Annotated in this window: 98 protein-coding genes, 4 tRNA genes and 2 other RNA genes (1 of these 104 cut by a window edge); 69 read left to right on the plus strand and 35 right to left on the minus strand. The window is 41.6% G+C overall.

Annotated elements, in window-relative coordinates; translation table 11 throughout:
• Positions 1-2 precede the first annotated feature (2 nt).
• Complete coding sequence (locus B6K83_RS01850; protein ID WP_085282664.1) at positions 3-776, minus strand: NRDE family protein; 774 nt, start codon at positions 774-776, stop codon at positions 3-5.
• 127 nt (positions 777-903) lie between these two features.
• On the opposite strand from B6K83_RS01850, the gene B6K83_RS01855 reads away from it, so the two are divergent.
• Together B6K83_RS01855 and B6K83_RS01860 are read left to right on the plus strand one after the other, a co-directional pair.
• The gene (locus B6K83_RS01855) at positions 904-1,674 is read left to right on the plus strand and encodes a class II aldolase/adducin family protein (RefSeq protein ID WP_085283286.1); all 771 of its coding nucleotides are present in this window, start codon (positions 904-906) and stop codon (positions 1,672-1,674) included.
• A gap of 56 nt (positions 1,675-1,730) precedes the next feature.
• The gene (locus B6K83_RS01860) at positions 1,731-2,915 is read left to right on the plus strand and encodes a mandelate racemase/muconate lactonizing enzyme family protein (RefSeq protein WP_085282666.1); all 1,185 of its coding nucleotides are present in this window, start codon (positions 1,731-1,733) and stop codon (positions 2,913-2,915) included.
• 149 nt (positions 2,916-3,064) lie between these two features.
• Here B6K83_RS01860 and B6K83_RS01865 read toward each other — a convergent pair whose 3' ends face one another.
• From B6K83_RS01865 to B6K83_RS01885, 5 genes are all read right to left on the minus strand, one after another.
• Positions 3,065-3,523 (minus strand): Lrp/AsnC family transcriptional regulator, encoded by a 459-nt coding sequence (locus tag B6K83_RS01865; protein WP_085282668.1) that lies wholly within the window; start codon positions 3,521-3,523, stop codon positions 3,065-3,067.
• Between the two features lie 116 nt (positions 3,524-3,639).
• Positions 3,640-4,500 carry an amidohydrolase family protein gene (locus B6K83_RS01870; protein ID WP_085282670.1) on the minus strand — a complete coding sequence of 287 codons (861 nt, stop codon included), beginning with the start codon at positions 4,498-4,500 and terminating at the stop codon, positions 3,640-3,642.
• A 33-nt stretch (positions 4,501-4,533) separates the two neighbouring features.
• Positions 4,534-5,259, minus strand: coding sequence for an SDR family NAD(P)-dependent oxidoreductase (locus B6K83_RS01875; RefSeq protein WP_085282672.1), 726 nt, complete (start codon positions 5,257-5,259; stop codon positions 4,534-4,536).
• Between the two features lie 144 nt (positions 5,260-5,403).
• Entirely contained in the window at positions 5,404-6,933 is a 1,530-nt protein-coding gene (locus B6K83_RS01880; protein WP_085282674.1) for a dipeptidase, read from the minus strand.
• Between the two features lie 457 nt (positions 6,934-7,390).
• Positions 7,391-8,281: a LysR substrate-binding domain-containing protein gene (locus B6K83_RS01885; RefSeq protein WP_085282676.1), complete on the minus strand. Its 891-nt coding sequence runs from the start codon at positions 8,279-8,281 to the stop codon at positions 7,391-7,393.
• 235 nt (positions 8,282-8,516) lie between these two features.
• Here B6K83_RS01885 and B6K83_RS01890 point away from each other — a divergent pair, with 235 nt between their 5' ends.
• The 4 genes from B6K83_RS01890 (at position 8,517) to B6K83_RS01905 (ending at position 16,337) form a co-directional block, all read left to right on the plus strand.
• Positions 8,517-10,130, plus strand: coding sequence for a zinc-binding metallopeptidase family protein (locus tag B6K83_RS01890; protein WP_085282678.1), 1,614 nt, complete (start codon positions 8,517-8,519; stop codon positions 10,128-10,130).
• A gap of 641 nt (positions 10,131-10,771) precedes the next feature.
• Positions 10,772-12,379 carry a 5-guanidino-2-oxopentanoate decarboxylase gene (locus B6K83_RS01895; protein ID WP_085282680.1) on the plus strand — a complete coding sequence of 536 codons (1,608 nt, stop codon included), beginning with the start codon at positions 10,772-10,774 and terminating at the stop codon, positions 12,377-12,379.
• A gap of 57 nt (positions 12,380-12,436) precedes the next feature.
• Positions 12,437-14,809, plus strand: coding sequence for a TonB-dependent receptor (locus B6K83_RS01900; RefSeq protein WP_085282682.1), 2,373 nt, complete (start codon positions 12,437-12,439; stop codon positions 14,807-14,809).
• Positions 14,810-14,963: 154 nt separating this feature from the next.
• Complete coding sequence (locus B6K83_RS01905; protein WP_085282684.1) at positions 14,964-16,337, plus strand: YjiH family protein; 1,374 nt, start codon at positions 14,964-14,966, stop codon at positions 16,335-16,337.
• Positions 16,338-16,482: 145 nt separating this feature from the next.
• On the opposite strand, the gene B6K83_RS01910 is transcribed toward B6K83_RS01905, so the two are convergent.
• Positions 16,483-17,703, minus strand: a complete 1,221-nt coding sequence (locus tag B6K83_RS01910) for a pyridoxal phosphate-dependent aminotransferase (RefSeq protein WP_085282686.1) — start codon at positions 17,701-17,703, stop codon at positions 16,483-16,485.
• Between the two features lie 261 nt (positions 17,704-17,964).
• On the opposite strand from B6K83_RS01910, the gene betI reads away from it, so the two are divergent.
• Both betI and B6K83_RS01920 read left to right on the plus strand, forming a co-directional pair.
• The gene (gene betI, locus B6K83_RS01915; protein WP_085282688.1) at positions 17,965-18,612 is read left to right on the plus strand and encodes a transcriptional regulator BetI; all 648 of its coding nucleotides are present in this window, start codon (positions 17,965-17,967) and stop codon (positions 18,610-18,612) included.
• Positions 18,613-18,911: 299 nt separating this feature from the next.
• The gene (locus tag B6K83_RS01920) at positions 18,912-19,292 is read left to right on the plus strand and encodes a VOC family protein (RefSeq protein ID WP_085282690.1); all 381 of its coding nucleotides are present in this window, start codon (positions 18,912-18,914) and stop codon (positions 19,290-19,292) included.
• Positions 19,293-19,415: 123 nt separating this feature from the next.
• Here B6K83_RS01920 and B6K83_RS01925 read toward each other — a convergent pair whose 3' ends face one another.
• Positions 19,416-20,519 carry a PepSY-associated TM helix domain-containing protein gene (locus B6K83_RS01925; protein ID WP_085282692.1) on the minus strand — a complete coding sequence of 368 codons (1,104 nt, stop codon included), beginning with the start codon at positions 20,517-20,519 and terminating at the stop codon, positions 19,416-19,418.
• A gap of 61 nt (positions 20,520-20,580) precedes the next feature.
• Positions 20,581-22,713, minus strand: coding sequence for a TonB-dependent receptor (locus B6K83_RS01930; RefSeq protein WP_085282694.1), 2,133 nt, complete (start codon positions 22,711-22,713; stop codon positions 20,581-20,583).
• Between the two features lie 439 nt (positions 22,714-23,152).
• Between B6K83_RS01930 and fumC the strand changes: the two genes are divergently transcribed.
• Positions 23,153-24,544, plus strand: coding sequence for a class II fumarate hydratase (fumC, locus tag B6K83_RS01935; protein ID WP_085282696.1), 1,392 nt, complete (start codon positions 23,153-23,155; stop codon positions 24,542-24,544).
• 143 nt (positions 24,545-24,687) lie between these two features.
• Here fumC and B6K83_RS01940 read toward each other — a convergent pair whose 3' ends face one another.
• The 4 genes from B6K83_RS01940 to smpB form a co-directional block, all read right to left on the minus strand.
• Positions 24,688-25,404, minus strand: coding sequence for a glucosaminidase domain-containing protein (locus B6K83_RS01940; protein WP_085282698.1), 717 nt, complete (start codon positions 25,402-25,404; stop codon positions 24,688-24,690).
• Between the two features lie 227 nt (positions 25,405-25,631).
• Positions 25,632-27,347 carry a diguanylate cyclase gene (locus B6K83_RS01945; RefSeq protein WP_233143777.1) on the minus strand — a complete coding sequence of 572 codons (1,716 nt, stop codon included), beginning with the start codon at positions 27,345-27,347 and terminating at the stop codon, positions 25,632-25,634.
• Between the two features lie 460 nt (positions 27,348-27,807).
• Positions 27,808-28,158: a transfer-messenger RNA gene (ssrA, locus tag B6K83_RS01950) on the minus strand.
• A gap of 94 nt (positions 28,159-28,252) precedes the next feature.
• Entirely contained in the window at positions 28,253-28,741 is a 489-nt protein-coding gene (gene smpB, locus B6K83_RS01955) for an SsrA-binding protein SmpB (RefSeq protein ID WP_085282702.1), read from the minus strand.
• 150 nt (positions 28,742-28,891) lie between these two features.
• Between smpB and B6K83_RS01960 the strand changes: the two genes are divergently transcribed.
• Positions 28,892-29,323 carry an SRPBCC family protein gene (locus B6K83_RS01960; protein ID WP_085282704.1) on the plus strand — a complete coding sequence of 144 codons (432 nt, stop codon included), beginning with the start codon at positions 28,892-28,894 and terminating at the stop codon, positions 29,321-29,323.
• Positions 29,324-29,362: 39 nt separating this feature from the next.
• Positions 29,363-29,737 (plus strand): RnfH family protein, encoded by a 375-nt coding sequence (locus B6K83_RS01965; protein ID WP_085283288.1) that lies wholly within the window; start codon positions 29,363-29,365, stop codon positions 29,735-29,737.
• Between the two features lie 125 nt (positions 29,738-29,862).
• On the opposite strand, the gene B6K83_RS01970 is transcribed toward B6K83_RS01965, so the two are convergent.
• From B6K83_RS01970 to nadK, 3 genes are all read right to left on the minus strand, one after another.
• Complete coding sequence (locus B6K83_RS01970) at positions 29,863-30,210, minus strand: outer membrane protein assembly factor BamE (RefSeq protein ID WP_085282706.1); 348 nt, start codon at positions 30,208-30,210, stop codon at positions 29,863-29,865.
• Between the two features lie 105 nt (positions 30,211-30,315).
• On the minus strand, positions 30,316-31,980 hold the full coding sequence (gene recN / locus B6K83_RS01975) for a DNA repair protein RecN (protein ID WP_085283290.1): 1,665 nt from the start codon (positions 31,978-31,980) through the stop codon (positions 30,316-30,318).
• A gap of 149 nt (positions 31,981-32,129) precedes the next feature.
• A complete protein-coding gene (gene nadK / locus B6K83_RS01980; RefSeq protein ID WP_085282708.1) occupies positions 32,130-33,011 on the minus strand; it encodes an NAD(+) kinase in 882 nt (293 codons plus the stop codon).
• A gap of 349 nt (positions 33,012-33,360) precedes the next feature.
• Between nadK and grpE the strand changes: the two genes are divergently transcribed.
• The 7 genes from grpE (at position 33,361) to B6K83_RS02015 (ending at position 42,696) form a co-directional block, all read left to right on the plus strand.
• On the plus strand, positions 33,361-33,996 hold the full coding sequence (gene grpE, locus B6K83_RS01985) for a nucleotide exchange factor GrpE (protein WP_085282710.1): 636 nt from the start codon (positions 33,361-33,363) through the stop codon (positions 33,994-33,996).
• 307 nt (positions 33,997-34,303) lie between these two features.
• Complete coding sequence (gene dnaK, locus B6K83_RS01990) at positions 34,304-36,229, plus strand: molecular chaperone DnaK (RefSeq protein WP_085282712.1); 1,926 nt, start codon at positions 34,304-34,306, stop codon at positions 36,227-36,229.
• 265 nt (positions 36,230-36,494) lie between these two features.
• Positions 36,495-37,634 (plus strand): molecular chaperone DnaJ, encoded by a 1,140-nt coding sequence (dnaJ, locus tag B6K83_RS01995; RefSeq protein WP_085282714.1) that lies wholly within the window; start codon positions 36,495-36,497, stop codon positions 37,632-37,634.
• Positions 37,635-37,868: 234 nt separating this feature from the next.
• A complete protein-coding gene (locus B6K83_RS02000) occupies positions 37,869-38,540 on the plus strand; it encodes a hypothetical protein (RefSeq protein ID WP_085282716.1) in 672 nt (223 codons plus the stop codon).
• Positions 38,541-39,051: 511 nt separating this feature from the next.
• Positions 39,052-40,200 carry a TolB family protein gene (locus B6K83_RS02005; protein ID WP_085282718.1) on the plus strand — a complete coding sequence of 383 codons (1,149 nt, stop codon included), beginning with the start codon at positions 39,052-39,054 and terminating at the stop codon, positions 40,198-40,200.
• A 9-nt stretch (positions 40,201-40,209) separates the two neighbouring features.
• The gene (locus tag B6K83_RS02010) at positions 40,210-41,976 is read left to right on the plus strand and encodes a two-component regulator propeller domain-containing protein (protein ID WP_085282721.1); all 1,767 of its coding nucleotides are present in this window, start codon (positions 40,210-40,212) and stop codon (positions 41,974-41,976) included.
• A 99-nt stretch (positions 41,977-42,075) separates the two neighbouring features.
• On the plus strand, positions 42,076-42,696 hold the full coding sequence (locus B6K83_RS02015) for a PEP-CTERM sorting domain-containing protein (RefSeq protein WP_085282723.1): 621 nt from the start codon (positions 42,076-42,078) through the stop codon (positions 42,694-42,696).
• A gap of 307 nt (positions 42,697-43,003) precedes the next feature.
• Here B6K83_RS02015 and B6K83_RS02020 read toward each other — a convergent pair whose 3' ends face one another.
• Positions 43,004-45,094 carry a TonB-dependent receptor gene (locus B6K83_RS02020; protein WP_085282725.1) on the minus strand — a complete coding sequence of 697 codons (2,091 nt, stop codon included), beginning with the start codon at positions 45,092-45,094 and terminating at the stop codon, positions 43,004-43,006.
• 207 nt (positions 45,095-45,301) lie between these two features.
• On the opposite strand from B6K83_RS02020, the gene B6K83_RS02025 reads away from it, so the two are divergent.
• Positions 45,302-45,952: a hypothetical protein gene (locus B6K83_RS02025; protein ID WP_139175483.1), complete on the plus strand. Its 651-nt coding sequence runs from the start codon at positions 45,302-45,304 to the stop codon at positions 45,950-45,952.
• Here B6K83_RS02025 and B6K83_RS02030 read toward each other — a convergent pair.
• Positions 45,939-46,409: an Lrp/AsnC family transcriptional regulator gene (locus tag B6K83_RS02030; protein WP_085282729.1), complete on the minus strand. Its 471-nt coding sequence runs from the start codon at positions 46,407-46,409 to the stop codon at positions 45,939-45,941. The genes B6K83_RS02025 and B6K83_RS02030 overlap by 14 nt on opposite strands.
• A 235-nt stretch (positions 46,410-46,644) precedes the next feature.
• Here B6K83_RS02030 and nhaA point away from each other — a divergent pair, with 235 nt between their 5' ends.
• The 4 genes from nhaA to B6K83_RS02050 all read left to right on the plus strand — a co-directional run bounded on the left by nhaA (position 46,645) and on the right by B6K83_RS02050 (position 50,451).
• Positions 46,645-47,871 carry a Na+/H+ antiporter NhaA gene (gene nhaA, locus B6K83_RS02035; protein ID WP_085282731.1) on the plus strand — a complete coding sequence of 409 codons (1,227 nt, stop codon included), beginning with the start codon at positions 46,645-46,647 and terminating at the stop codon, positions 47,869-47,871.
• Between the two features lie 538 nt (positions 47,872-48,409).
• Entirely contained in the window at positions 48,410-48,958 is a 549-nt protein-coding gene (locus tag B6K83_RS02040; RefSeq protein ID WP_085282733.1) for an elongation factor P hydroxylase, read from the plus strand.
• Between the two features lie 16 nt (positions 48,959-48,974).
• Complete coding sequence (locus tag B6K83_RS02045) at positions 48,975-50,108, plus strand: ATP-NAD kinase family protein (RefSeq protein WP_085282735.1); 1,134 nt, start codon at positions 48,975-48,977, stop codon at positions 50,106-50,108.
• Between the two features lie 67 nt (positions 50,109-50,175).
• Positions 50,176-50,451: a YfcL family protein gene (locus B6K83_RS02050; RefSeq protein WP_085282737.1), complete on the plus strand. Its 276-nt coding sequence runs from the start codon at positions 50,176-50,178 to the stop codon at positions 50,449-50,451.
• 176 nt (positions 50,452-50,627) lie between these two features.
• Here the strand turns inward: B6K83_RS02050 and mnmC are convergent, their stop codons facing one another.
• Positions 50,628-52,670: a bifunctional tRNA (5-methylaminomethyl-2-thiouridine)(34)-methyltransferase MnmD/FAD-dependent 5-carboxymethylaminomethyl-2-thiouridine(34) oxidoreductase MnmC gene (mnmC, locus tag B6K83_RS02055; protein WP_233143778.1), complete on the minus strand. Its 2,043-nt coding sequence runs from the start codon at positions 52,668-52,670 to the stop codon at positions 50,628-50,630.
• Positions 52,671-52,840: 170 nt separating this feature from the next.
• Between mnmC and fabB the strand changes: the two genes are divergently transcribed.
• The 10 genes from fabB to purF all read left to right on the plus strand — a co-directional run bounded on the left by fabB (position 52,841) and on the right by purF (position 66,271).
• A complete protein-coding gene (gene fabB, locus B6K83_RS02060) occupies positions 52,841-54,055 on the plus strand; it encodes a beta-ketoacyl-ACP synthase I (protein WP_085282741.1) in 1,215 nt (404 codons plus the stop codon).
• Positions 54,056-54,454: 399 nt separating this feature from the next.
• Positions 54,455-55,582 (plus strand): 4-phosphoerythronate dehydrogenase, encoded by a 1,128-nt coding sequence (locus tag B6K83_RS02065; RefSeq protein ID WP_085282742.1) that lies wholly within the window; start codon positions 54,455-54,457, stop codon positions 55,580-55,582.
• Between the two features lie 12 nt (positions 55,583-55,594).
• A complete protein-coding gene (locus B6K83_RS02070; protein WP_085282743.1) occupies positions 55,595-56,620 on the plus strand; it encodes an aspartate-semialdehyde dehydrogenase in 1,026 nt (341 codons plus the stop codon).
• Positions 56,621-56,907: 287 nt separating this feature from the next.
• Positions 56,908-60,318, plus strand: coding sequence for a FimV/HubP family polar landmark protein (locus B6K83_RS02075; RefSeq protein WP_085282745.1), 3,411 nt, complete (start codon positions 56,908-56,910; stop codon positions 60,316-60,318).
• A gap of 115 nt (positions 60,319-60,433) precedes the next feature.
• Positions 60,434-61,216 (plus strand): tRNA pseudouridine(38-40) synthase TruA, encoded by a 783-nt coding sequence (gene truA / locus B6K83_RS02080; protein ID WP_085282747.1) that lies wholly within the window; start codon positions 60,434-60,436, stop codon positions 61,214-61,216.
• Positions 61,217-61,375: 159 nt separating this feature from the next.
• Positions 61,376-62,233, plus strand: coding sequence for an acetyl-CoA carboxylase, carboxyltransferase subunit beta (gene accD, locus B6K83_RS02085; RefSeq protein ID WP_085282749.1), 858 nt, complete (start codon positions 61,376-61,378; stop codon positions 62,231-62,233).
• 10 nt (positions 62,234-62,243) lie between these two features.
• A complete protein-coding gene (gene folC, locus B6K83_RS02090; protein WP_085282751.1) occupies positions 62,244-63,515 on the plus strand; it encodes a bifunctional tetrahydrofolate synthase/dihydrofolate synthase in 1,272 nt (423 codons plus the stop codon).
• Between the two features lie 18 nt (positions 63,516-63,533).
• Positions 63,534-64,169, plus strand: a complete 636-nt coding sequence (locus B6K83_RS02095; RefSeq protein WP_085282753.1) for an SPOR domain-containing protein — start codon at positions 63,534-63,536, stop codon at positions 64,167-64,169.
• 68 nt (positions 64,170-64,237) lie between these two features.
• Positions 64,238-64,720 (plus strand): CvpA family protein, encoded by a 483-nt coding sequence (locus tag B6K83_RS02100; protein ID WP_085282755.1) that lies wholly within the window; start codon positions 64,238-64,240, stop codon positions 64,718-64,720.
• Positions 64,721-64,753: 33 nt separating this feature from the next.
• Positions 64,754-66,271: an amidophosphoribosyltransferase gene (gene purF, locus B6K83_RS02105; RefSeq protein ID WP_085282757.1), complete on the plus strand. Its 1,518-nt coding sequence runs from the start codon at positions 64,754-64,756 to the stop codon at positions 66,269-66,271.
• A gap of 75 nt (positions 66,272-66,346) precedes the next feature.
• Here the strand turns inward: purF and B6K83_RS02110 are convergent, their stop codons facing one another.
• Entirely contained in the window at positions 66,347-66,946 is a 600-nt protein-coding gene (locus tag B6K83_RS02110) for a Yip1 family protein (RefSeq protein WP_085282759.1), read from the minus strand.
• A 191-nt stretch (positions 66,947-67,137) separates the two neighbouring features.
• Positions 67,138-67,419 carry a hypothetical protein gene (locus tag B6K83_RS02115; RefSeq protein WP_085282761.1) on the minus strand — a complete coding sequence of 94 codons (282 nt, stop codon included), beginning with the start codon at positions 67,417-67,419 and terminating at the stop codon, positions 67,138-67,140.
• Positions 67,420-68,056: 637 nt separating this feature from the next.
• On the opposite strand from B6K83_RS02115, the gene B6K83_RS02120 reads away from it, so the two are divergent.
• From B6K83_RS02120 to miaE (B6K83_RS02160), 9 genes are all read left to right on the plus strand, one after another.
• Entirely contained in the window at positions 68,057-68,677 is a 621-nt protein-coding gene (locus B6K83_RS02120; RefSeq protein WP_085282763.1) for a PEP-CTERM sorting domain-containing protein, read from the plus strand.
• A gap of 172 nt (positions 68,678-68,849) precedes the next feature.
• Positions 68,850-69,380, plus strand: coding sequence for an archaeosortase/exosortase family protein (locus B6K83_RS02125; protein ID WP_158088307.1), 531 nt, complete (start codon positions 68,850-68,852; stop codon positions 69,378-69,380).
• Positions 69,373-69,561, plus strand: a complete 189-nt coding sequence (locus B6K83_RS02130) for a hypothetical protein (RefSeq protein WP_085282766.1) — start codon at positions 69,373-69,375, stop codon at positions 69,559-69,561. Before B6K83_RS02125 ends, B6K83_RS02130 begins: the two co-directional genes overlap by 8 nt.
• A 1-nt stretch (position 69,562) precedes the next feature.
• Positions 69,563-71,149 carry an apolipoprotein N-acyltransferase gene (lnt, locus tag B6K83_RS02135; RefSeq protein ID WP_085282768.1) on the plus strand — a complete coding sequence of 529 codons (1,587 nt, stop codon included), beginning with the start codon at positions 69,563-69,565 and terminating at the stop codon, positions 71,147-71,149.
• Entirely contained in the window at positions 71,150-71,416 is a 267-nt protein-coding gene (locus B6K83_RS02140; protein WP_085282770.1) for an acyl carrier protein, read from the plus strand.
• Positions 71,409-72,620 (plus strand): beta-ketoacyl-[acyl-carrier-protein] synthase family protein, encoded by a 1,212-nt coding sequence (locus B6K83_RS02145; RefSeq protein WP_085282772.1) that lies wholly within the window; start codon positions 71,409-71,411, stop codon positions 72,618-72,620. The genes B6K83_RS02140 and B6K83_RS02145 overlap by 8 nt, the downstream gene beginning before the upstream one ends.
• Positions 72,621-72,898: 278 nt before the next feature.
• Complete coding sequence (miaE, locus tag B6K83_RS02150) at positions 72,899-73,063, plus strand: tRNA isopentenyl-2-thiomethyl-A-37 hydroxylase MiaE (RefSeq protein WP_085282775.1); 165 nt, start codon at positions 72,899-72,901, stop codon at positions 73,061-73,063.
• A gap of 17 nt (positions 73,064-73,080) precedes the next feature.
• Positions 73,081-74,748: a recombinase family protein gene (locus B6K83_RS02155; protein ID WP_085282777.1), complete on the plus strand. Its 1,668-nt coding sequence runs from the start codon at positions 73,081-73,083 to the stop codon at positions 74,746-74,748.
• Complete coding sequence (gene miaE / locus B6K83_RS02160) at positions 74,741-75,517, plus strand: tRNA isopentenyl-2-thiomethyl-A-37 hydroxylase MiaE (protein ID WP_085282779.1); 777 nt, start codon at positions 74,741-74,743, stop codon at positions 75,515-75,517. The genes B6K83_RS02155 and miaE (B6K83_RS02160) overlap by 8 nt, the downstream gene beginning before the upstream one ends.
• A gap of 20 nt (positions 75,518-75,537) precedes the next feature.
• Here the strand turns inward: miaE (B6K83_RS02160) and lpxH are convergent, their stop codons facing one another.
• Both lpxH and B6K83_RS02170 read right to left on the minus strand, forming a co-directional pair.
• The gene (gene lpxH, locus B6K83_RS02165; protein WP_085282781.1) at positions 75,538-76,305 is read right to left on the minus strand and encodes a UDP-2,3-diacylglucosamine diphosphatase; all 768 of its coding nucleotides are present in this window, start codon (positions 76,303-76,305) and stop codon (positions 75,538-75,540) included.
• 22 nt (positions 76,306-76,327) lie between these two features.
• Positions 76,328-76,819 (minus strand): peptidylprolyl isomerase, encoded by a 492-nt coding sequence (locus B6K83_RS02170; RefSeq protein ID WP_085282783.1) that lies wholly within the window; start codon positions 76,817-76,819, stop codon positions 76,328-76,330.
• A 213-nt stretch (positions 76,820-77,032) separates the two neighbouring features.
• Here B6K83_RS02170 and cysS point away from each other — a divergent pair, with 213 nt between their 5' ends.
• The gene (gene cysS, locus B6K83_RS02175) at positions 77,033-78,415 is read left to right on the plus strand and encodes a cysteine--tRNA ligase (RefSeq protein ID WP_085282785.1); all 1,383 of its coding nucleotides are present in this window, start codon (positions 77,033-77,035) and stop codon (positions 78,413-78,415) included.
• Positions 78,416-78,646: 231 nt separating this feature from the next.
• On the opposite strand, the gene folD is transcribed toward cysS, so the two are convergent.
• Positions 78,647-79,504 carry a bifunctional methylenetetrahydrofolate dehydrogenase/methenyltetrahydrofolate cyclohydrolase FolD gene (folD, locus tag B6K83_RS02180; protein WP_085282787.1) on the minus strand — a complete coding sequence of 286 codons (858 nt, stop codon included), beginning with the start codon at positions 79,502-79,504 and terminating at the stop codon, positions 78,647-78,649.
• A gap of 310 nt (positions 79,505-79,814) precedes the next feature.
• On the opposite strand from folD, the gene B6K83_RS02185 reads away from it, so the two are divergent.
• The 14 genes from B6K83_RS02185 (at position 79,815) to B6K83_RS02250 (ending at position 94,462) form a co-directional block, all read left to right on the plus strand.
• A tRNA-Pro gene (locus B6K83_RS02185) sits at positions 79,815-79,891 on the plus strand.
• A 148-nt stretch (positions 79,892-80,039) separates the two neighbouring features.
• Positions 80,040-80,116: transfer RNA gene (locus B6K83_RS02190), tRNA-Arg, on the plus strand.
• Between the two features lie 7 nt (positions 80,117-80,123).
• Positions 80,124-80,199 (plus strand) — tRNA-His (locus tag B6K83_RS02195).
• 26 nt (positions 80,200-80,225) lie between these two features.
• Positions 80,226-80,302, plus strand: a tRNA-Pro gene (locus tag B6K83_RS02200).
• A 404-nt stretch (positions 80,303-80,706) separates the two neighbouring features.
• Positions 80,707-82,014, plus strand: coding sequence for a trigger factor (gene tig / locus B6K83_RS02205; RefSeq protein WP_085282789.1), 1,308 nt, complete (start codon positions 80,707-80,709; stop codon positions 82,012-82,014).
• An 89-nt stretch (positions 82,015-82,103) separates the two neighbouring features.
• Positions 82,104-82,742 carry an ATP-dependent Clp endopeptidase proteolytic subunit ClpP gene (gene clpP / locus B6K83_RS02210; protein WP_085282791.1) on the plus strand — a complete coding sequence of 213 codons (639 nt, stop codon included), beginning with the start codon at positions 82,104-82,106 and terminating at the stop codon, positions 82,740-82,742.
• 92 nt (positions 82,743-82,834) lie between these two features.
• On the plus strand, positions 82,835-84,112 hold the full coding sequence (gene clpX, locus B6K83_RS02215; protein ID WP_085282793.1) for an ATP-dependent protease ATP-binding subunit ClpX: 1,278 nt from the start codon (positions 82,835-82,837) through the stop codon (positions 84,110-84,112).
• 163 nt (positions 84,113-84,275) lie between these two features.
• Complete coding sequence (gene lon / locus B6K83_RS02220; protein WP_085282795.1) at positions 84,276-86,624, plus strand: endopeptidase La; 2,349 nt, start codon at positions 84,276-84,278, stop codon at positions 86,622-86,624.
• A gap of 291 nt (positions 86,625-86,915) precedes the next feature.
• Positions 86,916-87,191 carry a nucleoid-associated protein HU-beta gene (gene hupB / locus B6K83_RS02225; protein ID WP_077285373.1) on the plus strand — a complete coding sequence of 92 codons (276 nt, stop codon included), beginning with the start codon at positions 86,916-86,918 and terminating at the stop codon, positions 87,189-87,191.
• Between the two features lie 591 nt (positions 87,192-87,782).
• The gene (gene ccmI, locus B6K83_RS02230; RefSeq protein ID WP_269843984.1) at positions 87,783-89,030 is read left to right on the plus strand and encodes a c-type cytochrome biogenesis protein CcmI; all 1,248 of its coding nucleotides are present in this window, start codon (positions 87,783-87,785) and stop codon (positions 89,028-89,030) included.
• Between the two features lie 127 nt (positions 89,031-89,157).
• Positions 89,158-91,143: a heme lyase CcmF/NrfE family subunit gene (locus B6K83_RS02235; RefSeq protein WP_085282799.1), complete on the plus strand. Its 1,986-nt coding sequence runs from the start codon at positions 89,158-89,160 to the stop codon at positions 91,141-91,143.
• 4 nt (positions 91,144-91,147) lie between these two features.
• Positions 91,148-91,699 (plus strand): DsbE family thiol:disulfide interchange protein, encoded by a 552-nt coding sequence (locus B6K83_RS02240; protein ID WP_085282801.1) that lies wholly within the window; start codon positions 91,148-91,150, stop codon positions 91,697-91,699.
• Positions 91,699-92,211: a cytochrome c-type biogenesis protein gene (locus B6K83_RS02245; protein WP_085282803.1), complete on the plus strand. Its 513-nt coding sequence runs from the start codon at positions 91,699-91,701 to the stop codon at positions 92,209-92,211. Before B6K83_RS02240 ends, B6K83_RS02245 begins: the two co-directional genes overlap by 1 nt.
• Positions 92,212-92,554: 343 nt before the next feature.
• A complete protein-coding gene (locus tag B6K83_RS02250) occupies positions 92,555-94,462 on the plus strand; it encodes a SurA N-terminal domain-containing protein (RefSeq protein ID WP_085282805.1) in 1,908 nt (635 codons plus the stop codon).
• Positions 94,463-94,540: 78 nt separating this feature from the next.
• Here B6K83_RS02250 and B6K83_RS02255 read toward each other — a convergent pair whose 3' ends face one another.
• Genes B6K83_RS02255 through pspF form a run of 6 tightly spaced genes read right to left on the minus strand, consistent with a single transcriptional unit; the run spans position 94,541 to position 100,948 of the window.
• On the minus strand, positions 94,541-95,326 hold the full coding sequence (locus B6K83_RS02255; RefSeq protein WP_085282807.1) for a peptide ABC transporter ATP-binding protein: 786 nt from the start codon (positions 95,324-95,326) through the stop codon (positions 94,541-94,543).
• Positions 95,323-96,315, minus strand: coding sequence for a peptide ABC transporter ATP-binding protein (locus B6K83_RS02260; RefSeq protein WP_085282809.1), 993 nt, complete (start codon positions 96,313-96,315; stop codon positions 95,323-95,325). The genes B6K83_RS02255 and B6K83_RS02260 overlap by 4 nt, the downstream gene beginning before the upstream one ends.
• Positions 96,315-97,208, minus strand: coding sequence for an ABC transporter permease subunit (locus B6K83_RS02265; protein WP_085282811.1), 894 nt, complete (start codon positions 97,206-97,208; stop codon positions 96,315-96,317). Before B6K83_RS02265 ends, B6K83_RS02260 begins: the two co-directional genes overlap by 1 nt.
• Positions 97,198-98,226: an ABC transporter permease gene (locus B6K83_RS02270; protein ID WP_085282813.1), complete on the minus strand. Its 1,029-nt coding sequence runs from the start codon at positions 98,224-98,226 to the stop codon at positions 97,198-97,200. The genes B6K83_RS02265 and B6K83_RS02270 overlap by 11 nt, the downstream gene beginning before the upstream one ends.
• Position 98,227: 1 nt before the next feature.
• A complete protein-coding gene (locus B6K83_RS02275; protein ID WP_085282815.1) occupies positions 98,228-99,844 on the minus strand; it encodes an ABC transporter substrate-binding protein in 1,617 nt (538 codons plus the stop codon).
• Between the two features lie 9 nt (positions 99,845-99,853).
• A complete protein-coding gene (pspF, locus tag B6K83_RS02280; RefSeq protein ID WP_085282817.1) occupies positions 99,854-100,948 on the minus strand; it encodes a phage shock protein operon transcriptional activator in 1,095 nt (364 codons plus the stop codon).
• A gap of 192 nt (positions 100,949-101,140) precedes the next feature.
• Here pspF and pspA point away from each other — a divergent pair, with 192 nt between their 5' ends.
• The 11 genes from pspA to ffs all read left to right on the plus strand — a co-directional run bounded on the left by pspA (position 101,141) and on the right by ffs (position 110,330).
• Entirely contained in the window at positions 101,141-101,812 is a 672-nt protein-coding gene (gene pspA, locus B6K83_RS02285) for a phage shock protein PspA (protein ID WP_085282820.1), read from the plus strand.
• Between the two features lie 89 nt (positions 101,813-101,901).
• Positions 101,902-102,093 (plus strand): envelope stress response membrane protein PspB, encoded by a 192-nt coding sequence (gene pspB, locus B6K83_RS02290; protein ID WP_408607166.1) that lies wholly within the window; start codon positions 101,902-101,904, stop codon positions 102,091-102,093.
• Positions 102,075-102,554: an envelope stress response membrane protein PspC gene (gene pspC / locus B6K83_RS02295; RefSeq protein WP_233143779.1), complete on the plus strand. Its 480-nt coding sequence runs from the start codon at positions 102,075-102,077 to the stop codon at positions 102,552-102,554. The genes pspB and pspC overlap by 19 nt, the downstream gene beginning before the upstream one ends.
• A 201-nt stretch (positions 102,555-102,755) precedes the next feature.
• Positions 102,756-104,186 (plus strand): YcjX family GTP-binding protein, encoded by a 1,431-nt coding sequence (locus B6K83_RS02300; protein WP_085282827.1) that lies wholly within the window; start codon positions 102,756-102,758, stop codon positions 104,184-104,186.
• Positions 104,183-105,193: a YcjF family protein gene (locus B6K83_RS02305; protein ID WP_085282829.1), complete on the plus strand. Its 1,011-nt coding sequence runs from the start codon at positions 104,183-104,185 to the stop codon at positions 105,191-105,193. The genes B6K83_RS02300 and B6K83_RS02305 overlap by 4 nt, the downstream gene beginning before the upstream one ends.
• A gap of 202 nt (positions 105,194-105,395) precedes the next feature.
• Positions 105,396-106,208 (plus strand): phenylalanine 4-monooxygenase, encoded by an 813-nt coding sequence (phhA, locus tag B6K83_RS02310; RefSeq protein ID WP_085282831.1) that lies wholly within the window; start codon positions 105,396-105,398, stop codon positions 106,206-106,208.
• A 9-nt stretch (positions 106,209-106,217) separates the two neighbouring features.
• Positions 106,218-106,556: a 4a-hydroxytetrahydrobiopterin dehydratase gene (locus B6K83_RS02315; protein WP_085282833.1), complete on the plus strand. Its 339-nt coding sequence runs from the start codon at positions 106,218-106,220 to the stop codon at positions 106,554-106,556.
• Between the two features lie 111 nt (positions 106,557-106,667).
• On the plus strand, positions 106,668-108,218 hold the full coding sequence (tyrR, locus tag B6K83_RS02320) for a transcriptional regulator TyrR (protein ID WP_085282835.1): 1,551 nt from the start codon (positions 106,668-106,670) through the stop codon (positions 108,216-108,218).
• A 57-nt stretch (positions 108,219-108,275) separates the two neighbouring features.
• Positions 108,276-108,917, plus strand: coding sequence for a maleylacetoacetate isomerase (gene maiA, locus B6K83_RS02325; protein WP_085282837.1), 642 nt, complete (start codon positions 108,276-108,278; stop codon positions 108,915-108,917).
• A gap of 75 nt (positions 108,918-108,992) precedes the next feature.
• Positions 108,993-109,847, plus strand: coding sequence for a DUF3014 domain-containing protein (locus B6K83_RS02330; RefSeq protein ID WP_085282839.1), 855 nt, complete (start codon positions 108,993-108,995; stop codon positions 109,845-109,847).
• Between the two features lie 386 nt (positions 109,848-110,233).
• Positions 110,234-110,330, plus strand: an RNA gene (ffs, locus tag B6K83_RS02340) — signal recognition particle sRNA small type.
• Positions 110,331-110,386: 56 nt separating this feature from the next.
• Here ffs and B6K83_RS18290 read toward each other — a convergent pair.
• Positions 110,387-110,542 (minus strand): hypothetical protein, encoded by a 156-nt coding sequence (locus tag B6K83_RS18290; RefSeq protein ID WP_158088309.1) that lies wholly within the window; start codon positions 110,540-110,542, stop codon positions 110,387-110,389.
• Between the two features lie 499 nt (positions 110,543-111,041).
• Between B6K83_RS18290 and B6K83_RS02345 the strand changes: the two genes are divergently transcribed.
• A complete protein-coding gene (locus tag B6K83_RS02345; protein WP_198951647.1) occupies positions 111,042-111,551 on the plus strand; it encodes an Lrp/AsnC family transcriptional regulator in 510 nt (169 codons plus the stop codon).
• A gap of 14 nt (positions 111,552-111,565) precedes the next feature.
• Here B6K83_RS02345 and B6K83_RS02350 read toward each other — a convergent pair whose 3' ends face one another.
• The 4 genes from B6K83_RS02350 to priC all read right to left on the minus strand — a co-directional run.
• Positions 111,566-112,714, minus strand: coding sequence for an alanine/ornithine racemase family PLP-dependent enzyme (locus B6K83_RS02350; RefSeq protein ID WP_085282843.1), 1,149 nt, complete (start codon positions 112,712-112,714; stop codon positions 111,566-111,568).
• Positions 112,715-112,997: 283 nt separating this feature from the next.
• Complete coding sequence (locus B6K83_RS02355) at positions 112,998-114,827, minus strand: SLC13 family permease (protein ID WP_085282845.1); 1,830 nt, start codon at positions 114,825-114,827, stop codon at positions 112,998-113,000.
• A gap of 27 nt (positions 114,828-114,854) precedes the next feature.
• Positions 114,855-115,115, minus strand: a complete 261-nt coding sequence (locus tag B6K83_RS02360; RefSeq protein WP_085282847.1) for a late competence development ComFB family protein — start codon at positions 115,113-115,115, stop codon at positions 114,855-114,857.
• Positions 115,116-115,229: 114 nt separating this feature from the next.
• A protein-coding gene (gene priC / locus B6K83_RS02365; protein WP_085282849.1) for a primosomal replication protein PriC crosses the window boundary here: on the minus strand, positions 115,230-115,343 show its 3' end. It continues 489 nt past the right edge of the window; 114 of the gene's 603 nt are visible here — the last part of the coding sequence; its start codon lies off the right edge, out of view; its stop codon occupies positions 115,230-115,232.

Here is a 115,343-nt window from a genome sequence, read left to right on the forward strand (position 1 = left end):
AGTTATTGAATTGTTAGTGGCTTAGTTGCAGATAACTGAAATTTTCGTTGCTCGACAATAGTGCCGTCAACATCGTAATTGCGATCAAAAACCTCAACCTTGCCGCAAGTGGCTTGTAAAATGAGTGTGGTTGAGCGAGTGCCATAGTCAGCAGATTGAATAAAAATACTGCTAAGTAATGACTCTAGTGCGGGGCTAATACCAGTAGCGGGTAAGTCTTGTGTATTGGCTGTGGTTTGGTTGCTCATTACATCAAAAAGAGCTTGAATATCAATGCTGTTGGCGCTAATTAATGCTTCAATACTGTTCAAGCCTAAGGCCATCTTCGGCCAAATATCATCTAAAGCGCCATTACAAACACTATGAAAACCCGGAGTTAGCGAGGTAAACTTTTTATTCACGCTATCAAACGCTTGCAAGTGATTTAATGGACCAAACACTAAATTAAAATCGTTATATTGCTCTGCACTTTGCGCTAAGTACTGCGCTGTAGTGGTGGCGTTCTGGTTTAATGCTTGCAATACTAAATCACCGCGAGAGCACTTGTTGCTGTCAAAGTGTGCCGGTCGACGAAAGTTAGTTATTGCAGAAAAATAGCCTTGTCTGTTTAAGCCAAGCCAAGTGCCACCGGCTTGTAAATCTTTGCCCGCTAAAATGTTTTGCCCCGGCCACCAGTGTATGTTTTGAGTTGGTCGTTGATGAAACTCATCGCGATTTGCACAAATAATCACCGGATAATCAGGGTGTTGTTCAATGGCGATAAACAAAATACACATAATTTACCTTTTAGTACTAACTAAGAATATCTGGTGCTTTCACTCTATGTCATCATAGGATATGGTTTGTGCTATTCAAAGCACAGTTAAGTATCATGTATATTTCAAGCAAAAGGGCGTAGCGCTGATGTTAGCACTTCCAGTAGTTAATTTAAAAAATAAAGTTTCAGCAACTGAATGGCAAATACGGGTCGATTTAGCCGCCTGTTATCGGCTTATTGCCATGCATGGTTGGGACGATCTGATATACACCCATATTTCTGCGCGCATTCCGGGTACCGAGCATGTGCTGATTAATGCCTTTGGTTTGCGTTTTGACGAAATTACCGCATCAAATTTAGTGAAAATTGATATGGCAGGCAATATTGTCGATGCCGACTGTCCATTTGAGTTTAATCCTGCCGGCTTTACCATTCATAGTGCTATTCACCAAGCGCGTCATGACGAAATGTGTGTCTTGCATGTGCATTGCAATGAGGCGGTTGCGGTGGCAAGTTTACAAGAGGGCTTATTGCCGATCAGTCAATACGCTATGTTTGCCCTAGCGTCGTTAAGCTATCACGATTATGAAGGTTTAGCAGTGAATGAAGATGAGAAGCTACGTTTACAGCAAGACTTAGGTGATAAAAACTTTATGCTGCTGCGCAATCATGGCGCAATTACGCTTGGTAAAACTATAGGTGATGCGTTTATGCATATGTATGACTTGATCCGCGCCTGTCAAATACAAATACAAGTGTTATCCACCGGCAGCAAGCCGGTTTTGGTTGAGCAAAGCATCGTTGATGGCATCAAAGCGCAAGCGAATATTGTCCACACTGGTTTAACGGGTGGACAAAAAGCATGGCCGGCAATGTTGCGCCGCGTCTATCAAGCCGATGCCAGCTTTGCCCAATAATAACGGTAAATAAAGTGTAAGTTTAACAGTCAACAGCAGTAATTAACGAGAAAGTAATGAAAGTAACTCATGTAGAAATTTTTGATATTGAATGCCCAAAACGTCCCGCTTGGAACCCAGTATTTATTCGCGTTCATACCGATGAAGGTATTTCTGGCGTTGGTGAAGCAGGTTTAGCGTATGACTGGGGTCATAGCGCTGCCGCGGCAATGTTAAAAGAAATTAGCGAAGCGGTATTGATTGGCTTTAATCCCTTTAATACCGAACTATTATGGTCGCGCATGCTCAGAGAAAGTTTCTGGGGTTTAGGCGGCGGGCCGGTACTTTATGCCGCCATGAGCGCGATTGATACGGCGTTATGGGATATCAAAGGTAAAGCGTTGGGCTTGCCTGTGTATCAATTATTGGGTGGAAAAACTAACGATAAATTGCGCACTTATGCCAGTCAGTTACAGTTTGATTGGGATAGTGAGGTGCGTAAGCTTATTGAGCCGGCGCAATATGCTGAAGCGGCGTTAAAAGCTGTGGCACAAGGCTATGACGCGGTTAAAGTGGACCCGATAGTGTATAACCAAGACGGTAGCTCGTCGTTTGATCGCACTAAATTGTTTACGCCCAAACAAATGCGTTTGTTTGGTGACAGGCTACGCGCTATTCGAGATGCAGTAGGTGAAGATGTTGATATTATTTTTGAGTCGCACTCATTGATGGGCGCCGCTTCCGCCATTCAAATGGGCCGCGTGATTGAAGAAGTCGGCTGTATGTTTTATGAAGAACCGGTGAATTACTTAAACTCGGCGGTCCATAAAAAAGTCTCGGATAATGTTAATGTGCCGATTGCTGGCGGTGAGCGTTTGTATCATCGCTGGGACGTGCGCCCTTACTTTGAAGATCAAAGTATTGACGTATTACAGCCCGATGTCGGCTTATGTGGCGGCTTTACCGAAGCGAAAAAAGTTTGTGATTATGCCGATGTTTATGACATTCGTATTCAAGCCCATGTTTGTGGTGGCCCGGTAGCAACGGCAGCGTCGTTACACCTTGAAACGGCGATCCCAAATTTTTTAATTCATGAGCACCATACTTATGCCATTAAAGACTGGAATCGTGAATTGTGTCTACAAGACCCACAGCCAGTTGATGGTTTTTTTCAAGTCTCTGAAGCCCCCGGTATTGGCATTGAACTTAATGACGAGGTGGTGAAGCGCTCGCCTAATGTTACGGTTAATGCGTTGAAATAAAACGATAAAATATGGAAGTTGTCAGTTAAAAGCGATCAGCTGTCAGTAAAGCCAACAAATTTCAGCCTGCGCCTACACGAGATACTAGCGTTTACTTATGTTTGTTTTTTCTTTTTACTGACAGCTTTGCTTAACCTTGTTCAGGTTTATTAAATATAATCAATCGGCAGTGCTGTGGTGTATTTGATCTCTTCCATGGCAAAGCTTGAGCTGATATCGGCAAAACTTGCCCGCGTGATTAAGCGTTTATAAAAGCCGTCATAGGCTTTCATATCAGGTACCACCACGCGCAGTAAATAATCCACTTCACCACTCATGCGATAAAACTCTAAAATTTCAGGAAAATCTGTGGCAACTTTTCTAAATTCGCTGAGCCATTTGGGGTTGTGTTGATTGGTTTTTATGGTGACAAATACGGTTAAGCCAACATTTAACTTTTCAGGATCTGCTAGCGCTACGCGGCCCTTAATAATGCCTGACTTTTCCATGGCTTGAATGCGGCGCCAGCAGGGCGTGGTTGACAGACCAACTTGGCTAGCTACGTCACTCACCGAAGCGGTACTGTCGTGTTGTAATATGTTGAGTATCTTTTTATCAAATGCATCCATAAGCGTTTAAACGAAATGGTTTAACCTAAATGTTGCGTATAATGAAATTATTTTGCGCTAAAGCTGCAGTTATTGCGAGATTTATTTTTTAAGCTTCAACTTAACCGAAACTGTGCTTAGGTGAGCGCTAACTGATAAAAGCTCACGGCATTGGCAAAACATACTAGCTCTCGTTGTGTTGTGCTACATAGCAATTCCGTGTTGTTTTGCCAGGTGTTTTGATAGCTTGAGTGCAATATGTTTAACGGAAAGTTACTGGCTAACATCACACGTTTAACGGTAAAAGCGGCAAGGCACTGGCGAACAATTTGTCGCTGCCAAGCGGCTAAATAGTCTCTATCAAACATTTCAAAGCCCGAGCATTTAATAAATACCTGAGTAAACTCGGCTAATCGGGTAAGGTTTTTAAACCAAAGCTGATGTTGCTTACTATCGGTAACGGGCCAGCCGGCGTGGTTTACACAAACCTTAAGCTCAGGTATTTTTGCCAGTATACTCATGAATTGCGCTAACGCTGGTGTATCCGTTAATGGCATTTGCAGCTCAAAAATAAGCTTGTGCGCGGCTAATGTTGTCAGGTTAGCTTGGCTATTTGGGTTGCAAAGGATAGCGAGCGCATGCTCATCTAAAATATGGCGAATGCCAACCACGCTTTCAAAGGCCATTAATTTGGTCAGTTGCTGGTTAAAATGTGCGCTTGCTAAACTAATGTCGAGCATGGCAATGCTGCGAAAGGGCAGTTGACAGTGGTTTTCTAGCCAAGCAATTTCACGCCAGGGTTGCTGATTATCAAAACCGGCTTCAATATGAACAAAACCTGCGAGCGTTAACGGCGGGGTTAGTGTTAAGTCTTGTTCTGTGAAGTTTTTGGCAATGCGGTGTTTATCTGGCCAAAACGGTGCCTGATCAGCTTTTAGCCATTGATAGTCACCGAGTGCAAGGTCAAATAAATGCAAATGGGGGTCAATTATTTTCATGCTACCTGCTTATTGGTCAGCGTTATATTTGTACTATTGGGCTGTGTAGCCGCCATCAATGACTTGTAAGCTACCTGTAATAAATTTTGCTTTGTCTGAACCTAGAAAATATACCAGCTCGGCCACTTCTTCAGCTTGGCCTAGTCGACCTAGGGGCTGTAATGCGGCTTCTTCGGCATGTACCTGAGCTTTATTGGCGCCTGACTTTGCGCAGTAATTATCAATTGCATGATGATAAAGCGGCGTGGCTATGGTGCCGGGGCATACCGCATTGGCGCGAATATTAAATTGTGCGTAATCAAGCGCCGTGGTTTTTGCCATTGAAGCTAACGCGGCTTTACTTAAGTTATAAGCAAACGAGTTATGTTTAGCGACAAGCGCTTGATCTGAGGCCATGAAAATAATTGCGCCGTGTTGTTGTGCTTTCATGCTCGGTAATACCGCTTTTACCGCGGCGTAAGCGCCTTTGACATTGATGTTAAATACCCGCTCTAAATCCGCTTCAGTGGTATTTTCAATGTTGCCTGAAAAGTGAATGCCGGCGTTAGAGACCAAAACATCAATCGCCTGTTGCGCGGCAATACCAGCAATGATTTCAGTCACTTGTGCGGTATTGGTAATATCACATTGGCAAAACTCACCAAAGCCTGACGCACTAATGTCGAGGTTAAATACTTGATAGTTTTTTGCCAAAAACAGTTTAACAATCGCTAACCCTATACCTGAACTTCCGCCCGTGACCAAACAAACTTTTTTCATCTCACTCACATATAAACCATTTTGTTAAATAATATTACCCCAGCGTAACAACACCAAAGCATTAAGTTTTTTCGCAAAGCTGTTTTGTTTAAACTTGCAACTTACAGCTTAAAATTGACCGCTTTGAGCTTCAGCAATCCTTTGTTATTGCGCCAGCTCAACCAACACCGCCGTGTACATTTTTAAATTTAAAACAAACTGCGCCATGGTAATAAATTCATGCTCTGAATGCCCAGTGTATGCAGTATTGGGCATAGATGGACCAAAACTGACCGCATTAGGAAACAAGCGCGAGTTAGTGCCGCCGCCAATGGCAATTGGTTTGGCGTCTTTTATGCCTGTGTAATGGCTAAAAACTGCCAATAAAGTGTCAATATGCGGCGCATCTTTTTGCACAAAAGGCTCGCCAATATAGTGCTCTAACTCTTGTACATCGGCAGCAAACTTATGATTCCAGTTTTGCACCGCTTGATGAATTTCATCGTGCAATTGTTGTTTGCTTTTGCCTTGTGGCCGGCGCAAGTTGATGTTGAGCTCGATACTGTTATCCGCTTGTTTGATCACTGTGGGTGATACTGTCATCGGCCCCATAAACTCATCCTGATAGGCAATATTGCCAAACTTCTTTCCTTCTAAGCCTAAACCGATATTATCGTTAATAAAGTTAACTAATGTGCCCGGACCATTATTAATCCAGCGCGTATCTGATAACAAGTCCGCTAAGTAGGGAATGGCATTCAGTCCTTCTTCAGGTTTTGAAGAGTGCGCTGACTTACCTAATGCCTTGATGGTTAGCGTATTTTCTATTAATTCAAATTCAACCTTGAGCCCTTGATAGCTACCGGCTTTACGCATTAGTTTTTCAAGTAAAACGATATTGGCATTGTTTATGGTGGCGCTAGCATCTTCTGGAATTTGGCTACCGAAAAAACCGCCGGTAAATTCACTGATATACGGGTGTATAGTGTCAGTTTGCTGCTTGTTAAAAAGCAATTTAATGGTGCCATAGCCCTTTTCTGCAGTAACAACTGGGTATTCTGCATCTAGGGTAATATTAATTTCGGGCAAGTCATGCTCTTTTATATAATCTTTTAGTGGCTGCCAGTCTGACTCTTCTGCCATGTAAACATATAATTCGATGCGCTTATTTAGCGCAATCTTGTTATCTTTAATGGCTTTCATGGCATATAAAGCACTGGCAATAGGGCCTTTATCATCTTCAGTGCCACGGCCAATTAAACGACCTGGCTCTGAGCTGGTATCAAGCTCGAACGGAGATTTTTGCCATTTGCTCGGGTCTACCGGCTGTACGTCACCATGGGTAATAACACCGACACGCTCTTTTTGCTTGCCTAAACCTATCACCACCACATAACCGTGATCGCTATAGTCAAAGCCTAGCTGTTGGGCTTGTTTTTTAAGCTCAGCTTTAAAGGCGACATGGGCAGGATTGTCATCAACACCAAGACCGTCAACTGCAACGGTATTGTGCTTAACAAGTGCCCGTAAACTCTCCACCATATCATCTTGGTACCTTGTCACCGCATAGTCAGCGGTTGCTTTTGCTGCTTGGCTGAGTTGGGTGCTTTTTGTGTTAGCCGATGCGCTAAAGCTTAACGAGAGTAGTGAGCTAAACACTAAGGTGGCAGATAACAGCGTAATTTTTCTTAACAAAAGTTGCTCCAGTGATGGTGGATAAGTAAATTTTCGGGGTTATATTAACGTAAGTTAAAGGGATCTGACATACTTTAGGCACTGAACTTACGCGTTTGTTGGCTATTGTTTGCTTTTAAGGGCAGCAAGTGTCAACAAGTCGCCAAATAACGCCCTGTTAAAAAAACATCTTGAACAATGAACATGCTTGATAAAAGCACAACATTAGCGAGACAGATAGTCGGTTGTTAAAGTTGCTGGCAATAGTCTAGGGCTTGATGCACTTTGTTTAAACTGGTTATTGTAATTATTAAATAAATAACGACGACATGGGGGGTAACAAGCAGCAATGCGCGCAGAGTGTGAGAGCTTGAAGGCATAAATTGAGCGGCTAATTTGCATGTAACTTGGTATAAGCTTGCTCGATGACTTATCCGCCTATGTCAACGAACAAGAGTCTCTAACTATTATTTGATATTTAGTGGCTGTTCCACTTCAATAACCATTTAGAAAACTCTTTAATTTTCAAATCATCTGCTTTGCTTTTTTTAGATACAACATAATAAGCATCGATACATTTGAAGTGTTTTTTTCGGGCCAAGACTAATTTATTTTCACTTAAAAGGTTAGCGACCTGGTAGTAAGGCACAATGGCTATGCCTAAACCATGCTCTGCCGCTTCAACTATATATCTCAGGCGCTCAAATCGGGGGCCGGGGACTTTGTCAATTTCTTGCGGTGTTAGTCCCGCCGCGGTGAGCCATTCGACAGTGCAAGATAATTTTGCGGTATGCTGAAGGAAAGGATAATTTAATACGTCTTTAAGTTTATCAACCTCGCCGTATTGTTCATATAATTCGGGGGTACAAACGGCAACTAAATGCTCATCCATTAAGTATTGCGCTTTGCACTCAGGCCATTGAGCATCACCATAAATAATACCGACGTCAAAACCTTCTCGTTTTACGTATAGCTTATCTAGATCGGTCATGATTTCAACTTCAATATCCGGAAATTTATTTTTAAAATCATTCAGTTTTGGAATTAACCAAGTAATGGTTAAAGTGTCTTCCACACCTATGACCAAACGCCCTGAAATACGTTTAATGATGTCTTGTGGCACGCTTTCTAATTGATCAAGTATTTCTTTAACTTTTTGCTTATATATTTTGCCAGCATCGGTCAGATAAAGTCTTTGTTTTACTCGCTCAAACAACAAAAATCCGACAAACTTTTCCAAACTTTTTACTTGTCGGCTGACAGCACTTTGCGTTAAACATAACTCTTCGGCGGCCTTAGTGAAGCTTTCAGTTCTAGCGGCAACTTCAAAGCAATTCAAAGAGATAACGGTGGGAAGTTTACGCGGCATATAGTTATCTATTTTACCTCATGAATTTTTGGAATGAGATGGTGAATATAAATCGCGAGCTAGTTAAATGCAAACAATTTAATCTGTTGATAAATCTCATGAGTTTAATAGTAAGAGCATTACCGGTGAAACCGTTTTAATGTCGTAATCGTCATCAAAATATCACGATATTTTCAAACAATCAGCAATGTTATGACTGTTAACTTTATTTAAAAAAATCAAGGTAGTTTATAATATGTACAACAATACCGAGCAGTTGACGCCAGAGTTTAAAGAGACGGTAAGAAATTGGATTGATGAAAACACTAACAAAATATCTGAGTGGCACCAGAAAATTTGGCATTTTGCCGAACCGGCATTTCGTGAATATAAATCAGCACGCTGGTATGTTGAATTATTAACTGAGTATGGCTTTGACGTTGAAGCGGGTAGTGGTGACATGCCAACAGCCTTTGCTGCCCGATGGTCAAATGGCGAGGGACCTGTTGTTGCTGCCTATGCAGAGTACGATGCCGTGCCTGGAAATTGTCAAGCCGCAACAACTCATCAAGCACCGCGCAAAGGACTGTCAAGGTTTGCCGCTGGACATACCGACCCGCACTCTGCGCTGGGTATAGGCTCATTGACGGGCTTGTTAGCAACGCAAGCGGCGATGATTAAACATAACATAGCCGGCACCTTGGTTTATTTTGGCGAGCCGGCAGAAAAAGTTCGAGCCAGCAAACCGTACCATGCAGCCAAGGGCTATTATGATGGTATTGATGCTTTTCTGAGTTTTCATCCTTGTTATATGTTGCCACTATCAAATACGACAAGGTGGGATACGCATTGCGGCCCTGCTTTTTCTGTGGTGTATAGTTTTGAATGTACACAGCCAGAAACTTGGTTAAATACTGGCGAAGGAAGCCCAATTGCGGCGTCGCATTCCTCAGCTAGAGCGCCAGGTGCAATGACCGCATTAACTATGATGCAAACCTTAACCGAAAGTACTCGCGCTAATATGCAAGCTAATACCGGTCACTGGTCATTAAGCGAGGCTATATTAGCGTGCCCGCAAGCGACAGCTGATAATTTACCGCATCATGTTGCCCAGATTCAATATTTGTGTCGAGTGCCTAGTCTTGAGATGGGGGAAACTATCATGCAAGTCCTTAACAAGAATGCGCAACTTGCAGCTGAAGCTGCACATTGTACTGTGGAGGAAATCGGCGTAACTAAATCAAGACCGGGGTTGGCTAATCATGTGATGGCACAATTAACTTACGATAATCTGGTTGAGGCTGGTGCGCCTAAAATGGATAGTGCCGCGATAAAAGTGGCACAAGAAATACAAGCAAACTTAGGGCTTGAGCCGATGGCATCGCCTTTTATGGAAGCAGTGAGTACGTGTATATCTCCGCAAGATGCAGAGCGAGAACTGCGTAAAATGCTGCCTGAGTGGCAGACACATTTTACCTCTGATGATTATACCGAAATGTGTTGGCATGCCCCAACGGTTAGATTATATGTCGGCCGTCCTATGTTAAAAGCGCCTAAAGGGGTGACGTATCCGGCATGGGTGCTAAATGCATTAGGTGGCATTCCAGAGTGTATTGATCCGATGATTTTTTCGGCAGGAAAAACCATTGCTGGCACTATGATCGACTTATTAACTCAGCCCTCGGTGTTGGCAGCAGCACAGGAAGAGTTTAAGCAAAGAACCGGCGGAGGTATCGGGGGGAGTCAATGGATGGCACCAATGTTACCGGCAGACTTTACGCCACCAACCTATTTGAAATGGCCTGAATATATCACTACCGCCAGAGGTGAAGAATGGTGCATTCCTACGGCGCCAAACGATCACGCATAGCAACTCCGCTGTTTCGTAAAAGTGACTAGCCAAGAAAGTCACATTCCAATGCCCAGTTGTTCGTGGCTGCGCTGCTCAAGATAATGAACAATATAGCGAAATGGCAGTAAAACATTGGTTTTGCAAAAGTGATTTTTGCATTGCGCCAACACGGCGCTGCGGCTTGAGCGTTATTTTTCGAACACTGAGCCGCAAAAAGCCGCCTTAACACTGATCTTCATCTACCTAGGGTGATGCGCAAAGTCGGCTGACTTGATACTCGATAATGCAAAACAACAGATAATTAAACCATAAAAATCACTATTACTGCTTATCGATTTCATCATTGAAACCTTGATGTTATTGGCTGCTTATTGCTTTTATTGGTAGCTAACTAAGTGCTGTTTTAGTCATTTTATCAAGCTTTTAATATCACGATTTGTTTACAAAGTAACCACAAAGTAACCACAAAGTAAGTTTATTTTACTTGTTTATCAATAGGTTGTTGTTGTGTTGTCGTGCTGGGAAAGATGTTGTTTTGTTGTTCACAATAGTTAGTGAATTTTTGGAATGATGTGGTGCGTATAAATCGCGAGCTAGTTAAATATAAACAATATAGTCTGTTTATAAATTAAACATAATTTCTAAAGGTGAAGTAAATCGTGGCTACATGTGGTGAAGTACTTGTAAAGATTCTTGAAAATTATGATGTTGATACAGTTTTTGGTATCCCTGGTTTTCATACCATTGAGTTATATAGAGGTTTACCAGAAACGGCCATTAAGCATGTTACACCTCGCCATGAGCAAGGTGCGGGTTTTATGGCCGATGGCTACGCTCGGGTCAGTGGTAAGCCGGGCGTTTGCTTTATTATCACCGGCCCCGGTATGACGAATATCGCCACGGCGATGGGACAAGCTATGCAAGACTCTGTACCCATGCTAGTGATATCTTCCGTTAATTATACTAAGCATTTAGGTATGGGCGAAGGGCGTTTGCATGAGCTGCCCAATCAAAGTGCCATGATGGCAGGCGTCGCTATTTTTAGTCATCGTGTAACGCATGTCGAGCAACTGCCCAAAGTGTTAGCACGGGCATTTGCTGTTTTTAACAGTCAACGCCCCGGTCCGGTGCATATTGAGCTGCCTATAGATGTGATCACATCACCAGCTGATCATCTAGACTTGAGCGCCTTCGCCATTCCTGCAGCCCCTGCGCCAGCAACAAGTGTGGTTGATGAAGCGGTGCAACTGCTTAACCATGCCAAACGGCCATTAATAGTGGTTGGTGGTGGTGCTATGAAAGCATCAGAGCAGGTTATCGCCTTAGCTGAAAAGTTAAATTCGCCGGTGATTAATAGCGTTAATGGTAAAGGGGTAATGCCGTTTAGTCACCCATTAGCCGTAGGGTGTTCAGGTTCGTGCGCTATTATTCGTGAAGAATTAAAAGCAGCCGATGTGGTACTAGCCATAGGCACTGAATTTAGTGAAACAGACTATGACTTCTTTCTTGTTGGCGAAATCGAAATTGCCGGCAAGCTAATACGGGTTGATATTGATAGCTTTCAGCTGAGCAGAAATGTGAAGCCAGATCTTGCCATTCTTAGTGATGCAAATCAGGCATTGAGTGCAATTAATAAGGCTTTAGTTGTCGATGTTCAAGCAGAGCATGGCCCGCAACGCGCAAAAACACTGACAGACATTGCACGCGTCGCGACAGCTAATTGCAAGTATGATGATTTTTTTGCCACCATTAAACAGGCATTACCCGATGCCGTTATTGTTGGTGACTCGACTCAGCCAGTTTATTACGCATTGGCCCATTACGAAACCGAAGCACCACGGCGATATTTTCACTCTGCCAGCGGTTTTGGCACTTTAGGTTATGCTATTCCAGCCGCGATAGGTGCAAAGTTTGGCCAACCAGACAGTCCTGTCATTGCGCTAATTGGTGATGGTGCGGCGCAATTTACTATCGGTGAATTAGCCAGTGCAGTAGAAGCCGAAACGCCAGTTATCTTTTTACTGTGGAATAACAGTGGCTATAAAGAAATAGCGCACTTTATGGATGATGCCAATATCGCGCGCATCGGGGTCGATATTTATACCCCAGATTTTATCAAAATTGCCGAAGCTTTTGGCTGCAAAAGCGCGAAAGCTAAGAACTTAGCCGAATTAAAAGTGGCATTGAATACGGCAAATGAAGTGAACGGGCCAACCTTGATTGAAGTGCTAGAAAGTGACTTTGTGGATGGTTACCCATACCCCTAAGTAAATAACAATAAGTACTAATGAACACCTTAAGATATAAAACAAGAGCGGGGAATAATGATGTTTCGAAAAAATAAATTAGCGTTAATGATTTCAGCAGCATGTGTGGCTACGCCTATCGCGGTATTTGCAGACGAGGCACCACAAGCAGAGGAAGAATTTAAAGTTGAAAGGATAGAAGTCACGGCAAGTCGACGTGCTAAGTCTCTGTCATCGGTGCCTTATAACATCAGTGCCGTTGATGGCGCAGCGCTTGAGAAGGCCGGTATTACAGATTTTACCAAATTGACAAGAAACATCCCTGGGCTTGTTTTTAGTGATACTGGGCCGCGTAATAATGGCATCAGTGGTGGCTTGATCATGAGAGGAATGAATGCTCAACAAGGTGGTTTTGAAGACTTTTATCGCTCATCTGATCCTGCTGTCTCGACGTATATCGGTGAAACGCCATTATTTGTTAACTTAAATATGCGTGATATTAATCGCGTAGAAGTACTGCGTGGCCCGCAGGGAACGTTATATGGCTCAGGATCTTTAGGCGGCACGATACGTTATATTCAAAACGACGCGAGCTTAGATGGCTTTGATGCTCATGTTTCAACTAAATTATCAAAATCTCAAGAAGCGGGTGGCATGAATACAGATACTGAGTTTATGGTCAATCTGCCATTAAGCGACAGTTTAGCGGTTAGGCTTGTTGGGGCTTATGTTGATAACTCAGGCTTTATTGATGCTGATCGTCTAGAAACGCTGGACGCGAATTTACAACCGACAGGTGAAACATTTAGCAAAAAAGATATTAACGATAATGAAGTTAAATATGGTCGATTTGCATTAACCTGGGATGTTAGCGATAAAGTAGCTGTTGATTTTAATTACCAAGTACAAGCAGATGAGGTCGCAGGGCGTCAAGCTGTTGCGCGAAATGTTGGTGAATATGTTTCCGCGATTAAGCAATTGGAGCCTTTTAGTGCTGATGTTCAAGTTGCCTCATTAGATATTGAAGTTGATTTAGGCTTTGCCACCATGACTTCATCTAGTTCAGCTTATAAAAATGAGGCAGACAGTAGCTATGATCAAAGTTATAGCTATGCCGCACAAGGGTTCTGGGCTTACTACGAAGGTTTGCCACGGGAAGTGGTAACCGGCATTAAAACCTACAGAACCGATGCTTTTATACAGGAGCTGCGTTTAGTGTCAAATGACATTGGTACCTTTGAGTGGGTTGTTGGTCTTTATGTTAATAGTTGGCATGGCGCCTCGAGTGCTGAAGATTATGCGCGCGGATTAGATGCATTTTTTGCTGCCCCCAATCCCCAAGCACAAGATCTTAACTATACCAATATACAAAAAGATAGTTTTAGCGATAAAGCCATTTTTGGTGAGCTTACCTATCATGTCTCTGATGACTGGCAAATGACCTTCGGTGCGAGATTTTTTGACCAAGAGTTTGAATCATATCAACGGATTACCTTACCCACCTGTGGTGTCTTTTGTGGCGAAGGTGATTTAGGGTTAAGTGAAGCTTCAGCGAAGCAGTCATTTAAAGATCAAATCTTCAAGTTTAATACCTCTTACGCAGTCAATAGTGATCTTATGGTTTATGCAACTGTTTCAGAAGGTTTCCGCCATGGTGGCTCGAATGGCTTACCGATTGATGATCCATCAACACCGGCGACAGAAGGGGGCGTTTTTGCCAATGACGCCACGTTAGGTGCCTATCAACCAGATAAAGCAACTAACTTTGAAACCGGTGTTAAAGGCTTTACATTTGATGAACATTTAGAGTTCACTGCCTCTGTGTTTTACATTGATTGGGAAGATAATCAAGTATTACAAAACTCACCTCACGGCGGCTTCCCGATTGTATTTAATTTGGGAGAATCAGTCACTAAAGGCTTTGAATTTGAGTCAAAATGGCGCTTTACGCAAAACTTTTCAGTTTCGCTTGGTTATGCCTATGTTTCTGCTGAAGTTAGCAAAGACTTTGCTGGCTTACCCAACCTTAATGGCGAGCCGACATTACATATTAAAGAAGGCGAAAGATTACCCGGTGTCCCAGAGCATACACTTACCGGTGCATTAGATTATTCATTTGTCACGGCCAGTGATCTAGATATTTCACTGCATTTAGGGGGCTTTTACAAAGGCGGCTTTGCAACAGATTTTGAGAAGGGTTCATTGTACTACGATGAGGTAGACTCTCAGGTTATTTTTGATGCTTCTGCAACCATGTATGTTGGTCAATGGCAGCTATCATTGTTCGTCGATAACCTATTTAATTCAGATGCATCAACACTTGAATTAGGCGATGTTTACTATCAAAACTATGCTGGACAACCTGATCCTCAGCAACGACTGGTTAATGGTGACGTGAGTTACATTGTTCGTCCACGTACTCTTGGTTTTGGGGTGAAATACGTCTTTTAGCGCATTTATAAAAACTTTTTTAACTGACTAAATTGAAGGGAGTTCGCGTTTAGTCAGTTTTTAAAGCAAATTTATAATGTATAAAGATTAAGTGTACGAACGCTAATCGCTGATCATAAAGGGGGCGACGTTTTCGCGTCGGGAGTTTATCTATATGAGTCAAACCAAGGTGAAATGCCCTAACGAGAATAAAGTAACATTGGCAAGTTTAGCTGCGTTTATAATACCTTCCTTACTAGGTGTTTTGCTGTTTTTAGTGCCGGTTAATTACGACGGTAAAATGACGGTTATACTGGGAATATTAGCAGACTCTTTAAAAAGTATACTGGCTGATAATATTGGTTATTTTACCACTTTCATTTTTGTTACTTCCGCGCTATTTAGCTTAATTTATTCTCTATTGCCATTGCACTGGGCGGAAAAAACGCCTTATTTACAGCAACTATTTAAAACCACGCCTATTTGGCTGATATTACGCGTACTTGGCGGCGTTGTCAGCACTTTTACCTTACTTCAAATTGGCCCTGAATGGGTTATTAGCCAAGACACAGGCGTGACTGCTTTTATCGATGTTGCCGGCATTATTTTTTGTTTGATTGGTATTGGTTGTTTATTACTGCCGCTATTGACTGATTATGGTTTTCTTGAGTTTGTTGGCGTACTGTTTCGTAAGGGCTTTCAAAAAATATTTGGCTTACCTGGCCGCTCAACCATTGATGTCTTAGCGTCATGGGTAGGTTCTTCAAGTATTGCTTCTTTATTGACCATTAAACAGTATGAAACCGGCTTTTATACCATGCGTGAGTCGTCAGTCATCGTGACTAACTTTTCCGTTGTTTCTGTGCCTTTTGTGGTGTTAACCGCTAATGTTGCGGGCATCTCCGAATATGTATTTCTCCTGTACGGTGCGATGATCACCATTTGTGTGTTATGCGCGATTATTACCCCTAAATTACCCCCGCTTTCTAACCTACCTGATGAGTATTACCCGCCGGTAGGGAAGCAAATACATGAAGCAGTTCAGGATGATGGTTCAACGTATAAATGGGCATTGGATCAAGCGCTAAAAAGAGCGGATTCGTCACCTGGTCCCAAAAGGATGCTGAAAAATGGCTCACTCAGTATGGTGGATCTTTTTTTTACCATGATGCCTGCGGCGATGACCATTGAGTTTTTGGCATTATCGGTTTATCACCATACCAGTATTTTTCATGTTATTGCGACGCCCGTGGTACCGATATTGGAGTTATTGGGCATTCCTATGGCCTATGAAGCTGCGCCAGGCGTGCTTGTGGGTTTATTGGATCAATTTGTGCCTGCGATTATTGCCGGTGGTATTGATAATCCATTAACAAGCTTTGTGTTAGCGGGCTTATCGGTGACACAACTGATATTTTTCGCTGAAATCGGTATTTTAATTCTCCGCTCGAAAATTCCATTAAATGTCAGCAAACTTGTCGCTATTTTTTGCATTCGTACGTGTATTTCATTACCCATACTGGCATTAATTGGGCATATATTTATTTAACTTGCGCTTGGTTTAAGAGCTATTTAAGCCGAAATAATACTCAACGTAGTGTGTGGGAATTATTCATAGTTAAGCTCACCAAGGCATGTAGATAACAGCTCTAGCGCGATATGTTATCTACATGCATTATTTACATGAGATGAAATTAAGATAGTAACTCAAGGTGTGGTTCATTTTGCTGAGCGTCGCTGCTACTTAATACATACTTCATACAGTCATCAATTTGTCGACCCGCTTTAACAAGCGTCTCAACAGGCACAGATAAACTTAAACGAACGTAGCCTTCCACTGATGGGCCAAATGCGCCACAAGGTAAAGTAGCAACATCGAATTTATCGAGTAAAATAGTAGCGAATGCTTGACTTGACAGGCCGGTACTTCGAATATCTAGCATTAAGAACATACCAGCTTCAGGTAAGTGAACTTCAAGCCCTTCAACATCCTTTAATAACGCATATAAAGTATCACGGCGGTGCTTATAGGTCTGTTTCATCAACTCAAGCTCTGGTAATGCTTGGGTTAACGCCACTTTTGCTGCAGCTTGAATAAATACCGGATTACCAAATAACATACAAAGCGCGACATTAGCTAAATGTACCGCGAGTTCTTCAGGGCAAACCGCCCAACCGACACGCCAGCCTGTCATTGCATGAGATTTCGACAAACTATTAATCGTGACAGTACGCTCTGCCATGCCGCGTAATGAACATGGGCTAAAATGTGCTTGCTCATAGGTCAAGGTTGAATACACTTCATCTGAAATCAGCCACAGATCATGCTCAATGCATAGTTTTGCTACAGCCTCCATGGTTTGACGCGGGAAAATAGCACCACTTGGGTTATTGGGGCTATTGAGCAGGATAGCCCTTGTTTTGCTGGTTATTGCCGCTGCAATATCTTCAGGCATGACTTGAAAGCCGTTGTCAGGTCTCATAGGGATCCTGACAATTTTTGCACCAGTAGAATTAAAAACCGCGTCATAAGTGGTATACATAGGCTCAGGTATTATTATTTCATCGCCCGGTCCTAAAAGGCATTGCGCCGTGGCATAAAGGGCACATTGTGCGCCGTTCATAACCACCACTTGTTTATTGTTTACTGCTAGACCTGTTGTTTTTGTGTGCCAGTTCGCAATAATGTCTCTTAATTCAATATCGCCTGAAACGTCGCCATAATGGGTATCGCCATTATTTAATGAATTGAATGTTGCATCAATAATAGGCTGTGGTGTATCAAAGTCGGGATCACCTAAGGCAAGCACAATAACATCTTCACCCGCTTGTTGACGCTCTAATCCTTTATAGAGTACCTGCCAAGCATCAACTGAATCACCACCAATTCGTTTAGTAAAATCTGAATATCTCATTTTTGAAATTCCTATTATCGTTCTAGTGACAAGCCTCTGTTGTACAATTGTACAATAGAGGCTTGTCATGTTAATACGCAATCGAACTTAGTTAGAAGCGTTAGTATTATTTAGTAAGGATATTTAAGCTAACAGCTATTGTTCAATTGTACAATAGGCGTTTTAGCCTTTCTCTTGTGGTTCATTATAGACTTGTTATTATTCACCACTAATTTATCATGCACTCTCAGATAAGCGATTTGAAAGCGCATTGAAAATATAATGAAAATAATGAATAGAGTGGCTAGTAGTACATCTCCAGGCGCTAGGTTAACGCCAGATGAACGTCGAGCAGAACTAATCGATGCCGTACTTAGGTGTATTATGAGAGATGGTCACCTAGGGCTTTCCGTGCGCACTGTCTGTCAAGAGGCAGGAGTATCAGCAGGACTATTAGCGCACCACTTTAACGGCAAGGAAGAATTAATCAAAGAAGCTTATCGAAAGCTCACTAAGGATCTTTTTATCCAGTTGCTCGCGATATTAGATGAGGCTTCTGAGCCAGTAGCGCAACTTAGGTTATATGTGGACAGCTTTTTTCGCCCACCTATGCTTGATAAAGATTATTTAAAAGTTTGGTTAGGCTTTTGGAGTCTCAGCCAACAAAAAGCTGAAATTGCCACCTTAAGAAACGAAGTAAACAGTAAATATGTAAAAATACTCGAACAACTCATAACGCAAAGTATTAACCGATTAGATATACCTAATGTAAATGCTCGTTTGGCGGCATTTGGTTTGTCAGCGTTAATGGATGGACTTTGGCTGGAGTGGTCGTTAAACCCAAAAAGCTTTTCCCCCGAAGAAGCCAATCAGATTTGTCAGTGCTGGGTTGATAGCCTAATTGCTGGTGAACTTAAACGTATTCGCTAGCGGTAAGTTATATCACTTAATGAATCAACTTGGTATTATTTTACGCCCTAGCCAAAGCAGTACATCACTTTGTTTTTGGACGCTAACACTGAGGATATTGACATTAGCGTGTTCGATGATTTCGATGCTAATGTGAAAACTCAACAGCCGCTAATTTATAATAAATTAGTATTGTGCTATTGCTTATAGATAGGGCATGCTTAATGACAAATTTATTAACTCGAAGCGTAAGTGACTTGCTCAATAAGTTGCCGAAGCATGGCGCTTCACATTCTTCATTAATTGAAAAAGGACAGTAAATGTTTAGTCATATCATGATAGGCGCGAACGATATACAAGCGTCAAAAAAGTTTTACGATGCCATTTTGGCGGAGCTAGGTCATAAACCAGGTGTTATTGATGAAAAAGGCCGCTGTTTTTATTTTACCGATCAGGGGATTTTTGCGTTAACAACGCCAATTAACGGTGAGCCAGCCAGCCATGGCAATGGCACCACCATAGGATTTGCCGCCGCAAACCCTGAACAAGCTAAGGCTTGGCATGCTGCTGGTGTTGCTAATGGCGGCAGCGCTTGTGAAGATGCGCCAGGTGTGCGTGAAGGTGCAATTGGTAAATTATACTTAGCGTATTTGCGTGATCCTTCAGGCAATAAAATTTGTGCGCTGCATCGTATAGCGTGATCAGCCATACATACTAATGAGCATAAGTACCAGTAAAGAATGGTTAAGTGGTTGACACTTAGCCATTTTTTTATTGGCGCAGAGATAGTGTAAATCATTGTTTTTGTCAGGTGCTGGCATTGATTAGCCGCTATGCTTTCGAGCTATACGACGCTTTTGCCAGCGTTTCATATACAAGTAGAGTCCAGATAATACCAAGAAGCTTGGCATTAAGCTTAATAAAAGCCAAAGCAGTTTAACCGGCCAAGCGAAAAAATCACCAATATGAAACTTGTACTTAAAATGCCAAACTTTAGTTGCCAACGAGCTTTTACTGGCGTCATAACTTTTTAACAAGCGACCGGTGTAGGGATCAGCCCAACTCCAACTATAGGCATGACTCTCACTTGGCATTTTTAGCCGTAACGCCAGTAAGTTGTTGGTTGTATTTGGTAAGTAAATACGATAAACCTCGGCGTTTATTAACGCTGACTTTGCTGCGTCATAGGCCAAGTCAAGCTGCAACGGCTGCTGCCTTGTGCTGACTGGCGCAGGCGCAATAGCGCGTTGGATTTTACTCATAGTTAACCATTCAACAACTTGTTGGGTTGCCGGTTGCCAATAAAATGCCATGCCTGAGAATGCAATGAGTAGCAATGGCACGCAACAGAACACTCCAATCGAGGTATGTAATTGATATAGTAGGGCTTTAGCTTTGCTACGCCACTTTATTTTTAACCGTTTAAGCGGTTTTTTAGCCTTTAACCACAAAGCACAACCGATAACTAGCTCGATCATTAATAGCAAACTGGCGCAGGCCATTAGCGCTTGTAGTGGTTTGTTATTGTTTTGATCTTTTAATAATAGCCAGCGATGCCATGACATCACTAAGCCATAAAAGGTATCGTAAAATTGATGCTGCGCGACTATATCGCCGTTGTACGGGTTGATATTAAGGTGGTCACCATTACCTAAGCGCACCAGCCACACCATATTGGCGCTTTGCGCGCGTTCAATAAAGTGTATTGGTTGCTCGCTAACGAGCGCAATTTTTGCCACTAACTCAGACAGAGCTAACGGCTGTTGGGAGTGGATTTTTGCCGAGCTAATGAGCCAATTATTTGGTTGCAACCAGAGTTGAATTTCTTTACCGAACACTAGCAATGCGCCAGAAATGCTTAAACTTAAAATAAATAAACCACTGATCAGCGCTAAGGCTAAATGACAGCGTCTAAACCATGTTTTCATAAACAACCTAAAGTAGCCGCATTAGCAACATTGCTGCTAATGCGGGAGTAGTGAAAGGGCATTAAAATTGGTAGTTAATACCAAGATTGACACTGGTACCTAGGCCTTTAACATTATAACCGTTATAAGTGTATGCTTGCGATTTTGCGGGGTAGTAATCTTGGTTTAATAAGTTTTCGACGCCGATAAAACCAGACCAGTTTTGCTGAAAGTCGAAACTCGCACTGAGATTAAGTAACTGGTAGCTGTCAATAGGGCCTTGATCGCCGACATAATCGCCCTCAACTGTTGCAAACTTTTTCCGGCTGCCAACATATAAATAGCTGACCGCGACATTGGCACCGGCAAGCGGCTGCCAGTTCAGGTTAACAGTGGCTTTGGGGGCACTAATTTGTTTGGCGCCTAAGTAGACATCTTTACTGGTGTCTTTACCTTCAACCCAAGCATAGCTAGCGGTAACATTTAACTCAGGGCTAAATGGATAATGGGCGAGTGCTTCATAACCATAAATTTCTTGTGGTGCGCGCACCGGTAAATAGACTCCAGTATTGGCATCATACTTATTAGTGGTGCCCAACTCTGAGGTGCTACGATAGGCAGAGAACTCCATACGAAGTGCGCCGATATTGGAAACAAAACCGATTTCATAATTGTCGATAATCGACGCTTGCGTGGCAATCAAGCTAATGTCGGTGACGGTAGCGGTGCGCAGTAAACGGCCAATATCGGAAATATCAGCGCCTTGCGAGTAGTTAGCAAAAGGCTGAAAAGAAGGCATCAGGTTGTAGCGCACACCAAAGTTATAGGTTGTTGCTCGGTACTTTAAGGTGTCACCGCGCACATCAAGGGGAACAGAGCAGGTATTGGCAGTTCGGCAAAGCTTTAACGTGCTGTAGTCATCCACGCCAAGTTCAATATCTTCGTGGCGAATGCCGGCTTTGATGATTAAATCATCGTTATAAAGCCATTTTGTTTGTAAAAAACCTGCTAGGTTGGCCATGTCCATCTCAGGTACCCAAACTCGCCCATCCACCAAAGGTTGTGAGGTTTTATCATTTAAGGCATCTAGGCCATAAATAAAAGTGCCTTCAAGGTTGTGCCACTCAAGCTGACTATTGAGGGTCACGCGTAAGCCTTTTTTATCTGATTTTATTAATGACTGCCCACCGCTGTAGCCTTCGCTAGGGTTAGCAAGCGCGCTTGAAAAGAAGAAAATGTTATTAATTTGTTGGCTATAAGCGTCGATCACCAGTTGCGTATTATCAAACAGTGCCTCATCTGTGTACTTAAACATCAGGTTATCATTGTTTGGGCCTTGCGCAACACCGGGCTTTTCAGTGCCAACAGGTGCCTCAATAGCATAGGTTTTCTCACCTGAATTAACGCTACCAATCACATCTATTAAATTACTTTGTTGCTCAGAACGGTAATGGTTATAGGTCAACTGTAGCGACTTTTCGGTATCTAATTGGTAGCCAAATTTTGCAAAGTAGTTGGCGACATTTGCTTCTGACAATCCGTAAATTAAGCCTTGTATGTCACCTTCTGCATCACGCTGTACACCATTTTCTTCATAACTGGCATTTAATACATAACTGAACTTATCTAAGTTGCCATTAATTGAGCCTTCTACGCGCTGCCCAACACTGTCTTGTAATTTAACGGCGCTAAAACGGCTTGACACACTGACATGACCGCTAACCTTGCCGCTATTGTTAGCCTGTTTAGTGATATAGTTAATAATACCGCCGGCCGCACCATTGCCATAGATAGAGGTTGCACCTTTAATCACTTCAATGCGCTCTATGGTACTTGGATCTAATGTGCGCATACCTAAAGCACCATTACGCAGTGGCGTTGACTGCGGCACACCATCGATCATCACCAAGGGTGAACGTCCACGCAAAGTTTGCCCTGAGTTACTTGACGAACCGGTGCTGGGCGCTAACCCCGGTACTAAGGCCGCTAGCAAGGTTTGCAGCTCAGGAGAAATTTTTAGCTGCTCTGCAATTTGTTGGCGATTAATTATGGTGATGGTTGCAGGTACTTCTTCAATACTTTCGACAATGCGACTACCGGTAACAACAATACGTTCCATAGTGTCTGTGGAAATTGCAGGTGTATTTTGAGCTGCTTGCGCAAAGGCATGAGGGGTGATCAGTAAAGCAAGCAGTGAAAGTCTAGTTTTGAGCATGAGTAATTCCAAGTAAATGAGCGAGTTATAAAATTTCGCTAAATACTAATGAAAACGATTATCATTTGCAATAGGTTTTTATCATTAATGTGTAATCGCGCAGTAGGCCTGGTTAACAAGTTTTAGCTTGGTGATCAGCACAGCAAGATAAAAATTAAAGTAATGCGGGCAGCTATATAACTGCTCGCGGCATGCATATACTAGGGGCAGGTTTTCGGCAAATCCAAGTGACGACTTGTGATGGCTGTAAAGTGCGCTACCATTTATTAAGTTATTAATAAACAATACTTTATTTTGTTGTGTAAATACTCGCTAGCTCAGGATTGCAAGTTATGAATGCCATTGACATTAGTGCCGCACATGGCAACATGAGTGCCGCAAGTTAGCTGACTTTGTAAAAAAATAAGCCAAAGCTTTTTATAACTACAGGAGTAAGGTAATGAACGACTATCGTATTGAGAGCGACTCTTTTGGCGAACTAAAGGTGCCTATTGATAGCTACTATGGTGCCCAAACTGCGCGCTCATTACTCAATTTTGCCATTGGCGAAGAGACTATGCCTAAGGCCTTGATTCGAGCTTTAGGCATAGTTAAACAAGCTGCTGCAAAAGTAAATATGGAGTTGGGCTTATTAGACACCAACATTGCTAATGCAATAATGGCTGCCGCTGGAGAAGTCATTGTTGGCCGGCTTGACGAACATTTTCCATTATCAGTATGGCAAACAGGCTCAGGTACGCAAAGTAATATGAATTGCAATGAAGTTATCTCGAATCGGGCTATTGAGATGCTAGGAGGTACGCTTGGCACTAAAACGCCGGTGCACCCTAATAACCATTGTAATATGGGACAATCGTCTAATGATACTTTTCCTAGTGCTATGCACATAGCAGCTGTCGAGCAAATAAGTCAGCAATTACTGCCGAGTTTGCACAATTTGCAACAAGCATTAGCAGACAAGTCGCAGCAGTTTTCAAAAATCATTAAAATTGGTCGTACACACTTACAAGATGCGACACCATTAACCTTAGGGCAGGAGTTTTCTGGCTATCAGGCGCAGATAACACAAGCCATCCGTCGTACACAAGCCGTTTTACCGGCACTTTATCCACTCGCGCAAGGGGCCACTGCCGTGGGCACGGGCCTTAATAGTGCTAAAAGCTTTGATGTCAGGTTTGCCGAGCATGTGGCAAAAATAACCCAGTTACCTTTTACTAGTGCTGACAACAAGTTTGCTGCGATTGCAAGTCATGATGCGATAGTGGAAGCAAGTGGTGCGTTAAACACTTTAGCCGCTAGTATCATGAAAATAGCCAATGATATCCGCTTGTTAGGCTCAGGACCACGTTGTGGTCTAGGGGAAATAAACTTACCCGAAAATGAACCAGGCTCATCTATCATGCCAGGCAAAGTTAACCCAACACAGTGTGAAGCGCTTACTATGATAGCGGCGCAAGTGATGGGAAACCATGTTGCCATTACTGTCGGTGGTGCTAATGGTCACTTAGAGCTGAATGTGTTTAAACCCGTAATGATTTATAACTTGTTGCAATCAATACGTTTATTAGCAGAGGGCTGCGAAAGTTTTACTGAGCATTGCGTTAAGGGCATAACCGCTAATGAAGCAAGGATCGCACAATTACGCGATGAATCTTTAATGTTAGTGACGGCGTTAAATCCGCATATTGGCTATGATAATGCCGCTAAAATAGCGAAAAAAGCCCATCAAGATGGCAGTACATTATTAGATGCGGCGTTAGCACTTAAGTTATTAACTAAGGCGCAATTTAACCAATGGGTAGTGGCAGAGAAAATGCTAGGGCCAGAGTAAATGTTTTAGTATGACCAGGTTAAGGTGATTTACTATGGCTTTTAATAAGGCGGGCGCTTTCAGGCGGGTTTTAACCTGCGTAATAGTGTTAAGCTCTGCAAAAGTTATAACAGCCGTAAAAGTAACGATCACCTAGCGTGAGCTTAGTTTATGCGGCTAGCCTTATTGGAACGGTCAAAGTTATCATAGTCATCAAAGTGATTGAATTTAATAATCGCGCGTAACTCTTCGCCATAAGCACTGCCTTTTTCTGAGTAGTTATCTAACTTGGTGACGAGTAAAAAGGGGTCATTGCTGGTCATTAATGTTTTTCGAAAGGCTTTATAGGCATCACCGCGCGATAAAATACGATAATAATCATAAATAGAAGCCTCTAGGGACGGGTACTTTTTAAGCCAAATGGTTTTTTTGCCACGCTTATTCAACGCCGCAATTCGCGGCTCATTTTCATTGTAAGACCAAACCCCAAAGATATTATTAGCTGCAAGAAAAAAACGCGAAGTTGCCCATGAGCTTTCCATGGCCGCTTGTGCAAGTGCAATACTTTTTGGGTGGGGTTTAAGTGCCATTAATAGCTCTTGATGGTTCGCGGCTTTATATTCCACCATCAGTTTTTCGATTTGAGCATTGCTTTTGCCACTGTCAAGCGTGGACTTTACCGCACGGTATTGTTTCATCAAGTCGTCATAAACGCGGTTTACTGCAGGTACAGCTAAAGCGATAAAGCGGGCTTTTTTCTCTTGTACCGTCATTGGCGGGAGCGGTGCGGGTTTTTCTGAGCTGCGAAAATATATAACGGCAGTAAGCACTAATAATAAAGCGGCAACGCCGATTTTTATTTGTTTTAAAGATAGTGACATTGAGAGCACTCCGTATAGATCATTGTTGTTATAAGCTAAATTAACATTGTTAACACAACAAACAAAGTCGCTTAGATTTAACTGTGATATTGTCTCCGTCGTTTTTTAGGGCAAGCTAACAAGTGTATTACTGCATGATGTTGTTAAAGAAACTTTACTATCCCTGTTTGCTTAAGCACATATCTGCTGATGCGCTCTTGGGTAAGTTTATTTGCAACGCATTAGCGCTAATTTGCTGCTAAAGTACTTTTGTTATTGACCACAACCACAGTATTGCGACCATTTTCTTTCGCTGTATAAAGCGCTTCGTCAGCCAAAGTAATTAATTGATCTAAATCCATTTGATCCGGCGTGGCACTGACAACGCCAATACTCATAGTCACGCTATTAATTTTATTAAAACTGATGTGTTTAATTTGAGTACGAAGATCTTCAGCAAGTTGCTTAGCTTGTTGACTATTGGTATTAGGTAAAAATATTAGAAACTCTTCTCCACCCCAGCGTAATGGAATATCAGAGTCGCGAATACGGCGTTTAATTTCCTTTGCTACCCCTTCAAGTACTTGATCGCCTGCAGCATGGCCAAACTGATCATTAATGCGTTTAAACCAATCTAAATCCATTAACATGATAGATATTGGGCTATTATTCCTCTTGCTTAATTCCCAACTTGGGTGAACAAGCTCGGAAAATGCGCGTCGGTTATACAACATGGTTAATGGATCTTGCCGAGCATTGCTTTCCGCACTTTTACGCGCATCTTGCGCCAATTTAAAATTAAAACCAAGCGATATTGACAGCAACGACATTTCTAACAGCATGCCAATTTCTATACCGCGAAATGCCCATTGTGAGTAGGGAATTATTCCCCACGTTGCAAAACTGGAAATGGTGGCACCGCCGGTTCCCATCGTAATAGCTGGGATGAAAAACTTTGCTAGCGGGTCCTTGTTTTTATATGCCAAGCAGCCCACAAGTAGCATCCAAATGGACAGCACAGTTAACATGGCCAATTGAATCATGATAATAAATGAGCGATCACCAGACACAAATATTAACGCCGCTATTACGATTAGCCCAACATATATTCGGTACCTGTTTGCATGCAAAGCAGGTAAAAAGGTACGGGTGTTTAAAAAGCCTATGGTAAACATCACCGCTGAAAATATATAGCAGAACATTAGGGTGGGCATTAGCCACTGTTGCAATGCTACAGATCCAGGCCATGCCAGCCAAAAGCCATGCCCAGTATAGGTAAAGTTAAATGAAGTAAAAGCAAATAGGTAGATGGGGTAAAGTAAATACTTGAGCTCTCTTAAATAAATATATAAGGCGAGGTTGTAGATAAGTAATATCAGTAAGCCACCATATAAAGCGCCATAAAAATAGGCGTTTTCAATTACCGCCGAGACCATAGCCTTGTCGCTACCTATATAGATGGGAATGGTCATGGGGTCTTGAGAGCGAAAGCGAAACAGTACATAAGATTGCCCTCGGGGAAAAGCATGCTCAACTGAAGGCATCCTTGCATTGCGCTGACGTTGAGTAAAAGGCTGAGTATCGCCTATAGATATCTGGCGCATTAACTTGTTGTTGGTAAAAATATAAAGCTCAATAGTATCTAACCAGGCATTATCAATTTTTAAGACCTTACTTTGCCACTGAGCTGTGTCATTATTAAACGGTAAGACCGCCCATATTGTGCTTTGCGTGAAGCCAAAGCTGACTTTATTTTTAATGTTATTGCTAAACTCTTGTCGCTTAAATAACGCAAAGGCTTGCTCAGGACTTAGGCTTGAGTTTTCATCATCAAGTAAAAATAGTCGTTCATTAACCAGTGATATTGGGCTATTAACGGATGCTAGCTCTGCTTTTGCGAGCATTGACCAGGCGAGAAATAAAAACAAAAAACTTGTTCTACAATGTATGTGCAAACGTCTCATAACTAATTATAATTTTCCTTTTTTGACTCAAAAGTACGGTATAAGGACATTGAAATTCCTTGGGAGAGTCAGCTAAGTTGAGCGTTGGTATAGTTATTATAACGAACTTATTCAATAAAGCTTTAATTTAGCTTTTCTGCATTAGCATAGGTAATCGTCTTGCCAAAGGTATATTTGCCACGTTAATAAAGTTAAATTGCACTGACAGTAAGAAAAATTCGCCGCGAAATATGGTTTCGTCACTCACCTAATTAGCAGTAAAAGTCGCCATGCGTTGCGCTATTGATATGACCTGTTAAACAAGCCAGTTTTGCTAGTTACTACATAACGTACTACTTAATTTTTTATAAACACAGGTCGTTAATGATTGTTATGGATAACGATATATGGCTACAGGTAAGTAAATAGGTTGATTTTAGGCATAAAAAAAGACGCTAAAAAGCGTCTTTAATTATTATTTTGGTGGAGCGGGGGGGAATCGAACCCCCGTCCAAAAAGCCTACGTCCTCGGTACTACATGCTTAGTCGATTATTTATTTAACCAATTAGACGCCAACCGACAGGCTTCGTCATGGTGAGCTTAATACTATTTCGCGGTTCAGCCTTAAGCGTGCTTCCCTCGCTATCCTATTTGGGGTGACCATCGTTCCTCTAAACAACAGGAAAGTTTATGAGGCGATGGCTAGCCTTAAGCGGCTAGTGCGAACGTTTCGTCGTTTGCAATTATAGTTTTGCGGCTTTTTACCAGGCCAACCGCCCCTGGGCATGCACCTTGGGTTTCATGAATCTTGTCGAATCCTAGATCCGCCCCAAAGTTTTTACTATTTAATTATAGACTACATTAGCCTACAACGAGCATTGTACAATGCTTAGTTAAAATAGACAACGTGGTATTTTTTAATCGCTTAACGATCTAAGTTTTTATTTTTCATTAAGCGACCTTTATCTACAGCCCACTCTCTATCTTTTATAGCGGCACGTTTATCATGGTCTTTCTTACCTTTACCTAAATAAAACTCCAGTTTTACCCAACAGGCTTTCCAATACATGGCTGTGGCAACTAATGAGTAACCGTCGCGATCGACGGCCGCCGCCAGTTTATCAAGTTCACGTCGGTTAAGAAGTAATTTACGCGCACGATTGGGGTCGCATACGACATGGCTCGAAGCTGCATTGAGCGGCATGATCTCAGCTCCAACTAAAAACGCTTCACGATCTTTAATGAAAACGTAACAGTCAGAAATGTTGACTTTACCACTGCGAATACTTTTAATCTCCCAGCCCTGTAAACTCATGCCGGCTTCAAACTTATCGGTTAGGATATAGTTGTGACGTGCTTTTTTATTTAGCGCAATAGTGTTGTTATTCGCTTGTTTAGATTTTTTCTTTGCCATTTCAATTCCATTCTTATTGCTAAAATAGATAGCAAGCAGGCTATTATACGGAGTATTATGGTTATTTAAATGGCTTATTAGCCATTTTTCACTTTAATGCGCTTTTAAATGGTATTTGCTAATATAGCGCGCTTAATATTCGGAGGGTAAATGCCAAACATAAGTCGAAGTGCATTAGTTATGCACAGTGTAGAAGATATGTATTTGTTAATTAATGATGTGCTTTCCTACCCTAAGTTTTTACCAGACTGTAGCGATAGTAAAATCATCGCACAAGATGAACAATCTATGACTGCTGCTTTATTAGTGTCAAAAGGCGGCTTAAAAAAATGGTTCACTACTAAAAATACCTTGGTCAATAATCAAGAAGTGATTATGAACTTAGTGGATGGGCCTTTTAAGAAGTTAGTTGGAGCGTGGCAGCTAAAGGCGCTGTCAGATGAAGCTTGTAAAATTGAATTAAATTTAGATTATGAGTTTTCCAGTAAGGTGTTTGATTTAGCATTTGGTCGTGTGTTTAATAACTTGGCTAACAATATGGTACAAGCTTTTACTCAGCGGGCAAAAGAAGTTTACGGTTAGTTGAGCGTTGTTGAAAATCAATATCAGAGTATCAAAGTCATGAATGAAAATGAAAGTGCAGCAAAGCAACTTGCAATTGAAGTTGTTTATGGTACCCCGCAAAAACAAGAAATTATTAACTGTACTGTTAATGAGCATACTACGGTTGAACAGGCCATAATAACCTCAGGTATTATTGATGTATTTCCTGAAATCGATTTGTCAATAAATAAAGTAGGCATTTGGAATCGCGTCGCTAAATTAACCGATACGGTCAATGATTTAGATCGTATTGAAGTCTATCGACCGCTCATTGCTGATCCGAAAGAGGTACGAAAACGCAGAGCCGAAAAAGCAAAATTAGAAGGGCGTGCTGATAAAGTTACCGGTGGGCGTGTCGATCCTCGTCGCAGTAAAGCCAACGATTCAGCCTAAAGGTTATTTTAGCGACAAAAAAAGCATGCGACTTAGCATGCTTTTTTGTCGATTGACGAACAACACAAATGTGTAATGGCGCTCTATAGTTTTTACATAAGGGTTAATGCGCACCTGAGGGGATTTTAGTTCACCATGGGAACATAATAACTCTCAGGCAGCTCAAAATCTCCTTTGGCATCAACAACTTTATTGTTTTCAAAGGTGATGGTAAATTGTTTTTTACTGTTAAACTTGTCACTGCGACCTGATTTAAAGCGATAGACATAATGCCAAGTATCGTTATTAAATGCGTCTTCAACTACTGGACTACCTAAAACATATTTAACTTGCTCTTTGGTCATGCCAATTTGCAGTTTGTCGATGTCTTTTTGCTCCAAATAATTGCCTTGCGGCACGTCAATGCGATAAACCCAGCTAGAGCAGGCAGAAATAAATAAGGCGATAACAATAGTGAGTACTCGAAACAACATGGCGATTATATTTATCCTTTTCAATGTGAACGGGGATAATAGCGAAGCAAACTAATAGATACAAAATAATTTTTGATTATTTTGCTGTTTTACTCTGATTTAACCCTATCCAGCCAATAATTCTTGTGCGTTAGCTAAACTCGTATCAGTGACTTTATCACCGGCCAGCAAGCGAGCAATCTCTTGGACGCGACCATCGCGAGAAAGTTCCGTGACTGTAGTTTCAGTGTGTTCGCCGTCGGTGAGTTTGGCAACAAACAACTGTTGATGACCTTTACTAGCCACTTGCGGTAAATGCGTAACACAAATAACTTGCGTGTTTTTAGCTAACTGCTGTAACTTTTTGCCAACCATGGCTGCAGTTGGACCACTAATGCCAACATCTACCTCATCAAAGATTAAGCTTGGCGTGATAACTTTGTCTGCTAATATAACCTGCATGGCTAAGCTAATACGCGACAGCTCACCACCTGAGGCAACTTTATTCATGGCTTCTAATGGTTGGCCAGGGTTTAAGCTGGCAAGGAAGCTAACATTGTCATGACCATGTAATGATAAATGATCTAATTTATCTTGGCTGACTTTAATGGCAAACTTACCGTGCGCCATATTCAATTCAGCCATGCTGTTTGTGATCATTTTGCTCAGCTTGGCAGCGGCTTTAGCTCTGGACTCGGACAAGATATTGGCTGCATTTTGATATTGTTGCTTAGCGCTTTCAATATCATCATTAATTTTTATTAAACGACTTTCATCTGAGCTAAATAATGCGAGCTCTTGTAGCAATTGTTGGTGAAACTGCGCTAAGGCATTAGGGGCAACTTGGTGTTTTTTGGCTAACATAATTGCGCTTGAATAACGTTCCTCAATCAGCGAGTAGCTGTCGGGATCAAGTTCAACACTTTGATAATAATGTTTTAATTCTTGACTGGCATCTTCTACTTGAATTAAGGCTTCATTCAGCTGTTCAGCAATGGCTTTTAACTTGCCATCATAGTTTGCTAAGCCTGCAATTTTATCTGCGCTGCTCCTTAAACTATCAACTACATTAAATTGTTCAGCTTCAGATAATTGTTGTACTGCACTTAATGTTTCACTGAGAATATGTTGCCCATTACTTTGACGCTGGTAATCCTTTTCTAAGTTTTCAAACTCGTCAGGCTGTAAAGAAAATTCGTTCAACTCTTGTACTTGATATTGTAATAATTGCTGCTGAGCTTCTCGCTGTAGCTTATTTTCTTGTAAGGTTTGCGCTTCTTGGCTAAGGCTACGCCATTGTTGGTAATAGTATTTTACCTCATCAAGTAGGTGTTGATGATTGGCGTAGGCATCAAGTATATTGCGTTGTTCACTAGCCTTTACAATCAATTGATGATTATGTTGACCATGAATATGAATCAATAGCTGGCCAATTTCTTTTAATTGCGCTAGCGGTACTTGGCTGCCATTAATATAGGCTTTAGAGCGGCCTTCGGCTGAAATAACACGGCGCAAAATACACTCGTTATCGAGTAGCATATCATGGTGTTTCAGCCAGTTTTTGGCAGCTATATTATGACTCGTATCAAAGGTTGCTGCTAATTCGGCTTTTTTGCAATCAGCTCTGACTACATTAGTAACGGCTCTATCACCTAAGCAAAGACCTAAGGCATCTATAGCAATAGATTTGCCGGCACCCGTTTCGCCAGTAATAGTGGTCATGCCTTGCTGCCAATCAATGTCGAGTGAACGCACAATGGCAAAGTTTTGAATGTTGAGTTGCAATAACATAGTCGCCTCATTAACTTTATCAGTAGCTTTATTACGATAAAGTGCAGAATAAATAAGCAAAAAAGCAGATACTGTTAATTTATACAGTATCTGCTTTTATTTCAAGCTATGTTTTTACTTTATTTTTTATTTGTAAGCTAGCTTATTGATTAATAAAGCTTATTACCCCAGCCAAGTTTATTTCTTAACACATTAAAGTAGTTGTGATCTAACGGGTGTATCAAGCGTAATGTAAACTCACTTTTTTTGATAATGACTTCATCACCAGGCATGACGGCTAAAATGACATGTCCGTCACAACTGACTTGCAGGTTCTCGTAATTTTCATTAGCGAGCTTAAGTTTGATTTCACTGTTACCGTCTACGACTATCGGTCGACTTGTGAGGGTGTGCGGAAACATGGGCACGAGTGATAACGCATTCAAATTTGGCGTTAATATTGGACCACCAGCAGACATAGAATAAGCGGTTGAGCCCGTAGGTGACGACACTATCAGGCCATCTGAACGTTGACTGAACATAAAACTTCCGTCAATGTAGACTTCAAATTCGATCATACTAGCCACTTTACCAGCGTGCAGTACGGCTTCGTTTACCGCACTGTTTGAGCTTTTTAGCCTACCATGACGATAGACTTCAGCTTCAATAATAAAGCGCTGCTCTTCCCGCGACTGACCTTTTAAAATGGCTTCTAAAGGCGGCAGCAAATCATCTGGGGATAGATCGGTTAAAAAGCCTAAATTGCCTCTATTTACGCCAATAACGCCTATGTTGTAACAGGCTAGTACTCTGGCTGCACCTAACATATAGCCATCACCACCGACAACAATTGCGAGATCTGCTTGCTCGCCAATATCGGTTAATGACGCCTTATTAAACTTTTCAATATTGACCGTCGCCGCAACTGAATTTTCGATTAATACTCGATAGCCTTGTTGCGCTAAATAATCATGTAAAGCTTCTATGGTTGTACTGGCACCGTCATGGTGAGGTTTGCCGATTAAGCCTATGGTGTTGTATAAATTACTCATACATTGCTAATTAATATGTTTTGTAATTGAGGACTCTAGGAAGTTTCGCGCTATTTGAGGCGCTTGTAAAGTTGACTTTTTATGAAATGATTTACTTTTGTGCTTGAATCATAAAAACAAGCCCCCATAATTAGCGTTATTGAGATTTACCTTATTTGAAACTTAATACCCGTTTCATTAATTAAGTGGTCTACTTGATACAGAGGAAAAATCGCCAAGTACATGGCATTTATTTAATAACTATTTGTTTTAATTGTTAAATAAATAACGAGTTAGTTGGTAGTTTTAACTAGTAGAAACGACGACGTAGTTAATGAAGTAGGTATAAGAACTACTTTGGAGTTTTTTCATGGCTAATGAGTCAACAGAGAATAAAAGTGCAGAAGAAGTGGCTGCAGAAGAACTAGCCGCTGAAATTATTGAGCAAGCAGAAGAGCAAGTTGAAGAGCAGTTAGATGCTGCGGTTGAAAATATCAGTGCTGAGCAAGAAAAAATAAACGAACTTGAATTAGCACTTGCTGCAGCTAAATCAACGGTGGCGGATCAAAAAGATACCGTAATTCGTGCTAAAGCAGAAGTTGATAATGTTCGTCGTCGCTCTGCACAAGATGTTGAAAAAGCACGTAAATTTGCGTTAGAAAAATTTGCTGTCGAATTATTGACCACGGTAGATAATTTAGAGCGCGCATTGGAAAACATCAATAAAGATGATGAGAGCAACACTGCTATTATCGAAGGAATTGAGTTAACGTACCAAGGCTTGATAGCCTCGCTAGAAAAATTTGCTATTAAAGCGATCGATCCAAAAGATCAACCCTTTAATCCGGAATTACATCAAGCTATGTCTATGCAAGAAGTGGAAGGTGTTGCTGCCAATACTGTCATTGCAGTTATGCAAAAGGGGTATGAACTTAACGGCCGTTTGATTCGCCCAGCAATGGTGATGGTGTCAAAAGCTGCGCCAAGTGTTGATACTAGCGCGTAACAGCTTTTCCTTTTAACGGACAAGCGTTGGCAATACTAGATTAAAACCAGACTCAGGTCTGGTTTTTTTACGCTATCTATTCGCTAAAGCGATAACTTATCTAGTTTACACAGTAAGCGGGTAGTTAGCTAAACTAGGTAATAACCCGCTAATTTGTTCTATATAAAGAGTGGCGGTAATAATAATTAACATTTTTTCATTATTTTCGATAAAAATAGTTGAAAAGCTATTTTCCTGCCCCCACTAACTGTTCATCGAAAGATTTAATCTTTATTTTTAACATTATAAGTATTCGGAGATCCTCAAGATGGGCAAAATTATTGGTATTGACCTAGGGACAACAAACTCTTGTGTTGCTGTACTAGACGGTGATAAAACGCGCGTAATTGAAAACGCGGAAGGCGACCGTACCACTCCTTCTATCATTGCTTACACTGAAGAAGGCGAAACCTTAGTTGGTCAACCAGCTAAACGCCAATCGGTCACAAACCCAAAAAATACATTATTCGCAATTAAGCGCTTAATCGGACGTCGTTTTGACGATGAAGAAGTGCAACGCGACATTAAAATCATGCCATTTGGCATTGTTAAAGCTGACAACGGCGATGCATGGGTAACGGCACGTGATAAAAATATCGCGCCACCACAAGTATCTGCTGAAGTGTTAGCAAAAATGAAAAAAACCGCTGAAGACTACCTAGGCGAAAAAGTAACAGAAGCGGTTATTACCGTACCTGCATACTTTAACGACTCACAACGTCAAGCAACTAAAGATGCGGGTCGTATTGCTGGTCTTGATGTTAAGCGTATTATCAACGAACCAACTGCTGCTGCGCTTGCTTACGGTATGGATAAGCAAGAAGGCGACAAAGTGGTTGCCGTATATGACTTAGGTGGTGGTACTTTTGATATTTCAATTATCGAAATTGATGAAGTTGAAGGTGAGCACACGTTTGAAGTATTAGCAACAAACGGTGATACCCACTTAGGTGGTGAAGATTTTGATAACCGTTTAATTAACTACTTAGTTGCCGAGTTCAAGAAAGATCAAGGTATGGACTTAACGCAAGATCCATTAGCCATGCAACGTTTAAAAGAAGCGGCAGAAAAAGCAAAATGTGAGCTTTCTTCAGCACAACAAACCGATGTTAACTTGCCGTACATTACTGCTGATGCGTCAGGTCCTAAGCACATGAACATCAAAGTAACGCGTGCTAAGTTAGAGTCGTTAGTTGAAGACATGGTTAAAGCCACATTAGAGCCACTTAAATTGGCACTAAAAGATGCGGACTTGTCAATTAGCGACGTGAACGATGTGATTTTGGTGGGTGGTCAAACACGCATGCCAATGGTTCAAAAAGTGGTTACAGAGTTCTTTGGTAAAGAGCCACGTAAAGACGTTAACCCTGACGAAGCTGTAGCCTCTGGCGCTGCGGTACAAGCAGGTGTACTTTCTGGCGATGTTACCGACGTATTATTACTAGATGTGACACCATTATCACTAGGTATTGAAACTATGGGCGGTGTGATGACGAAAGTTATCGATAAAAACACCACTATCCCGACTAAGCAGTCGCAAACCTTCTCAACAGCTGAAGATAACCAAGCTGCGGTAACTGTACATGTTGTGCAAGGTGAGCGTAAGCAAGCATCTGCAAACAAGTCATTAGGCCAGTTTAACTTAGAAGGCATAGACCCAGCACCGCGCGGTACGCCACAAATCGAAGTAACCTTTGACTTAGATGCTGACGGTATTTTGCATGTCACGGCAAAAGATAAGAACACAGGTAAAGAGCAAAAAATCACCATTAAAGCCTCTTCTGGTTTATCAGATGATGAAGTAGAGCAAATGGTACGCGACGCGGAAGCCAATGCTGACGAAGATGCGAAATTTGAAGAGCTTGTACAAGCGCGCAACCAAGCTGATGGCATGGTGCACGCAACGCGTAAGCAAATTGAAGAAGCCGGTGATGATTTACCAGCAGAAGATAAAGAGAAGATTGAAAGCGCTTTATCTGAGCTTGAAGTGGCGCTTAAAGGCGATAGTAAAGAAGAAATCGATACTAAGTCACAAGCGGTTATTGAAGCTTCAGCTAAATTGATGGAAATTGCTCAAGCTAAAGCACAAGCACAAGCCGGCGCAGCTGAAGGCGCAGCACCTGATGCAGAAGCACCAGCGGGTGATGATGTTGTTGATGCTGAGTTTGAAGAAGTTAAAGACGACAAGAAGTAGTTAATGATGGGTTGTTGCTCGGCGTGTCCAGCTTATGCGAGTACACTTGAGTAACAACCAAAAACTTTAACCTTGTTATTAGCTTCAAATGAATAAAGCGTCGATAGCTATCGGCGCTTTATTATGTCAGGTAATAACGAAATGTTAGTTAATGCAAGATGTTAATTTGCTTGGATTTTTCATGTTTTAAGGTGAATTTTTAAAGCGTCTAAGTAAGAAGTTAAACAAATTAGTATCCACAAAATTGAAGTAAAGAAATAAACTTATGTCAAAACGCGATTATTATGAAGTGCTAGGAGTATCAAAAGATGCATCTGAGCGCGATATCAAAAAAGCTTACAAACGTTTAGCAATGAAATATCACCCAGACAGAACCAAAGGTGATAAATCAAAAGAAGAGCAATTTAAAGAAGTTAAAGAAGCTTATGAAGTGCTAAACGACGATCAAAAGCGTGCAGCCTATGATCAATATGGCCATGCAGCATTTGAACAAGGCGGCCATGGTGGTGGAGGCTTTGGCGGCGGCCATGACTTTGGTGATGCGTTTGGTGATATTTTCGGTGATATTTTTGGTGGTGGTGGCCGTGGTCGCGGTGGGCAATCGCGCCAACGTCGCGGTGCAGATTTACGCTACAACCTAGACTTGACGCTTGAAGAAGCGGTTAAAGGTAAAACCTTAGAAATTAAAGTGCCGACTTTTGTTAGTTGTGAGCCCTGTGACGGTAGCGGCGCGAAAAAAGGCACCAGTGCCAAAACATGTTCAACTTGTCACGGCCATGGCCAAGTGCAAATGCGCCAAGGCTTGTTTGCCGTGCAACAAACCTGTCCGACGTGTTCGGGTAAAGGCAAAGTTATTACTGATCCTTGTCCTTCATGTCGTGGTCAAGGGCGGGTTGAAAAAACCAAAACCTTATCTGTTAAAATTCCAGCAGGTGTTGATACCGGCGATAGAATTCGCTTATCGGGTGAAGGTGAAGCCGGCGAGCATGGCGCACCAGCAGGCGACTTATATGTGCAAGCTAATGTGCGCGATCATAAAATATTTGTCCGTGATGAAAATAACTTGTATTGCGAAGTGCCGATTAGTTTCACCACAGCAGCATTAGGCGGAGAAATTGAAGTACCGACCCTCGAAGGTAAAGTGAAGCTGAAAATACCGAAAGAAACGCAAACCGGTAAAATGTTCCGCTTACGAGGTAAAGGCGTCAAATCAGTACGCAGCCACTCAACTGGTGACTTAATGTGTAAAGTCGTGATTGAAACGCCAGTGAATTTATCGGGTGATCAAGCGGACTTATTGCGCCAGTTAGAAGAAAAAATGGGCAAAAGCACCAGCAAGCATAGCCCGAAAGAAACCGGCTTTTTTGACGGCGTGAAAAAGTTCTTTGATGATCTAAAAAGCTAATGAGCGTTAATTGCCTCAGTTGATAAAAATCCCGTACCTAGTGACGGGATTTTTATTGCCTTTATATTTTATAATCCGCTTAGCAAAACCGCGGTTATCACACTAAACGCTATGCTATCATGGCTTTGACAGTACTTGCTAAGCACTATGGCTCAACTGGCGGGCAGTCGCAAAGTGAATAACCTGTTAGCCTTTAAACCTAGATAAAGCATAACTCTGTATGAGTCGTAGACGATGAAAGTTTTATTATTGACATTAATAACCGCCTTTACCAGCCTGTTAAGTATGGCTAACTCAGCGCCTGAGGAAATAACGGCGCTTGATGCTGGTTATATGGGGGTCCATGGCATGGTGTTGATGAATATCTCATCGACGATTTTTGCTTATCACCTACCTTTGTATCATAAACCGCACGACGTGCAACTAATGTACAAGCTTAAGGTGCAGGATCTTGCTTTAGTGCAATTGGTTCGTGATAATAAAATGGTAACAATCAAACCTAAGCCATTTAATTTACAGCGTTTAATGCGTGGTGAAAATATTGCTCTGTCGGCCGATGTTTATCTTGGCCATTTTGAACGAGATGGCAGCTTAGTATACGAAGACATGACATTACACTTTGCTGAGCAAGTGTATATGCGCAAGCTTGACGATATTGCCCCTGCCAGTAATGTGCAAGCTTATGATGCGGTGACGCTGCAAAATAGTGGTCAAATTTTTATCCATCAGCTTCAAGCGCCACCTAGCTTTGATCACCTGATTTATATTAATGTTCAGGCAGGCTGTGCCCGTCAGTTTAACACTTCAACGGCGGTGCCTAGCGAACAGGAATTGCAGTATAAATTTATCAATTGCGGCTCCATGAAACCGCTCTATTATGAAAGCCAAGATTTTACACAACATTAGCAGGTTTTAAGTCCAACTATTCAAAAATTCGCGAAATGTTATCGGTGTTGGTTGATGAATTTTGCTCGTATGCCACATCAGTTTTGCTGACATCTAATAAGGTTGCAACCTTTACCATAGTTAAAGTTTTAATGCATAGTTGTGAGCTATTTTTTAAGGTTAATACAGCTTTTGGCGTTAGCGACAAAGTCATTATCAAAGCAAGACATGATTAGAACGCATACGCAAATTTTTCAGTCGCATAAAAAACTGTCAGTAATTTTTACACTTTTTTATTTATCATACTAATCAATATTAAGCAGCTTGTTGAAATTATGTGCTTTTATATCTTTGGTCTAATCTATGCTTATATAAAGATTATTCGAGAGTTCAAGCAGATGTTTTGCCTATATCTTATATTGAATTGTCGCTATTTTAAGCTGTAATAGTACCTTTTTGATATTCATTTTCGTGTGTTGTATTAACGCCAGCCACTGATGTTAGGTAAAACGTTATGACTTAAGGCGACACTATGGGAAGCGCGAAATATCAGTCGAAATATCAACATTGGTACTACGTTTTTATTGTAGCTATTGCCCTCGTCGCGACAGGCTGTTCAAACTCACCTGATGTGAGTTATTCATCACAGCAAAATCAATATGATCCACTTAGCACACAGTTACTTTTTGTTTCCAATCAAGATGGTGATCGCGAAATCTTTTTGACAAACTTTGCCGGTGATGAACTCAAACAGCTCACCTACAACAACCGAGATGATTACGACGCCTCTTGGTCTCCTGACGGACAACATATTCTTTTTACTTCACTGCGTGATAACGGCAACTCAGAAATTTATACCATGCGTGTTGATGGCAGCCAACAACGCAACTTATCAAATCATGCAGGGTACGATGGCCAAGCCCGTTGGTCGCCTGATGGTCAGTCCATCGTCTTTAACTCAGATCGTCATGGCGGAATTGGTCTCTACTTGATGTCAGCCAATGGTGAGCATGTTAAACGACTAAGCAAGGATGAGCCGGATAGTTATGTCCACCCTGCGTGGTCACCGAACGGAAAATGGCTGTCCTACAGCAAGGTAAGGCCAAATGGTAAATCAAATATATGGATAGTTAATAGCGACGGCACAATTCATCAGCAGTTAAGTACACACCTTAAAAGTGAAGAAGGGCAAGTGCACTGGTCGCCAGATAGTCAAAAGTTGCTTTACCATGCACGTCGCAACCGCATATATAATATTTACTTATATGACTTAACAGCCAATACCGAGCGTCAGCTCACTGATTTAAAAGCCGCAGACTCAAGACCTAAGTGGTCAAATAAGGGGGATAAAATTGTATTTCTATCGACGCGTGGGCCTTTGGGGCGTACGCAACTATTTACTATGAAGGAAGATGGTTCACAGCTTAAAAGCTTGACTGATGCTAGATACCAAGTGGATGATGCTATATGGCAACTTGACGACAATGCTTTGTTTTTCGTTAGTTGGCAAAATGGCCAAGGCTCGAATGTATATTGGTTGGAGTTATCAACAGATAAACAACGCGCTATTTCACCGGCAAAAGGTTATCAAAGTCAGCCGATACCTGAGCCTGCAGCACTTCCAAAATTTTTGTCTAAAGTGCGTAATCCTGAACGGGATATGCGTTCGCTAAGGCAATAGGAGGATACTGTGAAGATACGTCAACTCGTAATATCTCTATCTATAGCTAGCACCGTATTTATAGCGGGCGCAGCTAATGCAACAACCACAACTTATACCACAGATGCAGACTTTAGTGCAGGTACGCTAGATTCGGTTAATCATGATGCCCCTAACAACAATCAGCTGCAGCTAAATAGCACGGGTGATACTTTTCCTGTGCTGTGGGTGGCTAATGCCGGCGAAGATACCATGTCGCGTATTAATACTGACGGTGCTGGTGGCAATGGCTGTGAAGAGGCACGGTATTTAACCGATTTTGGTTTACCAACCGCGCTTGATAATCATGGTGCTTTTTCAGGTGCCGCACCTTCTCGTACCGCCGTTGATACCACAGGGAATGTCTATGTGGCCAACCGAAACTTTACCGGGGCTCGTATACCGGATTTACTTAAAATAGCCGTAGAGGGCGGAGTAGACCGCAATGGTAATGGGGTTATTGATACCTCAAGCGACCTTAACGGCGACTGTATGATCACCCCAGATGAAATGTTGCCGGTTATTGATGATGGTAATGGCATTTTAGATATTGCTGACTTTCACGATGAGCGCGTGATTTGGGTGTCGAAATTTGGCGACCCCAATGATTTTGGACGTTCACTGTGTATTGACCAAGACGGCGACCTATGGGCAGGTACTTATAATGGTCGAGAATACTTTCAATTTGATCAAGCAGGAACACAGCTCGCAGGACCGATAGCCACAGGTGCAACTAATTATGGTTGTGCAGTGGATGCAAATGGTACCTTGTGGGGTGCATCTTTAGGTTCGACCTTGGTGGAATTAGATACCAATACGGCTACCCATGTCACTAATCGTTCATTACAAAGTAACTATGGCATAGTGCTCGGTAATGATAGAGTGTATTTAGGCAGCACATTGCACAGTTATAAGCCAGCCGATGGCACTACCCAGTTTAGTGTTGCTTTTTCAGGCACAGGTGTTGCTGTTGATGGTGATGGCGCGGTATGGTTTGGCACGCCAACTTTACGTAAATTTGTGCAAAACGGTGGCGCAGGCGCTAATGCGGAAGATTTAAATACTACGCCAGCCTGTTCGGTCGGTACGTTGGGAGGTCGCGGGCCTATTGTCGGTAAAGGTGGTCGCATATGGACCATAAATACCAGCTCAGATAGCGTGTCTCAATATGATAGTGATTGTAATTTTATTTCCACTATTCCGGTAGGCCGAGACCCATATACCTACAGTGATGCCACTGGCTTTGGCGCGCGTAACCAAACCGACCCGACCGGTATTTGGACCGTGATTAATGATGGCGGCGCCGCAGATACCGCTTGGGATAAAATTGATTGGAATAATGAACCAGAAGGTCTTATTCCTGCCGGTAGTAGTATTACCGTGGAAGCCCGTTCTGCCAATTCAGTTGCTGATTTGAGCAGCCAACTTTATAGCGCGGTAACTAATGGTGGCGCTGGACTAGCGTTAATGGGGCAGTTTATTCAAGTGCGTGCCACTTTACGACCAGGGGTTGATGATGCAAGCCCAATCTTATCCGATTTAACTATTCACACCACCCAAGATACTGACTGTGATGCCAATGCCGATGGTCAAGTAGATAGCATTGATATAGGTATTATTGGTCGTCATAGGAATGTACCTGTGCCTCCGGGTAACCCATTGTTTGATATTAATAGTGATAATGTCATCAATGTGATTGATGCACGTTTATGTGTACTGCAATGTACCAATGATCGTTGTGCTATTGGCGTTCCTTAATAGCAATGCCGTAAGTGCGCACTTATCAGTACTGCGAGGTATTAATATGCGATGCGCACTTTAGTCTGACTTTAACTAACGAAGTAAGTGGAGAATTAAATGAAAATAATTAAAAGTTTACTACTAGTCATGGCGCTATTGCTGAGTAACGTCAGTAGTGCGTCACTGATGTTATGGCTTGATCCTGCAGAACAACCAGGTAGCACAGGTGATGACATTACTTTAACCTTAATGGCCGGCGGGCTTGACGCTGGCGGCCCTGTTAGCTTAGGCGCATTTGATTTAGATATTTTATTTGACCCATCGGTATTGTCTTTTACCGGCTATACCTTCTTTGATGGCTTAGGTGATTTACTCTTTTTCGAGGCGCTTGATTTTAGTGTCGGTGAATATGCCCCTGGTGCTGTTGGTTTATCTGAGGTCAGTTTATTGCCTCCAGGGGTGCTCGATGCCACACAGCCAGCAGAGTTTGCCTTAGCAGAGCTCACTTTTCATATTGACTTGCTTGATGCAGCAGACTTTACCATTGTTAGTATAAGTCCTAGTGTTGGGGGATTTTTTCCACCATTTTCAGATAGTTTAGGGCTAGCGATTGACCCTGTTGCCATGCGCAGCGCCTTGATAGGCACCCCACCCACTGTGCCAGAGCCAGCAAGCTTTGTGTTGCTGTCGCTAGCGCTAGCTTTGGTTGCCGTGCGTAAAAAGCTAAAATTAGGGTAAATTTTCGATTTTAACGCAGGATAGAAATGGCTCTTTAATGAGCCATTTTTTTGGCCATAAATTTATTTTTATCAATGCTGTAGGTCAGGGCAGCGAACTTGTGACTAAGACAGAAGTTGTGTATACCGTGTGGCGGTAATTTACGGTGCGAAACGCAATAACACGCTTAAGATAAGCCAAAGTTTTCGTATGATAGGCGCACCATTTAGTGGTGAGCGAATAAGGCTAACAGGTAGATATAACTTGCTGGATTCACCGAGTTTACAGCTAATCTTGCCGTTGGCACAGCCGAGCAAAAGCGCTGTGATTAAAAGCTATATCGAACACTAGCAATGATGTTCAGCCCAGCTTCATTTTGCCCTGAGCCGTGAATACGATAGTTTTTATCCAGTATATTGTCGATATTAAGGGTCACTTGTAAGGCAGGTGAAAGGTTGAAGCCGCCGCCAATATCCCAAACGGCAAAGCCGGGAGTACCGCCAGGTGGAATACGCTGGGTGTCTGCTCTATCGCGAGTTGACAGTCGATCGCCAGCACGATAGGCGGTGATTGTAGAAGTTAACCACCATAGTTCACTACTTGCCGTATAGTGTAGGCCTAGCGTGGCGTTAGTGGGCATAAGTCGACTTAAATACTCGCGGGATAATATATGATCAGAGCTTGGGAAAGTGTCAACTTTGCCTTTGATATAGGCCATTTTCATAAAGGCCTGTAATTGACGATTCACTCGATAATCAAAACTTAGCTCAGTACCATAAACATAACCTTTACCTATGTTTTGCTTGCTTATCTCAAATTCACCATCGGTATTTATAGCGCCTGTGGGCACACGCTGTATTTGATCCTTGATGCTTGTATAGTAGAGGGCAATATCATAATTGACGGTGTTTGAACGATATTTAATACCAGTATCTAGCGTAAGATAGTGCTCAGGCTTTAATGTTAAGGCGGGTATTTCAAACTCATTTGAGCGGGCACTATCAAAACGCGTAAGATCAGACAAGTTAGGTGCTCTAAAGCCTTGGGCAATGCCAAGGTATAAGCTTTTCGATTTTGGTACTATTTGCCAATTTGCACGGGCATTAAAAACAATATTATGCCAGTGACTTTTTAGGCTAGTGCGATTGCCGGTTAGTGGTGATTTTATGCTGTCAGCATCAACCTCAATGTAACTCCAACGCGTACCAAAATCGATACTGACTTGTTGATTTAAATAGTACTTACTTTGCCCGTATAAGCCTAGCCATTGATAATGAGCATCGTCAGCAACTGGGCCTTGAATTATATTATTACTGGCAAAACTAGCAACGCTATCGCGATAGTATTCAGCACCATAAACTATGGTGTGCTCATCAATGTGTTTATTCAGGTTAATATTTAAGCCAAGTGTATTGATATCAAAGCCTTGTTGATCTGTACGGTTATTGGTTCTGAGTCGATTTCTCACTTCACTTTGTTGTTGGTAGGATAAAGAAAGCTCTGCTGTGTCGTAAAACATAGTATGTTGTAGTGTTGCAAGTTTAATATAAAGCAAAGATCTGTCTTGATCGGTATCGCGGGCTAACTCTTTTCCTAAGCTGGTACCGGCAAAGCTAATGGCGTCGAGAGTTTTGTGGGTTCTAGGCACATCGTTTTGTTTGGTTTTAAAGTATGCGACAGTCAACGGGTATTTATCTGCTATTGATGTTAACCACTTAAAATCAAAATTCAGCTCATCATAGCCCGTGTTGGGCTGTTCATTGGTGCTACCGCCGGCAATTAAATCGCCATAATCTTTTGCCGATAAGCCTAAGGCTATGCCAGAGGTTTCAGTAAGTTTTTGTGCCAGTGAAGCCCTAAATACCTGAGATTGCTCGGCGCTTGCCGCGCGATAAAAGCCAGTGAGGCTAGTTTCGTTATCAAGCTCATCAATAGACTGAAATTGTGTGATAGCATTGACAGTACCACCTATGGCATCTGAGCCGTAAACCACGGATGTCGGCCCTTTAACCACCTCGAATTTGCCGATAGAATATGGGTCTACTGTGTTCCAATATTGATTTGGCCCTTCTCGAAAGACCGAATTATTAAGCCTAACGCCATCAATTAAAAATACATTTCTAAAGCCGGTAAAGCCACGAATATAGGGAGAGCCTTGACCATGAGCTGTTTTTTGTAATAGCACACCAGGCACCATAGCGATGGCATCAACAGTGGTACGCGTACCTTGCTGTAAGAATTGATCTTGATAAATAAGTGTTGTGCTGTATGGGCTGTGTAATTCATTAATAGCCAGTCGCTCGGCGGTAATGGTTATTGTTTCAATTGCTAGGCTCTTATTTGGGCTGGAGCTGGCATTGGCAGGGAGGTTAACAAGCGAAGAGATGGCTAAAATTTTTAGGTAAATCAATTTAGTCATAGTTAACAGCCTGTAAAATATGAATAATACTTTGTTGGTTTTTTACTAAGTGTAGTAATTACGGCCATGTTTGCAAATAAAGCGCCGTGTATTGAACTACACTTAACATTAGCGCTAACGGCATAATGTAACAGGTGAATAGACATGAGTATTAAGGCTACTGTTATGATAATCATACTATTAAGTATTGGTTTTTGGTGGCTCAATATGAGCTTCAATAAAGCAGAGCCTCTGATATTTGATAGGGCAGAAAGTGTAAGTAACCAAGCCAAACATACAGGCAAGAATGAAAGTACAACTCAAGCGAAAACGCAAAATAAACACAGCGTTAGTGGCCAAACTATGCCGCCAACTAAAGTAGGGTTAGCCAATAGCGAGCTAATAAAACAACAAAATCAACAAGCGTTAACCAAGCATACAGGGCTGGCCTTAACGGCGAATACAACAGACGCCTTAGTCAGTAATGACGCTTTAACAGAGGCGCTAAAAGCTGTTCCTATTAATTATCATTCAGTACTGCATTGGCGTGGGAGGCAAAATGATGACCTGATCAACGCGTATTCTACTGTCGTTGCTCATGATGAGCTAAGTGCAGCGCAAGCAGCGCCTGAAAACATAGCATCGCTAATGTCAGACTTTATTTATCAACATGAGCTGAGTATTGAAATTGTTATAGAATATTTAAATTGTAATCAACAAGGTTGCATAATTTATGGGGTTGAAACACAGTCAGGAGTTTGGAGCCAACTCATGGCCTATGCACAAATGCAACCCTGGTGGCAAAGCGCGCAAGAAAACACACAAAGCGGGGTAGGTGCTGATGGACAGTTGATATTCTTTACCGTTATTCGTCGATAAAGTTTGGTAAAACACCACTGCGACTATGCTCAAATATTAGCGAGGTTTCAACTGTGGTTACTTCATCGCGAGAGGTAATAGCATTAAAAACAAACTGACGTAAGTGCTCACTATTCTTTACCGACATATGAATAAAGTAATCATAGCTCCCCCCCATATGATATAAACTGACAATTTCGGGAAGTTTTAGTAAGTCGTCTCTCAGTTGGTTAACAATTAACTCAGAGTATGGTTGTAACTTAATCGCCGCTATCGCCTCAATATTGCCGCCGATACTTTTAAAGTTTATATCAATAAACGCATTGTGGATAACACCATTATTTTTCATGCGCTTGACACGCTCTAAACAAGTTGATGGCGCTATACCTATCTGTGCTGCGAGTTCTTTGTTGGTAATATCTGCATTTTTATAGAGCAAAGTGAGTATGCGTAAATCTATATCATCAAGTTTTTTCATCAATACGTTTGCCTTTAGCGGAAATGGGCTTGGTTTTCTATTTCCTAGATACTACCCTTATTAAATCCAACATTGCCAGTCAAATTGGTGTCAATATGAATATTTTTCGATATTAACATAAGCTGTCGAAATTTTATCCAATTAAGCAGCAATTACAATTAATCACTTATCGCTGTTTGTATAATAGTTAAATGTGACATATTATGTCGCATTGCGAATTAAATAATGAGAACAAATGATTATAAAAAGTATTAATGATTTCTTAAATATGGAAGCAGCCAGTGGCATTATTTTAATGTTTGCTGCCGTTGCTGCTATGATTATTGCCAACTCACCGCTAGTCGTATATTACGATATGTTGCTCGATATTCCCGTACAAGTGGCGGTGGGCAGCTTTGAAATAGCTAAGCCATTATTACTCTGGATCAATGATGGTTTAATGGCATTATTTTTCTTTTTGATCGGATTAGAGCTAAAGCGCGAATTTATCGAAGGTGATCTGTCACAACCGGGACAAGTCACTCTGCCGGCGATAGGCGCTGTTGGTGGCATGTTAATTCCAGCACTGTGCTATGCAGCACTAAACTATGATGATGCTGTGGCAATTACTGGTTGGGCAATTCCAACCGCAACCGATATTGCGTTTGCCTTAGGTATTTTATCTATTATTGGTAGTAGAGTACCACTGCAACTAAAAGTGTTTCTAACCTCGTTAGCGATTTTTGACGATCTAGGTGCGATTATCATCATCGCGCTATTTTATACCGAGCAATTATCATTACTTTCACTTAGCGTTGCTGCGGTCATTCTCGCAACATTATTTACCATGAACAGAGGCGGAGTAACTAATACCGCGCCGTATATTTTCTTAGGCATTGTACTTTGGGTCGCAGTATTAAAATCAGGTGTACATGCGACTTTAGCTGGGGTAGTGCTGGCGTTTTTTATACCCATTAAAGGTGATGAAGGCGAGCCATCACCCTTAGTTTCGCTAGAGCATAACTTACATTCATTAGTTGCTTTTATTATTTTGCCTATTTTTGCCTTTGCTAATGCTGGCGTTAGTTTAAGCGGTATAGGGCTAGAGCAAGTCATGGCACCTGTACCCTTAGGGATCATCATTGGCTTAGTGGTGGGTAAACAGCTAGGTGTGTTTGGTTTTTGCTATATTGCAATTAAGTTGGGTTGGGCAAAACTGCCCACGAATGTTAATTTCCGCTTACTTTATGGCGCGGCGATTTTGTGTGGCGTCGGCTTTACCATGAGCCTCTTTATTGGTTCATTAGCATTTGAGCAAGGCGAAGGCACTAGTTTTATCTATCAAGATAGGCTGGGTATTGTCATTGGTTCCTTAATTGCCGGTGTTTTGGGGTACTTTGTCATAAATAGTGGTGTTAAGCGGGTTGAAGATCCCAGCCTAGAACAAGCAAAACTTGTGAGCGCGGAAGAGCACGCTCGCTAAATTGCTCAACTTATTAGGTAAAGCAGCTTTTATGCTAATGCGCACCAATAAATGTGCGCGCCAATGTTGCGATTATACTTGTTATGATCGGCAGGTTGCGCCTAGTCGGTGGTAGTGATTTAAAATATTAGCCCAGATGGCGTACGCCTATGGTAATACACGCCAAACTTAAGGTTTGCTTAAGTTTGGCGTAATAAAGTCGCTAGCGAGCAACATCATGTTACTCAACCTCAGTAGATAACAGCATCAATACTCACATTAAAAGCCCTTATTCATCGTATAGTGTTTAGCGTTAGTTGAAATCTAGTGGCTAAGCCCAGTATAATTTGTCCGCGTTTATTACAGCTTTAACCTTCATGCATCGCTAGTAATCACGATGGATAACCACTAGTGCTTTGTTGCACTGTAATTAGCGTATATAAACCGCACAAGAAGCTTGTTGTGCGACTAGCTACGTTTAAATGATCCCTGTGCCAGTGCTACTTTGAACTGCCTCAATATGGATTGAACCTTATTAACTAATGATTCTTGTAAATTCATGCCGCATTGTACTCAAGATTTGATCGCCATTTTTCAGCAATTGTTTGCAAAAAAATATAACACTCGATTGGTTAAAGGTGCTGACGAGCCTGTTTATCTGCCGCGCAGTAAGCATTGTGATCACCATCAAATTATTTTTGCTCATGGCTATTACGCCAGTGCCTTACATGAAATAGCGCACTGGTGTTTAGCGGGGGCGGAACGGCGTTTATTAGAAGACTTTGGCTATTGGTATGTTCCTGATGGTCGTGATCAAAAACAGCAACAGGCGTTTGAAAAGGTTGAAATTAAGCCGCAGGCAATTGAGTGGGCGTTTTGTGTCGCGGCAGGCAAAAGGTTTGATGTTTCAACCGATAATTTATCTGGTACCGGAAAAACTGATCGTATTGCGTTTAAAAGCAAAGTTTACCAACAGGTGCAAAATTATTTAACGCGAGGCTTTCCAGCCGATGCTGAAGTATTTATTGCTGCATTGGCAAAGCACTATCAAACGCCTTATCCATTAACTGCGGCACATTTTCAATTTGACCCCGTGAGCGTGCAGTAATTAAAGAGAGTAAGCGATGAAAAACTTTAAATTAGGCTTAGTGATCAACCCGATTGCTGGTATTGGCGGTAGCGTTGCTTTAAAAGGCAGCGACGGTGACGGTGTAGCGGAGCAAGCGAAAGCTCTGGGGGCAATAGCTAAAGCTAATGCTAGGGCTGCACTGGCGTTAGAGATATTGTTACCTTATCAAGCGAACATAACCATTTATACCGTCGCTGGCGAGATGGGTGAACAAACGGCAAAAGCGCTAGGTTTTGCCACGCAAGTTATTTATCAGCCCGATAGTGAACAAACCACAGCGCTTGATACCGAGCAGGCAGTACAGGCCTTAATGGCGCAAGAGGTTGATTTGTTATTATTTGCTGGTGGTGATGGCACGGCGCGTAATGTTTGCCATATTGTCGGTGATCGTTTCCCTGTGTTGGGCATTCCTGCTGGCTGTAAAATTCATTCTGGCGTTTATGCGATCACGCCAAAAGCGGCGGGTCGGGTGGTAGAGCTAATGGTGACTAATCAATTAGTCAGTTTAACCGATGCCGATGTCATGGATATTGATGAAAGCTTATTTCGTCAGGGCGTTGTTAAAGCGAAGCGCTTTGGCGAAATGCAGGTACCGTCAGAATTGCGCTATATTCAAGCGGTAAAGTCTGGCGGCAAAGAGTCAGATGAATTGGTTTTACAAGATATTGCCGCTGATATAATTGCGCGCATGGATGATGAGCTTTTCATTATTGGCTCAGGATCAACCACGGCCTTTTTGATGGAAGAGTTAGCGCTAAGCAACACCTTATTAGGTGTTGATGCCGTATGTCAGCAAGAACTGATTAGCAATGACTTAACAGAGCCAGAATTATGGCAATTACTCAAGCAATACCCGCAAGATAAAGTGAAATTGGTGATCACACTGATTGGCGGACAAGGGCATATATTTGGTCGCGGCAACCAGCAATTAAGCCCGCGCGTAATTCGCGCCATAGGCAAAGACAATATTTTAGTGATAGCCACGAAAACGAAATTAAATGCACTACAAGCAAGGCCACTGATTGCTGATACCGGCGATAGTGAGCTTGATATCGACTTATCTGGGTATATCGCTGTTATAACGGGTTATAATGACCAAGTGTTATATCCGGTAGCAAGCCCGCAATAAAAACTTACTTTAATAACCAATATTAGGCAACGTTGAGCCGCTTGCCTATAACGACGTGGAAGAAAATATGCAATTTAAAAACCTTACGGCTTTATATGATTATCTAGATCAGCAAGTCGCACAAGATGTCAGTGCAGATGAACTTTTTGCTGGCAGTTACTTGCGTGGCTTTATTAGTTTAGCGGGCAGCGAGTATGGCGATGAGTCGCAACCATTAACGGCACAGTTGGCCGAAAATATCAGTGCAAAATTGCTAGCGGCACGCGGTGAGCTTAACCCGCAAGATAGACAAATTGTGCAAAACTATTGGCAGCAATTACAAGTTGCGTTTAATCGCCAATAACATTATCACCTACTCTCTGCTGGTTTAAATAGCTTGTTGTTGCGCAGCGTGAAATCTTAATAATCCGCTATTGTGCAATCAAGCGCTTTGTTTTTACTTGATTGTACAGTTGCAATAACGCCTGAACTACAAAAAGCTTAATTTAGCAAGCCGCCGTACTGAGTAGTTTATGGTGCCTAATCGGCTGCTTTTGTCGTACCGGATGAGTCAAATTTTCGACGAATAATATCGCGGATAATAAAGCGATTTGGTGCTAGGTTAAATAATTGCTCATTATTCAGTGGGTAAGGAGTGCCACAAATGTCAGCACTTAAAATTTCCGCGAGTAAAGGCGCACTACACAACCCTCGCGCACCGAGTCCGGTCAGCAAATAAAGATTATCAATGACAGGTGTGCTTTCATGGTAGCGCCAGTGCTTATCTTTGCTTAAGTGTGCGTACTGAGTTTTATGGGCTTGAATGTCAGGCATAGCACCGACAACAGGTAAGTGATCAGGGGTCATGCAGCGTAATCGCGCTTTGCTACTTACAATGTCAGTAAGTTGCCATGAGCTAATACCTGGCAGGCATTTGTTAAGCATGTCGAGATTAAACTTGTCATCTTCAGCTTTACTCGTAATATCAAAGCTATCTTTTTGAAAAGTGGCGCCGATACAGTGCAGATTATTATTAGCGGGAGTTACATAGCCTTTATGGCAAATTACTGTGCTCAATTTTGCCATTTTTTCATTGCTAGCAAGATTACTTACTTGACCCCGTACCGAACTTAGCGGCATTTGCTTAATAATATTCAATGGGATACCTTGTGCTCCGCCACAATAAACCACGACGCTGGCGGTGTAGTCTTTTGTTGCACTGTGCAGTCGCCATTTACCGTTTGCTTGTTGGCTAATTTTATCGATATGGCAGCCTGTTTCGATTTTTAGCCTATGGGTAGCCTGTGCCGCGTTAAATATTTGTTTTACTAATTGTCCAGGGGCGAGCCAGCCGGCATTGGGAAAAAATAAGCCGCCGTCATCCAATGCGATATTAGCCAGTTGACTGGCTTGTACTTTATTGACGCTGTGTACTAAGTCTTTTGGCCAAACACTGGTGTTGGCAAATTGTTGTTGTCGTTTTGTTAACGCCGGTTTATACGATATTTCCAATAAGCCACACCAGTCGTGATCAAAATCAAACCCTTGCGCCTTAATGTTTTTATAATACTGACACGCGTAATTGAATGCCTGTTGATAAAATAAACTAATATCATCTGTCTGTTGATGGATCAGCGGGTATAAAGCGCCGATATGGTTACTTGAAGCCCCTTGCGCTACGCTAAAATCTTGACAGTAAACGCTTACTTTAACCCCTGCTTTTGTTAAAGCGTAAGCCGCGCACGCAGCAGCGATGCCACCACCAATAATGCTAACATGTTGAGGCTTCGCTATCATGGGGCGCTGTTGATAGCCTTTTCCTGAGTGCGGATTATGCTGAAAAATAGCGTGTAGCATTTCATTTTTTTTACCAAAAGCCGGGCGCTTTTCGACTCTAAAGCCGGCGGCAACTAGTTGACGCCTTACTTGGCCCGATACGGTAAAGGTAGCCAAGGTTGCTTGCTCTTTTGATAGTCGCGTAATTTGTTGAAAGAGTGCTGGCTGCCACATATCTGGATTTTTTGCCGGCGCAAAGCCATCGAGAAACCATGCATCGACAAGCGCTGAGTGTGGCTGGTTTTGGTGTGATAATAAGCTGGTTAACCCTTGGGTGGCATCTTTAAATATTAAGCTCAGGGTTACCGCGCCCTGAAAAAATGTTAAATCAATATCCTGATCCGGTTGCTCTGGGTACTGACTAATCAGTGCTTGACTCAGCTCGGAAAATTGAGGGAACAGCTTTAGCGATTGAGCTAACTGTGCCTTTGATAACGGGTACTTTTCAACACTAATGAAATGCAAATGAGTGCTTATCGCAGGGTTTGACTGATCTGTAGCTGATTTTTGCCAAATTTTCTTTAAAATATTTAGTGTTAACAAAAAGTTAAGGCCGGTGCCAAAACCGGTTTCAGCAATGACGAAGGTTTTTGGACCTTTGGCTAGTCTGGCAGTAATATTGTTACCGTTAATAAATACGCATTCACTTTGCTGCGTTCCTTGGCTGATATCAAAATAAATATCATTAAATCGATTTGAATAAGGACTGCCATCGTGCTGAAAGCTAACCTTTGTTTGATCAATCACAATATTCCCATCTTTCGTTCGTTGTAAAAAAAAGTTATTTTATCAGTTATTACAATGGGCTGTCAGAGACTTTTAGTTGCTCAGTGTACAAGTGTACGCTGGACAGACCAGTATAGCGGGCAAAAGTCTGTATGATACGCCCAGATTTTTAATTGAATATGGTTATTTAGATGAAACGTGTAGTTATCACCGGATTAGGTATTGTATCAAGTATTGGTAATGATGCAGAAGAAGTATTAGCGTCATTACAAACAGGACGTTCAGGTATTACCCGTGCCGAAAGTTTTGCCGAGAAAGGTTTACGCAGTCAAGTTTGGGGCAAGCCTGAAATTACAGTAAAAGACCACATTGACCGCAAAGCATTACGTTTTATGGGTGAAGCATCTGCTTATGCCTATATCGCCATGGATCAAGCAATTAAAGATTCAAAATTAAGCCCAGAGCAAGTGTCAAATATTCGTACCGGTATTGTGGCCGGCTCAGGTGGGGCGTCTTCTGAAAACGTGGTTAGCTCTGCTGACACTCTGCGTGAAAAAGGCGTTAAACGTGTTGGCCCTTATGCGGTGCCTAAAACCATGTCTAGCACTATCTCGGCATGTTTAGCGACCCCGTTTAAAATTCTTGGTGTTAACTATTCAATTAGCTCAGCGTGTGCAACCAGTGCTCATTGTATTGGTCATGCGGCAGAGTTGATCCAGTTAGGCAAGCAAGATGTTGTATTTGCTGGCGGTGGCGAAGAAGTGCACTGGTCGTTAGCCATGATGTTTGATGGTATGGGCGCCTTGTCATCTAAATATAATGACACGCCAGAGCAAGCATCGCGCACCTATGATGCCGACCGTGATGGTTTTGTTATTTCTGGTGGTGGCGGTATGGTGGTGGTTGAAGAACTTGAACACGCCTTAGCGCGTGGTGCCCACATTTATGCAGAGATTGTTGGCTATGGTGCAACCTCAGATGGCTTTGATATGGTAGCGCCAAGTGGTGAAGGGGCGATTCGTTGTATGCAACAAGCCATGCAAGGTGTTGACGCTAAAGTTGATTATTTAAATACCCATGGCACATCGACACCTGTTGGTGATGTGAAAGAGCTTGGGGCTATTCAAGCAGTGTTTGGTGAAGACTCACCGGCGATCAGTGCCACAAAAGCCATGACAGGCCATGCCTTAGGGGCGGCAGGGGTACATGAAGCGATTTATTCATTGCTGATGATGGAGCATAATTTTGTTGCGCCATCAATTAATGTCAACACCTTGGACGAGCAAGCACAAGGTTTAGATATAGTGACAGAAAAGCGTGATAGTGAGCTTAACTTAGTGATGTCAAATAGCTTTGGTTTTGGCGGCACTAATGCCACTTTATTGATGCAAAAATATAAAAGCTAAGTTAACCCCCGTTTTAACTCACTTTTAAACAAGCCGCTAATTTTAGCGGCTTGTTTGTTTATTGCTTGTTTAGTTTTGTTCTTTTTATTTGAGTTCTTGGTTACAATAGTGCGCCTATCCGGCTTAATTAACGGATATAAGCGTAGCTGCCTTGACCATCGATTATTACTTGTGATGAGTTAGGTCAGTATTTATCTTAGGCTATTTAAACATTTTTCAAAGCGCAATTAACCACTTCAAAAATTAAGCGAGTTAGCCGCTGCTTCATGACTAAGTTTTGTTAATCAATAAGCCATGCACAATATTGCTCTATCAGGTCTGAGTAGGAAAGTTATGATCAACAATGCCGCTTATAACTGATGAAATAAGATGATAATTTGACGCTCAAGGATGCGTACAATGAATATTTATTATGATGAAAATATGCCATTTGCTGCCGAGTTTTTTGCAGAGCTTGGCACTTTAACCGCGTTTTCCGGTCGATGTTTACAAGCCCAAGATATCAGTGATGCCGACGTATTGTTGGTTCGTTCCATTAGCCAAGTCAATCAGGCGTTATTAAAAGATAATCAGCGGTTACGTTTTGTTGGCACAGCGACCATAGGTGTTGATCATATTGATCAAGCCTATTTAGCCGCTCGCAATATTCAATTTTCTTCAGCGCCCGGCTGTAATGCGGTGTCAGTTGCTGAATATGTGTTAAGCGCGTTAGTGGTATTGGCTGAGCGCTATTTATTCACGCTAGCGGATTTAACTGTCGGCATTGTTGGTGCGGGTAATACCGGCTCAAGACTCAGTGAAAAGCTAAGTGCATTAAATATTAAGCATGTATTGTGTGACCCTATCTTGGCGCAAAACCCCGATGACCAACGACAGTATGTCACGCTTGAGCAAGCGCTAGAGTGCGATGTGGTGTCACTGCATGTGCCGTTAACACGCGCCGGCGAGCACGCCACCTATCATTTATTAGATGCCGAGCGGTTGGCAAAACTTAGTGATCAGCAAATACTGATTAATGCCTGTCGCGGTGAAGTTATCGATAATGCTGCCTTGTTAAAGTTGAAGCAACAAGGACAGGGTGTGAAGCTAGTATTGGATGTTTGGGAGCATGAACCTGACATTTTAATGCCCTTAATTGATTATTGTGAGATCAGCACCGCCCATATTGCTGGTTATAGCTTAGAAGGAAAAGCTCGTGGCACAGAAATTTTGTATCGGGCATTATGCAAACAGCTTGCTATTTTACCCAATAAGCAGTTGAAAGACTTTTTGCCGGTGCCGGCAATTAGCAGCGTAAAAATAAATTCACCGATTGATGAATTACTACTAAACCAACTGGTAAAAATGGTATACGATGTCAGGCGAGACGATGCAATTTTTCGTCAACAAATTAATACTCAAGGCTTCGATTATATCAGGAAAACCTACCCAGCTCGCAGGGAGTTTTCATCATTATCCGTGGCCTTGAATAATTCATTGAATCTAGCGATGCCCAATCAGCTAGGATTCAACTTTAATATTCAATAAAGAGAGAGGAACATGGCACAGAAATTTGATGTTTGCGTATTAGGTGCAACAGGCTTAGTTGGTAAAACTATCATTGAAATACTTGAACAACGCGACTTTCCCATAAATAAACTTTATCCATTGGCGAGTGCTCGCTCTGCGGGTGGCTTTATCGAGTTTAACGGCGAAAGTATTGAAGTATTAGATGCCGACAATTTTGATTGGAGCCAAGCGCAAATAGGCTTCTTTTCTGCTGGTGGTGCTATATCGGCCAAATATGCGCCTATAGCCGGTGATGCTGGCTGTATTGTCATCGATAATACTTCAGAGTTTCGTTACGATGCAGATGTACCCTTAGTGGTGCCAGAAGTTAATCCACAAGCGCTGGCGGAATACCGTAACCGTAACATCATTGCCAATCCAAATTGTTCTACCATACAAATGCTCATGGCGTTAAAGCCTATTTATGATGAAGTGGGTATTTCACGCGTTAATGTTAGCACGTATCAGTCGGTGTCAGGTGGTGGTAAAGAAGCCATGGATGAATTAGCGAAGCAAACCTCAGATTTATTATGTGGTAAGCCCGTGGAATCGAAAAACTTTTCACGTCAAATTGCCTTTAATGTCATTCCACAAATTGATGTGTTTCTTGAAAATGGCTACACCAAAGAAGAAATGAAAATGGTCTGGGAAACCAAAAAAATATTAGGTGATGACAATGTGTTAGTTAACCCTACCGCGGTGCGTGTGCCTGTTTTCTTTGGTCATGGCGAATCGCTTCACATTGAAACCAATGCACCAATTTCTGCAGAAGCAGTAAAAGAGTTGTTAAGCAATGCTCCGGGCTTAGTGGTTTGTCATAATGATGAAGACTTCCCAACCCAAATTGGTGATGCTAGCGGCAAAGATGAAACTTATGTTGGCCGTATTCGTGAAGATATTAGCCATAACAGTGGTATTAATATGTGGATAGTGGCAGATAATGTGCGAAAAGGGGCAGCCACTAATAGCGTGCAAATTGCAGAATTGCTCATCAAAGACCACCTTAGTGAATATTAACCTAAGTTAAGTTGCCGATTTATTAAAGAAAAATTAAAACCCGTCGTTATAATAAACGATGGGTTTTTTGTTTTTAGATACTGACAATTTCACTGCATTGCTATGACTAATTTCAATTTAGCGATATGATAGTTTTACTGCAACAGTTGGCAATTTGCGCAACAAATAGCATTATTTATGCAAGCAGGTAAAGCAAATTAACTTATTGGAATAATTTTTGCTTCGCATTCACCTGACTTGGACTCGTCAATCTACTGGCGAATAATTATTATAAATAGGAATTTTTAATGCAAAAAATTTTACGCCTGTGCCTATGGCAGGTACTTTTTATTAGCATTAGCTGTTTTAGTCTACCTATTTCCGCAGAAGAAAGCGGTATACGCATTCGCGGTCCAAAAGCAAGCGATGCCTTCCCTTATGATCGCTATGGACCGATAACAGGTAAAGATACCCTGTGGAATATTGCCTTAAAAGTTCGACCTGATCCGCGTTTTTCGGTATACCAAGTAATGCAGGCACTATTTGAAACCAACCCAGACGCCTTCAAAGAAAATAACTTCAATCATATGGTGAGTGGTCAGTATTTAAAGATCCCAACCATTGACGTTATTAGAGCTATTAATCCAGAAATTGCCCAGCAAAAATCTCGTCAAGATGATCAAATGTGGCAGAAAAAAGTGGTAAAAGTGGCGGCAAAAAAACCACAAACACCAGCACAAATATCCGTTAATAAACAAGACTTAGAAGCGGCTAAGTCAGAAATCAATGTGCAACTTCAAGCCATTGACAGCACGCAACAACAAAGGCTTGCCACCATTCAAAACGATGTTTTAGATTCCATTGATGGTTTGCAGAGCTTATTAAAAGAAAACGAAGCTTTACGCCAACGCCTTGGTCGATTTAATGACCAACTTGATGTTATGCAGCAAGAAGTTGCCAAGGGCAAAGAGATCAAGCTGCAAATGGATAACATGTTAGCCTTGCAGCAAGAGCTATTGGCCAAAGCTGAGGCCAGAGAGCAAGCATTATTATTAGCGAAACAAAAAGCTGAACTAGAACAAAATAGTTTAATGTCAAGCGCTTGGTTTGTTGCACTGATGGCGACGTTGCCAGCCGTGCTTGTATTGTCAATTATTGCTTGGCTTTGGCGAAAAAGAGCGAGCAAAACCCATGACAATGACAATAAAGACAGCAAAGCACCCGCAGCGCCCGCAGCGGAAACCGAAAATAAAGCCACAGCGGTAGCTGATAACGATGAGGATAAACTCGCCCTTGATGATGACTTAGACTTGGGCGATGAGTTAACACTTGATGATGAACTGGCAATCGACTTATCAGAAATAGATGACGCAGATGAAGATCTATTCTCAGATAGTCTAGACAGCGCTGATGATGATGTTATAGCACTAGATGATGACCTAGATGACTTAGATGATCTTGAAGATATTTCTTTAGATACCATAGCGTTAGATGAAAGTTTAGAAGAAGATGATGTTTTAGAAGGTGGGCAGTTAAATCAAGATGACTTAGATTCTTTATTTGCCGGCTTAGAAGATGAGCCGAGCGAAGATGAGCAAGATGAAGCCATTATTGCGAGCCCTGAACAAAGTGCGCTAGCAGACGAAGCAGATGAAAGCACAGTAGTACCGGAAAATGCCGTTGAAGATATCGACGCCTTGTTAGATGCCGCAAGTGAAGAAGTTGATAGCGCTGCATCATTTGCGGCTAATCAAGATGAAGGTAACAATAACGCCGATCAGCCAGAAATTTCAGATCCCGATGATATTGATGCTTTGCTAGATGTAGCAAGTGAAGAAGTCGAGAATGCAGAATCGTTAGCCGATAATCAAAAAGACGATAATAACGCTGATCAACAAGAAATTTCAGACCCCGATGATATCGACGCCTTATTAGACGCCATTGGCACAACCAGTGCAGACGATAGCAAGCAGGACAATGATGCCAGCCTAGTTGAAGATAGCAATGAGGACGAGCAACAAGAAATTTCAGACCCCGATGATATTGACGCCTTATTAGACGCCATTGGCACTACCAGTGCAGACGATAGCAAGCAGGACAATGATGCCAGCCTAGTTGAAGATAGCAATAAGGATGAGCAACAAGAAATTTCAGACCCCGATGATATTGACGCCTTATTAGACGCCATTGGCACAACCAGTGCAGACGATAGCAAGCAGGACAATGATGCCAGCCTAGTTGAAGATAGCAATGAGGATGAGCAACAAGAAGTTTCAGACCCCGATGATATCGACGCCTTATTAGACGCCATTGGCACAACCAGTGCAGACGATAGCAAGCAGGACAATGATGCCAGCCTAGTTGAAGATAGCAATGAGGATGAGCAACAAGAAGTTTCAGACCCCGATGATATCGACGCCTTATTAGACGCCATTGGCACAACCAGTGCAGACGATAGCAAGCAAGAAAATGATGTCAGCCTAGTTGAAGATAGCAATGAAGATGTGCAACAAGAAGTTTCAGACCCCGATGATATCGACGCCTTATTAGACGCCATTGGCACAACCAGTGCAGACGATAGCAAGCAAGAAAATGATGCCAGCCTAGTTGAAGATAGCAATGAGGATGTGCAACAAGGAGTTTCAGACCCCGATGATATCGACGCGTTATTAGATGTAGATAATGATGACGAGGCTGCGGCCACTTCTAATGAAGAAAATACCCATAAGCCAGCAGCTGAAAACTCTCAGCGCATTGATAACTTTACTGATGAATACGTGCAATCTTTTATCGATACTGACTTTTCCGAGTTACGAGATAATGAAGCCGGTGACGAGGCTACAAACCTAACATCAGCTAGTGAAGAGACTAGTCTTGCCGATGATTTTGATATAGATGCCTTAATCGATGAAGTTAATCAAGACCAACAAGATGACACTGCGCTAGACCTAGACATAGGTGACGAGCTTCTTGACACCGATTTAGCGAATGAAGCGCAGTCAGAAGAAGATTCGAGCGTTATTGACGATGAAACACTAGCGGCATTATCAGGTGATTTTGATGAGTCAACCTTAGCGCAGCTACTCGATGAAGAAAAAGCACCAGAAGGCCTAGTGGATAACTCACTAGATTTTAATGACAGCACGGTATTAGCGGATCTACTGGCCGATGATTTAGATGGCAATATTGAGGCCGATGAAGCTGCGGAAGCGCCTAAAGACAACGTCGAAGAGGCCGAAGGCATTAAAGAGCTTGATAACCTAGACTTTGATGACTTATTGGCCAATATAGAACAAGAAACTCAATCAGATGAGTCTCAACGCGATACGGCCGATGATGACTTTGAAATAGGTGATGACTTTGAGTTTGAAAATATTGAACCTGACACCGAGTCTAACGAGCAAGAGCAAGATAAAGACTTTATTTCTGTTGATGATTTACTATCAGATAGCCTACTTGATGATAAGCCAACAGAGCCCTATGAAAAAATGAACATTGATGTCGGCCTTGGCGAGTTTCCTGAATTTGCAGGCGACTTAAGTGTTGAAGATATCGACGATGATGAGCAAGGAATGGCGGCAAAACTAGATTTAGCCAAGGTGTATATTGAAATTGGTGATTATGAAAATGCCGAAGTTATTCTCCAAGATGTGGTTAAAGCAGGGGATGCACAGCAACAATACGATGCCCAGCAATTATTAGATAACTTACCAAGCTAAGGCAGCTAAAACGTGCTATTGGCTGTTAGGTTAATTTTCCATATTATTTAACAGCCAGATGGTAAGGATTAGTAAAATAATAGATAATGCCCGCACTTTAGCAGTGGAGGATAAAATGCGTTACGCTTTGGGCATAGAATATGATGGTAGTAACTACTATGGTTGGCAACGACAAAAGCAGGTGATCAGTGTTCAAGAAACACTGGAAAAAGCGTTGTCAAAAATTGCTAATGAACCGATAGAAGTAGTATGTGCAGGGCGCACAGATACAGGCGTGAATGCCACTAATCAGGTTGTTCACTTTGACACAAAAAAAGTACGTAAAGATGTGGCTTGGACATTAGGTGTAAACACCAACTTACCCAAAGATATCGCTGTGTCATGGGTAAAAGCTGTGCCAGATGACTTTCACGCCCGTTTTAGTGCAACGGCAAGGCGGTATCGCTATATTATCAATAACAGCCGCTTGCGCTCAGCTATTTTGAGTACAGGTATTAGCTTTTGCCACTACCCGTTAAATGAAAACTTAATGCACCAAGCGGCGCAGCAACTTGTTGGTCGTCATGATTTTACATCATTTCGCACAGTACATTGTCAGTCTCATTCTGCTATTCGTACCTTGTATCATTGTAATGTTACACGCCAAGGGGAGTTTATTATTATTGATGTGAAAGGGAATGCCTTTTTACATCATATGGTGCGTAATATTGCCGGCAGTTTAATGAAAATTGGCCAAGAGTTACAACCTGTGAGTTGGCTCAAAGAAGTGTTGGCGGCAAAAAATCGTTGTGTTGCCGGCATTACCGCACCGTCAGCGGGGCTTTATTTTGTTGATGTTGATTACCCAGAAGCGTTTGCCATTCCAAAGCGTAGCCCAGGACCCTTGTTTCTACTATAATCAATAAATAATAAAGAAAACAGACCAGTTTTTTCTATAATTATGTAGGTGTTCTATGGTCTAATTCCAAGTTATATTTGTATTCTGTAAAAATTTTATATTTAGTGGTTGTATTTTAAGCAACTATTAGGTTTTTCGTGCATAGGCAAAAAATATATTATGAGCTGGATTGAAAAAATTCTCCCGAAAGCAAAATCGACACAAAAACGCAATATCCCTGAAGGTGTGTGGAGTAAGTGTACTAGCTGTAATGCAGTGCTGTACCGAGTCGAATTAGAGCGCCAAATGTCGGTGTGTCCAAAATGTGATCATCATATGCGTATATCTGCGCGTAAACGTATTGACGGCTTTCTTGATCAAGGTGAGCGGGTTGAATTAGGTGAAGAATTTGAAGCACAAGATATTCTAAAGTTTAAAGACTCTAAGCGTTACAAAGATCGTATTTCAGCCGCACAAAAAAATACCGGTGAAAAAGATGCTTTAGTGGTGATGAAAGGTGAACTACATGGTCAGCCCATCGTTGTTGCTGCATTTGAATTTGCATTTTTAGGTGGCTCTATGGCGTCTGTTGTTGGCGCTAGGTTTGTTAAAGGGGTTGAATATTGCATTGAGCATAACCTGCCATTTGTATGCTTTTCAGCCAGTGGTGGCGCGCGTATGCAAGAGGCGTTATTTTCTTTAATGCAAATGGCAAAAACCAGTGCCGCATTGGCTAAATTGAGTGAAAAAGGTCTACCCTATGTTTCGGTGTTAACTGATCCAACCATGGGAGGGGTTTCTGCGAGTTTAGCTATGCTAGGAGATATTAACGTGGCTGAGCCCAAAGCCCTGATCGGTTTTGCCGGACCACGAGTTATTGAACAAACTGTGCGAGAAAAACTCCCTGAAGGCTTCCAACGTAGTGAGTTTTTGCAGGAAAAAGGCGCGATAGATATCATAGTTGATCGCCGTGAAATGCGCAGCACGTTAGCACGCATGCTTGCCAAGTTTATGGGACAAGATAGCCCAGCAATCTAACACAAATACCATGTCAAAAATGATTAAAGGCCATTTAGTAAGGAATAACCTTACTGAGTGGCTTTCTTATTTAGAAAATATTCACAATGTTGAAATCGAGCTCGGCTTATCGCGTATTGCTGCCGTTGCAAAAGCGTTAAATGTCGACTTAACCTCATCTGTGGTAATCACAGTTGCGGGTACCAATGGCAAAGGCACTAGTTGCGCATTTTTAGAAAATGCATTATTAGCCCAAAACATATCATGCGCTGTTTATTCCTCTCCTCACATAGAGCGTTTTAACGAGCGTTTACGCATTAATCGGGCCGAGGCAACCGATGATGCGTTTGTTAGCGCATTTGAAAAAATTGAAGCCGCGCGCGGTGATATCAGCTTAACCTACTATGAATATACAACGTTGGCGGCGTTTTTGGTGCTAATGGCTACGGCACCTGATGTGGTTATTTTAGAGGTAGGTTTAGGGGGACGATTAGATGCAACCAATATTATTGATGCTGATATTGCACTGATCACTACCATAGATTTAGATCATCAAGCATTTTTAGGGGATACCCGCGAAGCCATTGGTTTTGAAAAAGCCGGTATTATGCGGGCTAATAAGCCTGTGGTGATCGGTGACACAAATCCACCACAAAGCTTGGCTGATCATGCTAGCGCCATTGGCGCACAGCCATATTTTCGACACCATGACTTTATCGTTAACACTGAAGCAAGTGGCACTTGGCAATGGGGCAGTAGTCGTAATCAATATAGCGAACTAACGGCTTGCCATATCCCGCAAGACAACGTGGCGAGCGCCATAATGGTGTTAGACTTACTAGCGACAAAATGCCCTTTAACGTTAAGCAGCCATTTTATTAACCAGATCATCGCAGCAACTAAAGTTGCAGGGCGTATGGAAAAGTTCTCCTTTGGGTGCGATGTTATTTTGGATGTTGGTCATAATCCTCAAGCGGCACGCTATTTAGCGACGCAAGTGCAAAAGCTGTCTTACCCATGCGTACATGCGGTGTTAGGCATGCTTGCAGACAAAGATATTGAGAATACCGTAGCGCCATTATTACCTGTGGTAAAGCACTGGTATATTGGTACCCTTAATGTCCCCAGAGCGAGTGCAGCAGATAACATCGCCCAATATATGAAAAATGCCAAGCAAGTGAATTGTTTTGACAATGTTTCTCAGGCATTTAAAATGGCAATGGAAAATGCGAAAGCAACTGATCTGATACTGGTTTTTGGGTCATTTTTTACGGTTGCTGAAATAAGACGTTTATTAGTTTAGCAAAGCTTGGAGTCTATCTTGTCTACACCATTTCAAAACCGCCTAGTGGGTACTATTATTGTTGCAGCTGTTGCAATTATTTTCTTACCTGATGTACTTGATGGTGATAAAAAGACTTATCAAGATAATTTTGAAACGCTACCAAAAGCACCGCCAGTGCAACTTGCGGATGCCAAAGTAGCGTTCCCCGAAGAGAAGTTAGCTAAAATTCCAGCAAAAGTTATTAGTGATGACACGGCTTTGGATGATGTTAGTGCCGTAAACGTTGAAACCGCATTAGATGAAAAACACGTCACAGTAAGCAGCATGGCAAAAACTGCTGACTTTACCGAGACTACAAGCCAAGCTGCTGACAAAGCAGACACGCCAGTTGAAAAAGATACCACACCGAGTAAAGCCGTTGTCAAACAGGCATGGGCAATTCAACTGGGCAGCTTTCGTCATCAAAATAATGTCGACGATTTAGTGAGTAAGCTAAAGAAAGCCGGCTACACGGTTTTCACTCGACCAATAAATACGAAAAGTGGCAAGTTGACTAAAGTCTTTGTTGGCCCTGAATTAATTAAATCATCTTTAGAAAATAAACTGCCAGAACTAAAAAAATTGACGAATGTGCAAGGCAAAGTTGCACGATTTTATCCGACTAAACAATAAAATTATTAGCAAATTCTAGTCGCCTTCTGGTAGAATGCGCGCCTCTAATCAATGAGAATATTCGATTTATGGTTTGGATAGATTACGCCATTTTGGCAATCATTGGCATATCTGCTTTAATTAGCTTAGTACGAGGTTTTGTAAAAGAAGCCGTTTCCTTAATTGTTTGGATCAGTGCTTTTTTTGTCGCCAGTAATTTTTACGCTAATTTATCAACATTACTAACCAATATATCAGATCAATTGCTACGCAATGCGGCCTCAATTTCGATACTGTTTATTACAACACTTATTTTAGGCGCGCTGGTTAACTACATTATCGGCCAACTTGTTAGTCGAACCGGTCTTTCGGGTACCGATCGGTTACTTGGTATTGTCTTTGGTGCGTTGCGAGGTGTGTTAATTACCGCTGCTTTGCTATTTTTCATGGACGCATTTACGCCCGCGTCTTCGCGTCAATGGTGGCAAAACTCTCATTTAATTCCAGAATTTACATTAATAGTTGAATGGTTTTTTGAGTATCTCAAACAATCATCTAGTTTTTTAACTTAAGTCGCTAAGCTTAGTTTATCGGAGAATAAGTACATGTGTGGTATTGTTGGTATTGTTGGTCAAACCCCAGTTGGCCAAGCTTTATATGATGGTTTAACGGTGTTGCAACATCGTGGCCAAGATGCAGCCGGTATTGTGACTATTCACGATAATACCTTTAGGTTACGCAAAGGTAATGGTTTAGTGAAAGATGTTTTTCACACCCGTCATATGTTGCGATTGCAAGGAAACATAGGTATCGGTCATATTCGTTACCCTACCGCCGGAACATCAAGCTCTTCTGAAGCACAGCCGTTTTACGCCAACTCTCCTTTTGGTATTTCGTTAGCGCACAATGGTAATTTAACCAATGCTAGCGAGTTAAAAGCCTGGCTTAATACGGAAGCAAGACGACATGTAAATACCACGTCAGACTCTGAGCTTTTATTAAATATTTTAGGGCATGAATTACAAAACTCTGATCAACACACACTTGACCCAAGTGACATTTTTACCGCAATAAGCAATGTCCATAAACGTGTACGCGGCGCCTATGCCACGGTGGCACTCATTATTGGTTATGGTATGGTGGCATTTCGTGATCCAAATGGTATTCGCCCGCTGGTTTTTGGGAAACGTGAAACCGCAACAGGAACTGAGTACATGGTGGCATCTGAGTCTGTCGCTCTAGATGCGAACGAGTTTGAATTTGTCCGCGATGTAGCGCCTGGCGAAGCCATTTATTTTTCTGAGTCAGGAAAAATACATAGCCAGCAATGTGCGGAAAACCCTTCTTTTCATCCCTGTATTTTTGAGTATGTCTACTTTGCACGACCAGACTCAACCATAGATAAAATATCGGTATATGGCTCGCGCGTTGATATGGGTAAAAAACTTGGTGATAAAATTGCCAAAGAGTGGGATGACATTGATATTGATGTGGTTATCCCAATTCCAGAAACATCTTGCGATACGGCGCTTGAAATAGCTCGACACTTAGATATTCCTTACCGTCAGGGTTTTGTGAAAAACCGCTATATAGGTCGAACATTTATTATGCCAGGGCAAGAGCAACGGAAAAAGTCGGTACGTCGTAAACTTAATGCCATCAACGCCGAGTTTGTTGGCAAAAATGTGCTACTTGTTGACGACTCAATTGTTCGTGGCACAACCTCAGGACAAATCATTGAAATGGCGCGCGCTGCCGGTGCCAATAAAGTGTATTTCGCCTCTGCGGCACCAGAAATTCGCTTTCCCAATGTTTATGGAATTGATATGCCCAGTGCCAATGAGTTAATTGCCCATGGCAGAGAACTGGAAGATATTTGTCAGTTAATCGGTGCCGATAAGTTAATATTTCAAACCTTAGAAGACTTAGTTGAGGCAGTTTCAACGGCTAATCCAGATATCAAGGAGTTTGAAACCTCTGTCTTTGATGGCGAATATGTCACTAAAGATATTGATCAGCGCTATCTAGATCAACTTGATGCCTTGCGCAATAATGAAACGAAAGAAACGTCAGATAAAAATGCAGACTCTATTATTGATATGCATAATGAAGGTGCTGAGTAACAGCAGAGTTTATTACCCTTAAAAACAAAAAAACCGCTTATCGAGCGGTTTTTTTATGGCGTTAGCTTTATTGTGCTAACTGATATATTCAACACCTAAGCCAGAGTTAAAAACGATGGCGCTGGCAGCCATTAAGGCAACGATCAATACCAAGCCGCAAGTTACCACCGAGCTAGCGTAAATAAAGCCTTTTTCTTCCGGAATATTCATCATAATCGGCACGCCAGAGTATAACAAGTAGACTGAGTAACACAGCGCAGCCAATCCGGCTAAAACAACAAACCAGAGTACAGGAAACAGTGCCACTACACCTACCATAAGCAAAGGCGTCGCTGCATAGGCTGCTAGCTCTAATGATTGCGTAAAGTCTGGTGATGAGTCAAAGGTTTTTGCCATCCACTGAATTAAAACCGCGAGTGCGAAGACACCAAAAATCAAGCCCGCATACATGGCAACTGCCATAAATAAAGCACTTGATTGTACAAGTTTAATTGGTTCACCGGCACCAATTTGCCAGCCAATATGTGCCGCAGCATAATAACCACAAATGGCTGGTATTAATGCGATAGTGAGTATGTGAACCATGGAATAAAGCAAGCTCTCGTGACGCTTTTCAATTGTTTGCCATTCTTTTTTAGGTGCAGTATAAAGCCCCCAGATATGATTTAAAATCATGTTAAATACCTCTTTCTGTCCCCAAAAATAAATGCAGATTTAAATAACTCTCTGCGACTTTGCATTGTCCATCAACCTTGTTTTTTTTATTGTTGATAATCTATTTATGTAAGATGGCGAGGGATTCGTCAAGGGTTGATTGATATTTAAGCGTAAAAAGTTATATTTTAGCCATCTACCAGTCTGTTTAATCAAGATAATTTGATACGAATCACTTTCATAAATTCAAAATCTAATCCAGCGACTGACTCAGTACTCGGGTAGTAAGTGAGGTTTACTTGTTGGTTTTGTAATGACTTGTAGCGCTTTTTTCTGCGGTATTTAAACGGCACATCAATACCTTTTAACAATAGCGTGTTGAGATACCAGTCACCATCTTCTCGCTGCACATGGGAAATGACGGTTTTTTGCTCACTATGAATAAGCGCGGCGTGTTTGTCGGTGAGCGATTTTGCAGTTGTTTTTTTCATCATTGTTTCGTGAAATTGAACACATGCCTATGTTATCAAATAGCGTTAGCGAGTTTTAGTTAAATATTATGTGATGCAGAATGACGTTTTGTTTTCATTTCTTGCTTGGGCTTAGCATAATCAAAGTTTATTTTAGAGTTAGTGTTTGCTCTGTGCTTTTAGGTTAGCTCATGGTAAGCAAGCGTTATTTAACAAGCGAATATAATATTTAGCTAGACTCTATCCCAATTATATAAAATAGTGCAATACCTCTGTTGTTAACCTGCAAATTATGTTGTGGTGTTAGTGGTAATAATACTTCAGCTTATGTTAGCTATGAAACGGCAATATTTATAAGTTTTATTGCTTAATTAAGATGGATTAATATAAGTTATTAATAACTTTTCGTTGGTAACAGGTAATTTTTTATTAAAAGTAATATTTAAATGGTTTTTATTATCAACTGGTTGATAAGACGTAGATGTCAGGTTCTTTTACATGCATAAAGTCTAATTATGAGTATTTTCTATAACCATTTGAAATATATGTCTTTTGCTTGACTGGCCTGCTTTTTGCTTGTTGTCAACATAAAGCTAAAAATATTTTTTTTAGCTTTTATCTTCAAATATTGTGTTAAAGGGATTAAAAGGAATATATTTAAATGAAAAATACTCTGGTTAAAGTTTTAATGTTAGTTGGCGTGTTGTTATATACAACAATTGCAAATGCGACGTTAATCACCTTAGATGATTTACAAGGTAGTAGCTTCAGGTATCAAAACTTACCAGTCTATACCGAGGCTGGCTTTCAAGTATCGGTTAGTTGTACTAACTGCATTAATGTGATCAGTACTACTAATGCAAGTGCTAATTTCACTAATATGACTGGTGCTATCGGTTGGGGCGCCAATGGCCGCTTTCTAGAAACTTGGAATAGCAGTGCCATATTTACATTATCAGCAATATCTGGCGAAAACTTTAATTTTTTAGGGTTTGATATGGGGTGGTACAACAACAATAACCAGAACGCCAGTTGGGAAGTGATTAGTCTAGATAGCGCAAATAACCCACTTATAAAACAAAATGTGCTTGGTAAAGGCAGTGTTAACTTTGCTATGTTAGGTGTAAGTGCAGTACAGTTTAGAAACCTCTCTGGTTTCAGCTCTTTCGATAATTTACGGGTTGCTTCATCATTACAGTCTACTAGCGTACCAGAGCCGGCAACATTGACAATTTTCGGTTTAGCTTTATTCGGTTTTGCTGCGCGTCGATTAATAAAATAAAATTTGCACAGTTACTTTTGCATGACAAAGCACTAACGATAGGGTTGGTGCTTTTTTTATGCCCGCTGCTTCATCTAAACAGAGTAGGCTACTGCAAAAACCGGTTATGTTTGATTTTACTTGTCAGTTTCGTAGAATTGATGCTTTAGTCCTGAATATTCTAGGTTGAATTGTGGTAACTCTGTCAGCTAATCATAATGCTTCGGCGCTACTTAGGTTTTTCCCACGCTTTGTCGTGGTATTAATACTGTTACAATTTATCGTGTTAGCCATACATACGTCATCAGTAGCTAGTACTCTCATCCAGCACTGGCTTACTCAGGCCGTTGCTTACATTCACCAGCTATTAGGTACTGCATTCACCGTTAATGGTAATGTTTTGACCCATCAACAGAGCTTGCAATATGTTATTGTTGATAATCAATGTACAGGGTTGATGTTATTAGCGAGTGTTTGGGCTGCTATTATAGGTTTTGCTCGTTCATTGTTGAAAACATTGAAAATGTTGATTTTTGCTGTGATAATTTTACAGGCGATAAATGTGCTCAGGATCACTCACTTGTTTTTTGAAATAGGACAAGCGAATAATAATTTTGAGTTTTATCATTTATATTTTTGGCAGACGGTGAACTTTATCTCTGCTGTAGTGGTACTTTTTTTCCTCGAAAAGAAGTTTAGTTGCGATAGAGAGCGTCATGTTTAAGGTTATAATTTATATATTATTTTTGCTTAGTATTATATTTTCCCCCATAAGCTTTGCTGCCGGAGGTGGTGGCGGAGGCGGTGGTGGCGGAGGCGGTGGCTCCAGCGTCCCTACTTTGCATGTTATTGGTCAGCTACTGTTTGTACTGGTGATTGCGCTATGGTATCGAAAGCCCAAGTAGTATGCGTACACAAGCAAACGCTAACTTGGCCAATAACGCTAGTTATCGCCAACAGGCACTAGAGCTGTTATTAATTCTGACCACGGTTGGCTTTTTTTATCTCGCTTTTCCTACCGGTGGTTATAGTCATTTTGCTTGGATTGCATTGCTTCCTATTTGTTTAGCGCTAACAAGACAAACTCCCCGCCAAGCATTTGTCAGCGGCTTTTTAGCAGCAACATTAGGGTGGATTTTTAGTATTTGGTGGGTGGTACCTAGCTTAAGCGCGATTTCAAATAGCCCTATCGCTGCTCTTACGCCCTTAGTATTAATCTATTGTTGTGTTTCGGCATTACCTTATGCTGTTGCATGTTGGCTTCATGTATATTTTAACTGTGGTAAAAGTATACATGGTGCGTTATTTTCAGCACTCAACTTTACGGTATTCGTCAATTACACGCCGCAAATATTACCTGGTAACCTAGCACACGGTTTATATAACCAACCTTTGTTTATTCAAGCCGCTGACATAGGTGGCGTGGCATTGGTTTTTTTTATTATTCACAGTGTTTGCTTCTTACTTGCTAATGCAATCGCTATAGATAGCAAACGCAGCAAGCAAAAGTTAGGCTGTGTACTGCTTGCGGCTATAGTATTTCTTGCTAATTACAGTTATGGCTATTTGAAAATTAAGCAATCACAGGCCATAGACCTAGCAAGCAGTAAACAAATCAATCTTGCTATGGTGCAACCGAATATTACTATTGAAAATCGTAGCCGAGAAGACTGGCAGCAGCTTGCGCCTGAGCTAATGACAATGGTGCGCAACATTATTGCGACTGAGCCAGTTGACTTAATAATCGTACCTGAGTTGCCAGTGCCGGTGTCTTTTCAACATTTTTCGTTTGATAAAAAACAGCTTAGTGATGCTACCCAAGGTACTGCTTTATTGTTAACGGCAATCAAACCCATTGCGGATAACTTAGCGGACAGCCAAGGCTATTTTAACACCATGGAGTTAGTCCTCGATAACCGCCTAGTGCAAAACTATGCTAAGCAAGTGTTGTTGCCTTTTGGCGAGTATTTACCTTTCGAAACTAGCCTGCCTTGGTTAAGGAAAGTCTTTCCTGGTGCCGCAAATTATAAGCCTGGACAAAGCAAGGCCTTATTTGAATTACCCTTAGCCGAGCACAGTATTACGCTTGTGCCACTGATTTGTTATGAGGCGGTATTTTCCGATACTGTAGGGCAAGGAGTGGCACTTGGTGGCGAGCTGTTGATTAATACTTCTAATGATGCTTGGTTTGGAAACACCGCTGGGCAAAAAGTGCATTTAGCGCTTAGCAGCTTTCGCAGCATAGAGTATCGCAAACCGCTAGTTCGAAACACCAACAATGGTATCAGCGTTATTATTGACCCTTTTGGTCAACAAATTTCCTCGTCAAAAATTACGCCACATAGCCAAGGTTATTCTGTAACAACACTAACCATAGCGCCAATGCAGAGTTTTTATCAACAACACCCCAATACGCTAAAATGGATATTTATCGTACTGGCAATACTTACGATAACTACCAAACTAGTAAACAATAAAAAAGCAGGCAATTAGATGCAAAGCATTGAAGAAAAACTACAGAGCATATTCAGCGACTACACTGAGCAAGATATTGAGCTCGTGGCAAATGCACAGTCACTAGATGAAATAGGAATCGACTCGTTATCTATAGTGGAAATTATTTTTGATATCGAAGAAGCATTTGATATTAAAATTCCTGATGAAAGTGTGTTGCAAAAGCAAGGTTATAGCTTTAGTAATTATCGCGATATATTAACCTTAGTTAGCGACTTGGTTAAGCAAGAGCACGAAAATGTCTGATGCTATCGTGGTTAGCGGCATGGGCTGTATTTCTGCGGCGGGTAATAATGTTGCTCAATTTTGTGCAAACTTATTTCAGCCAACTCTCGCTAACTTTATTGCACCAACATTAATACAAAAGCCCGATGAAAATAGCTACTTTCTTGCCGCACAAGTAAAAGACTACTATGCCAATGAACACTTTACTAAGCAGCAACTTAAACTATTAGACCCTTTTGCGCAATTTGCTTTACTCTCTGCAGAGCAAGCAATAGCTGATGCTAAGCTAGCGATCAATGCCAGTAACCAACACAGGATCAGTGTCGTACATGGCACCAGTATTGGCGGGCAAGAAACCATAGAGCAAGCTTATGCACAATTATTTGCTCAGGGTAAGTCTCGCACCCACCCGTTTACCGTGCCTAAGTTGTTACCTAGCTCCGCATGTGGTCATATCGCCATGAAATACGGCATAAAAGGACCAACGTTTGCGACATCTTCAGCTTGCTCGTCTTCTGGCCATGCTATTGCAATGGCAACTTTGATGTTGCGCAGTAACTTGATTGACTATGCCATTGTTGGTGGCGCGGAAGCCTGTCTTACGCCAGGTAATTTTTATGCTTGGCATGGCTTACGGGTGCTTGCTCATGATAGTTGCCGCCCGTTTTCGAAAAACCGCAGTGGTTTAGTGATGGGTGAGGGCGCCGCCAGTTTGGTGTTAGAGCGTGAAAGCACAGCAAAAAATCGAGGAGCTACTTGCTATGCTAAGCTAGTTGGTATCGGTATGAGCTCAGATGCACACAATATTGTTCAGCCACTTGCCCAGGGCGCAGAGCAAGCCATGATCGCTGCACTAAAAGATGCTGAGCTAAGCCCGAGTGATATAGATTACATTAATGCTCACGGCTCTGGCACAACGCAAAACGATACAACGGAGTCAGCCGCGATTTTGTCTGTATTTAACGACGCTAACGCACCTTTTGTGTCTTCAACCAAAGGCACCCATGGCCACATGCTTGGTGCCGGCGCTGCTTTAGAAGCAATAGCGGCAATCTTAGCGTTAGAAAAGCAAACCGTGCCAGCAACGGCTAATTTTGTTGAAAAAGATCCAAACTGCAATATAAACCTAGTCGCAAATAACAAGGTTGCGGCAAAGTTAAGCCATGTTATGAGTAATTCATTTGCTTTTGGTGGCTTAAATACATCGTTAATTTTTCAGCGCTAAGCGCAGTAATAAACACCAAACTATCGGTAAGCGCACTTTGTTTTGCAGATAATAGTGTAAAAAGTGGCGCAGATTAATTTTTGTTAAAGCAAAGCGCTATAGCGCGCGTACTTGCTTTGTCCTCAATCGCACTAAACTGCGAAGCGGTGGCTGCTAGTTAAGTGCACAAATAGCCCAATGGCGGTGAAAAGAGAGTAGTTTTGTTGACAATAGCCGCGAATATCACCCTAGCTTTATGGTAAAATCGCCTTATGTTCAAAATATAAATAAGCATTTTGATGTTAGACTCAGCATTACTTATACCGATTAACGCTTTTTTAAAGTGTCAGACCCCGCAAGCTTGGCTTGACGAAGCCATCAAACCCGCTAACTTTCCCATGTTATTGCTTGATCACTTAGTTTGCGAGCTTAATGATATAGTGAGCAAGTATAAACTTTCTTAGGGTGTGAGGCGAGTAAGGTGAAAAGAAAGGCGTATTTATATCAACGTGTAAGCTCTAAAAGGCAGATGGGTAATAGTTCACTATATAGGCAAAGTGAAGCTCAAGAGGCGTGGTTGGCTGCTCATCCAGAGGTTCAGGTGGAGAGAGTATTAGTTGATGATGGTTACTCCGGCTACAAGGGGAAGAATTTAACTGATGGTGAGTTAGGAGCTTTTGTAAGTGATATTAAAACCGGCAAAATAGAAAAAGGTTCGATCTTATTGTTAGAACAGTTTTCTAGGCTTACTAGACTATCAATTAGCAAGACAAAGATGTTGCTACAAGACATTTGGGAGGGTGGCGTAACTATTGTAACTATTTCAGACAACCAAGAATATCCTCCTGAGTCGGCCGATGACATTGGTAAATGGATGCGATTACTGGTTGAAATTGAGAGTGCTCATAAAGATTCTGCTTGGCGATCTGATAAGGCGAAGGCAAGTCACAAAAGAAGAAAAATAGAGGCCTTAAAAGAAAAAACTGCCCCTAGAATTAGGAAGCCCTTTTGGCTGGATGATAAGGGAGAACTCAATGATTATGCTACAGCAGTCAAAGATATGTTCACTATGTATCTTAAAGGTCTGGGTCAGGTTTCAATCTTAAATTCGTTGCGAGTTCAGTATCCCAAATATGAGCCTATTCAAAACATGACCCCAACAACGGTAATTAGAATAATTACTAGTGAGCGATGCTTGGGAATTATATTCGGGGCAAAGCTATACACGGAAGTAGTCACAGAAGACATATTTTACAAAGCACAGCAAATTCACTCAGAGCGTTTGTATAAAAACGTCAGGCCAGACCGTAGGTGGCCTTTGCATGGTTTGGTAAAATGTGGTCATTGCCAAAAAGGTAATAGTATTCAACAAACGGGGGAGGCGCTGCCATTACTCAGATGCAGCAACAAGCGCCGAAAGGGGGCTGAGCTCTCAGGTTGTGACTCACGAGCAACGTTTCCATATATTATTGCGGACTATTTTTTCAAAAACCATGTGGAGATGGAGCTGCTCGCTGAATTGAGTGAGAGTAAGCGAAACGAGAGCGATGAGAAAGAATTGTCTAAAAACGCGCACCTCATTCGCCAGAAAAAAGATAAGCTTGACGAGCTACAAGATTTTTATCAAACGGCTCGGGAAAAAGGAACCGAGTCTAGAACAATCCTAAATATGATTATGGAAGTTGATTCCGACCTAGCTGCTTTGGAGTCAAGACAGAAAGCATTGAATTCTAGACTTAATAGCAATGGCGACTTTTTTATTTCGAGAGAAGTATTACAAAGCCGCGATGAAGATTTTGATCAGTATAATTTAAATCTTCACCTTTTGGGATTTAGGATGGTCATTTACGAAAACACCATTTCTTACGGAAAACTAAAACTCGAATATGTAAAATACGATCGCAGTCAGAAAGTTTACTCTTGTAAGCTAAACGGTGAGACTGCAATCCTAATCCCTAGTGAGGGTGTAACTCCCGAGCAATTTTTAATGCCTAAACCCCTAAAAAGTGATGGCAATGACATACAGTCCTTCCTGTATGATGCTTTGGACGAATATAATGAGATACCTGATGACAATAGCGCTAATTTGATGATGCAGCTATTAAGTAAAAATTTAATGCGGTACAAAAAGTCTAATGAAGATGATTAATTCAATAGTTGACGAACTCTTAACCCCGATCAATTCATTTTTGCAATGCGAAACACCTGATTTATGGATTGACGAGGCTAAAAAAAGTGAAAATCTACAGATCTTATTATTGGATCACCTAGTATGTGAGTTAAAAGCGGCGCAATCTGCGATGTTTTTAATTCGTAAATATGCGGTTGATAAAGCCAGTGGCGATGCCTTGTTAGCATGGCTGCAGCCATTTGAGCAGTTTATTTATAAGCGCGAAGGAAACTGGCAAGATCTGGCCGCAAAAAATAAGTTAAGCAAAGCCATTATTCCCAAATCGACCTCACCATATGGCCAAGAACTGATTGATAAAATGGTGCTGTTGATAAAAGAAGAGCTACACCACTTTTACCAAGTATTAGAGATGATGGATTATTATGGCGTTGAATATAAAAGTATTACCCCATCACGCTATGCTAAAGGCTTGCTAAAGCATGTTAAAACCCATGAGCCTGATACCTTAATCGATAAATTAATTTGCGGGGCTTATATTGAAGCCAGAAGTTGTGAAAGGTTTGCAAAATTAGCTCCGCATGTTGATGCAAAGCTAGGTGAGTTTTATGTTTCATTATTGCGTTCTGAAGCTCGCCATTATCAAGATTATCTGACATTAGCCGAAGAAATTGCCGGTGTTGATATCACCAAGAAAGTAGAGCATTTTGGTAAAGTAGAAGCAGAACTCATATTAAGTCCTGATGGTGACTTTAAATTTCACAGTGGTGTCACCATTGTTGATGTATAAACAAAACACAATAAACCTGATTATTGTGTTTGTTTAAATGGTTGGCTCAGTAGCTCCATAGAATCAGGGGTTACTTTCAGCCAAGCACCTTGCTCATACCAATCTCCCAGCACGATTCGCTGCGCTTTTGCGCCGTTAACATTAATCTTATGTACCGCGGGTCTATGGGTATGACCGTGGATCAGAACTTGGCTTTGATATTGCTCTAAACAAGCGATGACTTCGCTTTCGGTAACATCCATGATTTCTTGTGATTTCATGGCAGTAGCGCTTGCACTTTGCTGTCGGTATTTATTGGCTATTTTTCGTCTGACAAATAAAGGTAAACTTTTGATCATGGCTTGCCACCACCATGTGCGAGACTTTTTCCGAAACGCTTGATAGGCAATATCGCGCGTGCATAAAGTATCACCATGCATCACTACGACGGGCTTGCCATATAAGTCAATAACACAGACTTCAGGAAGTAATTGCATGCCAGCTTGTTTTGCAAAGCGCTTACCGAGTAAAAAGTCACGATTGCCGTGAATAAAGTAAACTTGACAGCCTGAGGCAGATAAAGCATTTATCGCACGAGATATTTCCGTAATAAATGCGCTATCGTCATCATCGCCAACCCAATACTCGAACAAGTCACCTAATATATAAAGTGCTTGTGCTTTTATAGCCTCATGTTGTAAAAACGATAAAAAACAGGCCGTAATATCAGGCCTGTTTTCAGCTAAATGCAAATCAGCAATAAAGTAGGTTAGTGCTGGAGTATCACACGTGGTTGAGGTGTTTTTCATAACCCTGCTGCTATTAGTAATGCTACTCAACAAGGGTTTCTTTGATTAAAATTTCTTCTTTTGGCACATCGTCATGAAAGCCCATACGACCGGTATCAATTAAGGTCATTTTGTCAACAACGTCCATGCCTTCAACGACTTTAGCAAACACACAGTAGCCCCAACCGTGCATGTCTTCACTTTTAAAGTTAAGAAAATCATTGTCTACTAAGTTAATAAAAAACTGTGCAGATGCCGAGTGTGGGTCTTGCGTACGCGCCATAGCTAACGTGCCGCGAGCATTACTTAAGCCGTTGTTAGCTTCATTTTTTATTGCTTCACGGCTGACTTTTTCATCCATACCTGATGCAAAGCCGCCACCTTGTGCCATAAAACCTTTAATTACACGGTGAAAAATAGTGCCATTGTAAAAGCCATCTTCGGCGTATTGTTGAAAGTTTTTTGCAGTAACTGGCGCATTGTCAAAATCTAGTTCAATTTTAATGTCGCCTAGAGTTGTTTTAAATGTGATCATATTTTTTACTCATCAAGCTAAAGGAATTTTATTGCGCTAAATTGTAACTTATTAAAAGAAACATTTCTCGGCAAAATTTCTCGATAAATATAGGCTAGCTAATGAATCGTGCTATGACTTAAGGTACAATTGCGCTCATGCCCGTAATAGGGGTAAGTTGCTCAAAGCAAACAATTAAGCAAGTACTTCAATTAGCTAGGAAAACACACATTTATGTTGCAGATATACAATACCTTAAGCAGGAAAAAAGAAGTTTTTAAACCAATCACTGCCAATAAGGTAGGTTTATATGTTTGTGGTATTACTATTTATGACCTCTGCCATATAGGTCATGCTCGCACTTATGTGGCGTTTGACATCATAGCAAGATACTTTAAGTATTTAGGTTACGAGTTAACGCATGTGCGCAATATTACTGACGTAGATGATAAAATTATTCAGCGCGCGCACGAAAACGGCGAAAGCTGTGATGCCTTAACTAAGCGTATGACAGAGCAAATGTATCAAGATTTTGACGATCTTAATATTATGCGACCTGATATTGCACCGACGGTAACCGGACATATGGATGACATTATCGCGTTAGTGGTGCGGCTGATAGAGCGTGAACATGCCTATATTGCCGCTAATGGCGATGTAATGTTTGATGTCAGTAGTTATAAAGATTACGGCAAACTTAGCATGCAAAACTTAGATATGTTGCAAGCAGGTGCGCGCGTAGACGTTGATGAAAACAAACGCAGTCCATTAGATTTTGTGTTGTGGAAAATGGCAAAACCAGACGAACCCAGCTGGGACTCGCCTTGGGGCAAAGGTCGCCCCGGTTGGCATATTGAATGTTCAGCCATGAACAGCAAGCATTTAGGAGAGCACTTTGATATTCATGGCGGTGGCTCAGATTTACAGTTTCCACACCATGAAAATGAAATAGCACAGTCTTGCTGTGCCTTTGATACCCCCTATGTAAACTACTGGATGCATGGCGGTATGGTACAAATTAATAAAGAAAAAATGTCGAAGTCATTAAACAACTTCTTCACATTACGCAGTGTACTTGATGAATACGACGCGGAAAGTGTACGTTTCTTTTTAACCTCAAGTCACTACCGTAGCCAATTAAATTATTCTCAAGAAAACTTAGAGCAAGCGCGGGCAAGTTTAGAGCGTCTTTATACGGCTTTGCGTGGTGTAACCCCGATAAAAGTAGCCTTGGCAGGCAACCCTTATGTGCAGCGGTTTGAAAAAGCAATGAATGACGACTTTAATTGTCCCGAAGCCATGCCAGTGTTGTTTGAGTTAGCTAAAGAAATTAACCGCATTAAAGCAACTGCGAGCGAGGAAGCGGGTAAGTTAGCTTATATATTAATAGCTTTAGGTGAAGTTCTAGGTATAGCGCAAAGCGCACCCGAAGATTTTTTACAAGGCAAAGGCAGCAATAGTGATGAAGTGGCAGAAATTGAAGCCTTAATCAAGCAACGTAATGACGCGCGTGCTAACAAAGATTGGGCCATGGCAGATGACGCTCGTGACAAATTAGCGGCACTCAATGTCATATTGGAAGACAGTGTAGCGGGGACTACTTGGCGTAAGGGCTAGTAGTAAAACTAGATTATTGAGAATAAAAAAAGCCTGTATCTACAGGCTTTTTTGTTGTTGATATAGCTGTTGTTAGTTTGCAGCTTAAGTTGCACTATATCTTAAGGCTGCCTTTTATCAGCTAACAGAATGAATATTTTAAATAAGCTCAGTCAACCTCACCAGGCTTAAATGACTTCGCGTTATTACCCCTCTGGACTTGAAAGCAACAAAATTAAACCTGAGCAATGGCTATTTGCGATGAAATTGTTCGCAGGCAATTAAGGTGTTTTCAATCAAACTAGCCACTGTCATAGGGCCAACGCCACCAGGTACAGGCGTAATATGGCTAGCAAATGCTTTTGCCTGTTCAAAGCCTATGTCACCCACTAATTTGCCACTGTCGAGGCGGTTAATACCAACATCGATCACAATAGCGCCTTGCTTAATCCATTCACCTGGAATAAATTCTGGTTTACCGACCGCCACTACCAATAAATCGGCATTTCTTACTTTGCTCTCTAAATCTTTAGTAAACCTATGAGTGGTGGTGACAGTACAACCAGCAAGTAATAGCTCTAAAGTCATGGGGCGGCCAACGATATTGGAGGCTCCAACAACAACCGCTTCTAAGCCATGGGGATCAACACCAGTTGATGTGATTAGCTCCATAATGCCTTTTGGAGTACATGGGCGTAAACCAGGCTGACGTAAAGCAAGTTTGCCGACATTAGTGGGGTGAAAACCATCAACATCTTTTAAAGGATGAATATGCTCAATGATTAAGTTGGCATCTAGGCCTTCAGGTAATGGCAATTGCACAAGAATGCCGTCAATGGCATCGTCATTATTTAATTGGTCTATTAAATCAAACAACTCCGACTGTGATGTGGTGGGTGATAAGTCATAAGAATGCGATACAAAGCCCACTTCTTCACAGGCCTTTCTTTTACTCCCTACATAAACTTGTGATGCGGGATCTGAGCCAACCAATATCACGGCTAACCCAGGAGGGCGTAAGCCATTTTCTACTCGTTGTTGGACTCTTAGTTTCACCGAGTCTCGTAATTGTTTTGCGATCAATTTACCGTCAATAAGTGCTGCTGTCATAATACTTCACAATTAGGCTGAAAAAACGCGGCTATTTTCGCATATAAATCACTTTATTTATAGAAAATAACGTTAGTCGGGTGAATTTTTCTTGGTCATTTCTTTGATTGATGTCAGTAGCGTTTTTGTGAATAGCCTTGCATAATATTTGTGAATAGCCTTGCATAATAATTGATAACGGTCTGATATTTTAACCAAGCTGCTGTAAAAGTAAGCGAACGGACTTTTTTTTATAAAAAGTGTTTGACGTGCAACAGGCAACTAGGTAATATCCGCACCCGTTGAGAACGCAGTTGTTCCTAACTGAAGTCGGTGATTAGCGCAGCTTGGTAGCGCACTTGGTTTGGGTCCAAGGGGTCGCAAGTTCGAATCTTGCATCACCGACCACTTTCTCTTTTAAACGTATGGTTTTAGTTTAAAAGTCTAAGTTCAGTGTCGAGGCAAGTGAAATTTAAACAGCAGTTAAATTTTATAGTTCAAAACAAGATGTAAACCTAATTTTGTAACAGGTTTATTTAGCATCTGTAGGTAATGTGCGCCCTTAGCTCAGCTGGATAGAGCAACGCCCTTCTAAGGCGTGGGTCGTAGGTTCGAATCCTACAGGGCGTGCCATACAGTGGTGGCTATAGCTCAGTTGGTAGAGCCCCGGATTGTGATTCCGGTTGTCGTGGGTTCAAGTCCCATTAGCCACCCCATTTTTAAAGTACAAATAGTAAAATATCGGTGATTAGCGCAGCTTGGTAGCGCACTTGGTTTGGGTCCAAGGGGTCGCAAGTTCGAATCTTGCATCACCGACCACTCTTTTATACTTCATCTATTGTTAAAGCCTTAAAGCCTTGAAGCCTTATAGGATTTTGTTTGTCAGCGAGCTAGTTAGGTTTGCGTGGCGATACTGCTTTGCTATATGGCTAATTGTTGCTGGCTAGATGAGTTACCTTGAGCAATTCATAATATAAGCATCCTTGTACTTTCTTTGCACCGCATTTTTTTTAATTTATTTGGCTTCTTCGCTCGACTCTTGATAAAAGCACCGCTATAATTTCGCGTCATTATTTTAAACTAAACATCTTTATTCGGATTTTCCGGGCTTTGTTGGGCGTTACTAACAAGCTGAAGGCATAACTTTGTGACTAAAGTTTTGTTGATTATATTTAGATGCGTTAATAGAAAGCGTTATGCGCTAAGTTTTTTGAGGTAATTAAATGCAAGTTTCAGTTGAGACTACACAAGGTTTGGAACGTCGTTTAACGATTTCAGTTCCTGCCGAAACAGTAGATGTTGAAGTTAAAAATCGTCTTCGCCATATCGGTAAAACCCAACGTATCAATGGTTTCCGTCCTGGTAAGGTACCACCGTCAGTGATTCAAAAACGCTACGGTAAATCAGTTCGTCAAGAAGTTGCTGGTGAACTAATGCAGCGTAACTTTGTTGATGCCATTGTAGCTGAAAAATTAAACCCTGCTGGTCGTCCAGAGTTTGTTGCTAAGAGTAACGAAGATGGCAAAGCGCTAGAGTTTGAAGCAACGTTTGAAGTTTACCCAGAAGTTGCATTAAAAGATTTAGATAAAATCGCGGTAGAACGTCCTGCAGTTGAAGTTACCGATACTGATCTAGACGAAATGTTTGAAACATTACAAAATCAGCATAAAACGTGGAAAGAAAACAAGCGTAAAACCAAAAAAGGCGATAAATTAACTATCGACTTTAATGGTCGTGTTGATGGCGAAGAATTTGAAGGCGGTAAAGCTGAAGCTTTCGAACTAGAGCTTGGCTCAGGCCGTATGATCCCAGGTTTTGAAAAAGAAATCACTGGCATGAAAGTTGGTGAAGAGAAAACCATTAAGGTCACATTCCCAGAAGATTACCATGCTGAAAAGTTAAAAGGTAAAGAAGCTGAATTTGATATCGTAGTACACAAAACTGAAGGTCCTGTACTACCTGAGATAGATGACGACTTCGCTAAACTTTTTGGTGTTGAAGAAGGTGGTGTAGAAGCACTTCGTGAAGAAGTAAGCAAAAATATGGCGCGTGAACTTAATCAAGCGGTTAAAGCTAAGATTAAAGAGCAAGTCATTGAAGGCTTACTTGCGGCTAACGAGTTAGATGTGCCTGCAGCACTTGTTGCACAAGAAGTTGATGTATTACGCAAACAAGCTATGCAACGTTTTGCTGGTCAAATGGACCCGAATAACTTACCTGAGCTTCCTGCAGAAATGTTTGAAGAGCAAGCGACACGTCGCGTAAAAACAGGTTTGTTATTAGGTGAAGTGATCAAAGTTAACGAACTAAAAGTTGACGAAGCAAAAGTTACAGAGCTTATTGAATCAGCGGCATCAGCTTATGAAGATCCTGCAGAAGTGATTGAATATTACAAAACCAATAAGGAACTGGCTCAACAAATGCAAAATGTTGCACTTGAAGAGCAAGCCATCGAACTTTTACTGGCAAATGCACAAGTAAAAGAGAAAAAAGCGAGCTTTAAAGATATTATGAATCCAGAAGGTAAATAAACCTTTTTAATTGACATTTTACTACGCAATCGCTTAAATGGCTTGTATGGGGACATATGAGCCATTTTTTCATTAAAAAGGAAAGTTAGTTGTTTACTTCTCAAAATAATTCTCACGATTTAACCAATATTACCGAAAGTGCCTTAGTACCTATGGTTGTCGAGCAAACCGCTAAAGGTGAACGCTCGTACGATATCTATTCACGATTACTAAAAGAACGGGTTATTTTTCTTTGTGGTCAAGTTGAAGATCACATGGCGAACTTAATTGTTGCGCAAATGCTGTTTCTTGAGTCAGAAAGCCCAGATAAAGATATATATCTTTACATCAACTCGCCAGGTGGGTCTGTGACTGCGGGTATGGCGATTTACGATACCATGAAATTTATTAAGCCAAATATTAGCACGGTTTGTATCGGCCAAGCCGCTAGTATGGGGGCATTTTTACTTTCAGGCGGTGAAAAAGGCAAGCGTTATTGCCTACCGAATGCTCGTGTGATGATCCATCAACCACTTGGTGGCTTTCAAGGTCAAGCGTCTGATTTTGAAATACACGCCAAAGAAATTCTTTATATTAAAGAAAAATTAAATCGCCTTATGGCAGACCATACCGGTCAGCCGCTAGAGAAAGTGTCAGCCGATACTGATCGTGATAACTTCCTTAGTGCCGAAAGCGCGGTTGAATATGGTTTAGTTGACGCCATATTAGAACAAAGAATCGATAAATAACAGACAACTTGCGTTTACGCGTTGTTATTTCCGTGATTTATGAAATACTAATTAGTATTAGTTTGTAAAAATTTAAATATTAGAGGTACCGTATGACCGATATGAAAACAGGTGACGGTGATGACGGTAAGCTACTGTACTGCTCATTTTGTGGTAAAAGTCAGCATGAAGTACGTAAATTAATTGCAGGTCCTTCGGTATTTGTTTGCGATGAATGTGTCGAGTTGTGTAATGACATTATTCGCGAAGAAATTAAAGAAATTTCACCTAAGCAAGACAAAGAAAGCTTACCAACGCCAATAGAAATACGCGAGAGCCTAGACGATTACGTTATTGGGCAAGAGCATGCGAAAAAAGTGCTCGCTGTGGCGGTTTATAATCATTATAAACGATTGCGTAATGGCGATTCGCACAATGGCGTAGAATTAAGTAAAAGTAATATTTTGTTAATTGGCCCAACGGGTAGTGGTAAAACATTACTGGCACAAACCTTAGCACGTTTATTAGATGTGCCGTTTACTATGGCCGATGCGACAACCTTGACCGAAGCCGGTTATGTGGGTGAAGATGTTGAAAACATCATTCAAAAGCTTTTACAAAAATGTGATTACGATGTTGAAAAAGCGCAACGTGGTATTGTTTATATTGATGAAATAGATAAAATTTCACGCAAATCAGACAATCCGTCCATCACACGTGACGTTTCAGGTGAAGGCGTTCAACAAGCCTTGTTGAAGCTGATTGAAGGCACTGTGGCGTCGGTACCACCGCAAGGGGGGCGTAAACATCCTCAACAAGAATTTTTGCAGGTTGATACCTCAAAGATCCTATTTATTTGTGGTGGTGCGTTTGCTGGTCTTGATAAAGTCATAGAGCAGCGTTGCCATACTGGCTCAGGCATTGGTTTTGGTGCTACCGTTCGTGGTAAAGATGATGAGAAGTCACTTACGCAGCGATTACAAGATGTTGAACCTGAAGATCTAGTTAAATATGGCTTGATCCCGGAGTTTATTGGCCGTTTACCTGTAGTCGCAACCTTGACTGAACTCGACGAAGATGCGCTGATCCAAATCTTACAAGAGCCGAAAAATGCTTTAACTAAGCAGTTTAGCGCGCTTTTCGATATGGAAAATGTCGAGCTAGAGTTTCGAGAAGATGCACTTTGCGCCATAGCCCATAAAGCCATGGTGAGGAAAACCGGTGCTCGCGGCTTGCGGTCAATTGTTGAAGGGGTGTTACTAGAAACCATGTATGAATTACCTTCAATGGAGAACGCGGTAAAAGTCGTGGTTGACGAAACTGTGATTAAAGGTGAGTCTAAACCGATCATTATTTATGAAACGCAGCAAGATAAGGCGTCATCAGAGTAATCGCTTGCTTTGAATGGTCACAAAGGTGATGTTGGTTGTTAACTAACATCACTTTTTTTTGCCTGTGAGTTGAAAGTATTAGCAAATGCCCCATATACAAATACATATCTGTACCAATTGGTATTAAAAATCACATCATACTATTCACCAAGAGAGTAACCCAATGACTAAAGAGTTATCTGGCGTAGTTGAAATCCCCGTATTAGCCTTACGTGATGTTGTAGTCTATCCGCAAATGGTAATCCCATTATTTGTTGGTCGAGAAAAATCTATCCGTTGCCTTGATATGGCTAATGAAAATGACAAACAAATTTTTTTAGTAGCTCAAAAAGATGCTGCTGTCGATGACCCAACTGAAAAAGATCTTTACCAAACTGGCACGATAGCAACCATACTTCAGATGCTTAAATTACCCGATGGTACGGTAAAAGTGTTAGTGGAAGGGGTTCGCCGCGCAAAAATTACTGAGTATCTAGAAACTCAAAATTATTTTACCGCCAACATCAACTACCTAAATGTAGAGGCAAGTAGCGACGAAGATACAGAAGTGCTGATCCGCTCTGCCATCTCTCAGTTTGAAGGTTATGTAAAGCTCAATAAGAAAATTCCTCCCGAAGTGCTAACGTCAGTATCAGGTATTGATGATGCCGAGCAATTGGCTGATACTATGGCTGCTCATATGCCATTGAAACTAGTCGATAAGCAAAAAGTACTTGAAATTACAAACGTTTCTGAGCGTCTAGAATTTCTAATGGCACAAATGGAAGGCGAAATCGATTTACTTCAGGTTGAGAAAAAAATTCGCACGCGCGTGAAAAAACAAATGGAAAAAAGTCAGCGCGAATACTATTTGAATGAGCAAATGAAAGCCATTCAAAAAGAGTTAGGGGACGACGAAGAAGGTGCGAATGAAGCTGAACAAATAGAAAAACAAATTGAAAGTGCGCAAATGCCTAAAGAGGCAAAAGAAAAAACCTTAACCGAGTTAAAAAAATTAAAAATGATGTCACCCATGTCGGCTGAGGCAACCGTTGTGCGCAGCTATATTGACTGGATGATCAGCGTACCTTGGAAAAAGCGCAGTAAATTAAAGCGTAACCTTAAATTAGCGCAAGAAATATTAGACAAAGACCACTACGGCTTAGATAAAGTTAAAGAGCGTATTTTAGAGTACTTGGCTGTACAACAGCGCGTCAGTCAGTTGAAAGGTCCTATTCTTTGCCTTGTTGGTCCTCCAGGTGTGGGTAAAACCTCACTAGGTCAGTCGATTGCAAAATCTACGGGTCGTAAATATGTACGAATGGCGCTAGGTGGTGTGCGTGATGAAGCAGAAATTCGTGGTCATCGTAGAACTTATATTGGTTCATTACCGGGTAAGTTAGTGCAAAAAATTGCTAAGGTAGGGGTTAAAAACCCATTATTCTTGTTAGATGAAATCGACAAAATGGCCTCTGATATGCGTGGCGATCCTGCCTCAGCATTACTGGAAGTTTTAGATCCAGAACAAAATAGTAGCTTTAATGACCATTATTTAGAAGTTGACTATGACTTGTCAGACGTCATGTTCGTAGCAACATCCAATAGTATGGACATTCCAGGGCCGTTACTTGACCGGATGGAAGTAATTCGTTTATCGGGCTATACCGAAGACGAAAAGTTAAATATAGCCAAGAACCACTTGCTGAGTAAGCAAATTGAGCGTAATGGTTTAAAGCCGGCAGAAATCGAAATTGCTGATAGTGCCATCATTGGTATTATTCGTTACTACACTCGTGAAGCGGGTGTGCGCGCACTCGAACGTGAGATTTCTAAACTTTGTCGCAAAGCGGTTAAAGCTATTTTGCTTGATAAAAGTATCAAGCAGGTAAAAATTGAACAAAGCAACCTAGCAGAGTTTCTTGGTGTGCAACGCTTTGATTATGGTAAAGCCGATGATGAAAATCGCATCGGGTTAGTAACAGGATTGGCGTGGACACAAGTGGGTGGCGAACTGTTGACCATTGAAACAGCTTCAGTGCCAGGTAAAGGCAAGTTAAGTTATACTGGCTCGTTAGGCGATGTCATGCAAGAGTCAATTCAAGCGGCGATGACAGTGGTTAGAAGTCGAACTGAGATGTTACGCATTAACAGTGACTTTCATGAAAAGCGCGATATTCATGTCCATGTACCTGAAGGGGCTACGCCTAAAGATGGTCCTAGTGCCGGTATTGGTATGTGCACAGCGCTCGTATCGAGCCTAACGGGGAACCCCGTTAAAGCCGATGTAGCAATGACAGGCGAAATTACATTACGCGGTGAAGTCCTAGCAATTGGCGGTTTAAAAGAAAAATTATTGGCTGCGCACCGTGGTGGGATTAAAACAGTCGTAATTCCTAAAGATAACGAGCGAGATCTAGAAGAAATCCCTGATAATGTTAAAGCGGATCTAGCGATTCATCCAGTTAAATGGATTGATGAAGTGCTAGCAATAGCGTTAGAGCATCCGGTAGAAAAGTGGCAATTAGCCAAATAATTAATCAGAAAAACAGCGAGTTTTGCTGAAAATATGCCAAAAACAGCAAAAATATTGAAAAAAACGCAATTAACGCTTTTCAAACGCTGTAACTATGGTAAGTTAATGACGCTGATAACGCTAGAAGCCCTATAAATAAGGGCTATAGTAAAGATAAAAATAATTATCACTATTTTTAGTTTTCTTTAACGCAGCGCTTGATGTTCAAAAAGAAGCTTGATATAAAAGCTTCCGCAGGACGCTAAAAACAGAAGATAGCGCTGAATAATAACAATTGAAGGGGAATACACTGTGAATAAATCTCAATTAATCGAGAAAATTGCTGCGGGTGCTGACATTTCTAAAGCTGCGGCTGGCCGTGCACTAGATTCATTTATCGAAGCAGTAACTGAAGAATTAAAAGGTGGCGAGCAAGTAGCATTAGTTGGTTTTGGTACTTTCTCAGTACGTGACCGTGCAGCACGCACAGGCCGTAACCCACAAACTGGTGCGACAATCGAAATCGCAGCAGCTAAAATACCATCTTTCAAAGCAGGTAAAGCATTAAAAGATGCCTGCAATGGTTAATCATTAGCATATTGCTAATGATGTTTAATTAAGCCGCTGATGAAAGCGGCTTAATTGTTTCTAAAATACAGATATTTTACCTATTATCCCAACAGCTTAGTATAGCTGCCCATAAAGTCACATTAAGCCATCATTAATCTTAGCGAATTTAATTGCAATGCGTTTTAGGCGCAGCAATATTCCGTTACTCAAATAACCATACAATGACAAAAAGCACTGCTATTTCTGCTTAACGCATTTGTTAGCGGTTGTGACATTAATCAATTTATTTGATTTTGACCTCAATCAAAGTTTACGCGACTACTGGCGACTAACACGCCGCGCAAGTTGCTTTTGTGTTATATTGGCAACCATTAAAACAGCGTGAGTTAAACAATAACCTCAACGTGATTTTGGTTCGAGAACAGTAACGGTGAAAGCCGTGACTTTAGCATCGATATCGCTAGGAAAAGTAGATGATAATTGTTAATCTTACAGCGCATCAAAGCAAGGCAGTAGCGCTTTATAGATTCGTTAAAAAACGCACAATCAATTCATTCGCTATCTAAGGTTTTACTCGACAAATATAGGTGTAAATTAAACAATATGACAATGTTTTGGCTAGCAATTATGCTATTAATCGTAATTGCGTTATTTATTGTCTGGCGAATTTTTAGTGCGCCAGAAGACGCCATTGGTGCGCAAAATGATAATATCAGACAAGAAACAAATATTAGACTTTATCATGAGCACTTAGCCCAATTAGAGCAGGATTTAGCGGATGGCAGTATTGAGCAAGACAGTTTTACGCAATTAAAAGCAGAGCTTGATAAGTCGCTGCTGCAAGATGTCGAGGCATCCACCACTACTGTTATACACCGACAAGAGAAGTCATGGTCGTGGCCACTAGGTATTGCTTTAGCGATTGTTAGCTTTAGTTTTTTTGCCTATATGTCGCTTGGTGCCTATGAAAAGCTTAATGCACCCGATTCACTAACAGAGCAAGAGGCGCACCAAAACTTAAACCCAGAGCAGATGTTGGCGTTTCGATTACAACAATTAGAACGTGAAGTTAAAGATGATCCAAGCAACTCTCAAGCATGGTTTAGCCTAGGCCAAGCTTATATATCGAGTGGAGAATTTGAGCTTGCAATCGCTGCCTTTGATCGTGTCATCGAGCAAGTGGGGGAATACGCCGAGTTATTAGGGCCTAAAGCGCAAGCAATGTATTACAAAAATAATCAACAAATTAATAGTGATATTCAGACGGTTATCGATAAAGCGCTTGCCTTAGATGCACTTGACCCAGCAACGAATATCCTTTTAGGTATGAACAGCTTCAGTAACCGAGCGTTTGCACAAGCCGTACATTATTGGGAGAAAGTGCTCAATAGTGGTCGCCCAGGTGTTAGCGTACAAGCATTGCAAGGTGCGATTGCCGAAGCCAAAAATCAATTACAACTTAGTGATGAAGCAACTCAAGGGAAGGAAGTTGTTGATGCCAATGCACCACAACTTATCGTTAACGTCTCGTTGGCAGAGTCGGTGCAAGCCCAGTTAATGGCAGGCGATGATAAAACCGTCTTTATTTATGCGATTGCTGCTGACGGCCCACGCATGCCGTTGGCAGCGGTAAAAGTTAAAGCGAGTGATTTGCCCTTGAGCGTGGTACTTAATGATTCGCAAGCCATGACAGCGCAAATGCGTTTAAGTGATGTTGACAAGGTGCATATCTATGCGGTGGTATCGATGCAAGGGAGTGTCGGGATTAAACCAGGAGACTATAAAGCGGAAGCGTTACACGTTGAGACGCTAGAAAAAAGCCCGATTAAAATCGAGATCACAGAACAGGTACAATAGTCAGTTAAATTTGTTATAGCTAGGCGTTACCTTGCCTAGCAATAACCTAAACATTTAATGTGGAACGCTTTATGATTAGCTTAGCTAGAACTCAGCAATGTTTTAACCTAGATTTACAGGAATTATCATGATCCCAGAACTTGGCCATTTTGCGCTTATTATTGGATTAGCTTTTGCTTTATGTTTAAGCATAGTGCCACTGATTGGTGTTGCGCAAAACAATCAACAATTAATCAATAGTGCTAAGCCACTGAGCTTTGGTTTGTTTATTTTTGTTGGCATTAGTATATTTTTACTAGCCTATAGCTTTACCGTCGATGACTTCTCGGTTAAGTATATTGCCAATCATTCAAACAGTTTATTACCCTATTACTTTAAGATTAGTGCTGTTTGGGGCGGACACGAAGGATCTATGCTGTTTTGGGTATTTGCCTTGACCGCGTGGACGTTTGCGGTTGGTGTCTATAGTAAACAACTTGAGCGAGAATTTGTTGCCCGCGTCTTGGCTGTGATGGGCATGATTGCGGTTGGCTTTATTTTATTTACCCTGTTAACTTCAAACCCATTTGAACGTCTACTCCCTAACTTCCCTATGGAAGGGCGCGACTTAAACCCATTATTGCAAGATATTGGTTTAATCATTCATCCACCCATGTTGTATATGGGCTATGTTGGTTTCTCGGTGGCGTTTGCGTTTGCTATCGCGGCTTTAATGGCGGGTAAGATGGATGCAGCTTGGGCACGTTGGTCTCGACCGTGGACCGTTGCCGCTTGGTCATTCCTGTCTATCGGTATCGCACTCGGCAGTTGGTGGGCTTATTATGAATTAGGCTGGGGCGGCTGGTGGTTTTGGGATCCGGTTGAAAACGTGTCATTTATGCCATGGCTTGCGGGGACGGCATTAATTCATGCATTGGCGGTAACCGAGCAACGAAATACCTTTAAACATTGGACCTTGTTACTAGCAATATTTACCTTCTCATTGAATTTACTCGGCGCGTTTTTAGTACGCTCGGGTGTCATTACCTCGGTTCATTCGTTCGCGGTCGACCCTGATCGTGGGGTCTACTTACTCGTATTGTTGGCCTTAGCTGTCGGTGGTTCATTGACCTTGTATGCGATAAAAGCTGCTAATGTGACTAGTCCTAATCGCTTTACTTTATATTCGCGTGAAAACACAATTCTTGTGGCGATGTCGATATTAATAACCGCCACAGTCACTATTTTGCTAGGAACCTTATACCCATTAATTATCGATGCCATGGGGATGGGGAAAATCTCCGTCGGAGCGCCATATTTTAATGCCGTGTTTATTCCCATGATGATCGCCTTATTTCTCTTTATGGGTATAGGTCCACTCATTCGTTGGAAAAAAGCAAGAAAAGGCGAGTTAACTAAGCACCTAAATGCGATATCGATATTCAGTGTCTTATTTGGTGCGGCTTGGCCATTCCTCTTTGCTGGCGAGTTCGACTTTATGGTCTTTGTTGGCATGAGTTTGGGCTGTTGGATTATATTAGCCGTACTTAAAGATGTACTTAATAATGCCAAACAAGCAGATGGCCGTTGGAAACTATCGGCGGTGCCTCTTAATCATATTGGTATGGCCGTTGCGCATGCTGGTATTGCGATAACCGTTATTGGTGTCACTATGGTGTCGTCATATGAGCAAGAAATAAATGTCAAAATGTCGCCAGGTGAAACCGTTAATCTGTCGGGTTATACCATAGAATATGCTGGCACGAAAAATGTTAAAGGGCCTAACTATAGCGCTATTCAGGGGCAAATGAAGGTGTCATTAGATGGTAAGTTTATTACGTTATTAAAGCCCGAGCAGCGTACCTATGTAGTTGAAAGTATGGGCATGACTGAGGCCGGAATTCATACCACTTTATGGCGTGATATTTATGTTGCCTTGGGCGACCCGCTTGGCCAAAATGCTTGGTCTATGCGATTATATTACAAACCATTTATCGTCTGGATTTGGCTAGGTGGCTTTTTTATGGCATTGGGGGGGTTCTTAGCTATTTTAAGTAAGCGCTACCGAAAGCAAAAGCAGGCAGCGCGTGCCCAGCAAACAATAGCCAACCCTAACTTAGTTCAAGAGGCTTAAATTAATGAAAAAAATCATTCGTTTTATCCCTTTAATTTTATTTGTGTTATTGGGGGCATTACTATATCGAGGCTTATTTCTTAACCCGCAGGCAATGCCGTCCGCTATGATAGGTAAGCCATTACCTGAATTTGCGCTACCACGATTAAAAGATGATCAGCAAGTACTCGGGCGAGATGATCTAAAGGGCGAGATAGTCTTACTTAACGTTTGGGCGACATGGTGTATTCAGTGTAAATATGAGCATCCATATTTACTTGATATTACAGCAGATCCTCGTATTACCCTTTATGGCCTTAACTTTACCGATGAGCGAAGCGCGGCGTTACGTTGGCTAAAGCAATATAAAGATCCTTATGTTTTTTCGATTTTTGATGAGCAGGGCGCATTAGGCTTGGATATTGGTGTTTTTGGTGCACCAGAAACCTTTGTTATTGATCATACCGGCATTATTCGCAAACGCTTTGCTGGCCCAATCAATGACAAAGTGTGGCAAAAAGAGTTTCTGCCATTAATCGATACCATTGAGATGGAAATAGCCCAGGGAGCTTCGTAATGCAATTTGTCGTAAAGTCGGTAACAGCTAGCGCCTTGTTTGTGCCTTTGCGCTCTATCGTTATCAGCGTGATATTGCTGATGCTGGGCTTAACTCAAGTGAGTGCTAGCCCAGTAGACACTTTTGAGTTTAAAGATGAGCGTACGAAAATACGCTTTCAAGTATTGTCTAAAGAGCTCAGATGCCCTAAGTGTCAAAACCAAAACTTAGCAGACTCAAACTCAAAAATAGCGGTTGATTTAAGAAAGACACTGTACACTCTGCTACAAGAGGGCAAAACAGATCAAGAAATCATAGACTTTATGGTCTATCGCTATGGAGACTTTGTGCTTTATCGACCACAGTTAAAAAAGCAAACCTATGTGCTATGGTTTGGGCCTATAGTGATCTTTCTCGGTTTTATTATTGGCGTCATTTGGACGTTACGCAGGCGAGGTAAAGCCAAGGCGAGTGAGTTATCCTTATCCTCCAATGAACAAGCCAACTTGGACGATATACTGAATAAAAAGTAAGTGCTAATTACGTTTATACCCAGAGCAAGTAGCTGTCAGTTACTTGCTCTTTTTTATTTATACAGCCATTAGTTTAAAGGAAGTGACGTTTTTTTAACCATTCATTCATCGTCAGAGTAAAAAAGTTTCATTTTGATTATTATTGGGCTAACATGCCCGTTCAAATTGCGGTTTTAAAGCGTAAAAGTAAGTAAATAGCCTGTTTTTAGTTTACTCATTTAAGTTGACTACTCGTTGTTAATTAAACAGCGGCTTGTGATCACTCATCATACTAGCCACAGGTAAATTGTTGTCTAAGCTAAAACCGCGCCGAAATACAATAGCCTCGTGTAAAGAGATAAAGATGTTAGAAAATATTCGAGAAAGCTCTCAAGGATTAACCGCTAAGATTATTCTTGGTTTAATTATTTTAACCTTCGCTGTTGCTGGCATTGGCAATTACACTAACTCAGTTGATAGCTCTGTGGCTGATGTTAATGGCGAAAAAATATCGCAAGATGAGTTTAATAAAGCTTATCAAGCGCAACGTAATCGTATGGCGCAACAATTTGGTGAGATGTTTGAAACCTTATCAGCAGATGCTAATTACATGAGTAACTTTCGCACTGGTGTGGTAGACAACTTGATCAGTCAAAAACTGTTGGATCAACACTCAGCCGCATTGGCGATACGGGTCAGCGATGAGCGCATTAAAAGTACCATTCGCAATATGCCAGAGTTTCAAGTTGATGGTGTGTTTGATAATAACCGCTATTTAGCCATGATCAATCAAGCAGGTTTTTATCAATCGTCTGATTTTCGTGACTATCTTCGCACTGAAATGACGCGCCGCCAATTGACCCAAGGCTTAGTTAGCACTGAGTTTAGTTTGCCATATCAAGAACAAATGTACACAGCGTTAGAAAATCAACAACGTGATATTCGCTTTGCAACGCTTGATATTGAGCAATTTAAAGGTAACGCCGAAGTAACTGCAGCGGAAATTAACGATTATTACCTTGCGAATCAAGCACGATTTGAAAACCAAGAACAGGTTAAAGTGAACTATATCACTATCGACGTAAACGATATTGCCAATAGTATTACCTTAACAGAAGACGATATTGCAAATTATTATCAAAATAATATTAGCCAGTATACAGAACAAGAACAGCGCCGAGTTGCTCATATACTGATTGAATTTGGTGAAGATGAAAACCAAGCACAAGCGCAAGCAGAAGCCTTATTGGCAAAAATTAATGCTGGGGAAGACTTTGCAGCGCTAGCAAAAGCACACTCTGCAGATACGTTTAGCGGCGAGAACGGTGGTGATCTCGACTGGATTGATGCTGGTATCATGGATACAGCGTTTGATGAAGCAGCGTTTGCTTTAACAGGCATCGGCAGCGTCAGTGACGTTGTTAAAACAGAGTTTGGTTTTCATATTATTAAATTGACAGACTACAAAGCCGAAACCGTGAAAAGCTTAGCTCAAGTGCGTGATTCAATCATAGCTAAAGCGAAAAACGAACAAGCCCAAGACAAGTTTTTTGAACTTCAGCAAGAAGCGGCGCGTTTAAGCTTTGAATTTCCCGACAGCTTAGAAGATGCTGCCGAGGCAATAAATGCCAAGATTAAAACCTCTGACTGGTTATCACGTGGTGTGAATGCAGCGCCATTTGATGCTAATAACGTTGTCGATGTTGCCTTCTCAGAGCTTGTGATCAATGAACAACTCAACTCTGATGTCATTGAAGTAAACGATGGCTTGGCGATGGTGATGCGCCTGCAAGAATATCAAGCAGCGAGTGTTAAACCGTTAGCCGAGGTTAGCGATAACATTAAAGCGATCTTAATTGCAGAAAAAGCATCTGAGCAAGCACAAGCGGTTGCCGAAGAGTTACTTGCAGCCTTTAAATCAGGTACGGATATTAGCGAGCAATTAGCGCAATATGGTGCCAGTATGGAAACTAAAGCCGCAGTGACGCGAGTAGGTAGTGGCCTAGATGCCAGCTTAACACGAGAAGCGTTTAAGTTACCGCATCCAAGTGAAGGGCAAATATCAGCAACGACGGTTAACTTAAGTAATGGTAACTTGGCCGTGCTTGAATTGCAGGCTGTACATGCAGGCGACGCACAACCGGCGCCGCAATTGTCACAACAACTAACGCAGCAGCTTGCCCAAACCGCTTACCTGAACTACATCGAAGCGCTAAAAGTGGATGCTGAAATTGTTCGTCGCACAGTACAAGCACCAACGACGCCCTACTAGTTCATCTCTTTAACGCATCAATAAACGCCAGTCAGGTAAAGCTGACTGGCGTTTTTATTTGTGATTTAACTATTTCAATTAACGATTAAGTAATTGAAAACGTTGGCTCATGATCAGCTTCTTAGTGTGTTTATGCTGTGGGTTTTGCAAAATATCAGTGGTTTTGCCTAGCTCTAGCACCTTGCCTTTGTACAGTACCATCATCTCATCACTAAAGTGGCGAACTATGCCTAAGTTGTGAGATATCAGAATAAAGGCAAGGCCCATTTGTTGTTGTAAATCGAGCAACAAGTTGATCATTTGTGAGCGCAGTGATGGGTCGAGTGAAGCTAATGCCTCATCAAGAATGATCACTTGTGGCTGTAAAATAATGGCTCTGGCTAAAGAGATACGTTGCTTTTGACCACCAGAAAACATATGCGGATAAAAGTTCATATGCTCTGCTAATAGGCCGACCTTTTGCAGGGTTTCTCGGATCAGTTGATAACGCTCCAGTTCATCAAGATCGGTATTGAGCTGTAAAGGCTCGTCTAACAACTGCTCTATGGTCAGGCTTGGGTTGAGGGTTGTACCTGAGTCTTGAAAAATCATGCGAATGTGTTGGCAGCGCTGTTTAAAGTTACCTGGCTCAAGTGTTTGACCATTTAAGCGAATATGGCCGGTACTCGGCAATTCTGCACCAACTAATAGCTTTGCTAGCGTTGATTTTCCTGAGCCCGTTTCACCAACAATCGCTAAGGTTTTATGGGCTTCAATATTAAATGACAAGGGTTCAAGCGCGTTAATACAGCGGCGGTTTAGCCAATAGTTTTTGTCTTTATAGCTTTTACTTAAATTAACAACTTGTAATAACACATTGCTCACGAGTAGCTATCCTTTAGCGGGAAATGGCAACTAACTTGGTGATCATGGTAGCTTTTAATTTTCGGCGCATGAACACACTTTTGCTGTGCTCTTGGGCAGCGTGGCCCTAAACGACAGCCAATTGGTAAATGTTGTAAGATTGGAATACTACCCGGTAGTGTCATTAGCCTAGACTTATTCGGGATCATACTGCTAGCTTTTGGGCTACTGTCAACAAGCGCCCGTGTATAGGGGTGATACGGCTGGTTAAAAATTTGCTCTGTGGTGCCCGCTTCAACAAACTGACCGCTGTACATCACAGTAATGGTATTGGTCCAATGGGTGACATTTTCTAAATCATGACTGATCAACAAAATCGACATATTCTTCAGTTGGTTTAAGCTTGCCAAAAGCCGAAAAATCTGGCCTTGATTGGTGCTTTCCATCGCTGCGGTAGGCTCATCTGCAATCAATAATATCGGGCGACGTGCCAACGCCATTGCTATCATGACACGCTGGCATAATGCATCGGTAAGTTGGTGTGGAAAACTTTTTACGCAGGCTTGGTGTTTCTTAATACCCACTTTGTGCAGTAAGTTCATTGCTGCAAGTTTTCGTTGTTGGCGTTTTTGCCAAAAAAAGCCTGATAGTTGTGCAACATCAACGGCTTCTTCAAGCTGCTCGCCTATGGTTGCGGTTGGGTCTAAACAGGCCATTGGCTCTTGAAAGATCATCGCGACATCTTTCGTGATCACAGCTTTTCTTTCTTCAGGAGACAAGCGCATTAAGTCTTGGCCACGCCAATGAAAGCGATCAACATGGACTTGCCACTTTTCATCAAGAACACCGATAATGGCTTGTGCCAGTAATGACTTGCCTGAGCCAGACTCGCCCACCAAGCCGCGTACTTCACCTTCTCGCATTTTTAAATTAACGTGATCCACGGCTAAAATAGGCTTGGTTGCTGTTTTCAATTCAATGGAGAGATTGCGAATATCAATTAAATTCATTAACTTTCCTTGCGCACTTTCAGAGCGTGGCGCATACCTTCACCCACTAAATTAGTGGCGATCACTGAAAATAAAATCGCTAAACCAGGTAGATAGACGGTCCAGGGGGCAATATAAAACATATCAATCCCATTCGCTAACATGGCACCCCATTCAGGCATTGGCAGTGGCGCGCCTAAGCCAAGAAAGCCCAGTGCCGCAATGTCAAGTATTGCCGCCGACTGTGCCAATGTTGCTTGGCTAATTAACTTTTCGATGATATTCGGAAATACAGAGTAGCGTAGAATTCTAAACGAGTTGGCACCATCTAGACGTGAGGCTAAGACATAATCTTTAGCGAACTCTTCTTTAACTGCATTGCGCGTAATATGTACAAATTGTGGAATTAATACCATGATAATAGCCCATAAGGTATTTTCCAACCCGGGACCCAATATGGCAACGATAATAATGGCTAGTAATAAGGAAGGAATCGATAAAATCACATCAAGAAAGTGGTTTAAAATACTTGATTTGATACCGGTTGTTAGCGCTGATAATGAGCCGATAATGACGCCAATCACCAGTGAAACCGCAACCACTATTATACTTAAGCCAAAAGTTAATGAAGCGCCTTGCATGAGACGCGATAGCATATCTCGGCCTAAATTGTCGGTACCCAGTAAAAAGCTGATATTACCTTCATTACTCCATGCTGGCGGCAGCAGCAAGTAGTCTAAATGGTTTTCTACCGCTGAATAGGGCGTAATAAAATTGGCAACAACGGCCAGTATGATTAAAAAAATGAAACAACTAAAGCCAATCATAACGACCGGCGGTTGTTTAAAGTTATGCCATAACTGCATCAGTGGCGTAGGAAAGTCTTCTTCCTGGTAAACTTTATCACGTGCCATGATTTGGCTCCCGAGCTAAAGGGTTAAGGGCAGCATAAACAAAATCTATGATAATATGGACAATAAAAATAAAGGTCGATAACACAATTAAGCCGCCTTGTATGGCAGTGTAGTCGCGTTGATAAATGCTTTCAATCAACCAACTGCCAATGCCTGGCCAACTAAATATCATTTCAGTGATCATGGCGATGGTGACTAAGTTCGCAAACTGTAAGCCCACATCTCTAATGACTTTAATAACAGCGTTTCGCATCGCATGACGGTAAATAATTTGCGCAAAGGTTAAGCCTTTTGCTTGGGCGGCAGTAATGTAATGGGTATCTAGCACCTCTAGCATGGCGGTGCGTGCCAAACGCATAAAGATGGTCGCTGGGGCTAAAGCGACAACGATCACAGGTAATATAAGGTGGCGCGTAGCATCTTGAAAAGCTTGCCACTTATACTCGCTATCGCTCAGTAAAATATCGATCAATTGCAAGCCTGTGACATATTCAATTTCAAATAATAAGCTAATTTGTCCTGCTGAGGGCAGCCAGCCTAATTGAATAGAAAAAATTAAAATTGCTAACATACCAAGCCAGAACACGGGGATGGAATAGCCGATCATGGCAATAGCTAAAATAAGGTTATCTGGTACTTTACGGTGATAGATAGCTGCGAAAAAGCCGATAGGTATACCAAAAAACATCGCGATGAGCAGGGCGACACTGGTGAGCTCAATCGTCGCAGGTAAGCGATGAAATATTTCAGTTGTAATCGGTAATTGACTGGCCATTGAATAGCCCATATCACCCTGAAATAAATGGCTGAGATAACTAAAATATTGGCTGACTATACTTGCCTGTTGTTGGTATTGATGTGCTAACGCCGCTAAATGTTCAGGTGTTGCATTGATTTGTCCGGTTAGGTTGATTAATTGCTCACCCGGAAATAAAAAGCTTAAACTAAAAGATAATATTGTCAGTAACAACATAGTAAAAAAGAATAAGCTAATGCGGCGCAGGGTAAATATCAGCATTTTAGTTTTTAGTTACCCCGTGAAAGTCAATTCCGCCAATAGAGCGCAATAGTGTACCACTAATATGTTTCGCTCGTGCTTGGTATCTTTTCGAGTGAGCAATAGGGATCAAAGGAACCTGCTCATTGATCAGTGCCAAGGCTTGTGAGTAATAGCCTTTACGGGTATTAATATTGTCGGTTTGCAAAGCGGCTTGGACCAACTGGTCAAATTCTTGGTTACACCAAAACGTTCGATTGCTGCCGGTGTTGATGGCACCACAACTGAGTAAAGTACTAAAAAAGTTATCAGGGTCTGGATGATCGGCCGACCAGCCCAACAGTACGCTTTGGTGTTCACCTTCTGATATTTTTCGCAAAAATGTTGTCCATTCATAATCGGAAACTATGCTGACTTTGATGTCTAACTTTTGCAAATCAGCCTGAATAAGCTTGGCCATAGTAATGGCATTGGGGTTATAGGCACGCTGCACAGGCATTGCCCATAAGTCCATGCTAAAGCCTTCGGGGTAGCCGGCTTCGGTTAATAGCTGCTTGGCTTTAGTTACCGAATATTCTTGGCCAATTATGCTCGCGTCATGGGCCCAAGAAGAGTTAGGGATCAAACCCGTGGCTATTTCTGCCTGTCCTGTGTACACGGTTTCTAGTATCGCTTGTTTATTAATGGCATAAGCTAACGCTTGGCGCACTTTCGGGTTATCAAACGGTGCAATACGAGTGTTAAAGCCAAAGTAGCCGACATTAAAAGACGTTACTGACTCGAGTATTAAGTCAGGGTGTTGTCTGATTTTTTCATGAGCAATCGGGTAAGCGATGACATCACATTCGCCCGCCAATAGTTTTGTTAGCCTGCCAGTATCACGGGGGGTGATATCAAATAATAATTGCTTGAGCTCAGATTTGCCGCGCCAATATTCTTGATGTGGTTCATAGCGGATAAATGTGCCAGAGCTATACTGCTTAAATTTGAATGGTCCAGTGCCAATAGGCAAATTATCAAGCTCTGCCATGGTGTTCATACCCGCTAATTGGTCGGCATATTCTTTTGACAGTATGACCGCAGAATTTCCGCCAATATTGGCCAAAAACGAGCTATCAGAATGATTAAGGCGAAAGCGTACCGTATGGCTATTGATTCTCTCAATACTATCAATTAAATCGGCAAATTGCGCATTTTGAAAAAACGGGTATTTGCCACCTGAAACCGCATGGTAGGGGTGAGTTTTATCTAACATACGATTAAAGCTAAACAGTATGTCATCGGCATTAAGCTTGCGTGTCGGCGTAAAATAGCTGGTGTGGTGAAATTGCACGTCTTTGCGCAGATAAAAGGTGATCATTTTACCGTCGCGGGTAACATGCCATGACTTAGCAATGGCGGGAATAATGGTATTGTCTGTGGGGTTAAACTCAATAAGCCGGTTGTAGAGTTGGTTGGCGGTTGCATCAATCGTGGTACCAGAAGTTACGGTTTGTGGATTGAAGCTTTCCGGTGCCCCTTCACTACAGTAAATTACGCTGTTTTTACTTAAATGTAAGGCTTCGTTTGCATCGCAAGCACTTAGCATTAATAACAGCAATGTTAGGTAGTAGTGAGGTGTTTGTTTAAAGTTGGCCATAATAAATGCTTATTCTTCTGCAGCACTTGAGTCAAGTAAGTTATATTTTTTTAGGTAACCCCTTAATTGATGATAGGTTAATTCCAACGCATCAGCCGTTTTCTTTTGGTTATATTGGCAATTTTCTAATGCTGATTTGATCAAGTCGACTTCATAATTTTGCGATAAGTTTTTTAACGAAACGGGAAATTGCCATGACTTTGTGGTTAAAGCAGAAGGCGCGGTAGGTGACTTGGTTAGTGGCGCTTGTGGCTCGTCTTGGCTTGTTGGCACAAGTTTAGTAATAATGCGGTCTTGTGTTTTAATGCGTTTATCAGGGCGATATGGCGACTCAAAGGGGTCTATAACTAACTCATGCACAGGCAAATGAGGATTATTGCAACGATAAACACTGCGCTCAACAACGTTTTTTAGTTCACGAATATTACCCGGCCAATGATACTCCAGTAAAGCACGTTTGGCTTTTTCGGTAAAACCACTGAACAGTTCAAACTCCAACTCTCGTGCCATATTAATGGCAAAGTGCTCAGCCAAAAGTAATATATCGTCTAAACGTTCGCGTAGTGGGGGTAGGGTAATAACGTCAAAAGCCAATCTATCGAGCAAATCAGCGCGAAACTCACCAGAAGCTGCTAAAGACGGCAGATCTTCATTGGTGGCAGCGATCAAACGCGCATTCGTTTTTATCGTGCGTGAGCCACCTACCCGCTCAAACTCACCATACTCAACCACGCGTAATAGTTTTTCTTGGATCAATCCAGACGTGTTAGCTATCTCGTCTAGAAACAAAGTGCCATTATCTGCACGTTCAAAGCGTCCTTCGTGGCGTTTACTTGCACCAGTAAACGCGCCGCTATCGTAACCAAACAACTCGGTTTCTAATAAATTTTCATTTAAGGCAGCACAATTGAGCTTTAAGTAATTTTGATCCCAACGCTTTGATAAGTAGTGTAAACGAGCTGCCACTAACTCCTTGCCGGTACCGCGCTCACCAATAATAAGGACGGGTTTACTTAACGGGGCGATTTGTGAGATTTGCTCTAACACCTCTAAAAAGCTATTCGATTGGCCGATGAGGTTATCTTGTTGTTTGAAGCGTGTCATTTACTGACCTAATAATTGGTTTTTTTCACTAACAAATAGTGTATTTTATTAATACTTGAGTTTGAAGCCTTTTTTCTAAATATTAATAATACGTTATTATTCAAGTGATTATCCTAATATAAAAACTTGGCGTAAAACATGAATAGTACAGACTAAGGTAATTAAAGCAAACTTTTCAATGAGGAAGTAATTATGGGTGTTTTTTCAAGATTCACAGATATCATCAACTCTAATATTAACAATTTATTAGACAAAGCAGAAGATCCTGCAAAAATGGTGCGCTTGATCATACAAGAAATGGAAGACACGTTAGTTGAGGTGCGTTCATCATCAGCAAAAACTTTGGCTGATAAAAAAGATTTAGCACGACAAGCCAATCGCTTTGAAAGTGATGCTACGCAGTGGCAAGAGAAAGCTGAGCTAGCATTAAGTAAAGGGCGCGAAGATTTAGCGCGAGCGGCGTTAATGGAAAAGAAAAAGTGCCTTGATAATGCCGGTGCCTTGCGTGAAGAGTTAGCGCATGTTGACGAGCACATTGCTAAGCTACAAGATGAAATTTCGCAGTTACAAGAAAAGTTAGCAGATGCAAAAGCGCGACAAAAAGCGATTATTATGCGCGAGAAAACCGCCAACTCCCGCTTAAAAGTGAAAAAGAACATTGACAGTGAGCGGGTCAATGATGCCTTGAGTCGATTTGACCGTTACGAACGTAAAATTGATGATATAGAAGCACAGGTAGAGTCTTATGATTTGGGGAGTAAGTCGCTAGCAGATGAGATTGCTGATTTAGCTTCTGATGAAAAAATCGATGATGAATTAGCGCAATTAAAAGCTAAAATGAAGTCAGATAGCAACAGCCAATAGTCGAAGGTTATTGGCGCTTAATTGCTACAAAATACAATGAAAGGAGAAGTATTGTGGAAGAAATAATCATCGCCCCTGTGATCATATTTATGGTGGTTGTCGCACCCATTTGGTTGATTTTACACTATCGCAGTAAGCGTCAAATTAGCCAGGGGTTTAGCGAAGAAGAATATATTCAATTAGCTGAATTATCAGAGTTAGCAGACAAAATGGCCGATAGAATTAAAACATTGGAAGCTATTTTAGATGCAGAAACACCCGAATGGAGAAGCAAATTATGACCCGTAAATGCCGAGGTGAGTTATATCGAAATACTAGCCAAGGAAAATTGGCGGGTGTTTGTGCCGGCATTGCCGATTACTTCGGTTGGGAAACATGGTTGGTGCGTATTTTAGTGGTGTCAGGGGTACTGCTAGGCATGGGCTGGTTTGTGGTTATCTATATTGCGGCTTGGTTTATTTTAGACAAAAAGCCGGCAAATGCAGGTCATAGCAAATTTAAACAGGGAGTACATGAACAGTCACAATCAAGTCGGCAAGCAAGTGGGCAACAAGAGGCAGAGGATATTACTCAAGAGTCAATAAAAGTGAAGTCGCGCATTTGGCAAGCAGGAGAGCCGCCTAAACAAGCGTTTCATGATATTAGGCGTAAGTTTCAGACCTTAGAGCGTGAACTTCAAACCATTGAGCGCTATGTCACCTCGCCAGAATTTACCGTTTCAAGAGAAATTAATAAACTATAAAAAATAGCGGCCTTGCCGCTTTTTTTATGGGACTTTACGGTAAACAAAAGCCTATTAACAAAACGTGAAAAACGCTAGTATCGACACTAGGTTAGTTTTATTTGATATCTTGATCAAGGGTAAGCCGTGTTGATCGTTTCGCTATCATAAGCATGGGTTATGTTTTAACCTAGTGATAATAACAACACGATAGAATGCAGTATGGCGTTTATTAAAAAATCTCAATTAGACAATTTAAAGCAAAAAGCGAGTGACTTTGTTAATCGCTCAATTGACCAACATGTGACATTGGCGGTAACAGGGCTAAGTCGCAGTGGTAAAACCGCATTTATTACTTCATTAGTTAATCAATTACTTAATGAAGGCAGTAATTCTCAGCTCAGCTTTTTTAATGTTGTTCACCAAGGGCGATATATTGCCGCGAAACGTGTGCCACAAAAACACTTACACATTCCACGCTTTGAATACGATGGCGCGTTTGCTGCGCTTTGTCAGTCACCGCCGCGTTGGCCCAAACCCACCAATGGCATTAGTGAGTTGCGGTTAGCGGTTAAGTACCAGCCAAAAGATTCACTACTTAAATATGCCACTGAGTCGGCGACGCTTTATATTGACATTACGGATTACCCAGGAGAATGGTTGTTGGATTTACCCTTGTTGTCGCTCACTTTTGAAGAGTGGTCACAACAAACGACCGCGTTACTTTGCCAAGCACCTAGAAACCAGTATGCAAAAGCGTTTCTGGAAAAATTGGCAGATTTTGACCCGTTTGCCAATGTTGATGAAAATGTGCTAGCGCAATTAGCGCAAGAGTACACCGAGTTGTTGTTATTGTTTCGTCATCAATTGGGTTTGTCGGTTATTCAGCCAGGACGATTTATCTTACCCGGTGAATTAGAAGATGCGCCAATATTACAGTTTTTTCCATACACTGGCTTTGATAAAATTGATAGCAATGATTATCAAAATGCTAAAGATGACTGTTATATAGGCATGTTGAGGGCGCGTTTTATTGAATATAAAGAACGCGTGGTTCGGCGCTTTTATAAAGAACACTTTGTTCACTTCGACCGTCAAATTGTGCTCGCCGATTGTTTAACGCCACTTAATAATGGTGCAGACAGTTTTGCTGATTTACAAAATGCCATGGCGATGATTATGCAAAGTTTTCAATATGGGCAATCAGGCTTACTATCACGGTTGTTTTCACCGAAAATAGATCGATTACTTTTTGCCGCCACTAAAGCCGATCATGTTACCCCTGAGCAACATAGCCACTTAGTTGCTTTACTCAACAAACTGGTATTTCAAACCAAGCAAACGTTAAGTTTTGAGGGGATTGAAATGAAAACGATGGCTATTGCCTCAGTAAAAGCGACACAAGTGGGCAAAAGTCAGTATCAAGGTAAAAGTATCCCAGTGATCAAAGGCCGGCAATTGAGTGACAATAAAGTGATCACTTTGTTTCCAGGTACTGTGCCATCGGCAATACCAACGCTTGAGTATTGGCAACAACAGGCATTTAATTATATCGCTTTTGCGCCTATGGAGTCTGCGCACCTTGACGAAAGTTTACCCCACTTGCGTATGGATCAAATGTTACAGTTTTTGCTGGGAGATAAGTTGAAATGACCGATAAAAATGAAAAATACCAGCAACAAATTTTATTTGAGTCGCTAGATGGTTTTGATGATAGTCTTGCCGAAAATACGGCACAAATTATAGTAAAAGAACAAGACTGGGTGAGTGACGAGCACGTTGAGCCAACTCCTGAAACTGAAGTGCTTGCCAGCAAAAAAACACCTTGGTTGTGGCGCTTGATAGCGCTTGTTTTTACGCTGTTAGTGTCATTAGAGGCGGTGCAGTTTTTTATTAATGGTTTTAGCCAGTCACCGTTAATTGCCAGCTTGTACGCACTATTACTGGCAGGGCTAGCTATAGTGTGTGGCCGCAGTCTATGGCGAGAGTTATCTGGGCTGAGACAATTTAAACGTCAGCAACATATACAGCAACAAGCACAAGCATTTTTAAATAATAGTACGCATGGAGATGCCGTAGCATTTTGTGAAAAACTAACGCAACAACTGCCGTGTGATCTTGCCAATTTTGAGCAAAACTCATGGCAATCGCTAAACTTTACGGAATTTAATAATGCGGAAATTATGCAGCTTTATGCGCGTAACGTTTTGTCGCAGGTTGATCAAAAAGCGTTAAAAGAAGTGGCTAAGTTTTCTTCTGAATCTGTGGTGTTAGTGGCATTAAGTCCGATAGCGATAATCGATATGCTATTGATGTTATGGCGAAACTTACGCTTGGTAAATAAAATTTCTGCCTTGTATGGCCTCAAATTAGGCTATTGGAGTCGTATTAAGCTGATCAAACAGGTTATTGTCAATATGGCCTATGCTGGCGCGAGTGAATTGGTGGCCGATTTAGGTGCCGATCTACTGGGAGCCGAATTATTAGGAAAACTCTCAACCCGCATGGCACAAGGGCTAGGGGCAGGCATGCTAACCGCGCGATTAGGCTTAAAGGCTATGCATTTATGTCGGCCAATTCCTTTTACTGATGATGCCCCTAAATTGGGCGATATACGCGCACAAATCGTCAGTCAGGTTCAAGGCTTAATTAAAAAATAACACCTATTAGCATTTGCACACCTAGGCAAGTTTACATCTTCGTGTAACAGTAAATTTACATTTTATGCTTCTGGTTGAAAAGTAGTCGCTTAGCCAGTGGTGCTTTTTAGTTGTCGGTTGTCTTACTATGGATGCAACTAAAGTGATTTAAATATCAAAAGAATAACAAATATAATTGATATAAGGGTGTAAGGTTACAATCATGGCGAAGGCGACTAAGTATGTTTCAAAAGTTGCCGATGAGCATGGCAATATCGCCTGGTCAGCGGCAGAAAATCAAATATGGCACGAGCTTATCACGCGGCAATTATCTATCGTTAACGAAAGTGCGTGTGACGAGTTCATTGCTGGATTAGCAAAACTGAATTTACCTCAAGATAGAATTCCACAACTTAACGAAGTCAGTGAGGTATTGAATGCAGAAACCGGCTGGCGCTGCGAGCCCGTGCCAGCCTTGATTGGCTTTGGTGAGTTTTTTCGTTTACTCTCAGAGCGTAAATTTCCGGTGGCAACCTTTATTCGTTCTCGTGCTGAGTTTGATTACTTGCAAGAGCCGGATATCTTTCATGAAATCTATGGCCATTGTCCATTATTGACTAACCCATCGTTTGCTGATTTCACTCAAGCCTATGGTAAAATGGGCTTGAATGCCACTAAGGAGCAACGGGTGTTTTTAGCCAGACTGTACTGGTTTACCGTTGAATTTGGTTTACTTGATACCCCTAAAGGGCTGCGTGTTTATGGTGGCGGAATATTGTCTTCACCCAGTGAAACCGACTATGCGTTAAACGATAAGCATGTTGAAAGAAAACCACTTGAGGTTTTAGATGTGTTAAGAACACAATATCGCATTGATATTCTGCAACCCGTATATTTTATGCTGACTAAGGTTAGCGATCTCGATGAGATCCGAAAACTAGAAGTAGACGATATCATGGCGTTAATTGAGCAAGCGCAAGCCTTAGGTCTACATCCAGCAAAATTTGAAACAAAATCAACATCTAAAGCAAGTTAAGGAAATGTTATGAGTGCTGAGTTAGCTAAACAAGAGTGTCAAGCCTGTCAGGTTGATGCGCCAAAAGTAAGTGACGATGAACTAGCCACCTTATTAGCCCAAATTCCAGATTGGGTGCCTGAAGTAAATGATGGCATTATGATGTTAGAGCGAGTCTATAAATTTAAAAATTATAAACTGGCTTGGGCGTTCGCAAATAAAGTCTCCGAATTAGCAGAGCAGGAATTCCACCACCCAGCAATTTTATTAGAGTGGGGCAAAGTTAAAGTAACTTGGTGGACTCATGCTATTAAAGGTTTACATAAGAATGACTTTATCTGTGCCGCGAAAACAGACCAACTTTTGTAACTTTTGCTTACAACAATAAATACCAGCCTCCTGCTAAAGGGGGCTTTTTTTTGTTGTAAAAAATAGTTTACAATGACCTATTGATAAAGTTTTTTTGCTTGAGGTTATAAAATGCGTTTAGAAATTGGTTGTCAGGACCGAGTAGGTATCGCGCAAAATGTATTAGCAATATTTGTAGAGCGTGGCATAGATTTACGCGGTATTGAGTTAAAACAACCGGGAAAGATATTTATTAATATTCCAGACCTTGAGTTTTCAGAGTTACAAAACTTTATGCCTTTGTTACGTTTAATTGAAGGGGTGATTGACGTTAAAACCACGCCCTACATGCCGTCAGAGCGTGAGCGAAATGAATTTGAAACCCTAGTAAAAACCTTTCCTGATCCTTTTATTTCGATTGATAGCAAAGGGCAAATTCGAAAAGTAAATAATGTCGCAGCACAAATTATGTGTGATTCACTGGAAAATATTACCGCCACGCACATTGGACAATGGTTAAAAGGTTTTAACTTTTCACGCTGGCTAGACAGCGATGAAGTGTTAGCGCAAACGCAAAGGGTCAAATTTCAAGAAGATGATTTTGTCGCTGATATAATCCCGATCCATATTGCTGACGGTAATGAAAAGCAAGTCCTTGCTGGCGCGGTGTTAATCTTGAAGTCAGAAGCAAGATTGGGTCAACAAATTAGCGTATTTAAAAAAGCCAATGATAACAACTTTACTGGCATTCAGGCGCAAAGTAGTGCCATGCGTAAATTACTGCGTGAAGCTAAGCGAATGGCATTACTGGACTCTTCGATGCTAATTGTTGGAGAAACTGGCACAGGTAAAGAGCTATTAGCGCGAGCGTGTCATGCCGCAAGCGACCGGGCAAATAAGCCATTTATGACCTTAAGCTGTGCTGCGTTACCCGATGACGCAGCAGAGACTGAATTGTTCGGTGCTGGAGCAGCAGGGCAAGCGAATAGTAAACGCGGTTTATTTGAATCTGCAGATGGGGGTACTATATTTTTTGATGAAGTTGGCGAAATGTCGCCTAAATTACAAAGTAAAGTGTTGCGGGTTATACAAGATGGTACATTTCGGCGAATTGATGATGAAAAAGAAATTAAAGTTAATGTTCGCATCATAGGCTCAACCAATAGAGATTTGCTTAATATGGTGTCCTTAGGTGAGTTTAGAGAGGACTTATATTATCGTTTTAATGTTTTAGGGTTGAATATTCCACCGTTACGAGAGCGCCGTGCTGATATTATTCCTTTGGCTGAACTTTTTGTTGCGCAATTTGGTCAGCGCATTGGCAAAACTCACATCTCATTTGATCAAGAGTGCTTAGAATTTATTGAGCATTATCCTTGGCCGGGCAACGTCAGACAATTAGAGAATGTTTTGATCAGAGCAGTGTCGTTAATGGAAGGTAATATCATCATGACGTCGCATTTGCAGTTACCTGCCTATACGCGAGAACATGGCTATTTGGAGCAAGACTTTGAAGGCACACTCGACGCTGCAGTGAAAAATTTTGAAGCTGATCTACTACGCAAACTATACCCAGCGTACCCAAGTACGCGACAATTAGCGAAAAAGTTGGGTTTAAGTCATACCGCGATCGCTAATAAACTGCGTGAATACGATATTAATAAAAAAACGGTAAAAATTTAGTGCGCAGTCGTCGCTAATAGGTGCGACGTTACTGTTATTGTTCAAAGAGAGTGAAAGATGAAATTATATGGTTATTGGCGCTCTTCAGCCGCTTATCGAGTGAGAATTGCTTTACACCTAAAAGGCTTAGCTTTTGAGTCTATTGCAGTACATTTAGTTAAAGACGGGGGACAGCAACATCAGGCCGCCTATACGGCACTAAACCCTAGCCACTTGGTACCAACATTAGTCGATGGCGACCTCGTATTAAACCAGTCGTTAGCTATTATTGAATACCTTGATGATAAATACCCAGATATTGCGCTTTACCCGCAAAATGCGGCTGAGAAAGCCAAGGTTAAGGCGCTAGCGCTAGATATTGCTTGTGAAATACACCCACTTAATAATTTGCGGGTTCAACAATATTTAGTAAATACGCTACCATTACCTGAAAGTGCTAAACTCACTTGGAGTCATCATTGGATGCAACAAGGCTTTGAGGCGGTGGAGCAGCAGCTAGCCCATAGCGCAGGTAAGTATTGTTTTGGTGATACTATTACCATGGCCGATATTTGCCTTGTGCCACAAGTCTATAATGCGAACCGCTTTAAGCTTGATATGACAAGGTTTGCCAATATTCGTCGCGTAGTTGATAATTGTAATCAACAACCTGCGTTTATCGCCGCGCTGCCAGAAAATCAAGATGATGCAGAGCATTAACCTAAGCTTTGTTGTAAGATTAAGGTATGGGTTTTTCATTTTTTATGTCATTAATTTCAAAAAATAAAGGTTATTATGTCAATTCAAAATGCTGAGCAAAAGCACACACCATGGGCGGTTATTGCGATAATCATTGCCGTAATTATTGCCCTTGTTGTTTATTTTTATGTGTTATCAGAAGAAGAAAGTGCCGTTATTACTGAACAAGCGCCGGTAGCTGTGGCCACTGAACCTGAACCTGAGCCATTGCCTGAACCCGAGCCGGAAGTTATTGCGCCTGAGCTGTTACCTGAGCCGGTAAGCAAAACGCCTATAAAGCCTGAGATAATGCTGCCAACATTAGACGAAAGTGATACTTGGTTTGAAGCAAAACTCCCTAGCTTAACGTGGCGAAAAGAGTTGCTAAAATTGATGGTCACTGACGATATTATTCGTCGCTTTGTGGTATTTACTGACAACTTTAGTCAAGGAAACTTGGCCTATGAACATACACCGCTTATTGCCCCTAAAACAAAATTTGCGGCGCTTGAAGCGCAATCAGATACAGGAGCAAAATGGCAATGGGATGAAAGTAATACGCGTCGTTTCAGTGTTTATGTTGACTTATTACGCTCTATGGATAGCGAAACCCTAATTCAGTGGTACTTGGAATTAAAGCCATTAATTGATCAAGCTTACGCTGAGCTCGGCTATCCAGATACTGACTTTACGCAAGTGTTATACAGTGCCATCAGTAAAGTACTGGATATGGAAATCCCTAAAGCTGAACCAGCATTGACCAGGCCCAGTGTGATGTATAAATATCAAGATCCGAGCTTAGAGTCGTTAGATGATGCAGAAAAGCTTATGTTAAGACTAGGTAAAGAAAACTTGCTGGTAATTAAGTCTGTACTTTTAGAGATAAACGAGAAGCTGGCTAGGCTTGATTAGCCATGAAAAAATAAGCACAGGATTAAAACGTGGCAATTCGTCAGGCAACAAGGGCTCCATTGACCAGCAATGAAGCACTTGTTAGCTAACACGATAATTTAGCCATAGCCACTATCTGCTCAAGTCATACTTGGCTACGGCTACGATAAATATCGACTTGCTCGAAGCCTAATATAAAAGTTGTCAGGGATTTAGCGTAGGGTTTTGAAACGCGCAGCGAGCTAAATGTTAATATTGCACCGTAGCTTAAGTAGCCGTTAAATCTAACTTTGTTTAAAAAACGGTCAACTAGTTTGATTTTAGTAACTAGCGCTTGCAACCTTGCTATCGATTAGCGATAATTCGCGCCGCGTTAAGGACATTCTTTAGCGCCATTATGGTGACCCTTTTGGTCCCTTCGCAATGATACTCTGTGAACTCGGCCAGGTCCGGAAGGAAGCAACCGCAGCAGACGACTCATGTGCCGGAGTGTGGCTGATTGGGTTACCACCCATTCTTTAGTGCTTTAAAGCAGTAACAGCTCTCCCATATCTCATTTCTCATGAAAACGTAGCGAAATCATAAGATACCAATATATTGTCTACCACGGAGTTAACATAAGTTTCTGGGTAGTAATCGCCCCCTGTTTTATGCACTAAGACTTGTTTTCTTTTATCTAAGTAAACATAGGTTTTTGCCAGTTGCCAAAACGCCATTAACGCGACAAAGTTTTGCTAGTAAACGGGCAGTGTCAGCCCATGTATTATTGGGGTAGCAAACTTTATTATTTACAGCGTTATTGTCGGTAATAACTTTTCCCTGCAACGCTCGACTCTCTTGCTAAAAAACCTTAGCCTTGGGCAGTATTTTTAAGAAAAAACAATATTAACAGAGTTTAGCAATAAATTATCAAGCAACTTATCGCACGCGTTTGCGACCTTTATTATTTGCTTAAGTCGTGGTGGGCTAGTGAGTTGCGAACAAGGTGTTCAATGGAAATAAATTGCAGCAGCGTTAATTGTTAAAGAGCACAGCAGAGTAAGGAAAACACTCTGGATTTTTATCTTAATTTAGTGATTATCTTTATTTCTAGTTATAAACCATATGCTAGAATGGCCTTGGCTTGGTAATTAACCGTATCGTTACTAACGACTTTTATTACCTTGTTAAGTAAGAAAAAATGGTGAAGTTTTAAGCAGAGTTAAGGTAAAGACATTGAGTAAGACAAACAAGAAAGTTGGCTTAGATAGAATAGATCTAAAAATATTATCGGCACTATCTCGTGATGGCCGAATGACCAAATTGCAACTGTCTGAAGAAGTGGGCCTTTCTGCAACTCCTTGTTGGGAAAGAATGAAAAAGCTCGAAAAAAACGGCACCATTAAAGGTTATCGTGCAGAGCTAAATCTGAATAAAATAATCGATGTATCTTATTATAGAGTGGAAATATCGATAAAAAACTATAGTACAGCGAAAGCAAACGAGTTTGAGAAATTAGTGGCTAGTATTGCAGAGATTGTAGAATGCGAAGCGGTATTAGGTAGTATTGATTATCTATTAAAAATAGTATCACCCCATATTGACGCGTACCAAAAAACCATAGAATACTTATTAGGTTGCTCTGATCTGGACATTGATCATAAAACTATTCCGATTTCAAAAAATGTTAAAACCGCATCCCAGCTGGATATTAAAAAACTTTATTTACAACAACCTACTGAGTAAGTAGCGTAACAGGCTTAGTTGTGCGCTATCGTGTGCTGACGTTTAGCTGACGGGCCATTTGCCGGTAAGGCTATATTTGCTAGTAACTGCCAAGGTTGGGCACCGTCATGGTAGTATTTATAGATATAGCTAGAATTCATTGCACTTAATACCCCCTGATAAGATAGTTGAAACTTAAGTTTATCACCGACTACATAGGCTTGTGAGGAGTCTGAGATGTCTAACACGAGATGATCGCTACTCATACCTAAAATTTTAATAGCTTTATCAAGCGCACTGATATATGCATAATTTATATCTTGTAAGCCTATGGCACATAGTGCCTTTTTACGAATACCTAAGTCTTCAAAGCTTGGCACCTTTCCAGAAGCATCTAGGCCTATCTCCCCCATAGGAACGGACGGTTTATCCATAATTTCAATAATTTCAGTGACTAAGATAAAGTTATCGTATTGAAGCCCTGGTATTTGTTGATCGTTTAGACCCAAGCCCATAAAAATAGAAGTACCTAACCTGAGTTGATTGACACCAACAGGTAGCTTGCCATTGTCTAATAACGTTAAGCAACCTGAGTTGCCCCCAGAGATGACGTCAAGCTTGAGCTGAAATTTAGTTTCAAGCTGATTTTTAATTGTTATGAGTTTATTTAGTGCTTTTGTACTTGGCATCACGCCGCCAAAACAAGTAAGGTTACTACCTAGCCCTAATAAGTTGATACCTTCAAGAGTCAAAAGCTCCGCTATGGTGCCATCTAAAACGTCACTGTCAATTATGCCTTCGCGTAAGTCACCTAAGTCGAGCATTAAAATAATGTCATGCGTTTTTCCTTTTTGCCGAGCCGTAGCGGCAATTTTTCGCATGATCTCAATTTCAGAATTTAAAGAGATATCCACCGTATCAACCAATTGCTGCACTTGGCTGAGCATTGGCAGTCGTAAGAGTAGTTTTTTACCGCTAAAACCAGTCAGACCTTGAAAGTTTTCCAGTCGAGAATCAGCAATTACATCAATACCGGCGTCAACCACGGTTTTAAGCAGCACCGGATCGCCACACACCAGCTTAACTACGGCGGCAACGTCAATGCCCGCACTTCTACAGCGAGTAGTTAATAGCCTTAGGTTGTGTTTAATTGCTTCTAAATTGATTTCTACTCTTGGGTACATACGACATACTCTAAGTTGTATTTAGTCAAACTCTGTACGGATGCGGCTGTGTGCAGCTTCGTTATCGGCTTTGGAGCACTCAGGTTACGAGTGGCAATAAAAATAATAACAATAGCGCTCAAAATTAAGCACTGATTAACAAGGGGATTTCAAAGAAACAGTCTAAATTTTATGTTCAGAAAAGAGATTTTCACTGTTAGTAAAAATACAGCTACAAGGGCAGTGGTTCATGCTTTAACGAGGTATGGCGAGTTGTAGTGGCATAGTGATTTTGGTTTGCCGGCTATAAATACATCCAGTTTAATAGCAGTGATAAAGTGATCCACATCAGAAGAATAAGTGGCACACCAATTCGAATGAAGTCTGAAAACTTATAACCACCCGCATTCATCACCAATAAATTGGTTTTATAAGCCATTGGTGTGGCATAGCTTAAGTTAGCGCCAAATAATACCGCTAAAATAAACGGCTCTGGCGCTAAGTTCAATTGACTGGCAACTGAGATGGCAATGGGGGTGCCGATAACCGCTGCAGCGTTATTGGAAACAATATTGGTTAAAATGGCTAATAACAGCATAAGTGCTGATAAAATACCGGCTGGCGGTAAGCCAAAAGAAGCTGCGACAAAAACTTTGGCGATATATTCTGCGCCGCCAGTCACCATCATTGTTGAGCCGAGTGCTAGCGAAGCGGCAACAATTAAAATAATTTGTGTGCTTAGGGCTGATGAGGCCTCTTGCCAATTTAAGCATTTAGTTAATAGTAAAATAAGTACGCCACACACTGAGCTAATTTCTATCGATAAAATGCCCAGTGCTGAGGTTAATACCACGGCAAATAAGGTTGCCAAAGCAATAGGGGCTTTTTTCGTTTGTGGTAATGATGCTGCACCATCAATGATCAACAAGCCAGGTTTAGATTTTAACAAGGTAATTTGTTCATGTTCACCTTGCACTAACAAAACATCGCCAATTTTTAAGCGGGTTTTTCCGATGCCGCTGCGCCCTGTTTCCAAGGCTTTACCGGCGCGATGCAAGGCTACCACGGAAATCGCGTGCTTATTGATAAAGTTAGCTTGTTGCAGTGTTCTGCCTTCAATACCCGAGCCGGCGATAATTACAATCTCTGCCAGTGTTTGTTTATCGGCTTTTAATGGGTGTTCATCATCGACTTTATGTAACTCAGAAAATAGTGTTGCGCCAAGTACAGTTTCATATTCTTTTAATTTGTCTGGATAGTCATGGACTTTTAAGCGATCGCCCTCAACAAGCACAGTATCAGGCAAAGGCATAATATTGCGATAATCAGGCCCACGTTGAATGCTTTCTATTTTTAGCTGACCATCGGTTAAGGCGATTGCTTCGGTGATGGTTTTATCTTTTATCGTGCTTTCTTGATTGATATTTAAATAAGCACTAAATAAGCGAGGCGATGTGTCGGACATTGAGGAAGTGCGGCGCGGAATAAGCTTAGGCGCTATCAGCCATAAGTAAAAAATCGCAACTATAGCGGCAATCAGTGCCGGTTTAGCAAAGTCGAACAGTCCGAACTCAGCCGCGCCCATGTTTTTCGCAATACTCACCACTAACAAGTTGGTTGATGTACCTATGGTAGTTGCCATGCCGCCAACTAAGGTTGCTAAGCCCATAGGCATTAACATAGGCGAAGCATCAGTTTTGTTGCGCAATGAAACGCTGATCAATATGGGCAGCAATAAAACCACGACCGGCGTATTGTTAATAAAGGCACTCAAAATGCCTGCCAGTATCAAGGTAATTAACAATGAAAAGGTCGGGCTGATCTTCCAAAGTTTAGCGAGGTGTCGGCCAATAGGCTCTAAAGCACCGGTGCGCACTATGCCATGGCCGATAATCATCAGCGCGCAAACCGTAACTAGCGCTTCATGGCCAAAACCAAAAAATAAGGAACTGGGCTCAAAGTGGTCACCGTTAATGGCAAATGGAAACAATGCAAATAATAAACATAAAATGGCAATAACGGCTAGAGATGAGGTTTCTAATGGAATATCTTCTCGACGAAATAAATACAAAGCTAGGACAGTGATCACTAACACTGCTAGGGCATGATTATTGGGCAGGTCGGGAATATTCAAATGGCGTTACCAGTGTCTGATAAAAAATTAGTTATGTTCTTTCATAAATTCTAACGCTTTAGCGACCGCTACTTTGACGTTGTTTTCCATTTCAAAGCGTTCTGAGGCCGGCAAATAAAATGCCATATCTACTTCGTGACGAATGTAACGGGTTGGTAACTGATTCAGCACGACACATACCAGATCAGCGATAAACTCTTCATCGTAGCTTTCTTCTAATTTTAGCGCGGTAAAATGTTGCGCCACTAATTTTTCATAATAGTTGTGAATATCATCAGAAATTTTCATCAGCGAAGCCCTTTAAGTGGAGAGTTATTTTTCAAGCCTAATGCTAGAGTAATGAAAACACCAACATTTTTTCAACTAAAAGGTAATATTTTCATAAAATATCAGTCACGAGCATTAATACTTTACCGATTTAGCAATTTCACGCTCGATTTTAGAAAGTGCTTGCCGACAGCGACCAAGTCTTTGGTGTAAAGCCAAAATCTCTTTAGAAAGCTGATCACTTTGTCG

Origin of the sequence: Colwellia chukchiensis (genome assembly GCF_002104455.1) — a bacterium.
Classification (GTDB): Bacteria; Pseudomonadota; Gammaproteobacteria; order Enterobacterales; family Alteromonadaceae; genus Cognaticolwellia; species Cognaticolwellia chukchiensis.

Coding starts and splice junctions, on each gene's coding strand:
- B6K83_RS01910 (WP_085282686.1), bottom strand. CDS start 17,703: ATGAGATATTCAGATTTTACTAAACGAATTGGTGGTGATTCAGTTGAT.
- B6K83_RS02330 (WP_085282839.1), top strand. CDS start 108,993: ATGTCAATTCAAAATGCTGAGCAAAAGCACACACCATGGGCGGTTATT.
- B6K83_RS02015 (WP_085282723.1), top strand. CDS start 42,076: ATGAAAATAATTAAAAGTTTACTACTAGTCATGGCGCTATTGCTGAGT.
- B6K83_RS02260 (WP_085282809.1), bottom strand. CDS start 96,315: ATGAATTTAATTGATATTCGCAATCTCTCCATTGAATTGAAAACAGCA.
- B6K83_RS02000 (WP_085282716.1), top strand. CDS start 37,869: ATGAAAGTTTTATTATTGACATTAATAACCGCCTTTACCAGCCTGTTA.
- B6K83_RS01890 (WP_085282678.1), top strand. CDS start 8,517: ATGTACAACAATACCGAGCAGTTGACGCCAGAGTTTAAAGAGACGGTA.
- B6K83_RS02110 (WP_085282759.1), bottom strand. CDS start 66,946: ATGATTTTAAATCATATCTGGGGGCTTTATACTGCACCTAAAAAAGAA.
- miaE (WP_085282775.1), top strand. CDS start 72,899: ATGTTAGACTCAGCATTACTTATACCGATTAACGCTTTTTTAAAGTGT.
- B6K83_RS01875 (WP_085282672.1), bottom strand. CDS start 5,259: ATGAAAAAAGTTTGTTTGGTCACGGGCGGAAGTTCAGGTATAGGGTTA.
- pspB (WP_408607166.1), top strand. CDS start 101,902: ATGGTGGTTGTCGCACCCATTTGGTTGATTTTACACTATCGCAGTAAG.
- B6K83_RS01960 (WP_085282704.1), top strand. CDS start 28,892: ATGCCAAACATAAGTCGAAGTGCATTAGTTATGCACAGTGTAGAAGAT.
- B6K83_RS01940 (WP_085282698.1), bottom strand. CDS start 25,404: ATGTCACTATCTTTAAAACAAATAAAAATCGGCGTTGCCGCTTTATTA.
- B6K83_RS02270 (WP_085282813.1), bottom strand. CDS start 98,226: ATGCTGATATTTACCCTGCGCCGCATTAGCTTATTCTTTTTTACTATG.
- B6K83_RS02005 (WP_085282718.1), top strand. CDS start 39,052: ATGGGAAGCGCGAAATATCAGTCGAAATATCAACATTGGTACTACGTT.
- B6K83_RS02240 (WP_085282801.1), top strand. CDS start 91,148: ATGAAAAAAATCATTCGTTTTATCCCTTTAATTTTATTTGTGTTATTG.
- lpxH (WP_085282781.1), bottom strand. CDS start 76,305: ATGAAAAACACCTCAACCACGTGTGATACTCCAGCACTAACCTACTTT.
- folC (WP_085282751.1), top strand. CDS start 62,244: ATGTCAAAAATGATTAAAGGCCATTTAGTAAGGAATAACCTTACTGAG.
- B6K83_RS01945 (WP_233143777.1), bottom strand. CDS start 27,347: ATGAGACGTTTGCACATACATTGTAGAACAAGTTTTTTGTTTTTATTT.
- ccmI (WP_269843984.1), top strand. CDS start 87,783: ATGTTTTGGCTAGCAATTATGCTATTAATCGTAATTGCGTTATTTATT.
- B6K83_RS01900 (WP_085282682.1), top strand. CDS start 12,437: ATGATGTTTCGAAAAAATAAATTAGCGTTAATGATTTCAGCAGCATGT.
- smpB (WP_085282702.1), bottom strand. CDS start 28,741: ATGGCAAAGAAAAAATCTAAACAAGCGAATAACAACACTATTGCGCTA.
- lnt (WP_085282768.1), top strand. CDS start 69,563: ATGCGTACACAAGCAAACGCTAACTTGGCCAATAACGCTAGTTATCGC.
- clpX (WP_085282793.1), top strand. CDS start 82,835: ATGACCGATATGAAAACAGGTGACGGTGATGACGGTAAGCTACTGTAC.
- B6K83_RS02235 (WP_085282799.1), top strand. CDS start 89,158: ATGATCCCAGAACTTGGCCATTTTGCGCTTATTATTGGATTAGCTTTT.
- dnaJ (WP_085282714.1), top strand. CDS start 36,495: ATGTCAAAACGCGATTATTATGAAGTGCTAGGAGTATCAAAAGATGCA.
- B6K83_RS02140 (WP_085282770.1), top strand. CDS start 71,150: ATGCAAAGCATTGAAGAAAAACTACAGAGCATATTCAGCGACTACACT.
- B6K83_RS01925 (WP_085282692.1), bottom strand. CDS start 20,519: ATGAAAACATGGTTTAGACGCTGTCATTTAGCCTTAGCGCTGATCAGT.
- truA (WP_085282747.1), top strand. CDS start 60,434: ATGCGTTACGCTTTGGGCATAGAATATGATGGTAGTAACTACTATGGT.
- B6K83_RS01920 (WP_085282690.1), top strand. CDS start 18,912: ATGTTTAGTCATATCATGATAGGCGCGAACGATATACAAGCGTCAAAA.
- B6K83_RS02350 (WP_085282843.1), bottom strand. CDS start 112,714: ATGTACCCAAGAGTAGAAATCAATTTAGAAGCAATTAAACACAACCTA.
- nhaA (WP_085282731.1), top strand. CDS start 46,645: ATGATTATAAAAAGTATTAATGATTTCTTAAATATGGAAGCAGCCAGT.
- maiA (WP_085282837.1), top strand. CDS start 108,276: ATGAAATTATATGGTTATTGGCGCTCTTCAGCCGCTTATCGAGTGAGA.
- miaE (WP_085282779.1), top strand. CDS start 74,741: ATGATTAATTCAATAGTTGACGAACTCTTAACCCCGATCAATTCATTT.
- fabB (WP_085282741.1), top strand. CDS start 52,841: ATGAAACGTGTAGTTATCACCGGATTAGGTATTGTATCAAGTATTGGT.
- B6K83_RS02030 (WP_085282729.1), bottom strand. CDS start 46,409: ATGAAAAAACTTGATGATATAGATTTACGCATACTCACTTTGCTCTAT.
- B6K83_RS18290 (WP_158088309.1), bottom strand. CDS start 110,542: ATGGCGTTTTGGCAACTGGCAAAAACCTATGTTTACTTAGATAAAAGA.
- B6K83_RS01965 (WP_085283288.1), top strand. CDS start 29,363: ATGAATGAAAATGAAAGTGCAGCAAAGCAACTTGCAATTGAAGTTGTT.
- B6K83_RS01970 (WP_085282706.1), bottom strand. CDS start 30,210: ATGTTGTTTCGAGTACTCACTATTGTTATCGCCTTATTTATTTCTGCC.
- B6K83_RS01865 (WP_085282668.1), bottom strand. CDS start 3,523: ATGGATGCATTTGATAAAAAGATACTCAACATATTACAACACGACAGT.
- B6K83_RS02300 (WP_085282827.1), top strand. CDS start 102,756: ATGGCGTTTATTAAAAAATCTCAATTAGACAATTTAAAGCAAAAAGCG.
- B6K83_RS02245 (WP_085282803.1), top strand. CDS start 91,699: ATGCAATTTGTCGTAAAGTCGGTAACAGCTAGCGCCTTGTTTGTGCCT.
- B6K83_RS02075 (WP_085282745.1), top strand. CDS start 56,908: ATGCAAAAAATTTTACGCCTGTGCCTATGGCAGGTACTTTTTATTAGC.
- B6K83_RS01860 (WP_085282666.1), top strand. CDS start 1,731: ATGAAAGTAACTCATGTAGAAATTTTTGATATTGAATGCCCAAAACGT.
- B6K83_RS02360 (WP_085282847.1), bottom strand. CDS start 115,115: ATGAAAATTTCTGATGATATTCACAACTATTATGAAAAATTAGTGGCG.
- pspF (WP_085282817.1), bottom strand. CDS start 100,948: ATGACACGCTTCAAACAACAAGATAACCTCATCGGCCAATCGAATAGC.
- B6K83_RS02025 (WP_139175483.1), top strand. CDS start 45,302: ATGAGCTTCAATAAAGCAGAGCCTCTGATATTTGATAGGGCAGAAAGT.
- purF (WP_085282757.1), top strand. CDS start 64,754: ATGTGTGGTATTGTTGGTATTGTTGGTCAAACCCCAGTTGGCCAAGCT.
- B6K83_RS02040 (WP_085282733.1), top strand. CDS start 48,410: ATGCCGCATTGTACTCAAGATTTGATCGCCATTTTTCAGCAATTGTTT.
- B6K83_RS02070 (WP_085282743.1), top strand. CDS start 55,595: ATGGCACAGAAATTTGATGTTTGCGTATTAGGTGCAACAGGCTTAGTT.
- B6K83_RS02265 (WP_085282811.1), bottom strand. CDS start 97,208: ATGGCACGTGATAAAGTTTACCAGGAAGAAGACTTTCCTACGCCACTG.
- accD (WP_085282749.1), top strand. CDS start 61,376: ATGAGCTGGATTGAAAAAATTCTCCCGAAAGCAAAATCGACACAAAAA.
- lon (WP_085282795.1), top strand. CDS start 84,276: ATGACTAAAGAGTTATCTGGCGTAGTTGAAATCCCCGTATTAGCCTTA.
- fumC (WP_085282696.1), top strand. CDS start 23,153: ATGAACGACTATCGTATTGAGAGCGACTCTTTTGGCGAACTAAAGGTG.
- recN (WP_085283290.1), bottom strand. CDS start 31,980: ATGTTATTGCAACTCAACATTCAAAACTTTGCCATTGTGCGTTCACTC.
- B6K83_RS02305 (WP_085282829.1), top strand. CDS start 104,183: ATGACCGATAAAAATGAAAAATACCAGCAACAAATTTTATTTGAGTCG.
- dnaK (WP_085282712.1), top strand. CDS start 34,304: ATGGGCAAAATTATTGGTATTGACCTAGGGACAACAAACTCTTGTGTT.
- B6K83_RS01885 (WP_085282676.1), bottom strand. CDS start 8,281: ATGCCGCGTAAACTTCCCACCGTTATCTCTTTGAATTGCTTTGAAGTT.
- B6K83_RS01850 (WP_085282664.1), bottom strand. CDS start 776: ATGTGTATTTTGTTTATCGCCATTGAACAACACCCTGATTATCCGGTG.
- B6K83_RS02170 (WP_085282783.1), bottom strand. CDS start 76,819: ATGATCACATTTAAAACAACTCTAGGCGACATTAAAATTGAACTAGAT.
- B6K83_RS02115 (WP_085282761.1), bottom strand. CDS start 67,419: ATGATGAAAAAAACAACTGCAAAATCGCTCACCGACAAACACGCCGCG.
- tyrR (WP_085282835.1), top strand. CDS start 106,668: ATGCGTTTAGAAATTGGTTGTCAGGACCGAGTAGGTATCGCGCAAAAT.
- B6K83_RS02145 (WP_085282772.1), top strand. CDS start 71,409: ATGTCTGATGCTATCGTGGTTAGCGGCATGGGCTGTATTTCTGCGGCG.
- pspC (WP_233143779.1), top strand. CDS start 102,075: ATGGAGAAGCAAATTATGACCCGTAAATGCCGAGGTGAGTTATATCGA.
- B6K83_RS01855 (WP_085283286.1), top strand. CDS start 904: ATGTTAGCACTTCCAGTAGTTAATTTAAAAAATAAAGTTTCAGCAACT.
- B6K83_RS01930 (WP_085282694.1), bottom strand. CDS start 22,713: ATGCTCAAAACTAGACTTTCACTGCTTGCTTTACTGATCACCCCTCAT.
- B6K83_RS02275 (WP_085282815.1), bottom strand. CDS start 99,844: ATGGCCAACTTTAAACAAACACCTCACTACTACCTAACATTGCTGTTA.
- betI (WP_085282688.1), top strand. CDS start 17,965: ATGAAAATAATGAATAGAGTGGCTAGTAGTACATCTCCAGGCGCTAGG.
- B6K83_RS02130 (WP_085282766.1), top strand. CDS start 69,373: ATGTTTAAGGTTATAATTTATATATTATTTTTGCTTAGTATTATATTT.
- grpE (WP_085282710.1), top strand. CDS start 33,361: ATGGCTAATGAGTCAACAGAGAATAAAAGTGCAGAAGAAGTGGCTGCA.
- B6K83_RS02315 (WP_085282833.1), top strand. CDS start 106,218: ATGAGTGCTGAGTTAGCTAAACAAGAGTGTCAAGCCTGTCAGGTTGAT.
- folD (WP_085282787.1), bottom strand. CDS start 79,504: ATGACAGCAGCACTTATTGACGGTAAATTGATCGCAAAACAATTACGA.
- B6K83_RS02065 (WP_085282742.1), top strand. CDS start 54,455: ATGAATATTTATTATGATGAAAATATGCCATTTGCTGCCGAGTTTTTT.
- tig (WP_085282789.1), top strand. CDS start 80,707: ATGCAAGTTTCAGTTGAGACTACACAAGGTTTGGAACGTCGTTTAACG.
- B6K83_RS02050 (WP_085282737.1), top strand. CDS start 50,176: ATGCAATTTAAAAACCTTACGGCTTTATATGATTATCTAGATCAGCAA.
- B6K83_RS02020 (WP_085282725.1), bottom strand. CDS start 45,094: ATGACTAAATTGATTTACCTAAAAATTTTAGCCATCTCTTCGCTTGTT.
- cysS (WP_085282785.1), top strand. CDS start 77,033: ATGTTGCAGATATACAATACCTTAAGCAGGAAAAAAGAAGTTTTTAAA.
- B6K83_RS02120 (WP_085282763.1), top strand. CDS start 68,057: ATGAAAAATACTCTGGTTAAAGTTTTAATGTTAGTTGGCGTGTTGTTA.
- phhA (WP_085282831.1), top strand. CDS start 105,396: ATGGCGAAGGCGACTAAGTATGTTTCAAAAGTTGCCGATGAGCATGGC.
- B6K83_RS01905 (WP_085282684.1), top strand. CDS start 14,964: ATGAGTCAAACCAAGGTGAAATGCCCTAACGAGAATAAAGTAACATTG.
- B6K83_RS02100 (WP_085282755.1), top strand. CDS start 64,238: ATGGTTTGGATAGATTACGCCATTTTGGCAATCATTGGCATATCTGCT.
- B6K83_RS02045 (WP_085282735.1), top strand. CDS start 48,975: ATGAAAAACTTTAAATTAGGCTTAGTGATCAACCCGATTGCTGGTATT.
- nadK (WP_085282708.1), bottom strand. CDS start 33,011: ATGAGTAATTTATACAACACCATAGGCTTAATCGGCAAACCTCACCAT.
- B6K83_RS01870 (WP_085282670.1), bottom strand. CDS start 4,500: ATGAAAATAATTGACCCCCATTTGCATTTATTTGACCTTGCACTCGGT.
- pspA (WP_085282820.1), top strand. CDS start 101,141: ATGGGTGTTTTTTCAAGATTCACAGATATCATCAACTCTAATATTAAC.
- B6K83_RS02250 (WP_085282805.1), top strand. CDS start 92,555: ATGTTAGAAAATATTCGAGAAAGCTCTCAAGGATTAACCGCTAAGATT.